This is a genomic window from Microvirga sp. KLBC 81 (genome assembly GCF_003075415.1).
Classification (GTDB): Bacteria; Pseudomonadota; Alphaproteobacteria; order Rhizobiales; family Beijerinckiaceae; genus Microvirga.
Genome location: NZ_QDAH01000014.1, coordinates 1 through 97,479, shown reverse-complemented (window position 1 = coordinate 97,479; position 97,479 = coordinate 1). Strand labels below are relative to the sequence as shown.

The 97,479-nt window shown below is 60.9% G+C and carries 91 protein-coding genes and 9 pseudogenes; 49 read left to right on the top strand and 51 right to left on the bottom strand.

Features of this window, described 5'->3' with window-relative positions:
- Positions 1 to 299 precede the first annotated feature (299 nt).
- From DC522_RS12155 to DC522_RS12140, 3 genes are all read right to left on the bottom strand, one after another.
- Positions 300 to 1,013, bottom strand: coding sequence for a DnaJ domain-containing protein (locus DC522_RS12155; protein WP_116528966.1), 714 nt, complete (start codon positions 1,011 to 1,013; stop codon positions 300 to 302).
- Complete coding sequence (locus DC522_RS12150) at positions 1,010 to 1,738, bottom strand: VWA domain-containing protein (RefSeq protein WP_116528965.1); 729 nt, start codon at positions 1,736 to 1,738, stop codon at positions 1,010 to 1,012. Before DC522_RS12150 ends, DC522_RS12155 begins: the two co-directional genes overlap by 4 nt.
- A 439-nt stretch (positions 1,739 to 2,177) precedes the next feature.
- Positions 2,178 to 3,659, bottom strand: a complete 1,482-nt coding sequence (locus DC522_RS12140; RefSeq protein ID WP_116528963.1) for a PAS domain-containing methyl-accepting chemotaxis protein — start codon at positions 3,657 to 3,659, stop codon at positions 2,178 to 2,180.
- A gap of 537 nt (positions 3,660 to 4,196) precedes the next feature.
- On the opposite strand from DC522_RS12140, the gene DC522_RS12135 reads away from it, so the two are divergent.
- Positions 4,197 to 5,498, top strand: a complete 1,302-nt coding sequence (locus tag DC522_RS12135) for a porin (protein WP_116528962.1) — start codon at positions 4,197 to 4,199, stop codon at positions 5,496 to 5,498.
- 252 nt (positions 5,499 to 5,750) lie between these two features.
- Here the strand turns inward: DC522_RS12135 and DC522_RS12130 are convergent, their stop codons facing one another.
- From DC522_RS12130 to DC522_RS12115, 5 genes are all read right to left on the bottom strand, one after another.
- Positions 5,751 to 7,586, bottom strand: a complete 1,836-nt coding sequence (locus DC522_RS12130) for an adenylate/guanylate cyclase domain-containing protein (RefSeq protein ID WP_133239264.1) — start codon at positions 7,584 to 7,586, stop codon at positions 5,751 to 5,753.
- Between the two features lie 413 nt (positions 7,587 to 7,999).
- Positions 8,000 to 9,262: a patatin-like phospholipase family protein gene (locus DC522_RS12125; protein ID WP_116528960.1), complete on the bottom strand. Its 1,263-nt coding sequence runs from the start codon at positions 9,260 to 9,262 to the stop codon at positions 8,000 to 8,002.
- A gap of 21 nt (positions 9,263 to 9,283) precedes the next feature.
- Complete coding sequence (locus DC522_RS34755; protein ID WP_165820134.1) at positions 9,284 to 9,427, bottom strand: hypothetical protein; 144 nt, start codon at positions 9,425 to 9,427, stop codon at positions 9,284 to 9,286.
- Between the two features lie 3 nt (positions 9,428 to 9,430).
- The gene (locus DC522_RS12120) at positions 9,431 to 9,694 is read right to left on the bottom strand and encodes a hypothetical protein (RefSeq protein WP_116528959.1); all 264 of its coding nucleotides are present in this window, start codon (positions 9,692 to 9,694) and stop codon (positions 9,431 to 9,433) included.
- 212 nt (positions 9,695 to 9,906) lie between these two features.
- Positions 9,907 to 10,266, bottom strand: coding sequence for a hypothetical protein (locus DC522_RS12115; RefSeq protein WP_205769622.1), 360 nt, complete (start codon positions 10,264 to 10,266; stop codon positions 9,907 to 9,909).
- 7 nt (positions 10,267 to 10,273) lie between these two features.
- On the opposite strand from DC522_RS12115, the pseudogene DC522_RS12110 reads away from it, so the two are divergent.
- Together DC522_RS12110 and DC522_RS12105 are read left to right on the top strand one after the other, a co-directional pair.
- Positions 10,274 to 10,519 (top strand): annotated as a pseudogene (locus DC522_RS12110) (transposase); the annotation flags it as partial.
- A gap of 329 nt (positions 10,520 to 10,848) precedes the next feature.
- A complete protein-coding gene (locus DC522_RS12105) occupies positions 10,849 to 11,637 on the top strand; it encodes a DUF4239 domain-containing protein (RefSeq protein WP_116528958.1) in 789 nt (262 codons plus the stop codon).
- A gap of 235 nt (positions 11,638 to 11,872) precedes the next feature.
- Here the strand turns inward: DC522_RS12105 and bfr are convergent, their stop codons facing one another.
- The 4 genes from bfr to DC522_RS12085 all read right to left on the bottom strand — a co-directional run bounded on the left by bfr (position 11,873) and on the right by DC522_RS12085 (position 14,228).
- Entirely contained in the window at positions 11,873 to 12,361 is a 489-nt protein-coding gene (gene bfr / locus DC522_RS12100; protein WP_116528957.1) for a bacterioferritin, read from the bottom strand.
- Between the two features lie 18 nt (positions 12,362 to 12,379).
- Complete coding sequence (locus tag DC522_RS12095; RefSeq protein WP_116528956.1) at positions 12,380 to 12,667, bottom strand: bacterioferritin-associated ferredoxin; 288 nt, start codon at positions 12,665 to 12,667, stop codon at positions 12,380 to 12,382.
- A gap of 192 nt (positions 12,668 to 12,859) precedes the next feature.
- A complete protein-coding gene (locus DC522_RS12090; RefSeq protein ID WP_205769620.1) occupies positions 12,860 to 13,870 on the bottom strand; it encodes a DUF6635 family protein in 1,011 nt (336 codons plus the stop codon).
- A gap of 100 nt (positions 13,871 to 13,970) precedes the next feature.
- Positions 13,971 to 14,228 (bottom strand): hypothetical protein, encoded by a 258-nt coding sequence (locus DC522_RS12085; RefSeq protein WP_116528955.1) that lies wholly within the window; start codon positions 14,226 to 14,228, stop codon positions 13,971 to 13,973.
- Positions 14,229 to 14,702: 474 nt separating this feature from the next.
- Here DC522_RS12085 and DC522_RS12080 point away from each other — a divergent pair, with 474 nt between their 5' ends.
- The 5 genes from DC522_RS12080 to DC522_RS12060 all read left to right on the top strand — a co-directional run bounded on the left by DC522_RS12080 (position 14,703) and on the right by DC522_RS12060 (position 21,073).
- The gene (locus DC522_RS12080; protein ID WP_165820133.1) at positions 14,703 to 15,929 is read left to right on the top strand and encodes a multidrug effflux MFS transporter; all 1,227 of its coding nucleotides are present in this window, start codon (positions 14,703 to 14,705) and stop codon (positions 15,927 to 15,929) included.
- A gap of 148 nt (positions 15,930 to 16,077) precedes the next feature.
- Positions 16,078 to 16,941 carry an aldo/keto reductase gene (locus tag DC522_RS12075; RefSeq protein WP_245444104.1) on the top strand — a complete coding sequence of 288 codons (864 nt, stop codon included), beginning with the start codon at positions 16,078 to 16,080 and terminating at the stop codon, positions 16,939 to 16,941.
- Positions 16,941 to 17,666: a DUF6064 family protein gene (locus tag DC522_RS12070; RefSeq protein WP_116528952.1), complete on the top strand. Its 726-nt coding sequence runs from the start codon at positions 16,941 to 16,943 to the stop codon at positions 17,664 to 17,666. The genes DC522_RS12075 and DC522_RS12070 overlap by 1 nt, the downstream gene beginning before the upstream one ends.
- 196 nt (positions 17,667 to 17,862) lie before the next feature.
- Positions 17,863 to 18,588 (top strand): protein-L-isoaspartate(D-aspartate) O-methyltransferase, encoded by a 726-nt coding sequence (locus DC522_RS12065; RefSeq protein ID WP_116528951.1) that lies wholly within the window; start codon positions 17,863 to 17,865, stop codon positions 18,586 to 18,588.
- Positions 18,589 to 18,592: 4 nt separating this feature from the next.
- Positions 18,593 to 21,073 carry a class I SAM-dependent methyltransferase gene (locus tag DC522_RS12060; RefSeq protein WP_205769618.1) on the top strand — a complete coding sequence of 827 codons (2,481 nt, stop codon included), beginning with the start codon at positions 18,593 to 18,595 and terminating at the stop codon, positions 21,071 to 21,073.
- Positions 21,074 to 21,085: 12 nt separating this feature from the next.
- On the opposite strand, the gene DC522_RS36850 is transcribed toward DC522_RS12060, so the two are convergent.
- The 10 genes and pseudogenes from DC522_RS36850 to DC522_RS12010 all read right to left on the bottom strand — a co-directional run bounded on the left by DC522_RS36850 (position 21,086) and on the right by DC522_RS12010 (position 30,835).
- The gene (locus tag DC522_RS36850) at positions 21,086 to 21,343 is read right to left on the bottom strand and encodes a GcrA family cell cycle regulator (RefSeq protein ID WP_116528950.1); all 258 of its coding nucleotides are present in this window, start codon (positions 21,341 to 21,343) and stop codon (positions 21,086 to 21,088) included.
- Positions 21,344 to 21,389: 46 nt separating this feature from the next.
- Entirely contained in the window at positions 21,390 to 21,920 is a 531-nt protein-coding gene (locus DC522_RS12050; protein WP_116528949.1) for a hypothetical protein, read from the bottom strand.
- An 854-nt stretch (positions 21,921 to 22,774) separates the two neighbouring features.
- Positions 22,775 to 23,874 (bottom strand): annotated as a pseudogene (locus DC522_RS12045) (IS110 family transposase).
- Positions 23,875 to 24,205: 331 nt separating this feature from the next.
- Positions 24,206 to 25,258, bottom strand: a complete 1,053-nt coding sequence (locus DC522_RS12040; protein WP_116528948.1) for an ABC transporter substrate-binding protein — start codon at positions 25,256 to 25,258, stop codon at positions 24,206 to 24,208.
- The gene (locus DC522_RS12035) at positions 25,255 to 26,430 is read right to left on the bottom strand and encodes an FAD-binding oxidoreductase (RefSeq protein ID WP_116528947.1); all 1,176 of its coding nucleotides are present in this window, start codon (positions 26,428 to 26,430) and stop codon (positions 25,255 to 25,257) included. The genes DC522_RS12040 and DC522_RS12035 overlap by 4 nt, the downstream gene beginning before the upstream one ends.
- A complete protein-coding gene (locus DC522_RS12030; RefSeq protein ID WP_116528946.1) occupies positions 26,427 to 27,803 on the bottom strand; it encodes an NAD(P)/FAD-dependent oxidoreductase in 1,377 nt (458 codons plus the stop codon). The genes DC522_RS12035 and DC522_RS12030 overlap by 4 nt, the downstream gene beginning before the upstream one ends.
- The gene (locus tag DC522_RS12025) at positions 27,800 to 28,090 is read right to left on the bottom strand and encodes a (2Fe-2S)-binding protein (protein WP_116528945.1); all 291 of its coding nucleotides are present in this window, start codon (positions 28,088 to 28,090) and stop codon (positions 27,800 to 27,802) included. Before DC522_RS12025 ends, DC522_RS12030 begins: the two co-directional genes overlap by 4 nt.
- A 10-nt stretch (positions 28,091 to 28,100) precedes the next feature.
- Entirely contained in the window at positions 28,101 to 28,895 is a 795-nt protein-coding gene (locus tag DC522_RS12020; RefSeq protein ID WP_116528975.1) for an ABC transporter permease, read from the bottom strand.
- 5 nt (positions 28,896 to 28,900) lie between these two features.
- Positions 28,901 to 29,761, bottom strand: a complete 861-nt coding sequence (locus tag DC522_RS12015; RefSeq protein WP_116528944.1) for an ABC transporter permease — start codon at positions 29,759 to 29,761, stop codon at positions 28,901 to 28,903.
- 9 nt (positions 29,762 to 29,770) lie between these two features.
- Positions 29,771 to 30,835, bottom strand: a complete 1,065-nt coding sequence (locus DC522_RS12010) for an ABC transporter ATP-binding protein (RefSeq protein ID WP_116528943.1) — start codon at positions 30,833 to 30,835, stop codon at positions 29,771 to 29,773.
- Between the two features lie 179 nt (positions 30,836 to 31,014).
- Between DC522_RS12010 and DC522_RS12005 the strand changes: the two genes are divergently transcribed.
- Positions 31,015 to 31,827: an IclR family transcriptional regulator gene (locus DC522_RS12005; RefSeq protein ID WP_116528942.1), complete on the top strand. Its 813-nt coding sequence runs from the start codon at positions 31,015 to 31,017 to the stop codon at positions 31,825 to 31,827.
- Positions 31,828 to 32,050: 223 nt separating this feature from the next.
- On the opposite strand, the gene DC522_RS12000 is transcribed toward DC522_RS12005, so the two are convergent.
- The 4 genes and pseudogenes from DC522_RS12000 to DC522_RS36845 all read right to left on the bottom strand — a co-directional run.
- The gene (locus tag DC522_RS12000; protein ID WP_116528941.1) at positions 32,051 to 32,983 is read right to left on the bottom strand and encodes an SDR family oxidoreductase; all 933 of its coding nucleotides are present in this window, start codon (positions 32,981 to 32,983) and stop codon (positions 32,051 to 32,053) included.
- Positions 32,984 to 33,072: 89 nt separating this feature from the next.
- Positions 33,073 to 34,315 (bottom strand): annotated as a pseudogene (serA, locus tag DC522_RS11995) (phosphoglycerate dehydrogenase).
- Between the two features lie 114 nt (positions 34,316 to 34,429).
- Positions 34,430 to 35,167 (bottom strand): FCD domain-containing protein, encoded by a 738-nt coding sequence (locus DC522_RS11990; RefSeq protein ID WP_371679406.1) that lies wholly within the window; start codon positions 35,165 to 35,167, stop codon positions 34,430 to 34,432.
- 6 nt (positions 35,168 to 35,173) lie between these two features.
- Positions 35,174 to 35,329: pseudogene (locus DC522_RS36845) on the bottom strand (GntR family transcriptional regulator); the annotation flags it as partial.
- Between the two features lie 20 nt (positions 35,330 to 35,349).
- Between DC522_RS36845 and DC522_RS11985 the strand changes: the two are divergent.
- From DC522_RS11985 to DC522_RS11915, 16 genes and pseudogenes are all read left to right on the top strand, one after another.
- A pseudogene (locus DC522_RS11985) lies at positions 35,350 to 35,601 on the top strand (hypothetical protein); the annotation flags it as partial.
- Between the two features lie 61 nt (positions 35,602 to 35,662).
- A pseudogene (locus tag DC522_RS37215) lies at positions 35,663 to 35,878 on the top strand (Ldh family oxidoreductase); the annotation flags it as partial.
- Positions 35,879 to 35,954: 76 nt separating this feature from the next.
- Positions 35,955 to 36,776, top strand: a complete 822-nt coding sequence (locus tag DC522_RS11980) for an Ldh family oxidoreductase (protein WP_245444101.1) — start codon at positions 35,955 to 35,957, stop codon at positions 36,774 to 36,776.
- A gap of 17 nt (positions 36,777 to 36,793) precedes the next feature.
- Positions 36,794 to 37,579 (top strand): hydroxypyruvate isomerase family protein, encoded by a 786-nt coding sequence (locus DC522_RS11975; RefSeq protein WP_116528939.1) that lies wholly within the window; start codon positions 36,794 to 36,796, stop codon positions 37,577 to 37,579.
- Between the two features lie 57 nt (positions 37,580 to 37,636).
- The gene (locus tag DC522_RS11970) at positions 37,637 to 37,936 is read left to right on the top strand and encodes an antibiotic biosynthesis monooxygenase (protein ID WP_116528938.1); all 300 of its coding nucleotides are present in this window, start codon (positions 37,637 to 37,639) and stop codon (positions 37,934 to 37,936) included.
- A gap of 71 nt (positions 37,937 to 38,007) precedes the next feature.
- Complete coding sequence (locus DC522_RS11965) at positions 38,008 to 39,288, top strand: DUF3422 family protein (protein WP_371679392.1); 1,281 nt, start codon at positions 38,008 to 38,010, stop codon at positions 39,286 to 39,288.
- Positions 39,289 to 39,326: 38 nt separating this feature from the next.
- A complete protein-coding gene (locus tag DC522_RS11960; RefSeq protein ID WP_165820132.1) occupies positions 39,327 to 40,400 on the top strand; it encodes an AbrB family transcriptional regulator in 1,074 nt (357 codons plus the stop codon).
- A 281-nt stretch (positions 40,401 to 40,681) separates the two neighbouring features.
- Positions 40,682 to 41,611 carry a GntR family transcriptional regulator gene (locus tag DC522_RS11955; protein ID WP_116528937.1) on the top strand — a complete coding sequence of 310 codons (930 nt, stop codon included), beginning with the start codon at positions 40,682 to 40,684 and terminating at the stop codon, positions 41,609 to 41,611.
- Between the two features lie 96 nt (positions 41,612 to 41,707).
- Positions 41,708 to 42,799, top strand: coding sequence for an isocitrate/isopropylmalate dehydrogenase family protein (locus DC522_RS11950; protein ID WP_116528936.1), 1,092 nt, complete (start codon positions 41,708 to 41,710; stop codon positions 42,797 to 42,799).
- A 134-nt stretch (positions 42,800 to 42,933) separates the two neighbouring features.
- A complete protein-coding gene (locus tag DC522_RS11945) occupies positions 42,934 to 44,043 on the top strand; it encodes an ABC transporter substrate-binding protein (protein WP_116528935.1) in 1,110 nt (369 codons plus the stop codon).
- A gap of 80 nt (positions 44,044 to 44,123) precedes the next feature.
- Positions 44,124 to 45,887, top strand: a complete 1,764-nt coding sequence (locus tag DC522_RS11940) for an iron ABC transporter permease (RefSeq protein WP_116528934.1) — start codon at positions 44,124 to 44,126, stop codon at positions 45,885 to 45,887.
- Positions 45,880 to 46,953: an ABC transporter ATP-binding protein gene (locus DC522_RS11935; RefSeq protein ID WP_116528933.1), complete on the top strand. Its 1,074-nt coding sequence runs from the start codon at positions 45,880 to 45,882 to the stop codon at positions 46,951 to 46,953. Before DC522_RS11940 ends, DC522_RS11935 begins: the two co-directional genes overlap by 8 nt.
- 64 nt (positions 46,954 to 47,017) lie before the next feature.
- A complete protein-coding gene (locus tag DC522_RS11930) occupies positions 47,018 to 47,683 on the top strand; it encodes an aspartate/glutamate racemase family protein (RefSeq protein ID WP_116528932.1) in 666 nt (221 codons plus the stop codon).
- 11 nt (positions 47,684 to 47,694) lie between these two features.
- Complete coding sequence (gene otnK / locus DC522_RS11925; RefSeq protein ID WP_116528931.1) at positions 47,695 to 48,969, top strand: 3-oxo-tetronate kinase; 1,275 nt, start codon at positions 47,695 to 47,697, stop codon at positions 48,967 to 48,969.
- Positions 48,962 to 49,597, top strand: a complete 636-nt coding sequence (gene otnC / locus DC522_RS11920; RefSeq protein WP_116528930.1) for a 3-oxo-tetronate 4-phosphate decarboxylase — start codon at positions 48,962 to 48,964, stop codon at positions 49,595 to 49,597. Before otnK ends, otnC begins: the two co-directional genes overlap by 8 nt.
- Before the next feature lie 190 nt (positions 49,598 to 49,787).
- Positions 49,788 to 50,476 (top strand): annotated as a pseudogene (locus DC522_RS11915) (IS6 family transposase); the annotation flags it as partial.
- Between the two features lie 122 nt (positions 50,477 to 50,598).
- Here the strand turns inward: DC522_RS11915 and DC522_RS11910 are convergent.
- From DC522_RS11910 to DC522_RS11885, 6 genes are all read right to left on the bottom strand, one after another.
- Positions 50,599 to 51,207 (bottom strand): peptidoglycan-binding protein, encoded by a 609-nt coding sequence (locus tag DC522_RS11910; protein ID WP_116528929.1) that lies wholly within the window; start codon positions 51,205 to 51,207, stop codon positions 50,599 to 50,601.
- A 64-nt stretch (positions 51,208 to 51,271) separates the two neighbouring features.
- The gene (locus DC522_RS37210; protein ID WP_116528928.1) at positions 51,272 to 51,547 is read right to left on the bottom strand and encodes an SH3 domain-containing protein; all 276 of its coding nucleotides are present in this window, start codon (positions 51,545 to 51,547) and stop codon (positions 51,272 to 51,274) included.
- A 12-nt stretch (positions 51,548 to 51,559) separates the two neighbouring features.
- Positions 51,560 to 51,862 (bottom strand): SH3 domain-containing protein, encoded by a 303-nt coding sequence (locus tag DC522_RS37205; RefSeq protein ID WP_116528927.1) that lies wholly within the window; start codon positions 51,860 to 51,862, stop codon positions 51,560 to 51,562.
- Positions 51,863 to 51,866: 4 nt separating this feature from the next.
- Entirely contained in the window at positions 51,867 to 52,364 is a 498-nt protein-coding gene (locus DC522_RS11895; RefSeq protein WP_116528926.1) for an invasion associated locus B family protein, read from the bottom strand.
- A 334-nt stretch (positions 52,365 to 52,698) separates the two neighbouring features.
- Positions 52,699 to 52,935 (bottom strand): hypothetical protein, encoded by a 237-nt coding sequence (locus DC522_RS11890; RefSeq protein ID WP_116528925.1) that lies wholly within the window; start codon positions 52,933 to 52,935, stop codon positions 52,699 to 52,701.
- Between the two features lie 358 nt (positions 52,936 to 53,293).
- Positions 53,294 to 53,578 (bottom strand): hypothetical protein, encoded by a 285-nt coding sequence (locus DC522_RS11885; protein WP_116528924.1) that lies wholly within the window; start codon positions 53,576 to 53,578, stop codon positions 53,294 to 53,296.
- 455 nt (positions 53,579 to 54,033) lie between these two features.
- Between DC522_RS11885 and DC522_RS11880 the strand changes: the two are divergent.
- A pseudogene (locus DC522_RS11880) lies at positions 54,034 to 54,303 on the top strand (IS6 family transposase); the annotation flags it as partial.
- Between the two features lie 8 nt (positions 54,304 to 54,311).
- On the opposite strand, the gene DC522_RS11875 reads toward DC522_RS11880, so the two are convergent.
- The 6 genes from DC522_RS11875 to DC522_RS11850 form a co-directional block, all read right to left on the bottom strand.
- Positions 54,312 to 55,133, bottom strand: a complete 822-nt coding sequence (locus tag DC522_RS11875; RefSeq protein ID WP_116528923.1) for an alpha/beta hydrolase — start codon at positions 55,131 to 55,133, stop codon at positions 54,312 to 54,314.
- Positions 55,134 to 55,149: 16 nt separating this feature from the next.
- Positions 55,150 to 55,848, bottom strand: a complete 699-nt coding sequence (locus tag DC522_RS11870; protein WP_116528922.1) for an ABC transporter ATP-binding protein — start codon at positions 55,846 to 55,848, stop codon at positions 55,150 to 55,152.
- Positions 55,848 to 56,603: an ABC transporter ATP-binding protein gene (locus DC522_RS11865; protein ID WP_116528921.1), complete on the bottom strand. Its 756-nt coding sequence runs from the start codon at positions 56,601 to 56,603 to the stop codon at positions 55,848 to 55,850. Before DC522_RS11865 ends, DC522_RS11870 begins: the two co-directional genes overlap by 1 nt.
- Entirely contained in the window at positions 56,596 to 57,627 is a 1,032-nt protein-coding gene (locus DC522_RS11860) for a branched-chain amino acid ABC transporter permease (RefSeq protein WP_116528920.1), read from the bottom strand. Before DC522_RS11860 ends, DC522_RS11865 begins: the two co-directional genes overlap by 8 nt.
- An 11-nt stretch (positions 57,628 to 57,638) precedes the next feature.
- Positions 57,639 to 58,559 carry a branched-chain amino acid ABC transporter permease gene (locus DC522_RS11855; protein WP_116528919.1) on the bottom strand — a complete coding sequence of 307 codons (921 nt, stop codon included), beginning with the start codon at positions 58,557 to 58,559 and terminating at the stop codon, positions 57,639 to 57,641.
- Positions 58,560 to 58,782: 223 nt separating this feature from the next.
- Positions 58,783 to 59,958: an ABC transporter substrate-binding protein gene (locus DC522_RS11850; protein ID WP_116528972.1), complete on the bottom strand. Its 1,176-nt coding sequence runs from the start codon at positions 59,956 to 59,958 to the stop codon at positions 58,783 to 58,785.
- Between the two features lie 387 nt (positions 59,959 to 60,345).
- On the opposite strand from DC522_RS11850, the gene DC522_RS11845 reads away from it, so the two are divergent.
- From DC522_RS11845 to DC522_RS11805, 9 genes are all read left to right on the top strand, one after another.
- Positions 60,346 to 61,998, top strand: coding sequence for a benzoate-CoA ligase family protein (locus DC522_RS11845; protein ID WP_116528918.1), 1,653 nt, complete (start codon positions 60,346 to 60,348; stop codon positions 61,996 to 61,998).
- Between the two features lie 86 nt (positions 61,999 to 62,084).
- Positions 62,085 to 64,439: a bifunctional salicylyl-CoA 5-hydroxylase/oxidoreductase gene (locus DC522_RS11840; protein ID WP_116528971.1), complete on the top strand. Its 2,355-nt coding sequence runs from the start codon at positions 62,085 to 62,087 to the stop codon at positions 64,437 to 64,439.
- Between the two features lie 7 nt (positions 64,440 to 64,446).
- A complete protein-coding gene (locus DC522_RS11835) occupies positions 64,447 to 65,208 on the top strand; it encodes an SDR family NAD(P)-dependent oxidoreductase (RefSeq protein ID WP_205769616.1) in 762 nt (253 codons plus the stop codon).
- 1 nt (position 65,209) lies between these two features.
- Positions 65,210 to 65,719 (top strand): MarR family winged helix-turn-helix transcriptional regulator, encoded by a 510-nt coding sequence (locus DC522_RS11830; protein WP_205769615.1) that lies wholly within the window; start codon positions 65,210 to 65,212, stop codon positions 65,717 to 65,719.
- Positions 65,716 to 66,552, top strand: coding sequence for an enoyl-CoA hydratase family protein (locus tag DC522_RS11825; protein WP_116528916.1), 837 nt, complete (start codon positions 65,716 to 65,718; stop codon positions 66,550 to 66,552). Before DC522_RS11830 ends, DC522_RS11825 begins: the two co-directional genes overlap by 4 nt.
- A gap of 1 nt (position 66,553) precedes the next feature.
- Positions 66,554 to 67,759, top strand: coding sequence for an acyl-CoA dehydrogenase family protein (locus tag DC522_RS11820; RefSeq protein WP_116528915.1), 1,206 nt, complete (start codon positions 66,554 to 66,556; stop codon positions 67,757 to 67,759).
- Positions 67,760 to 67,839: 80 nt separating this feature from the next.
- Positions 67,840 to 68,283, top strand: a complete 444-nt coding sequence (locus DC522_RS11815; protein ID WP_116528914.1) for a RidA family protein — start codon at positions 67,840 to 67,842, stop codon at positions 68,281 to 68,283.
- A 72-nt stretch (positions 68,284 to 68,355) separates the two neighbouring features.
- Positions 68,356 to 69,123 carry an enoyl-CoA hydratase-related protein gene (locus tag DC522_RS11810; protein ID WP_245444100.1) on the top strand — a complete coding sequence of 256 codons (768 nt, stop codon included), beginning with the start codon at positions 68,356 to 68,358 and terminating at the stop codon, positions 69,121 to 69,123.
- Entirely contained in the window at positions 69,123 to 70,673 is a 1,551-nt protein-coding gene (locus DC522_RS11805; protein WP_245444099.1) for a 3-hydroxyacyl-CoA dehydrogenase, read from the top strand. Before DC522_RS11810 ends, DC522_RS11805 begins: the two co-directional genes overlap by 1 nt.
- Positions 70,674 to 70,823: 150 nt before the next feature.
- Here the strand turns inward: DC522_RS11805 and DC522_RS11800 are convergent, their stop codons facing one another.
- Positions 70,824 to 71,978, bottom strand: a complete 1,155-nt coding sequence (locus DC522_RS11800; RefSeq protein ID WP_116528912.1) for an IS3 family transposase — start codon at positions 71,976 to 71,978, stop codon at positions 70,824 to 70,826.
- A 1,398-nt stretch (positions 71,979 to 73,376) separates the two neighbouring features.
- On the opposite strand from DC522_RS11800, the gene DC522_RS11795 reads away from it, so the two are divergent.
- Positions 73,377 to 73,778 (top strand): hypothetical protein, encoded by a 402-nt coding sequence (locus DC522_RS11795; protein ID WP_116528911.1) that lies wholly within the window; start codon positions 73,377 to 73,379, stop codon positions 73,776 to 73,778.
- An 833-nt stretch (positions 73,779 to 74,611) separates the two neighbouring features.
- On the opposite strand, the gene DC522_RS37200 is transcribed toward DC522_RS11795, so the two are convergent.
- Positions 74,612 to 75,091, bottom strand: coding sequence for a site-specific integrase (locus DC522_RS37200; RefSeq protein ID WP_116528968.1), 480 nt, complete (start codon positions 75,089 to 75,091; stop codon positions 74,612 to 74,614).
- A 75-nt stretch (positions 75,092 to 75,166) separates the two neighbouring features.
- Between DC522_RS37200 and DC522_RS11785 the strand changes: the two genes are divergently transcribed.
- From DC522_RS11785 to DC522_RS11775, 3 genes are all read left to right on the top strand, one after another.
- Entirely contained in the window at positions 75,167 to 76,102 is a 936-nt protein-coding gene (locus tag DC522_RS11785; RefSeq protein ID WP_165820129.1) for a diacylglycerol kinase family protein, read from the top strand.
- Positions 76,103 to 76,535: 433 nt separating this feature from the next.
- Positions 76,536 to 76,808: a hypothetical protein gene (locus DC522_RS11780; protein WP_116528909.1), complete on the top strand. Its 273-nt coding sequence runs from the start codon at positions 76,536 to 76,538 to the stop codon at positions 76,806 to 76,808.
- The gene (locus DC522_RS11775; protein ID WP_245444098.1) at positions 76,808 to 76,945 is read left to right on the top strand and encodes a hypothetical protein; all 138 of its coding nucleotides are present in this window, start codon (positions 76,808 to 76,810) and stop codon (positions 76,943 to 76,945) included. Before DC522_RS11780 ends, DC522_RS11775 begins: the two co-directional genes overlap by 1 nt.
- Before the next feature lie 560 nt (positions 76,946 to 77,505).
- Here the strand turns inward: DC522_RS11775 and DC522_RS11770 are convergent.
- Positions 77,506 to 77,757 carry a hypothetical protein gene (locus DC522_RS11770; RefSeq protein ID WP_116528908.1) on the bottom strand — a complete coding sequence of 84 codons (252 nt, stop codon included), beginning with the start codon at positions 77,755 to 77,757 and terminating at the stop codon, positions 77,506 to 77,508.
- 652 nt (positions 77,758 to 78,409) lie between these two features.
- Positions 78,410 to 78,625 carry a hypothetical protein gene (locus tag DC522_RS11760; RefSeq protein ID WP_116528906.1) on the bottom strand — a complete coding sequence of 72 codons (216 nt, stop codon included), beginning with the start codon at positions 78,623 to 78,625 and terminating at the stop codon, positions 78,410 to 78,412.
- Between the two features lie 159 nt (positions 78,626 to 78,784).
- Here DC522_RS11760 and DC522_RS11755 point away from each other — a divergent pair, with 159 nt between their 5' ends.
- The 4 genes from DC522_RS11755 to DC522_RS11740 all read left to right on the top strand — a co-directional run bounded on the left by DC522_RS11755 (position 78,785) and on the right by DC522_RS11740 (position 81,597).
- On the top strand, positions 78,785 to 79,036 hold the full coding sequence (locus DC522_RS11755; RefSeq protein WP_116528905.1) for a ParB N-terminal domain-containing protein: 252 nt from the start codon (positions 78,785 to 78,787) through the stop codon (positions 79,034 to 79,036).
- Between the two features lie 361 nt (positions 79,037 to 79,397).
- Complete coding sequence (locus DC522_RS11750) at positions 79,398 to 80,135, top strand: Crp/Fnr family transcriptional regulator (protein WP_116528904.1); 738 nt, start codon at positions 79,398 to 79,400, stop codon at positions 80,133 to 80,135.
- A 97-nt stretch (positions 80,136 to 80,232) separates the two neighbouring features.
- The gene (locus tag DC522_RS11745; RefSeq protein WP_116528903.1) at positions 80,233 to 80,496 is read left to right on the top strand and encodes a hypothetical protein; all 264 of its coding nucleotides are present in this window, start codon (positions 80,233 to 80,235) and stop codon (positions 80,494 to 80,496) included.
- Positions 80,497 to 81,162: 666 nt separating this feature from the next.
- Positions 81,163 to 81,597: a CBS domain-containing protein gene (locus tag DC522_RS11740; protein ID WP_116528902.1), complete on the top strand. Its 435-nt coding sequence runs from the start codon at positions 81,163 to 81,165 to the stop codon at positions 81,595 to 81,597.
- Between the two features lie 322 nt (positions 81,598 to 81,919).
- Here DC522_RS11740 and DC522_RS11735 read toward each other — a convergent pair whose 3' ends face one another.
- Complete coding sequence (locus tag DC522_RS11735; RefSeq protein ID WP_116528901.1) at positions 81,920 to 83,449, bottom strand: bifunctional aminoglycoside phosphotransferase/ATP-binding protein; 1,530 nt, start codon at positions 83,447 to 83,449, stop codon at positions 81,920 to 81,922.
- A 756-nt stretch (positions 83,450 to 84,205) separates the two neighbouring features.
- Between DC522_RS11735 and DC522_RS11725 the strand changes: the two genes are divergently transcribed.
- From DC522_RS11725 to DC522_RS11715, 3 genes and pseudogenes are all read left to right on the top strand, one after another.
- Positions 84,206 to 84,583, top strand: a complete 378-nt coding sequence (locus tag DC522_RS11725; protein WP_165820128.1) for an HPF/RaiA family ribosome-associated protein — start codon at positions 84,206 to 84,208, stop codon at positions 84,581 to 84,583.
- Positions 84,584 to 84,625: 42 nt separating this feature from the next.
- Positions 84,626 to 85,306 (top strand): ParA family protein, encoded by a 681-nt coding sequence (locus tag DC522_RS11720; protein ID WP_116528898.1) that lies wholly within the window; start codon positions 84,626 to 84,628, stop codon positions 85,304 to 85,306.
- A gap of 391 nt (positions 85,307 to 85,697) precedes the next feature.
- A pseudogene (locus tag DC522_RS11715) lies at positions 85,698 to 86,301 on the top strand (IS6 family transposase).
- Positions 86,302 to 86,623: 322 nt separating this feature from the next.
- Here the strand turns inward: DC522_RS11715 and DC522_RS11710 are convergent.
- From DC522_RS11710 to DC522_RS11690, 5 genes are all read right to left on the bottom strand, one after another.
- Positions 86,624 to 88,252 (bottom strand): MFS transporter, encoded by a 1,629-nt coding sequence (locus tag DC522_RS11710; RefSeq protein ID WP_116528897.1) that lies wholly within the window; start codon positions 88,250 to 88,252, stop codon positions 86,624 to 86,626.
- Positions 88,249 to 88,674 carry a DoxX family protein gene (locus DC522_RS11705; RefSeq protein ID WP_116528896.1) on the bottom strand — a complete coding sequence of 142 codons (426 nt, stop codon included), beginning with the start codon at positions 88,672 to 88,674 and terminating at the stop codon, positions 88,249 to 88,251. Before DC522_RS11705 ends, DC522_RS11710 begins: the two co-directional genes overlap by 4 nt.
- 11 nt (positions 88,675 to 88,685) lie before the next feature.
- Positions 88,686 to 90,659, bottom strand: coding sequence for an amidohydrolase (locus DC522_RS11700; RefSeq protein ID WP_116528895.1), 1,974 nt, complete (start codon positions 90,657 to 90,659; stop codon positions 88,686 to 88,688).
- Positions 90,656 to 90,934, bottom strand: a complete 279-nt coding sequence (locus DC522_RS11695) for a XapX domain-containing protein (protein WP_116528894.1) — start codon at positions 90,932 to 90,934, stop codon at positions 90,656 to 90,658. The genes DC522_RS11700 and DC522_RS11695 overlap by 4 nt, the downstream gene beginning before the upstream one ends.
- A gap of 77 nt (positions 90,935 to 91,011) precedes the next feature.
- Entirely contained in the window at positions 91,012 to 91,659 is a 648-nt protein-coding gene (locus tag DC522_RS11690; RefSeq protein WP_165820135.1) for a hydrolase, read from the bottom strand.
- Positions 91,660 to 91,857: 198 nt separating this feature from the next.
- On the opposite strand from DC522_RS11690, the gene DC522_RS11685 reads away from it, so the two are divergent.
- Positions 91,858 to 92,850: a VOC family protein gene (locus DC522_RS11685; protein WP_165820127.1), complete on the top strand. Its 993-nt coding sequence runs from the start codon at positions 91,858 to 91,860 to the stop codon at positions 92,848 to 92,850.
- Positions 92,851 to 93,104: 254 nt separating this feature from the next.
- Here DC522_RS11685 and DC522_RS11680 read toward each other — a convergent pair whose 3' ends face one another.
- From DC522_RS11680 to DC522_RS11670, 3 genes are all read right to left on the bottom strand, one after another.
- Positions 93,105 to 93,962 (bottom strand): helix-turn-helix transcriptional regulator, encoded by an 858-nt coding sequence (locus tag DC522_RS11680; protein ID WP_245444097.1) that lies wholly within the window; start codon positions 93,960 to 93,962, stop codon positions 93,105 to 93,107.
- A gap of 436 nt (positions 93,963 to 94,398) precedes the next feature.
- Complete coding sequence (locus tag DC522_RS11675; RefSeq protein WP_116528891.1) at positions 94,399 to 95,352, bottom strand: LysR family transcriptional regulator; 954 nt, start codon at positions 95,350 to 95,352, stop codon at positions 94,399 to 94,401.
- Between the two features lie 206 nt (positions 95,353 to 95,558).
- Entirely contained in the window at positions 95,559 to 95,996 is a 438-nt protein-coding gene (locus DC522_RS11670) for a DoxX family protein (RefSeq protein WP_116528890.1), read from the bottom strand.
- 189 nt (positions 95,997 to 96,185) lie between these two features.
- Here DC522_RS11670 and DC522_RS11665 point away from each other — a divergent pair, with 189 nt between their 5' ends.
- A complete protein-coding gene (locus DC522_RS11665) occupies positions 96,186 to 97,118 on the top strand; it encodes a ring-cleaving dioxygenase (RefSeq protein ID WP_116528889.1) in 933 nt (310 codons plus the stop codon).
- 95 nt (positions 97,119 to 97,213) lie between these two features.
- Positions 97,214 to 97,479: alpha/beta hydrolase (locus DC522_RS11660; protein WP_371679372.1), on the top strand; the 266-nt coding region annotated here is incomplete at its 3' end.

The window sequence follows — 97,479 nt, the reverse complement described above, 5'->3', positions numbered from 1 at the left end:
AAAGACCTGGATTGAGAGGAAGTCAACTCCGAGTGGACCGGAAAAACCGTCGCGCCGGAAGGAGGCTGACCGGGGGCAGCTTGATGTCGGGCCAGGCAAGCGACATCAGGAGCTGAAGACCCTTGCGATGCGCTGCGGAGGGTCAGCCCCTGGCACGAAGCAGATCGAACGTCTGCACTTGCGCGGTGAGCGGGCCTTTACACGGTCACGCCTAAAGACCGTCTTTGACCCATGTGGAAATTGGACCCATGTGGAAATGGGACCCATGTGGAATTTGAAAGCATCTCCTCCGTGACGGATCACCCGTCCTGCCGGCTCAACAGAATGTCCTTGGCTTGGTTCACGCGCGCCGCGAGATAGGTCGAACCGCCCTGATCCGGGTGAATCTTCTTCATCAGGCTCCGGTGTGCCTGTCGGATTTCATCCGGGGTGGCGCCCGGTTTGAGGTTCAGGATCTGGTAGGCCTCCTCGGGCGTCATGACGCCCGAGGAGGCCTGAGTGTCTGACCGTGTCTTCTCCTCATTCCGAGTGTCTTCACGCCAATGAGGAAACCGACGGTCGAGATAGGCCTCGAGAAGGCGAATGCCGTCAGGGTCGCTGGCATGACACTCCGCCAGGAGACTCAACAAGCTTGTCTCATCGAGAGACGCAAGCTGTCGCCCGGCCAAAGCCCCAGCAAGCACGGAGCCCTCCATCTCGCCGGTGTCGTGATCAAGCGTCATTTCGATCAGGCTCGAGCGGACACGCGAAGTACTGCCGGAGGCCCGCTGCGTACGCGAGCCGAAACTGGGGAGATTGAGGCGGCTCCACCCGAGGAGCCATGCTCCCAGGCTTCCGATCAGCAGAGCCAAGTCGATGCGCCCGCGCACGGCGAGCAGTCCGGCAACACCCAACGCCACAATGCCGCCGATGACCTTGAGGACCTTCGCAAGAGTGGCAGGGTTCGCATGCGCAAAGTTGCTCAGGAACCACCAGAGGAGAGCAACGGCCGCGATGCCATACAGCAGCGTCACGGCTTGCCTCCGGTGATGGCAGCGAGCAGCCTGCGTGCCTGAGTACTGCCGGCAGTCAACTGCGCGAGGCCCTCGACGCCGCTCGTCGCATAAGCGGCGGCGGCGCGCAGGAGTTCGGACAGGATGTGAGGGGCTCCTGCATCGAACCGGGCATAGGCGCCGCCGCTCAGGCGGGCGATCTCCTGAAAGGCGCGGGCCGCCTCCGGGTCATGTCCCTCGTGGAACATGAAGGCCTTGACGCCGAGGAGGCCAAGCTCGCCAGCCACGGCGCAGAGATCGTCGATCGGCTCCTCCATGGCATCGCCGACATAGACGAGCACTTTCAACGGCGCCTGGCGCGCCTCTGTCCGGACGTGACGGAGCACCCGCCCAATCTGGGTTTGGCCACCCCGGCAACTGATCTTCGTCATGAGGTCGGTGAGGGCCCGCGGATCGGCGACCCACCGGGAGGCGCGGCACTCACCGAAGCCTCGGAAGTAGACCAGTTGCACCGACAGGCCTCCGGCCTCACTGGCTGCGGCAAACATCTCGCCCTGGACACGACAGGCGAGATCCCAGGTGGGCTGTCGGCTCATGGTGGCGTCGAGAGCGAACACGAGCCGCGCCCGGGGCGCATTGCCGGCTAGCGGTCCAAGACGCTTTGCATCCGCCAGGAAGGTGTCGATTGTCGAAGCTGGACTGCCAGCAGTTGTGGGTGGTCGTGTGAGATCCTTCTTGTCGGTCATTGTACTCCCTCCCCAATGATGTGGGGCTCGAGGGAGCGGCTGTAAATCCAGGGAGCAAAGGCACAGCTTCATATGGCGTGGTTCGGAGACCTTCGCACATGCGGAGAACAGGTCGGTAGGCCAATCGATGCCGTGGGCGATGGAAGTGCTGCGAAACGGCTTGTCAGTTGAAGTCGTCGGAAGGTCGCCTCTTGGCACATCCCGGAAGCAGGCCGAATGTCCGCTTAAGACGCGAACACCGGACGTTCCTGAAGGGCAGGGGGATTACCTGGTTCGACCCAATGCGGCCTTTCATCAGGCCCCGCCTCAGACTTAGCCGACCCTGGCGCATCGTGCTTGAAAAGTGGACCCGGTTTTCCGCATGAACGATGCGCTGCTCACAGATCGCGAGCATCGGATCGATCTCAAAAGGGCAAGTCCACTTTTCACGTCCGAGGCTCTAGCGTGCGAGAACGATTGCGGCATTCTTTGTGGTGCTGACAGCCTGGGACACTTGGGCCACGGCCGTTGAGATAGCGCCAATGTTGCCCGAGATGCGACTGACAGCCTGAGCCGTACTCTGCATATTCGACGACATCTCCCGGGTCACTGCATTCTGCTGCTGCACAGCAGCGGCTGCACTGACCACATGGTCCCGCATGGTCTCAACAGATCCCTGAATCTTCGCCAAGGCTTCAACAACCCCGCTCGACACGCTCTGAACTGCGTCGATTTCGGTCGTGATCTGTTCCGTTGCCCGAGCCGCCTGTGCGGCCAGGTTCTTTACCTCCGTGGCGACAACGGCAAAGCCTCGACCGGCTTCACCAGCACGAGCTGCTTCAATCGTCGCGTTCAACGCCAGGAGATTGATCTGACCGGCGATGTTCTGAATGAGCCCTACGATGCCGCCCATGGCTGATGCAGCGGCAGAGAGCTTATCCGTAAACTCGCTGGCATTCGTTGCCTGCGTGAAGGCTGCATCCGTCGCGGCACGGGAATTGGCCATGCTCTGAGCGATCTCGCTCACGGACGCGGCCAACTCCTCCGCCGCAGAAGCCATCATCTGGACGTTGCTGGAGGTGCCGATGATCGCTTGATTTGCCTCGACCGCCTCTCGGTTGGACTGACCGAGGGCCGTATCGATCTCGCCGAAGTTCTTGTCGATGATCTGACGCAAATGCAGTAGTAGATTCACCTGCTGGGTCACATCGGTGGCGTACTTCACAACTTTGTACGGCCGCCCACTGGCATCGAGAATGGGATTGTAGCTCGCCTCAATCCAGACCTCCCGGCCATCCTTGCCAAGGCGCCTGTACTGGCCGGATTGGTATTGGCCAGCTTTCAGCTTGCGCCAAAATTCCAGATAGTCGGGGTTGCCGCGCATGGCCGGCTCGACAAACATGCTGTGGTGTCTGCCTCGGATCTCATCAAGCGGGTAACCTATGGCGGCAAGAAAATTGTCGTTGGCGTCCAGGACGTTGCCATCGAGGTCAAACGCGATGACCGATTGCGACTTGCCAATCGCCTCAACCTGACCCCTAAGATCCGCCTGATCCTCCATCTGCCTGGTGATGTCGGTAGCGAATTTGACTATCTTGAAGGGTTTGCCGTCGCGTCCGAAAAGCGGATTGTAGCTGGCCTCAATCCAGAGTTCCCGACCACCTTTGCCGAAGCGCTTATAGCGGGCAGCTTGGTACTCCCCCCGCTTCAGCCTGTTCCAGAACTCGGCATATTCCGGACTGGCCCGGTATGCGGGCTCGACAAAGAGGCTGTGATGCTTGCCCTGGATCTCATCAAGCGAGTAGCCGACCGCAGCAAGGAAGTTACTGTTCGCGTTGATGATGGTGCCATCAAGGTTGAATTCGATAATGGCCTGTGACCGATCGAGCGCCGCCAGCTTGGCTTGAGCATCCGCGTGAGCGCGCGTCAGGAACGTAAGCATAAGACCTCTGCGGGTTAGCCGAAGTGACGGAAAGACTGCTGGACCAGGATCGGCCGAAAGCAGATTCTCGCGCGGGTGAGACAACAATTGGTAAATACAAGCCTCTAAACTCCCAAATTCATGAGACGTCTCGCCTGTTGCCCAAGCCAAGACGTGCAGCTGCCGCAGGACCGCCGCATGGAACCGCCGGTCCGCCGACACCTTGTCGACCAGCCAGCAGACGCGCTGCATCAAGGCGATGGTGGCGGCCTCCTCGCGGACTGAAGGCACGTCTCGAATGAACCCACTAGAGCAGCGCATCATTGGGAGCGGAATACCGGATCCCCTTTTCGCTGACGCGGACCTCCGGTTCCGCACGATGCGCTAGCGTGGATAGGTTGGTGATGCTAGTTCCTTATCAAGCGGTGTCGAACACAACGGCACGATCCACAGATATGCCTTGCTGACTGGTTACATCTCAGGGGACAGGGGCAGGGCGAGCAGGGCCCCTGCCCACTCATTGCCTGGCCGGCATGTGCAAGAAACAAGGGGACCACAATGAGCGTATTCCGAGAGATCCGCACCGGATCAGCCGCCTGTGCCGCGATCATCGCCGGGTGCCTTGTCCCGGCAGGCTCCCAGGCGGTCGATCTGCCAGCCAAGAGCGCGGCTCCTGTCGAATCTGTGCGCATCTGCTCCGCCCACGGCACCGGTTTCTTCACCATCCCCGGAACTGACACCTGCTTGCGGATCGCCGGTCGGGCCCGGGGGGAAATCCGGTATCTTGAACCAGGCACCCGTGCCGACGACGCCATCGGCTTCCGGGCCCGCGCTCGCATCGCCCTCGACGCCCGCACCCGGACATCGTACGGCTTGCTGCGCGCCAAGACGCAGTACGAGATCACCCGCAACACGGGCAATTACGGGTCCGACACGACACGTCTTGACGAGGCTTACGTCCAGTTCGGCGGCCTGACTGCGGGCCGCCTGGAATCGTTCTTCGACTTCTACACCAACGACTACAACTTCGCGGATCTCATCGTCTCCGAAGTCATGAACAATGTTTTCGCCTATACGGCCAAGTTCGGCCCCGATCTGTCAGCGACGATTGCGCTGGAGGACTCTATCGAGCGGCGGCAGTTCGCCCCCCCAAATGGACCAGCCTTTCCCGGCCAGGAGTTCAACCCGGCTGGCGCGCGCGTTCCGGATCTCGTCGGGCAGCTGCTGTGGGAGCCGGACTGGGGCAAGGCCCAGCTATCGGCGGCGTTGCACCAGATCCGGAGCGCCAATCTTGTGCCCGAACCGGATCCGGCTCCGTTCGTCGACACTGAGTACGGCTTTGCCGTGCAGGCTGGCCTTCAGGTAGAACTGCCCATGATTGCCGAAGGGGACGAGCTTTGGCTCCAGGCCGCCTATGCGGAAGGCGCGCTGAGCTACCTCGGCATCGGTGACACGTCGATCAACGACATCACCCTCGCTCAGACTGACGCTTATGTAGATGCCACGGGCGAGGTGCGCCGGTCTCGGGGCTGGGCCGTGACGGCTGTGTTCATGCACTACTGGACGCCGCAGATCCGGCAGGTGATGTTCGGCTCCCATGGCGTGGTTGAATACCCGGCGCACAGTGTCATGACCACACCGGCAGGCGGCACCCTCGGGTTCCCGGACACCACCGAGTGGCGGATCGGCAGCAATCTCGGCTGGCTCCCGGTGAGCGGACTCTATCTTGGGGTTGAGACGCTCTACCGCCATGTTGACCCGCGCGGCCGGGTGTTCGTGGACAACGATCCCGCATCAAGCCGCCTCATCAACTCTGAGGACGCCCTTGAAGCCCGTCTGCGGGTCCAGCGGGATTTTTGAAAGTAAATCCCGTGATATGGTGGGATCATCACAGAAACTTCCCGGAATTCTACGCTAGAGCATCAGACCCAAAAGTGGACTTGCACTTTCGGGATTTGATCCGATGCTTCCATTCTAGAGCAACGCATCGCTGCTGGCGGAAAACCGGATCCCCTTTTCACTGGCGTGGCCCTTCGGGTCGCTGACGCGGTCCTCCGGTTCCGCACGATGCGCTAGAAGCTGCTTCGTGGGAACGGGCTATCCAGCCCCGCTTTACTCCATCGGCAGTCCTGCCTTTGCGAGCCCATCCCTCATGAAGTCCAGCGCTGGTCCGGGCAAATAGTCCCCCATGTCCAGGAAATCTCTGACGGAGCGGATCTGGGAGGTGCGATGCAAATCCTCAATGGCGGAGAGTGCTGCCGCTCGCTGGTCGAGATACGCGTATGTGATTGCCGAGAACAAGTGGCATGGCCAGTAATCAGGCGCCCGGCGTGAGCAGTCGCGAAGGTAGAGGAGGGCCTCCTCGAACCGTCGGCTCAGAAGGAGGGCGCGCCCGAGATACATGTCATAGTTCGGGGGATGCAGTGGATTTAACAGGAAAGCTCTCTGCATGAGAGCGATAGCCTCATCAGATCGCCCCATGATGGTCAGGATGTTCGCAAGCCCGGCATAGTACTCGGCCTCGCTGGGGTTCAGCTCAATTGCTCGTTTTAGCCACCGAACCGCCTCGTCATGTTCTCGCCTGCGCATGAGAAGATTGCCCATCACCATGTGAGCCATGGGCAGGGTCGGGTCGGCAGCAAGGGCCTTTTCCGCAAATGCCAGACCTCTTGTCAGCGCAGCCTCGCGGTTAGCCGGGTCCCAGCCCAAGGCCTCCTCACGATAGGCGGCGAAGGCCAACTCGGCCAATGCCGCGGCGAACGCAGGGTCGAGTTCAACGGCCTTCTCGAACAGAGTGCGGGCCTCAAGCGCTTGCTCCTTGCTGTTCGGTTGCCGCAAGCTTCGACCGCGCAGATAGTAGTCATAAGCCGTGAGATCAGGCGGCGGTTTCTGTGAACTGACCGCAACCGCGCCCCTTTGGATTGTGGTCCCCAAGCGGGATGCGATCTCGTCAGCAATCTCATCCTGAATTGCGAAGAGATCCTGAAGAGGGCGGTCGTACCTCTCAGCCCAAACCTGGGCGCGGTTCCGCGTGTCCGTCAAGTGAGCGGTGACGCGGAGCTGAGTTCCTGCCTTCTGCACGCTGCCTTCCAGGACATAGCGCGCGCCAAGCGTGCGTCTGACATCAGTGATGTCGATGGCCTTCCCCTTATAGGCGAATGTTGAGTTGCGGGAGATGACGAACAGATGAGGAAATCGGGACAAGGCGGTAAGAACGTTTTCAGTAAGACCATCGCTGAAGTAGTCTTGCGAAGGATCTCCGGACCGGTTGGCGAAAGGGAACACAGCAATGCTCGATTCACCTTGCAGAACGCGCACGGATGGCGGATCGCGGGTGTAATAGACCACCGCAAAGACCACCACGCTCAGAGCTAACGCCATGATCAATAGGGCGGCAGGCGCCAACCGCCGCGAGATCTTCGCCTCACGTGGTCTTGCACGCGCCTGCCGTTCTCCCGCGACCCGGAACGTCCGGACAGGACGAGGGATGTGCTTGAGCCTCTGTTCTCCCGCATCCTCGAAGGGGAAGTGATCCCGTGCATGGTCACGGACCGGGCGTGAGACCAGAATGCCGCCGGGATCGGCAAGCGCCTGCAACCGGGCGGCGATGTTCACACCGTCGCCGAAAACGTCCCCGTCCTTGATAATGACATCTCCGACGTGAATGCCAATGCGAAGGCGAAGAATGCTGTCGGTCTCTGCGCATCTCCGCTGGATCTCAGTTGCGAAACCGACTGCCTTGATGACGCTTCCGAACTCGGCGAGAAATCCGTCACCCATCGTTTTAACGATACGGCCCTGGTGCCGTTGGGCGGACGGGACGACAATCTCGCTCATCAGGCTCTGGAGCCGAGCGAAAGTGCCTTCCTCGTCCTCGCTCATCAGGCGCGAGTAGCCTGCCACATCGGCGCAAACAATGACCAGCAATCTACGGTCAGATTCGCCCACGGCTCCCTCCCGCGGGGCTTATGGTGCCGTTTGCAGCCGGAGAAGTCTATGGCAGATTACACCCTGAACGACTGGCGTGCTGATCCTCAAACTGCTTCGGGCTCAGATAGCCGAGAGCCGCGTGGAACTTCCGGCCGTAATAGATCTCCTCGACAAAATAGCGCCTTCGATCCGGCCAAGAGCTTCTAAATCCTCTGGCTTGACAGGTTCATGCACCAGAGCCGTCCGAAGTCGGTTCATTCGATAATTTTGAGCCGCCGTCCTCACGACCGTATCTTAGCGCATCGTGCGGAACCGAAGGGCCGCGTCAGCGAAACGTGGACCCGGTTTTCCGCTCCTAACGATGCGCTTCTCTATGAACGGAGCATCGGATCGAACCCCAAAAGTGGATTCCACTTTTCACGTCCGATGCTCTAGCCGGCCGTCATCATCGCCCCGGGGCGCGCCTCGTGCAGGATAAAGCCCTCCATAGGATCGAATTCGCCGGACCAGGGAGCCAGCTCCAGAACGCGGCTCGTGTCGGCGTATCCGGCCTCCCACCGATCGCGAATGCCGCTCGGGCTGAAGTCGATATCCTTCGTGTGATCCTCGCCATCAAGCGGCGGCGCCAGCAGCCGGACCACATGCATCCGGGTCAGGCAGCCATAAGCAGCCAGCTCTTTGACATCTTGGGTCTCCCGCTCGGCTTCAGGCAGTCTGCGAACGAGCTCGGCGATCACATGCCGGAGACGATGGATCTGCTTCTGCCGGGCGATATGACTGTTGGTGCGACTCGAGTACTGGATGTCCTTCTGGCGGCTCATTACCTGCCAGATCGTGTCCGGCTCGGGCCCCTGCGGATTCCAGATATGGGTCGCGAAGACGACCGAGTTCCGCCGCGGTTTGTCGTCGAACACCGCCTCGACGGGCGTGTTCGACAGGATGCCGCCATCCCAATAGAGGTCCCCATCGATGCGCACGGCCGGGAAGGCCGGGGGCAGGGCGCCGGACGCCATGACGTGCCGGACATCGAGATCCATGTCGCGGCTGTCGAAATAGCGCATCTCGCTGGTGCGCACGTTCGCGGCTCCGACGGTCAGGCGCGTTTCCCTCCTGTTGATCCGCTCGAACTCGACAAGCTCGGAGAGAGTCCGGGCCAAAGGCGAGGTATCGTAGTAGCCGGCAGCCTCCGACCCGAGGGGGACGTGCGGGCCGAGGAAAGCCGGCAGGTTCGGGCGGAAGAAGGCCGGAATGCCTTGTGTGATGGTCGTCAGGTTCGACGCCAAGGGTCCCATCAGAGGCCAAGCTCCCAGGAGTTCCGCCCAGGGGCTATGCTGCATGCGGCTCCAGAACTCCCGGAGTCGCTCCAGCCGGTTCTCCGGCGCATTGCCGGCGATCAGGCTGGCGTTGATCGCCCCGATCGAGGTGCCGATGACCCAATCCGGCTCGACCCCGGCCTTGTGCAGGGCTTGGTAGGCGCCGACCTGGTAGGCACCGAGCGCACCGCCGCCCTGCAGAACGAGAACGATCTGGCCAAGCTCCTTCGGGACCTGGCGCAAGCGGGTCGGTATTGCGTGGGGTAGCCGTTGTTCGATGATCGCCGAAGGTGGGGTTCCCGTCCGCTCGAGTTCGCGGATCACCGCCTCGTCGGAGCCCTTGCCCCTCTTGTAGGCCTTGGGTGTCCCATGGTTCAGCATGACGTCCTCCTCAATGGGCCATCAGAACAAAGGATCAACCGCCAGCAGCGTCGTGACGGTCGCCGCGATGTTGAGCAGGCCGACCGTCGCGGCAACGAGGTACGACATGCCGTGCCGGCGGGGCCGTTCGAGTTGGCGCAACAGATGCTGCTTCGCGCGTGTCATGATCTAGTTCCCTGCACGCTGGCGGGCCGCATCCGTCGCCGTGTATCCGGTTGCGGGCTGCCGCAATTGGTCCTGCGCCTGGAGCAGCGCCTCGAAGGCCTGCTTGTTGGCCCGACCTTCAGCAATGAGCCGCTCCCAGCGGCCATCCCGCATCATGGCCTCAATCTGGCGATTAACTTGGTCGCGATCTGAGCCACCTCCTCTTTTCGCCAAGGCTATGTCCGGAAGGACAAGAAGGGGCAGGATCAATAGAAGCTTTCCAAGCATGTTGTTCTCCATAAGGCGGCGCACAGCCGGTGCCTGAGGGATGTTGCGATCGGCGGGAGCCGATCGAGACTGAGACGATCTTGCCGCTGTCTTGGGCTCCCAAACAGGACCAAGACTGAGCGAAAAGATTGCACCATCGGCCAGTCCGACGCTTGCTGAGGCGTGGGCTTCACAGCCCTCCCCAACGCTGGCGCCGGGGAGGGCTTTCAGCGTCAGGGGACGATCACATAATCCGGGTTGGCGACGGCAAAGGCCGCCTTGCGATCAGCCGCCGGCGGGCAGATCCACGTCGTGTTGATCTCCCGCTTCTGAGCCTTGCCTTTCTCGCGCGTCAGCCGCACCTGGCGGTCCCAGCCCTCGGTGTAGAGAGCGCCCCACGGACCGACATCGAGGCAGATGACGTACTTCGGCTGGCGGTACGGGTGCAACGGCAGTCCCACCAGTTCCGCGGCTGCGTTATGCCCAGCAACACGTCCAAGACTTTGGGCATGCTGACACGACATGAGCGTGAAGTTGCCGAGGTCATCCGTTGCTGCACGGACGACATCGCCGGTGACAAAGATGTCGGCCACCTCTCCTGCACGGAGGAAGGCATCTTGGGTCGGGCTCACACCCTTGCAGCATTCGACCGGCGGCAAGCAGAAGCTGGGCGCGATCTCCAAGATGGGCGAGCGGACCTTGCGCCGCCTGCTGATCATTGGAGCCAGTGCCGTTGTGCGGTGGGTGGCTCGCAACGGGGCTCCCACGGGGTCGTGGCTGGCCCGCATCGTCCGGGCGCTGCTGGCGAGAGGTGAAGTGTATCGGGCTCCGGCTGTGGGTGCGTGAGCACTCGCGGCTGTGAGGCTGTTGCGTACTCCCATCCGGGCCCGCGTTATGGGAAGAGCCGCATCAGAGGCCGCACACATGTCAGCCCTGACCACGCGCTGCACCAATCCGAAGATTCTTCTTGCGTCACCAGGAGCGTCTATACATGCCCAATGACACGGCAACTGAGTACGTAGCAAGAACATGGCCCCTCCGAAAGTGCGATGCCTATCAGGCAGATCCACTGCTTCCAGTTGGCGATCCTGATACTGCTTGCCGCGTAGATGGAACCGAGTGTCTTCCTCGCACGTGAGTGACTGGCTATACTGCTTGCCGAGGCGGCGGAGATCATGGACTGGCTATACAAGCTGATCGCTCATAGCAGCGATGCGGTCATTCTCGTCGGGGGAGCGGTCAGCACCGCCGTTCTTGCCCTTGTTCTCGCCCGGATCTCGCGGCCGCTTCTCTTTTCACCTCACGACGAGGCGTTAGAGAGCCACAGCAAACTGGCCGATGTGGTCCATGGAAGTCTTCTGGCATTCTCCGTTTTCGTTCTCGCTCTAGTGCTGACGGAAGTCCGCTCCAGTCTCGGGAAGGCTGATGACGCGGAGCTTCGCGAAGCTTCGGTCATCGCGCGGCTTGTTCGAGACCTCCAGGCTTTGGGGACCGAGGATGCGTCAATCGCGAGTGAGCGCGTTAAGGACTATGTCAGATCGGCGGTCTCCGTAGAGTGGGAGACACTCGCCCAGCGTGAGCCCTCGCTTGCAGAGGAAACAGATCGTGCCATGGCGTCGCTCGTAGCGCAGGTCAACACGGTGGCAGCGAACAATCCCGCGGCCGCCAGCGCCTTACGTGCTTACGTGGAGAAGCTGGAAGATCTGCGCCAGAGCCGGCTCGAGATCGCTACAAAGAGTGTGCCTCCGGTGTTCTGGTGGGCGATGGCCGTCTTCATCGTCGGCGCAATGATCATGAACGGGCGCCATAAACTGGATGCCATCGGAATGACGCTGATCGCCTTCCACATGGGGGCAATCGGATTGGTTGTTGCTTTGATCCTGGTGATGGATTCACCGTTTCGAGGAGAAACGAGCGTCTCACCGGCTTCGATGGTGAGGGCTGCGAGGCTGTCTTCACCGTAGTGCAGTTGCCCAAGTCGAGCCCGCTTGGGTCTTGGGAGTACTTGAGCTAGCGCATCGTGCGGAACCGAAGGGCCACGCTCGTGACCCGAAGGGCCGCGTCAGCGAAAAGTGGACCCGGTTTTCCGCATAAACGATGGCTCCTCTCAAGAATGAGCATCGGACGCAGTGTCGTGCGATAGGGGACAGCCGGGACGAACGGCACTCGTGCGCAGGACGTCGGCTACAGGCTCGATCATCAATGCTCGGTCTTCTCGGGCTTGCCGACGTGCTTCTGCGAGTAGAGCTCAATGCCGATCTGCTCGATCAGGGTCTGCTGGGTTTCCAGGAAGTCGATATGGCCTTCCTCGTCGGCCATCAGCTCCTCGAACAGGTCCTTGGAGACCCGGTCGCCGATCGACACGCAGTATTCCGCCGCCTCGGCATAGAGGTTGCGCGCCTCGTACTCGATGGCGAGATCGGACTCGATGACCTCCTGGACGTTCTGGCCGATCCGCAGCGGGTTCAGGTCCTGGAGGTTGGGGAAGCCTTCGAGGAAGATGATGCGCTCAACGAAGCGATCCGCGTGCACCATCTCCTCGATGGACTCCTCGCGCCACTTCTTGGCCAAGTCGTTGTAGCCCCAGTTCTCCATCAGGCGGTAGTGCAGCCAGAACTGGTTGACGGCCGTCAACTCGTGCCGAAGCCCCTTGTTGAGGTACTCAATGACCCTGGTGTCGCCCTTCATGGCCGATCCTCCTGTCGATCAGCCCTTGAGAATAGAGCGGCGGCGCCACCTCTCAAGCTTCTTGGGCTCGTTGGAGTTGGCCTGTTGGGTCAGGGGACAGGAGGTCTCGCAATCCGCCGAGCAGGTATGCTTCCGGGCGAGGGTCTCATCCATGATGGAGCGGATGGTGGTGGCGCAGCGCCCGCATTGAGGCCCGCAGCCGAGGCAGCGGTAGACCTGAGCCAGAGTGCGGGGGCAGTCGGGGCCCGGGTTGAGGCAGGCACGCACCTCGCCATCCGAGAAGACATTGCAGGAGCAGACGATCACAGGAGATTCGCCCTTTTGGAATCGCTCTAAATATGTTTTCCGTCCAATGACTTAGCTCGACCTGCCTGTCTTGGCTATTCCGGGATTTACCGGAGGGGCTGTGGCGGCCTGACGCACGGGAGTGAAGTGATCGTCCGGCACCATGGCAGCAGACGATTACGGGGCCCTGCCGTAGCTTCGATCTGGACGTTCCTATGCTCTTGCGAGCCGATAGGCGCTGCCCAGAAGATCGAAGAGGTCGAGCAATCGCGCCACATAGGGATCGCGGGCGGTGAAACCCGACTCCTCGTGCTCGGCCTGCCATTGGCGTTCCAGGGCATCGATCAGGCGGAGCAGCCGACGATGGTGCAGCCCGAGACGGCGCTGGATCGGATCGGCCAGGATGCCCGCGAAGGCGGCCGCGATGGAGCTGACCGCCAGGAGCCCGACGGTGATCCCGCCGATCAGCGCCGGAGATGCGGCCGCGGGGAAAACGCCGTACCACACGCTGCCCAGGCCAGCACCCAGAGGAAAGGATGCGATTGCCGCCTGCTGTGCCAGCGCGGCCGCGAGGGCCGGCCCGAGCGTCATCACACCGGGGGTAGCCTGCTTTACGGCGATGGCTCCGGCTCCGACCGTCATCAGCGCTGTCGTGATCTCTGCCGCCGCGGCACGTGTCCCGGCATAGGTCGTCATGGCCTCCTCGAGCCGCTGCCGGAAGACAGGATCGCCGCCGCGCCGCCCGATCGCGCGCAGGGTCTCGTTCAGCGTCTCCTGAAGCTCGGGGGCGGACAGGATGGTCTCGGACAGGGCATCCTTGCGAGACTCCCGCTCCCCCTGCCGGAACGGCAGTTCCAGGAGTTCGGTCATGATGAGCCACTCGATCTCCCGGCCGACGGCCGTGTCGAACAACAGGTTGCGGGAGCCGAGATACGTTGCGGCCCGCTTGGCGCCGACAGCTTGGGCGCCGGCCGCCGCAAGCTTCGCGGCCAACTGCGGCACCGCAAGGGTGATGTTGGCGGGCGCCTTCAGCATGTCCCATCCAACTGCCTTGCGATGGATCGCCGCCGATCCGGCAAGCGAGAAGTGGCGGTCCACGAAGGCATCGACGCGCGACCGGCGGCTATCGAAGTAGCGGTGCGCGGCATCGGCAACGATGCGTCCGGCATCTTCGGCCGTCAGCCGACTGTTCCCCTCGGGCTGCATGGTGAGTTCGTCCGCCATTGAGCACGCTGACTTCAGCGAAGATTGAACGCGTGTCTATCTCAACGTTGTCGCGAGGAGCAGGGTTCTCGGCAACCCAAGCGGATTCAACCGAGCACTATCAGTGTTCGATGACCTTATACTCGGCGTCGATCACGTCGTTCCGCGCGCGCTGCCGTGCCCGACGCACGCGACGGCGAAGGTAGAAATACGACGCGATGCCGCCAGCCAGCATCAGCGGGAGAACGACGAAGAAGCCAACGAGGACAAGTGCCAGCAGAACGGCCCCTGCGGCAGTCAGGACTGCCAGTCTGATCAGGGTAGCCAGGAGCCGGCCTGAGTAAGCGGGTGCGGTGGTCCGGAAGACGGTGAAGTCCATGGTGGATCCTCCGTTGCGGTCGCGTTCGTGGCGCAAGAGAAGCAGTCCGACATCGCGAGCGGCGACCCGCTCGCCAGAGGAGCCCGGACCCTGAGGCTATGCTGATGTGGGGCTTGGGCCAGCGGGACGCAAGATCAGCGGCGAGGATCAGTGACGGTCCCAAGGAGCGAGATGGCCCTCCGACATAATGGGTCACAGGCCGAGACGCGCGGCTTCCCGCGCCGCATTCGAACTCCTCCATGCCTTGTAGTAGCACCATCGTGCGATCCCAGATGGTGTCGTGCCGTGAACCATCATGTGTGCTTTCACGCAAGCAAATTTGAAAGCAATCGGGATCGATCACAAATGAGCCCATTATGTAGAATGGGTGCTCAGGTTCCTTCTTCGTTCCAGCTTAGCGTACTATCAGGAACAGATCTTGCGCTGGCCTCTTCTAGGGCGTTCACCGCCGCCGCCTCGGACAATTTGGAAATCATGACCTATACTAACGTCGCAGCAACACAGCCTGCCGCCAAGCCTTCCTTCATCGCCTTGCTTATCGCGGTCTCGGCCGTGAGCCCGCTTGGCATCAATATGTACCTGCCCTCCATGCCAAGCATGGCACGGGCATTCGGTGTCGACTTCGCCACTATTCAGCTGACTCTCTCGCTCTACCTCGCCGCCATGGCCGTCGGGCAGTTGATCATTGGCTCACTCTCCGACCGCTTCGGTCGACGGCCCGTGCTCCTGATCGGGCTCCTCGTCTTCGTGCTCGGCTCGCTTGTCTGCCTCACAGCCCAGAATGTCAGCCTCCTGATCTTTGGTCGTGTCGTGCAGGCCATAGGGGGCTGTGCCGGGATCACCCTGAGCCGCGCCATCGTCCGGGACCTTTACGGACGCAATCAGGTCGCGAGCATGATCGGCTATGTCACCATGGGCATGGCGGTCGCGCCCATGATTGCACCCACCATCGGCGGCGTGCTCGAAACGCTCTATGGATGGCGCGCCTCCTTCGTGTTCCTGATGGTGTTTGGCGGCCTGATCCTGCTCGTCGCCTACTGGCAACTGCACGAGACCAACCACAATCGCGATGCTGGAGGCTCTATCCAGCATCTCGTGCACAGCTACCTAAGCCTATTTCGCTCGCGCCTTTTCTGGGGGTACACGCTGGCAGCCAGCTTCGTCTCGGCGGTGTTCTTCGCCTTTGTCGCAGGCGCGCCTTACGTGACGATCGAGTTGATGGGCCGCAGCCCGGCAGAGTACGGCTTCTATTTCGCGATCGTGCCGAGCGGCTACATTCTGGGCAACTTTGCCTCTGGCCGGTTCGCCGGAAGGGTCGGGCCGAACCGGATGATCTTGGCCGGTACGTTCGTGACACTGGCCAGCGTCGCCGCCATGGCGACGACATTTGCTATGGGCTTCTTGCACCCGGCGGCTTTGTTCGGGCCCATGTTCTTCATTGGTCTGGGGAATGGACTGGTTTTACCGAGCGGCATTGCAGGCGCAGTGAGCGTGAAGCCGGAGGTTGCGGGCGCTGCGGCTGGCCTGTCGGGCAGCCTCCAGATTGGGTTTGGCGCGCTTGTCGCTCCGGTTGTTGGTGCTACGCTTGGCTCCACCATCTGGCCGCTGATCACTATCATGGCGATCTGTTCGTTGTTCGCACTTGCCTCTTTCGGGCTGGTTGCAGATCGGCGCAGATCAAGCCCAGCTACCAGGCTGTGAGAGGGTTTGGCTGAACAGCCTGAGGCTCACGAGGGAGACTGGTGCGGCAACCAGAGGCGACAGTTTGGGAGAACTTTCGATGCAGCAACCGCAACGCCTGAACCGCCGCAATCTCCTCTGCTTCTTGGCCGCGACAAGCGCCGCCGCGATGATGTGGCCCCTGACCGGAGCCGCACAGCCAGGTCCGGTTCTCACCAGACCCATTCCCTCGACCGGAGAGGCGCTGCCCCTTATCGGGCTCGGCACCTGGATCACGTTCAATGTCGGCCACGACATCGAAGCACGGGACAGCTGTGCCGCGGTCATGCGGGCGTTCTTCGAGGCCGGTGGACGCCTGATCGACTCCTCGCCCATGTATGGCTCGTCGCAGGAGGTGGTCGGCTATGGCTTGCAGAAACTCGGCCATCCGCTCCGCCTGTTCTCCGCCGACAAGGTCTGGATCTCGTCCGCGTCCGCTGGCCCAAGCCAGATCGAGGAATCGCGTCGGCATTGGAGAGTTCCTCGCTTTGACCTGCTGCAGGTGCACAATCTTCTCTCCTGGGAGGCGCATCTCAGGACCCTGCTCGCCATGAAGGCGGCCGGTCAGGTCCGCTATGTCGGGATCACGACCTCGGAAGGACGCCGGCACCGCGAGTTCGAGCGTGTGATGCGTCAGCATCCGCTCGACTTCATTCAGGTCACCTACAACATCCTTGATCGTGAGGTCGAAGACCGAATCCTCCCTTTGGCCGCGGAGCGTGGCATTGGGGTGATCGTCAACCGCCCGTTCCGGCAGGGTGCCCTGATCGACCGTTTGGAACGCTACCCGCTCCCGGCTTGGGCGCCCGAGATCGATGCACGGAGCTGGGCGCAGTTCATCCTGAAGTTCATCCTGTCTCACCCGGCTGTGACCTGCGCCATCCCGGCGACGACTCGGGTGGATCATGTGCGCGAGAACATGGCGGTCGCCGCCGGACAGTTGCCGGATGCAGCGATGCGGGCCCGCATGATCGCCTATGTCGGGGGTCTCTGATGGTGGACTGGCTGTCTTACACGCCATCGGATTTCTTGCTGTTCTCGGCCCGTACCTATTACCGTCTGTTCGAGCTCTACAACCGTGCGATCTGGCCGGCGCAGATCCTGGCGCTGCTGCTCGGGCTCGTCATCCTGTGGCGGCTGCATCGCGCCGGTGCTCGGCAGGGTTCCGTGGTGACGGTGATCCTTGCTGCCGGCTGGCTCTGGACCGCCTGGGGCTATCTTCTGGGGCACTACGACACAATCAACTGGGCGGCGCGATACTTCGCCAGCGGCTTTGTCATCGAGGCGCTGCTGCTGATCTGGACGGGCTCCCTTCGAAGCCGGCTCTCGTTTCAGCCGGACAGAGACTGGATCGGCCGGACCGGAATGGGGCTGTTTCTGTTTGCGCTGGTGGGACAGCCTTTGATTGCTCCGCTTGTTGGTCGGGACTGGAAGCAGGCCGAGATCTTTGGTGTCACGCCCGATCCCACCGTGCTTGCCACGCTCGGCATCCTCCTCACCGTGGACAAGCGGCTCCCGTGGGGGCTCATGATCATTCCGCTGATCTGGTGCGCGCTCAGTGGAGCAACCCTTTGGACGATGGGCTCGCCGGATGCCTGGCTCATGCCTGTGGCGGCCCTTGGCACTCTCGGCTTGGCAATCTATCGGATGTTGTCTGCGCGAGGGCAGGGCAGGTTAAGGGAGTCTGAGGGACGGGCCAGACAGCGCTCAACTCGATGAAGGCAGTGTTAAGGAGACGGTTTTGTCTCAACCTCAAACGGGCGTGGCCTGATGCTGTATAATCGACCGCTTAGTGTAGTCGCGATGGCCTCAGAATGACGCCGAGAACACTGTCCTTCGAGTTTGCGCCAGAACCCTGGAACCTCGGTGTTGGGGAGCGGTTGGTCTTCAGGGGCAGCCTACAGAAGTCCAGATCATGGCTCGCACGCTGGTCCTGCTCGCCACAGCTCTGCCGCTGTTGACCGCCGCAGCTGCGGAGCCGGATTATGGGGCAGCGCGGCAAAAAATGGTGGAGACAATCGAGAGCCTCGCCACACGTATCGCCGCCGCCGGTACTGGCAGCCTTGCACCGTCCGTCCTGGCTGCCTTGCGGCAGGTGCCGCGGCACGAGTTCGTGCCGACAGAGGTCCGAGCTGCCGCCTATGATAACCGGCCCCTGCCGATCGGCTACGGCCAGACAATCTCACAGCCCTACATCGTCGCCCTCATGACCGACCTTGTGAGGCCCGACAAGGATGATGTTGTTCTCGAGGTTGGGACCGGCTCAGGCTATCAGGCCGCCGTCCTGTCGCCGCTGGTCAGCCGCGTCTACTCGATCGAGATCGTGGAGGCGCTGGCCAAGCGGGCAACGGAGCGACTGGCTGCGCTGGGCTACGGCAATGTAACGGTGCGTCATGGCGACGGCTATCACGGTTGGCCCGAACACAGCCCCTTCGACGCGATCATCGTGACCGCAGCCTCAAGCCATATTCCCCCGCCCCTCATCAGGCAGCTTAAGCCGGGGGGCCGCATGGTCATTCCGGTCGGGCCACCCTTCATGGCTCAGAACCTGATGCTGGTCGAGAAAGACACCCGGGAGCAAGTGCATACTCGCACACTCCTACCCGTCCAGTTCGTCCCGCTGACTGGCGGTAATCGCTAGGGCCATGGCACTCTTGTCCGCCATCGGCATTCTCGCAGGCGCCGCCCTCGCCTACGAGATCCTGCTGGCGCGCCTGTTCTCAATCCTGCTCTGGCACCATTTCGCCTATATGATCATCAGCGTGGCGCTGCTCGGGATCGGCGCCAGCGGCACGGCCCTTGCCTTCGCAAGAGGACCGCGCATCTCATCATCCTTTGGGTTCGGCTTCACCGCCTGCGCCGTGCTGTTCGCGATCTCCACTGTCGGTGGCTTTGCGCTCGCACAGCGGGTGCCGTTCAATCCGCTCGAGGTGATCTGGGATGTTCACCAGCAGCTTCATCTGGCGCAGATTTATCTGCTGCTGGCCCTGCCCTTTTTTGCCTCCGGTGCCGCGATCGGGTTAGCGTTCATGCACGGCAGCGAACAGATTGCAGCCATCTACCGCGCGGACCTGCTCGGCGCCGGGGCCGGTGCACTGTTGATCGTTGCCCTGCTGTATGTGCTCCCGCCGCAGGATTGCCTACGGGTCATTGGCGGGCTGGGCTTCGTTGCGGCGGCACTGACCGCTTTGGACAGTGGCGCTCGCCGTTCGGCTGCCGCATTGGCTGCCCTTGCGGTGATCTCGACGGCCGCCTGGCCGTCGTCGTGGCTGCAGCTACAGCCCTCACCGTACAAGGGCTTGAGCGTCGCCCTGACCGCACCCGGTGCCCGTGTCCTGGCGCAGCGGTCCAGTCCACTGGGGCTGCTGACGGTGGTCGAAAGCCCGGTTGTTTCGTTCCGTTATGCTCCCGGGCTCAGCCTCAGCGCCACGTCGGAGCCGCCCATGCAGTTGGGTGCCTTCACGGATGCCGAAGCGCTGACCGTCATCACCCGCTTTACGGGCGACAAGAGTGCGCTCGATTATCTCGATCAGCAGACCACGGCACTGCCGTACCACCTCCTCAAGACGCCACGCACGCTCATCCTCGGGGCGGGAGGAGGCGCCGACGTACTAAGCGCGCTGTACCATGACGCAGCACGCATCGATGCCCTTGAGCTCAACCCGGACCTGATCGACTTGGTGCGGGGGTCGTTCTCGGCTTTCGCCGGAGAGCTCTATCGGCGCGAGGGTGTCACCGTGCACATCGCAGAGGCCCGCAGCTTTGTCGAGGCGAGTGAGCAGCGCTGGGATCTGATCCAGCTGGCGCTCCTCGACTCCTTCACGGCGGCAGCGGCAGGTGTCCAGGCTCTTGGGGAAAGTCCACTCTACACGGTGGAAGCGCTTCAGACTTATTATGGGCATCTCGCCCCTGGCGGGCTGCTGGCCATCACGCGCTGGCTGCTCGCGCCGCCTCGCGATGCCATCAAGCTGCTCGCCACCGCCGCTGTGGCTCTCGAGCAAAAGGGCGTGTCGTCTCCTGGCGATCAGCTGGCCATGATTCACAGCTGGAACACGGCAACATTATTGATGAAGAACGGGCGCTTTGACGCCGCCGAGATTGCGGCAATCCGGGCGTTCACCGAAGCCCGTTCCTTCGACTTGGCCTGGTACCCGGGCATGCCCGAGGCGGAGGCGAACCGGTTCAACCAAGTGGCCGAGCCTTACCTGTACCGCGCCGCCGTAGCGCTGCTTGGCCCGGCGCGGGAGCGTTTCCTGAACGACTACAAGTTCTATATCACCCCAGCAACCGATGACCGGCCCTACTTTTTCCGCTCATTCAAATGGGCGCTGCTGCCCGAACTCTTGGCTCAACGTGCTCAAGGCGGGCTGAGCCAGATGGATGCGGGCTATCTCGTCGTGCTCGCCACGCTCCTGCAATCGGTGATCGCGAGCCTGATTCTCATTCTCTTGCCGCTGGCGGTATTGCGCGCCAAGCATCGGCATCGCGAGCCTGGAGCCATGGCACGGTGGCAGATTGTGCTCTACTTTTCGGCTCTTGGCTTTGGTTTCATCTTCATCGAGATCAGCTTCATCCAGCGCTTTACGTTATTCCTTGGCCATCCCCTTGCGGCGATTGCCGTGGTCTTGGCGGCCTTCCTGGTCTTCGCTGGTCTTGGCAGTGGGATCGCGGCACCGCTCGCTTCGCGTCGACGGGCCGTCCTCGTGGTTGCTGTGGCAGGCATCATCGCATTCGCTGGGATCTATCTGATCGGATTGCCTGTCCTGCTGCCGTCCCTTGTCAGCTTGCCCGCTCCGCTCAAAACGGCAATCACTCTTGTCCTGATCGCGCCACTGGGCTTCGCGATGGGTCTCCCATTTCCACTTGCCTTGAAGCGGGTATCCGCAGAGGCCCCTGACTTGGTGCCATGGGCTTGGGGTATCAATGGCTGCGCCTCAGTGGTTGGGGCTGTCCTCGCGAGTATTCTTGCAATGCACATCGGCTTTACTCTCGTTGTTTGCATCGCGCTTGGGCTCTATGCCATTGCAGGCGTGACATTCACCACCGGACATCATCAGAGCGACCACGAGGAGGAGCAGAAGGAATGTTGGGGCAACGACGCGCCCCATGGGAACAAGGCATCGTGAAGGCCCACATCGTCAGCGTGCGCGGTTCTTCAGCTTGGGCTTGCGCTGAAGTTTCTGATTGCTCCCTCCCGGACGTGATGCCCGAGTACGCTTGAGAGCTGCTCTCTTACTGCCTTGCTTGCCCGTTAGCCCGAGACGGTGAGCCTTTCCGATCACGGCATTGCGCGTGACGCCCCCACCAAGCTTCTCCGCAATCATGCGGGCCGTCTCTCCGGCCAGCCAAAGGCGTGTCAGCAACTCCATTCGTTGCTCGTCCCAGTGCGCCGTCATGCCGACTCCTGAACCTTCCCACCTCCAGCAATCGTCCGTAGAGCGGTCAGCCAGCAGACGCCGTCTCTTTAGTTCCGAACCAGTTCTTGATCTTAGCAAAGAGAGGTGTGTCGGGGACTGACGTGGGAGTGCTCGCCCTGGCCTGGACGGCTTCCATCCTGGTCCTCACCTCGACTGGTGCGAACGATTCCGCCTGTCGCCCAATGGCCAGCGCTCCTTCGAGAACCTGAAGACCTTTGTCGAACGGAAAGCGAGGGTAATCGCCAGGCATGTTCAGATTGATGTAGGTTGCCCGTTCGCGTTCGACCTCCGGTGTATCGGCACAGGCCAAGCGGGTCACAAACGGCAGCAGCAGCTGCCGCTGCGCATCACTGGCTTCATCGTTCAGCAGCATCGCCAACCGGCAAATCGGGCGCGAGAAGCAATCCGGCATCTCCTCGACCGCTCGGATCGGCTTGTACTCGAAGCCAGCAGCAACCAGAGCCGCCTCGTTGATGCAAGTCCCGCCATCCTTGCCAGGGAACGGGTGTGATCCTGCCTTGAGCTTCCAATTCAGGAGGTGATTGAAGCCTTCCATGGTGGCCATCCTCGTGGCGCCCCCACACCAAGAATGTTGATCGTTCTGAACTATCCCTGTCAATCAACAACTACAGCCATGCTTCAACTCTGATGGCCGAAGTCCAGCAAGTTCTGGAGAAGGCAAGCAGGAGTGAAGAAAGCCCCGCCGTGCAGCGGATCAAGCATCTCGCGCAGGTCACCGCCGGGGTATTTGCCATGCGCTTGAGGTGAGCAGCTTTCCGGTTGTAGGGAAGGGTAGGGGAGTTTTACATTCCATTCCCAATCCATTGCTCTCACCCCCACGAATCTCATGTTTTACACTTAAGTGACTGAGTTTCTTTGATGCGCCTCTGGCTTCTCATCAGAGGGTCCTGGGTTCGAGTCCCAGCGCGCTCACCACCTCAAACCCTTAACCGGCAAGGGTTTTAAGGTTTTTCTTCGTCTGCAGTCCCGAGCCTTATCTTCTTTCGGGTAACGCTACGGGTAACAGCAGACTAACTTTGAGCACCCCACAGCCTCGACTCACTCAGTGCTGGGCAGCCGAACGTCTGCAACTTCGCGATGAGCAGACTTTTACACGGCCGCGCTTAGCGGCAGCTTTTGACCCGATGTATGGACCGGCCGAGCGTCGCAAGAGGTGTTCGAAATAGAGAGGTTGGTCTTGCGCTCATGGATCCGGCCCACATGTGGAGCAGCGCTCCTGGCCATCATGGATATCCACGCGCATCCGGTCTCATCGGCGGCTCGGCCGTGACTGGCCAAACGGGTCACCGGAGTTTGGATGCGACGGTGCGAGCGTTCTCCATCTCGTCTTCCTCTCGCAGACCTCGGCGAGTTCCAAGCAGCGACTGATGCGGGCAGAGGCCTTCAGCCTCACTCCACCGCAGCCGCGGCTCGTGGTTCATAAGTGCGGTTCTGGCTCAGCACGCTCCGGGCAATCCGGGCCAGCTTGTTGGCCAGAGCCGCCGCGAGCACGTTGTGGTGCAGGCGTGTCGAAGCAGCCGTGAGCCAGTTCCCGAAACTGTGCTGGCGCCACTTGGCCGGCCCGAGCAGCAGCATGCGAGCAGCCAGAACCAGGAGCGAGCGGAGATAGCTGCTGCCGCGCCTGGACAGGCGGCCCAGGATCGTGCGGTCACCTGTTGAGGCCCGTTTCGGCACCAGCCCGAGCCAGGCGCCGAAGGCGCGTCCCCGGCGCAAGGCGGCGCCGTTGCCGATGCCGGCCACCATGGCACTGGCGATGATCGGTCCCATCCCGGCACGCTCATCAGGCGCTGGCAGGCCTCGTCCGCCGCCGCCAGAGCTTGGATCTCTTCCGTGACCGCATCGATGCGCTCGTCGAGATGATGCCGGTCCTGCATCAATCCCTCAATCATTTGCGTCATGCGGGGCGTGAGCACGTCCATCCGCTGGGCGAGAATGTCCGGCAGGGCCTGCCGCAGGGATCGCAGGCCCTGGCGCACCGCGCTCCAGCAGGAAGGCGCGGATCTGGTTGATCACCCCCGTGCGCTGGCTCACCAGGCGTGAGCGGACACGGTGGAGCGCTTGCCGGTCGAGTTGCTCGACCGTCTTAGTTGGCACGAAGCGCATGGTCGGCCGCTGCCCCGCCTCGGCAAGGGCTTCGGCAAGGGCTTCGGCATCGCGGCAGTCGTTCCTGTGGCTCTTGCGGAAGGGCTTCACGAACTGCGCCGGGATCAGTCGCACGTCATGCCCGAGCGCCAGCAACTGGCGGCTGAGATGATGGGCACCGACGCAGGCTTCCATGCCGATCAGGCCGACCGGCATGTTGGCCAGGCGCGCCTCGACCGGGGTGCCTCGACCTGGCCGCGGGACAGCGTCTGGCGCAGCACAATGGCGCCGCGCCCATCCAGGCCAATCAGGTGGAAGGTGATCTTGCCGATGTCGATGCCGAGGGTGGCAACAGACTGAAGCGGCGCTGTGGCATGGCTCAGACCCTCGTGCTGGGCACCCCTCATGAAGGGGGCGCCGGTAAGCACGGCCGGTCCATCCCATTAGAGCATCGTGCGGAAAAGTGGATCCGGTTTTCCGCACGATGCTCTCATTCAAGGAGAAAGCATCGGACCCAAAAGTGCAAATCCACTTGTGGGTCCGATGCTGTAGCGGTCATTCCGAACAAGCGCAGAGGCTCCTGGCTCGGCCTAGAGATGACTCCGAGTGGATGGCTTGGATCGGAGGTTAACGAGGACGCTGCCTATTGAGCTTGCTGCAGGTCTCTGCTGCGGTTCAGTCAGTCCGGGAGTCGAACAAGGTGGATGCATCGAGCATCCACCTTGTTTCATGATCTTATCAGCGCTCGATAGTCTTGTTCCAGCGGCTGTTCCATTCAGGCCGCTTCTCATTGATCGTATCCCAGTCGAGGGTGACGGCAGTCTTCATGTACTCGTGGAACTTCTTGAACTTGACTTCTGCCTCCGGCGTGGGGGCCTTGGCGTTCACGTTCGAGGGAACGATGTTGCCGTACTGGAGCGCCTTGCTCTGAGCTTCTGGCGAGAGGAGATAGGCAGCAAGCTTCTGTGCCAGTTCCGGCTCGCTGTTGTTGGCAATGACGCACTGGGTCACCATCAACACGACGGAGCCTTCCTTGGGCTGGGCATATTCCACCGGGATGTTCTTCTCCTGATGGGCCGCCACGGCGGTGGGCGTCAGCGGGAAGATCGCAGCTTCGCCCGTCTGCACCATCTCGGAGATCTTGGCCGAACTCGGGATGTATTCGAGCACGTTCGGGCCAATGGTGTCCTTGAACTTGGAGAAGCCTGGCTCGACGTTCTTCTCGTTGCCGCCCTGGATTCGGTTGAACATCAGGAAGGCATGCAGGCCGAAGGACGAGGCAGCAGCCGATTGGAACACGACCTTCCCCTTGTACTTCGGGTCAGCGAGATCCATCCAGGAGGTCGGCGGGGCCCAGCCCTTCTCCTCGAACATCTTCTTGTTGTAGGCGAGGCCTGTCATGCCGAGGTCGATGCCGATAGCCATGTCGTCCTTCAGCCGGGTTCCCGGAGCGAGATCTGCCAGGGCCGGCGTATCCTTGATCTTCTCGCAGAGGCCAGCACCGATGGCGCGGATCATGACGCCGTCGTCGAGGAACATCACGTGCATCTGGGGATTGGCTTTGGCTGCGGTGGCCTTGGCCAGAATGTCGGATGATGTGCCGGGCACAACGACAACTTTCACGTCGTTCGCTTTCTCGAAATCCGGAAAGACATGTTGGGTGAAGGTTCTTTCGAAGTTGCCGCCGTTCATGCCGACATAGAGCGTCTTCGTCTGCGCTTGGGCTGCGCCGGCGGCGGTGATGGCGAGCACGGCGAAGGCCGTGGCCTGCAAAAGCTTGGTCTTGGTCATTGCGCTGTTTCCCTCTTTATTGGCTCAGCTACGCTACCCGCCCGGGAGCTTTGGACCGTGCGGGTAAATCTATCGATGGCGAAAGCTTGGATCGGCGTGCGGCTTTCACCGTCACGGACGAGCTCGGCCAGGACTTCGCCAACCCCCGGCGCGATCTGAAATCCGGCTCCCGAGAAGCCGAATGCGTGAACAAGGTTCGGAGTTGTCCGGCTGAAGCTGATCACCGGGTTTCGGTCCGCCATCTCGCCTTCCGTGCCACTCCAGAAACGGATGGCGTAGGCAGACCGCAGGGCTGGGAACAGCGCTGCAGCGCGGTTCATGATGGTGACGGCGCCTGGGCCCGTGGGACGGGAGAAGTCGGAATCCGCAAGCGGCTCACCCCGCATGCCGCCGACGATGCAGTTGCCGCGCTCCACCTGACGCGCATAGATGCCGCCGCCCTCGGCACCAATATTCACGTCCATGAACACGTTCAGGGGCTCTGTGACGATCATACTCGGGTAAATGCGATTGAGTGGTACGGGCTCGCCGAAAGCTTCCGCGAAGGGACCTGCCCAAGCTCCGGCGCTGTTGATGACGAATCGCGCCTTGATCTGCGTGCCTGAACCTGCCGTCAGATAAAAGCCGCCCGGCGCCTTCTCGACATGGGATACAGGGGTATGTTCGAGAACATCCACACCGGCCAGCCGGGCTGCATGGGCGAAGGCTGCGGAGACGAGGCGTGGATTGGCATGTCCGTCACCCGGGCATAGCGATGCTCCTGCGACATTTCCCGCGATCCAGGGAAAACGCTCCCGAAGCTGGTTGCTGCCGATCAGCTCGAGATCGAGCCCCAGCTCCGCGACGCGCGCGGCATAGGCTTCGAGGGAGGCCATCTCGACCTCGGTCCTGGCCAGCTTGAGATGGCCCGAGCGCACGAATTCGCCGTCGATGCCAATGATCTCCCTCAGGCGCGGCCAGATGGCATGGGCCCGTTGGGAAAGGGCGATCTGCTCCGGAGGGCGACCCTGACGACGCACACCGCCGTAGTTCACGCCACTCGCCTGCGCGCCGCAGAAGCCCTTGTCGAGAAGGACTACGGAAAACCCCATGCGCCGCAGGGCGAGCGCTGCGGAACTTCCGACAAGCCCGCCACCGATGATGGCGACATCCCTGAGAAGTGTCTGGCTCATGCGGCTTCTCCATCCGCCGCAATCTCAAGGGGAAGGGGCTTGATCGGCGGCTGCGCGCGCAATCGTCCGACGGAGTCCAGCGACTGACCGCATGCGGTTGCCAGAACTTCCGCCGCAGCGCTTCCGCACATCCGTCCCTGGCACCGGCCCATGCCGACACGTGTCAGTGCCTTGAGACGGTTGAGTTCGAAAACTCCTTGATCGCGCACAGCAGCGCGCACATGGCCGACGGAAATCTCCTCGCATCGGCAGAGGGTCACGTCGTCGGCGATGCTGCTCGCCCACGGATCGGGAAAAGGGAAGGCCGCTTCGAGAACGTCACGGAAGCGATGGATGGCGGCAAGCCTACGCTCCAGCACGCTGATCCGCGCGCGGTCGACCGAAAAGCCTGCATCTTCGAGAAGAGTGAGACCGACCCGCTCTCCAGCGAGTTCGGCTGCATCCGCGCCGGCAATGCCGGCACCGTCGCCCGCGATATAGATGCCCGGCACGCTGGTGCGTCCAGCCATGTCGCGTTCAGGTCGCCACGCCCGATCCCGCGCATCGAAGATGAAGCGGCATCCCGCAAGATCCGCAAGCTGCGTTTCGGAGCGCAGCGCGAAGCCGTAACCGACTGCATCGCAGGCAAGGCGATGCTCCCTGCCGCGCTCGCGCCAGACGATCCCCTCGACCCTGGCCCTGCCCTCGATCTGGACCGGTTGAACACCGAACTGAACGGGGACGCCTCTCGCCATCAGTTCGGCCGCATAGCGGAAACCGCGCAGCACGACGGCAGGCTGAGCCAGCAGGCCGCGAAGGAGATGAAGCTTTGCTGAGAATGGTGCTGTATCCAGCACGGCGGCAACCTTGGCGCCGGCTTTCACGTATTGCCAGGCGACGAGATAGAGCAGAGGGCCCGAGCCGAGAAAGACGACCTGTTCGCCGATGGCGCAGCCTTGCGACTTCAAAGCAATCTGCGAGCCACCGAGGGTGAAGACTCCAGGCGTGGTCCAACCATGGAAGGGAAGCACGCGGTCAGTCGCGCCTGTAGCAAGGATCAAGTGGCTGAAGCTGATGCGGCGGGTCCGATTGCCGGTTGCAACATCGGCTGCCTTGTCGCGGACGTTCCACACCAGGGTCTCCGGGAGATAATCGATCCGATCCCTGATCTGCGCGAAGGTTTCATGCAGGGCAGTCGCCTTCGCAGCCTCTGATCCATAGAGATCCTGCGGAGAACGCTCGTCGGGCACGAGCCTCTGGCGATAGATTTGCCCGCCACCAGACGGCGCCTCATCGACGACAATAGGTCTGATGCCCGCGCCCACGAGCGTCTGCGCGGCACGAATGCCGGCAGGACCGGCGCCGACGATCAGCGGTCGAAGTGCGTCGCTCACGATTGGGGCTCCGTGATGGTTCGAAGGTTCATCCCCGCTTCGAGTACCGTGTTGCAGGCGCGGATGCGCTTGCCTTCGGCCGTCAGGATCCAGCAATCCTGACAGGCTCCCATCTGGCAGAAGCCGGCACGCGGCTCGTGCGAGAAATCGCTGAGGCGCAAGCAATCGACTTGCGTAAGAACAGCAGTCAGAACCGTGTCGCCTGCGCGGCCGGAGCAGGCCTCGCCATTCAGGGTGAAAGCGACGGTCGGCAGTTCCTGTCGGGCAAGGCGTTTGAGAAGAGCCATATGCGTTTCCTCAGCGCTGTCCGACCAGGATGCGGTCGAGCCCGAAGGCACGGTCCAGCACCAGCATGGCGACTGCGGTGATGGCAATCATGAGGGTCGAGACCGCTGCCATCATCGGATCGATGGATTCCGTCGCGTACATGTACATGCGCACCGGCAACGTCACGGTCGCAGGTGAGGTGACGAAGATCGACATGGTCAGTTCGTCGAAGCTGTTGATGAAAGCCAGCAGCCACCCACCCGTGATGCCGGGAAGGATCATGGGGGCGGTGATGCGGCGGAATGCGGTCCATTCTCCCGCGCCGAGCGTTTGCGCGGCTTGCTCGGCGCTGCGGTCCAGACCCGACAACGCCGCCAGCACGAGGCGCAGCACATAGGGTGTCACGACGATGATGTGCGTTGCGACAAGCCACGCGAAGCTCCCCGTGACACCGAGGAGAGCAAAGAGACGGAGAAAGGCGACGCCGAGCACCAGATGGGGAATGATCAGTGGCGACAGGAACAGGGCGTTCAGGAAATCCCGGCCTGGGAAAGCATAGCGGCTGATGGCGAGCCCCGCAGGCACTGCGAGGGCGACGGCCAGTGTGGCGGAGAGCATCGCCAGCCAGATGCTGTTCCAGAAGGACGTCACGAAATCCGGATGCGCGAAGACGGCCTTGAACCAGCGTAGTGACAAGCCTGTCGTCGGCAGGCTCAGTGTGTTCTCGGGCGTGAACGCGACGAGGCAGATGATGACGAGCGGTGCCAGAACGAAGACCAGGACGAGGGTGTGAAAGATGAGGGCGATGGGGCCGTTCTTTTGCATGGTGGTCACCCCAGTGTCCGGCGTGCGCGCGTCTCAACCATGCGGTTGTAAGCCAGCATGATGCAGAGGTTTGCGACAAGCACGATGATTGCGATGCTTGCTCCGAGCGGCCAGTTCAGCTCGTGCAGATACTCGTCATAGACCAGCGTCGCCGCCATCTTGAGACGGCGGCCGCCGAGGAGCGCCGGAACGGCGAAGGCACTCGCCGATAGTCCGAAGACGATGAGGCTGCCGGAGAGCATGCCGAGCGTCACCTGGGGCATGACCACCCGGCGAAGGGCCGTGAAGCGCGAGGCGCCAAGTGTCCAGGCGGCAGCCTCGACCATAGGATCGAGCTTCTGCAGTGCCGTCCACACCGGAATGACCATGAACGGCAGCATGACGTGGACGAGAGCGATGACGATGGCCGTCTCGGTATAGAGGATCTTGGCCGCCGGAAATCCGAACAGCTCGAGAGATTGGTTCACGAGCCCCTGCGAACCGAGCAGCATGCTCCACCCGAAGGTGCGGACGACGACGGAGACGAGCAGCGGACCAATGATGACGAGAAGGAAGATGGAGCGCCACGGATCGCGCATGCGCGACAGGATGTAGGCCTCCGGAACGCCTATGGCCGCGCAAATGAGCGTGGTCAGCGCAGCGATCCGCAAGGTTCTCCAGAAGATGCTGAGGTAGTACTCGTCGGTGACGACGGCGACATAGTGCGACAGAGTGAAGGTGTTCTGAATGCCGCTCGAATGATCATAGGCGTGAAACGACAGAATGACCGTCAGCGCCAGCGGTAGAAGTACCAGTCCGACGAAGAAAAGAGCTCCGGGGCCGGCAAGGAGCCATGGAACGGGGACGTGGGAAGAGCGTGCGGTCATTTCTGCTCCTCAAGCCGCTGCGGCGGTATCCGCGATGACCCGGAGATTGGCGGCCGACCAGTCGAGACCGACTGGCGATCCCTCCTCGGGAGGTTCCCCACCCTGATTGGGCGCGGAGACCGTCATGACCCCGATAGGTGTGTCGACGGTAAAGAGCCATTGGCTGCCCAGGAAGAAGCGGCTGGCGACACGCCCATCGAGGCGGCCGGTTCCCGCTTCGCGCAGCAGGATCTTCTCGGGGCGGATCGAGAGCGTGACGGGTGCCGCGACCGGGATATCCGCCGCTGCGGCCTCAAGCAGGACGCCTCCGATATCCACGGCGCTTGATGTACCGTTGCGGCGCCAGGTGCCGGCGAGAAGGTTGGTCTTGCCGACGAAGGACGAAATGAACGCGTTCGAGGGCTGCTCGTAGAGCCGGTAGGGGACATCTACCTGCGTCATGCGTCCGCCTTCCATCACGACCACGCGGTCGCTGATAGAGAGCGCTTCGGCCTGATCGTGCGTGACCATGATGGTCGTCGTGTCGACCTTGCGCTGGATCCGGCGTAACTCGAACTGCATCTCTTCCCGCAGCTTGGCATCGAGGTTGGACAGGGGCTCGTCCAGCAGGAGAACGGGTGGCGCGATCACAAGGGCGCGGGCGATGGCGACACGCTGTCTTTGTCCACCCGAGAGCTGGCGGGGATAGCGGTCGGCGAAGGAAGAGAGTTGGACGAGCGAGAGCGCTTCGCGCACGCGCTCGGTGCGCTCCGCTTGCGGCACGCGCCGCATTTCGAGGCCGAAGGCGACGTTCTGCGCAACGGTCATGTGAGGAAAGAGGGCGTAGCTCTGGAAGACGACGCCAAGGCCGCGGCGATTGGGCTTCTCATGGGTAATGTCGCGACCGTCGAGGGAAATCCAGCCCTGTGTCGGATCGACGAGCCCGGCAATCATCTGCAACGTCGTTGTCTTCCCGCAGCCTGAGGGGCCAAGAAGCGAGACAAATTCGCCCTTGTCGATTTTCAGGCTGACATCGCGAACGGCCGTGAACGTTCCGAATTCCTTGGAAACCCCTTCGAGCGTCAGGAATGCCATCTTGTCCTCCGATCATTGCGAAGCATCAGGCCGCAGCCCGAGTGAGCATGAGGCTCGGATCGACATCACTGCCAATGCCCTGAGCCAAGTCAACGCGCTAATTTCGTATAATGAAATTCTTTTGACTTTTCTTCCGTATAATGGAAGAAAGCTTGATCCATTAGGTAAAAGAATTTTCGATGTCGGAAGATACTATATCCGGGACACGGCGCGCTCTTGCTCTTCTCAAGGTCCTTGGAGCCGGAAACCCTCAAGGCATGCGCTTGACCGACATCGCCGGGGTAAGCGGGATGAACCAACCGAGCGCCCATAGGGCCTTGAAGGTCCTGATGGCTGAAGGCTTCGTCGAGCAGGTCGAAGCAAGCCGAAAGTACCGACTGGCCCTCGACTTCTTCGTCCTGGCCGCGCGAGCCGCGCATGCAGGTGGGTTGCGCAGCACGGCCCGACCGGCGCTTCTGCGTCTGTCCTCAACCTTGAGCGATAGCGTCTTTCTTCTGGTTCGGAACGGTTTCGACGCTGTCTGCCTGGACCGGGTGGAGGGTCCATTCCCGATCAGAACCTTCACGGGCGATATCGGCGGCAAGGTGCCTCTCGGTATCGGGCAGGGCAGTCTCGCCATCCTTTCGTTTCTGCCGGAGGAGGAGCGCGAAACGGTCATCCGCTTCAACATCCCGCGTCTGCTCGACCGGGGGAGCTTCGACGAGGTTGGGTTGCGGATGCAGATCCAGAATGTCCGCAAGACAGGCTTTGCCAGCCTCAACACAGGCCTCATCCCCGGAATGGCCGGAGTGGGCGTTCCGATCCTCGATCCGGAGGGGCGTGCAGTGGCCGCCCTGAGCATCGGGACTTTGTCGGAGCGGCTGGAGGGGGGCCGTCTGCCGCTTGTGGTCGAGTTGCTGCGGAAGGAAGCGGATGGGATTGCTCGGCAACTCAACCCCTTCGATCCAACCCTCCGCTATCCCACCCGAAGCCTTGGGACGGAAGCAACATAGTCTGCCTTCAAGCGGCTTCGGTTATAATGACCAAAGGACCGCTTTTGGCACCAAGCAGAAATCAGCTGAACTTCAGGAGCGCGGCAATGAGCGGACGTTCACGAGGCGCCGCTCCAAAAAACGGGATAGCCGCAAAAATGCTTCACCGGGACCCAAGGCGCTCTACAGCCTCGGACGTGAAAAGTGGATTTGCACTTTTGGGACCCATCCGATGCTTTCTCCTTCAATGAGAGCATCGTTGAGAGCGGACCTTCGGTTCCGCACGATGCTCTAGAGCTTCCATGCAGGTTTGTGACGTATCTCCAACGAGAGCCCTCAATCCTTCGCGGTACGTAGGGTAAAGTAGCGTCACTCCGAGATCAGTCTTGATACGGACGTTCCGGACTCGATTGTTGCCCTGATAGAACGACCGAGCCGGTGAGGGCAACGGGCCTTCCGCGAACGGAGTCGCTGGGAGGGGCTCTCGCCCAAGCAGGCTAGCCGCGAAGGCGATGACCTCTTCAGGCCGAGTCGGCTCGTCATCGGCCACATTATAGATCGCACTCCGGCTCGGGCGCTCCATCGAGGACATCAGCACCTGGGCGACGTCGCTCGCGTGAATGCGGTTCAAAACCTGGCCCGACTTCACGCTCCGTTTGGCACGGCCTTCAGCGAGTTGCCGAAGAGGGTTGCGTCCGGGGCCATAAACATTTGCGAGGCGAAAAATCTGGACGGAAAATTGCGCTTGCTGCCCCAGCCGGAGCCATCGCTGCTCGGCTTCTAAGCGGTGCCTGGATCGAGGCGTATCAAGGTCGGGCGTTGTACTCTCGTCTACCCACGAGCCTTGAGCATCACCGTAAACGTCAACAGTGGAAAGATATCCGACCCAACGCAGGCGGCGGGCTGACCGGATCGCATCTGTGAAGAAATCGAGTACAGGATCCGCACCAAGGTTAGGTGGGATGGAGACGAGGAGGGCATCGGCTGACGCAAGCTCGTCGAGAATGCGGAGATCGTATCCAGTATCCTTGAAGCGATATGCGATGACTTCTGGTCCCTCCAGAAGCCGTGATTGATCCGGTGAGTGCGACGTTCCACAAATCCGCGTGATCCGCTCTCCATAGCGGGCGATGAAATTACGCGCTGTATAACCCAATCCGAAGACGAACAGGTTCACGTGACCGAATTCCCTTGAAGAGTTTCAGCAAAAAAAGCAGAGTCCGGAGAAACCAGCATGCCGTCGAGACAAGACAGCATTGTACGATTCTAGTACAGGAGCCGCGCCCGGATTGTCCCCTCTAAAGAGCGGATCTCCTCAAGAGCTCTCCGGCTCTGCATGGGGTCTCCTTCCGCCTCGATAACCACATAACCGACTTCGCTGTCGGTCTGCAAGTGCTGCGCCGTGATGTTGAGACCTCGTTGCGAGAACACTTGGTTGAGGCGCCCCAGCATACCAGGCACATTCTGATGGATGTGAATGTGTCTTGTGCCCGCTGGTCGGCGGGGCAGTTGAACCTGCGGAAAGTTTACAGCGCCGATCGTTGAGCCGACATCTGAGAAATCGATGAGCTTCTTGGCAACTTCCTCCCCAATCCTCTCTTGAGCCTCTTGGGTGGAGGCACCGATGTGTGGGGTGGGGTGAGGATGCGTTGTCGAGCCCTTGAAGAGGCGAGTGGAAAGCATCCTTGCTGGAGGCGGGCTCGACAGGGAATACGTCGATCGCGGCTCCCCGCAGATGGCCGCTCTTCAGCGACACCGCGAGTGCTTCGAGATCAGCCACGGTGCCGCGGCTGTTATTGATGAGAAAAGCGCCTTTCTTCATAGAAGCGATCTCGGCAGCACCAATCATGCCATGGGTAGCGGGTGTCTCGGGCACGTGCAGGCTCACCACATCACTCTGGCTCAGCAGGTCCTGAAGATTGGCAGTCGGTTCCGTGTTGCCGTGCCGCAGTTTGTCGGTGTGATCGTAGAAGATAACCCTCATGCCCATAGCTTCGGCCAGATATGAGAGCTGAGAGCCAATGTTGCCGTAACCTACGATGCCGAGCGTCTTGCCGCGAACCTCATGACTATCTGTCGCCGACTTGTCCCAGCCACCGGCATGGGCTGAGGTCGATTTCGGGAACACACGCCGGAACAGCATGATGATCTCACCCAGCGTGAGTTCGGCCACGCTGCGGGTGTTGGAGAAGGGCGCATTGAGAACGGGGACGCCGGCCAATCGGGCCGCGTCGAGATCTACTTGGTTTGTGCCTACGCTGAAGCAACCGACCGCAATGAGACGGTCCGCGGCTGCAAAGGTCTCTTGGGTCAGCTGCGTCCGCGAGCGGATGCCGAGCAGATGCACACCCTGAATGGCGGCTCGCAACTCATCTTCGTCGAGAGCCGTCTTGAGATAGGTCAGGTTTGTGTAACCCGCCGCGCGCAGCAGATCGACGGCGCTGTCATTGACGCCCTCAAGCAGGAGAACACGGATCCTATCCTTTGGAAGCGAGAGCAAATCAGTCATGAAAGTCTCTGCGGTCTATGCTTGGAGAAACGAACGGTGGCAACGACCCTGTCGTGGTGAGCGCGCGCGGAGTTGTGCTGCCAATTCCATGGGGCGTGTGATCGCCGCATCCCACTATTCTGCCGCGGCTCGCTTGCCGCGAAGATCTGCGGTCGCCTGTTCTTGCCGCTTGTCCCGGGCGGCAGTCTTCAGCGTGCTAAGCTCCGTCAGGTGCTGTCTCATGAATTCGGATGCTTCAACCCTTTTATCTGCGAGCAACAGATCCAGCAGATGGACATGCTCTCGGCAGCGGCCAACGGCGCTATCGCGGTCGAGCATTTGCCGGTAGTCGATCAGTCGTCGTACTCGGTCGATCCGCCTCAGGGCGTCAATAAAGAAGCTGTTCTGGCAGCATTCGATGATGGCTTCGTGCATGCCGCTGTTCAGCTCGAAGAGCTTTGCATCCGATACTTCCCAGATACCCCCGTCGACGAGCCACTGCTGCTGCTCTCTGCAACGCTCCAGGGCAGGGCGGTTCAATGTGAAGCGAGGCTCTAGGATCGCTGCTGGCTCAATCAGGAGGCGAAAACGGTAGCTGTCCTCGTAGGCCTGGAGAGACGTCAACACCGGCAGAAAGGCCCAGCCGTGTCCGGGAAGACGCTCGATCCAGCCCTCGTTGGTGATGCGCCGCAGGATCCGCGCAAGACGGGCGCGGGTGAGATCATATCGGCGCAGCATTTCATTCTCGGTAATCCTCTCCGGAAGCCTGCCGTTGAGCCTGTCGTCGGCGATCTGGAGGTAGATCTGTTCGTCGTCATCGAATGACGGTGCCTCAAGAGCTGCAGGCAGCGCACCGTCGGGCTTGGCGATCACGAATCCTCCGCGCTCACTGGGCTGTACGATGCCAGCCTCCTCAAGGAGGCGCAGTGCGCCCCTGACCGGGGACCGCGACACGCGAAACAGCTCCGCAAGCTTCCGCTCGGTGAGGCGCTCTCCCGCTCCAAGCCCTTCCGACCGGATGTGCTCAACGATTTGGCTGGCGAGCTGAGTGCATTGGCATCGTCGGCTTTGGGATGCGCGTGCTCGATGTGCCGGTTGCGCCTAGCGTCGTCGGTCTCATCCTCGGTCCCTTGGCGGAGCAGCAGTTCCGTCGCGCGCTGACGATCAGCCAAGGTGACCTCAGCGTCTTCTTGACCCATCCGATTGCACTGTCCCTGCTCGTGATCGCCGCGCTGCTGGTGTTGATCCCGGTGATCCTGCGGAGTCGTCGCGCGAGCGGCCCGGAAGGCACAGTGACCTCAGCGTGATGCTCTCAGTGGCAGGTTAAGACGCGGCTTCGGCGCTACGCACCGGAGCGCGCAATACGGGATGAAAGTTGAAAGGAAGCGAAAAATGAGCAACAGCCCAGTTTCAGCAGACCGTCTCCTCGATTTCGCGACAGCCGTTTATGTATCCGCGGGCATGTCAGAGGCGGATGCTAAGCTGGCTACCGACACCCTCGTCCAGGCCGACCTCTGGGGACATCAGTCCCACGGGGTCATGCGCCCGTCGTGGTATATGGCCCGCCTCAAAGCGGGTGTCGTGAAACCTGTCGCCGAGCCTGAGTTCGTCACGGACGCCGGTGCCGTGGTGATGGACGGGACGGGACGGGATGGGCCAGGTGCTGACGGCACTCGCTATGCGCGATGCCATGCGCCGGGCAAAGGCCCATGGGGTCGGCGTTGTGGCGCTCCGCAACTCCAACCATTTCGGCACGGCCATGTATTTCACGCTGATGGCGGCCGCCGAGGGCTGCGTGGCGTTTCTCTCCACCAACTCCAGCCCCGCCATGGCGCCATGGGGCGGACGGGAGAAGACCGTCGGAACCAATCCCTGGTCGTGGGCTGCGCCGGCCGGCCGGCACGCACCCATGGTTCTGGACATCGCCAACACCGCCGTGGCGCGGGGCAAGATCTATCTGGCCCGGCAGAAGGGCCTCTCCATTCCGACAGGCTGGGCCATCAATGCGGACGGGGAGCCGACCACCGATCCGGTCGAGGCCCTGCGCGGCATCACGCTCCCGATGGCCGAGCACAAGGGGTATGCCATCTCGGTCATGATGGACATGCTCTCCGGCATTTTGAGCGGAAGCCAGTTCGGCAAAGGGGTGACCGGTCCCTACCAGGCGGAGCATCCCGGCGGCGTCGGGCATCTCATGATCGTCATGAACATCGAAGCCTTCCAGCCCCAGCAGGAGTTCAACGGCCGGATGGAAGAGCTCATTGCGGAGTTGAAGTCCGTGCCCTTGGCCAAGGGTTTCGACGAGGTCGTCTATCCGGGCGAACTGGAAGCCCGGAACGATGCCAAGAACCGTCGCGAGGGACTTCGTCTTCCTGACGACACGGTCGCTGATCTCGTCGATCTCGCACGGAAGACCGGAACCGAGTCCGTGCTGCCGTTCGACAGAACGATCATTGAGGCCCACCAATCCGTTGCAGGCTAAAGGATAGGGCTCCTTCGATGGTCCGATACAGTGCACACCTGGGCTATCTGTTTGCAGAGATTCCCCTGGAGAAGCGTTTCGCAGCAGCGCGCAAGGCGGGCTTTACCGAGGTGGAACACCCGAACCCGTATGTTATCCCGGCGGAGGAAGTGAATAGACTTTGTTGTGAGAATGACCAGAGGTTCGTTCAACTCGCTCTGCCAGCTGGCAATCCGAGTCGGGGAGAGAAGGGGATCGCCTGCCTTCCGGGGCGGGAGTTAGATTTTCAGTTGAGTGTCGACATGGGCATCACCTATGCAAAGCGGATCGGCAGCCGCTTCGTCCATGTGATGTCCGGTGTCCTGCCTAAAGGCGTGACGCGAGATGAGGTCTGGCCAACCTATGTCAGAAATGTCTGCTTCGCCTGCGAGATGGCCCATGCAGCCGATATACCGGTTCTGATTGAGCCCATCGGATTGGCAACGCTTGCCGGTTACATGATGGACAATCCCTTTCTTGCGTTGCAGGCAATCAAGGAGGTCGGAGCGTCAAATCTTTTCATGCTGTTTGACGCGTTCCATGCGGCGAATGCCGAGATTGATCCCGTCGCCTTCGTCAGGGACCACCATGGCTGCATCGCCCACGTTCACATTGCGGATCATCCCGGTCGGCACGAGCCGGGCTCTGGAGAAATCAACTTTGTGGCTTTGTTTGAGGCACTCGCCGCAGCAAACTACAAGGGATCGATTGGGCTCGAATATGTACCGGCTGCAAGCACAGAGGCGGGCCTCTCTTGGAGGGACCATTTCCCCGTGGCTGTTTGAACTCGGGGCTCGGCAAACGCTCGTATCAGCAATTCAATTCTCAAAGGAGGCTTCAACGTGATCAGGGAAGTGGCAGCAATCGTCGTTAAGGCGGGGATGGAGTCCGAATTCGAGGCAGGCGTGGCCAAAGCGGCTCCCGTGTTCCAGAAGGCCAGGGGATGCAGGAGCTTGAAGCTGCATCGATCCATCGAAAACCCGAGCAATTACCGGTTGATCGTCGGCTGGGAAACGGTGGAGGATCACATGGTTCACTTCCGAAACTCGGAGGGATTTGCCGAATGGCGAAAGCTGGTCTCGCACTGCTTCGAGGCACCGCCCGTGGTTGAGCATACCTCCGAAGTGCTCACCGGATTCTGAGCGAACGCCATCTCAAGGCCTTATTATGGTGATGCAGCCTTCCGGTTGCATCATGTCTGAAGGAGGGCTGCGTGATCCAGGCTTCGGAGATCCATCCGCTACGGGCGCGCGTACTTGCGGAGGTTCATGCTCGCCCGTTCTCTCCTGTTAAGACCCCGACACGGCTTCTGCATCTCGCCTACGTGAACAGCACGGAGGAAGCAGCCGTCCATCGTGACGCACTCATCGACCTTTGCGCGAGCTGCAGTCTGCCGGCACCTGCCACCGACTCGAAGCACATTCGCATTGACGCGCCGGAAGGCGCCCTGGTGTGGGAGAGTCACTCGGAGTTTACCACCTGCACCCAGGAGTTGGCGAATTCCGACCATGCTGCGGCGCCATTTTATCCACCCACCGACTCCTTGCTGCGTAAGGTGAGGAAACTTCCACCGCCAGGCAGGCTTCTCGTTGCCGTTGATCTGCATCTCGTTCCAGACGGCGGCATCCAGACCGGATTGCAGGATGTCTTCAGCCAGACGCAGATCGCAGCCTCGGAAGCAGAGGAGGGTAGGGCTCTTGTCGCAACGGATTTCAAGCCTGATTCCTATGGCTGGGTGCGGATTCTGATCATCAATCGCAGCCTGACGCCGGATCAGGCTGGAGCATTGGTGCAGAGGGTGCTCGAAATAGAGACGTATCGGACGTTCGCACTCCTCGGGCTGCCGGAGGCTCAGGCGCTGGCTCCAATGATCCGGCGGATCGAAGTGGAGCTGCCGGACCTGTTGCAGCAGATGCAGGTGAGCGATGATTTCGAGGCCAACCACCGCTTGCTCGATCGCATCACGGCCCTCGCGGCGGAACTGGAGGCTGGTGCCGCCGCCAGCCTCTATCGCTTTGGGGCAACGCGTGCTTACGACGAACTCGTTCGCCTGCGTCTGAACGCCATTGGCGAGCGGCCGGTGGCAGGCATGCAAAGCTGGTCCGGATTCCTCTCGCGCCGCCTGAACCCGGCTATGCGAACCTGCGCCTCGACGGAGGAGCGTCAGGCCAACCTGTCGCGCAAGCTTGCAAGGGCGGCACAGCTCCTGCGGGCGCGTGTCGATGTGGCACTTGAGCAGCAGAACCGCAGTCTGTTGGAAGCCATGAATGAACGTGCCCGAACCCAGCTCCGGCTGCAGCAGACGGTCGAAGGACTCTCGGTAGCTGCGATCACCTACTACGTCGCGAGCCTCGCTCATCTTCTTTTCGAAGGAGCCCATGCGGCTGGCCTCCGCGTCGATCCGAATGTGGCGACCGCGTTCATGGTGCCGTTCGCGCTGGTCGGCGTGACTTGGCTGGTTCGACGGATCCGCCGGGGTCACAGCATCGATTGAAGCCGGAATATCAAAGAGGTGAGTTGCTTGAGATCCCAATGGCATTGAAGGGTTGGCTGCGAGCCTTCACGCCTGCGTCGTTTCCATATGTCCGGTTCTTCGCTGCCCTGCTGGTCGGCACTCTGGGAGGGTGGATCTTCGCACGCTCAAATCTACCCTTGCCGTGGATGCTCGGCTCCATGACAGCCTGTACGCTGGCGTCTCTCGTGCGTGCGCCGATTGCGGCTCCAGGCGCCATGCGACCGCCGATGACGATGATCATCGGCGTAATGCTGGGAGCTGGCTTTACACCGCGGATCCTCGAGAGCGTGGGAAACTGGATCCCGACGGTGCTCGGCCTGGTAGGCTTCATTCTGGTCAGCGGCGCTGCCTGCATCGTCTATTTCCGCCGGGTCGCAGGATTCGACGTGACAACGGCATACTTCGCCGGGATGCTTGGCGGCCTTGTGGAGATGGTGATTGCCGGTGAGGATAAGGGCGGCGATGCCCGCACCATCGCACTCGTCCATTCGGCCCGTGTTCTCCTTGTTGTACTCACGCTGCCTTTTCTCGTGCGGCTGATCAGCGGGGCTCCCTTGGGAGCAAGACCGCAATTTGGAGTGTCGGTTTTCGAAACGCCCTGGCTTGATGAGATCTGGCTCCTTGGGACCGCGCTGACCGGAGGCCTGCTCGGGCATATCCTGCGTCTTCCGGCCCGGCTGCTTCTAGGTCCTATGCTGGTCAGCGCCGCGGTGCACACGCTCGGTTGGACCCGCTTCGCGCCAGCCGTCGAGGTCGTCAATCTCGCGCAACTCGTTCTGGGCACAACGATCGGGTGTCGATTTGCCGGTACAGCCTCGCGGGAGATTATCCGCATCCTCGTGCTGTCGCTTGGCTCCACTGCGATCCTGCTTGCCATCACGGCTATGTTCGCGACAGGGGTGAGCCACGTCTCGTCCTACGGCCAGGTCCCGCTGCTTCTGGCCTACTCGCCCGGCGGTTTGGCGGAGATGAGCCTCGTGGCGCTCTCTCTGGGCATCGAGGTCGCGTTTGTCGCTGCCCACCATATCGTCAGGGTGTTCATCGTAATGCTAGGAGCTGTCCCTGTGTTTGGTCTGCTGCGGCGTCTCTAAAGATTGACCCGCTGTTACATAGGCAAGATACCTCGAGACTTGGATCGGCTCTTTTCGTTTCGATCAGGCTAATGATGCAATAAAGTGGCTTTTAGGTACGGAAAAGCCAATAAGTGCAGATTAGGCTTTAGAAGGGCTTGGACCCTGCCGTGTGAGCCTTCCTCCAAACGTCTCGGTCGCGACCCAAGTTGCGGCCGCTTTTTCAGGTTGCGGCATCTTAAGTTCGCTTTTTGCTTCCGTTACAATGCCGAAAACCTATCAAACCGAGAAAGGGTCGAGCAATGCGATCGAACGTTCTTGCCGCCCGAATTGCGAACGAGATCGCTAACCTTATCCGAATTGGCCAGATCGAACCGGGTTCCCATCTCAGCACCCAGAAACTGGCTGATCAGTTCGACGTGTCGCGCTCACCTGTACGGGAAGCCCTGCAAATTCTTGCCGAGCAAGGGCTTGTGGAACTGCATTCCAACCGAGGCTTTTTCGTATGCGCTGCCTCGGGGCAGCCTGCGGCACAGTCGGGCGACACTCCGCTTATGGAAGCGTCGCCGGAGTATCAGAGGCTTGCAGATGATTGGTTGCGCGACAGGATTCCGTCCGAGGTTACAGAGCAACTCCTGCGAGAGCGATACAATCTGACAAAGACCCAGGTTACCGACATTCTCATGCGAGCCTCGCGTGAGGGATGGGCTGAGCCAAAGCAGGGCTATGGCTGGCGTTTCCTCCCGGTCGCAAAGACAGCTGAGGCATTCGAGCAAATCTACCGCTTTCGTATGCTGATCGAGCCAGCCGCCATGCTGGAGCCGACTTTTCGGCTGGACAAAAAGGTTTTAGCCGAACAGCGCCGCATCCAGGAAGGCATGCTTGCTTCCGACATCGCACGTCTTCCGGCCGAGTGGTTGCTGAATGCCGGTGCGGTTTTTCACGAGGAACTGATTAAACTCTCGGGCAATCCGTTTTTCCACCAAGCCCTCGTGCGTGTAAACCGAATGCGGCGGCTTCTAGAATATCGCTCTCAAGTGGACCGTAACCGGCTGCAAAGGCAATGCAGCGATCATCTTGAGATCATTAGTCTTCTTGAACGCGGTGAGGTCATCGAAGCTTCGTACCGGATGCGTCAGCATCTCGGTGGCGCCCTGGTGGCGAAATCGCCGATGCGCTGGGACGGGGATCGGGTCGTTCAAGATACGACAAAAGAATACCTCGAGCTGTGAAAAACGGATTGCTTTTTTATCCGTAAAAAGCCAACTTTGGTCATCCAATAATTTGGGTGCGGCAGCACGGCTACCCGCCCACACAGGGAGACCAAGATGCGCATTATGGTGCTGCCATGCGATGGCATTGGACCGGAGATCACAGAAGCAACGATGAAGGTGCTCGAGGCGGCCAACAGCGCCTACGGCCTTGGCCTGTCCTTCGACTACGAAGATGTCGGGTTCACGAGCCTTGAGAAGTACGGGACCACGCTCCGCCCGGAGACACTCGAAAAAGCCAAGACCTATGACGGCATCATCTTAGGACCCCAGTCCCATATGGATTATCCGCCTTGCGATCAGGGCGGTGTCAACGTCTCTGCTGGATTCCGAGTCGGCCTCGACCTCTACGTCAACGTCCGGCCCGCGCGCTCGCGCCCGTTTCTAGATCGTGGCAGCAAGAACATGGATCTCGTCATCATGCGCGAGGCGACGGAAGGGTTCTATCCCGACCGCAACATGCACAAGGGCATCGGCGAGTTCATGCCGACGGAGGATGTGGCTCTGTCCGTCCGCAAGATCACTCGGAAGGCCTGCGAGCGCATTGCCCGCGCAGCGTTCATCCTTGCCACGAAGCGGAACAAGAAGGTGACGGCCGTTCATAAGGCCAACAATTTCATCATCACCGATGGCCTGTTCATGGAGTGCGTGCGAAAGGTCCATGAGGAGTTTCCCGAAGTTGCTCTCAACGACGTCATCATCGACGCGATGGCCGCCCATCTTGTCCGTGATCCTTCCCGCTATGACGTGATCGTTGCGACCAATTTCTACTCGGACATCCTGTCCGACCTCGCGAGCGAACTGTCCGGCAGCCTCGGTCTGGCCGGTTCCATCAACGCCAATTCGGAGACGGGACTGGTCTGTGCCCAGGCACAGCACGGCTCGGCACCTGACATCCAGGGGCAGGACGTCGCCAACCCGACCTCGCTGATTTTGTCGGCCGCAATGATGCTCGCGTGGCTTGGTGAGCAGCGGAAGATCCCCGCGCTGGAGGCTGCCGCGGCTGAAATCGAGCGTGCCGTTGACGACGTGCTGGCAAATCCCGCCACCCGCACCCGTGATCTCGGCGGCAAGATCGGCTGCCGCGATTTCGGTGCGCGGGTCGCCGCCGCTATCGGCAATCCAGGCGCGGCGAAGAAAACCGCCTGACGACTTCTGGCGATCGGCCGAACCAAACTCAGTCGGTCGCACCTATGGCCAAGGCCATCCCGCCAGCATCGGCGCAAGAAACGAGACGGCGCATTGAAGCGCCCCAACCATAGATCACCACAGGGAGTGGAAACATGAAGCTAGCCTCTAAGGCCATGCAACGTCTGTCCTGGGCAACGGCCATTCTTGCAGTAACGGCTATCCCAGCGCTCGCACAGGATGTGCCCGCCGCATATCCCGCTGATTACGCCAACGTCATCGCGGCGGCAAAAAAGGAAGGCACCGTCACAATCTATACCTCTACCGATCAAGCCCAGGCTCAACCTTTCCTCGATGCCTTCGCCAAGAAGTTCCCCGGCATCAAGGTCGAGTACAACGATCTCGGCACGAACGGCGCTTACAACCGCGTGATCTCTGAAGCGGCAGCCGGACAGGTCGGGGCCGATGTGGTTTGGAGCTCGGCCATGGACTACCAGGTGTCGCTGGTGAAAGGCGGTCATACGGAAGCCTATAAGTCGCCAGAGGCTTCCAATGTTCCGGATTGGGGCAAATACAAGGACACGCTCTACGCAACCAGCGTCGAGCCGATCGGTATCATCTACAACACGAAGGCGTTACCGGAAAACCGCGTTCCGAAGACCCGCGCCGAGCTGATCAAGTTCCTGCAGGACAACAAGAGTGAACTCAAAGGTAAGGTCGCGACCTTCGACCCTGAAAAGAGCGGCTCCGGCTTCCTCCATCACACCAACGATGCACGCCAGACCAAGGATTTCTGGGATCTCGCCAAGGCTTTCGGTGCTGTGAGTGGACGCACCTATTCGAGCTCTGGCTCGATGAAGGAGACGGTCGTCTCCGGTGAGAACGTGATCGCCTTCAACATCATCGGCTCCTACGGTCTGCAGTGGGTCAAGGAAAGCCCGAACCTGGGTGTAGCCTTTGGTAAGGACTACACGCCTGCTTTCTCGCGTGTGGCGCTCATCACGAAGAAGGCTCCTCATCCGAATGCCGCAAAGGTGCTTGTCGACTTCATGCTGTCCAAGGAAGGTCAGACCGCTCTTGCTGCAGGCGGAATCCCGTCGGTTCGCACTGATGTGGAGCAAGGCTTTAATTTGAAGAGCCTGACAGAGCGTGTTGGGGGCAACCTGAAGCCGATCGCCCTCGACGACCACCTCCTGGAATATCTCAATCCGCAGAAGCGCGTGCAGTTTTTCCGCGAGTGGAAGGCGTCTCTGAGCGGCTCATAAGACGTTCAGCTTCGTCACAGGCGGCTCTCCCATTGGGAGCCGCCCATGTTCCTCTCTTTTTGTGTGATCGGAGGTAACTGATGGCTGTTGATCTCAACACTGCAGGCCCCGCCGTGAACGGTATCTGGCCGAATACCACAGCTGACGTGCAGCCACGCACAGTCCCCAGAAACGATGCCCGCATCTACCGGATCGTTGTTATCGGATTGTTGGCGTTGGCGATCCTGACGCCCGTTGGTCTTATTGTTTATCAGAGTTTTCTCAACGGAGCGTTCTTCAACGCCTCCTCAAGCCTCAGCCTGGAGTCCTACCAGTACATTCTGACCGACCCATCCTTCTATGACGCTTTATGGACAACGACGCTCCTGGCGTTTGGGATGGTCATTGTTGCGGTCCCGCTTGGAGGCGGCTTGGCTTTCCTGCTGACGCGGACGGATATCAAGGGAAAGCGCCTTCTGGAAATCCTGGTCCTCGTTCCGATGTTCATCTCGTCGGTCGTGCTGGCCTTCGGCTATACGGTTTCGGTCGGACCGTCAGGCTTCATCTCGCTGTTGCTGCGCGACACCCTCGGCTTCGTCCCGTGGAATCTTTATTCCATCACCGGCATCATCATCATCGCCGGCCTGAGCCACGTGCCGAACGTCTATCTCTACATCTCGGCGGCAATGCGCAATCTTCCGTCCGATCTGGAGGAGGCTGCACGCACCACAGGTGCAGGCATCTGGAGGGTTTCGCTCGATGTCACCCTGCCGATGGTTCTGCCCGCCATCATCTTCTCGGCTGCTTTGAACCTGCTGCTAGGCTTCGAAATGTTCGGTATTCCGCTCGTGCTCGGAGACCCGAATGGCATCATGGTGCTGACGACCTACACCTACAAGCTGACAACCCTCTTCGGTGTTCCGACCTGTCAGCTCATGGCCGCCGTCGCCATGGTGCTGATCCTGATCACTTTGCCATTGGTGTACTTCCAGCGCCGTCTTCTGCGCAACAGCCGCCGCTATGCGGCTTTGGGCGGGAAGGGCGCACGGGTAACTCCTCTGAAGCTCGGACGCAAGGGCCAGATCATTGCCCTGAGCCTGATCGGCCTATGGCTGTTCGTGTCCGTCGTGTTGCCGATTGCGGGTATCGTGCTGCGTGCCTTCGTCAACGCATGGGGTGAGGGAGTCGACCTCTTCGACCAACTCACGCTCGCAAACTTCCATCGTCTCACAGAAGTCCCGAGCCTCGTTCGCGGCATCATCAATACGATTCTGCTCTCTGCTATCGGTGGTGCTCTTGCCGTCGGCATCTATCTGCTGATCGGACTGGCCGGGCACCGCAACAGGGGCATGTCGAACACCGTGCTCGACTATCTCGTTCTCCTGCCGCGTGCGCTGCCGGGTCTCGTCATCGGCCTCGCATTCTTCTGGGTCTTCCTGTTCATCCCATTCCTGACACCGCTGCGGCCAACTCTGGTGAGCCTCTTCGTCGCCTATGTGATCGTGGGTCTTTCCTATGGCTTGCGTCTCCTGCAGGGAACGCTGCTCCAGGTGAGCCCAGAGCTTGAGGAGGCGGCCCGAACCACGGGCGCCAGCGTCGGACGGACCTGGCGCGATGTCGTGATCCCGATCGTGCGTCCGGGTCTCCCTGGTGCGTGGGCCCTGATCATGATCATCTTTCTCAGAGAATACGCAACGGGCGTGTACCTCATGAGCGCCGGGACCGAGGTCATCGGGTCGCTCATGGTGTCTCTCCTTCAGACGGGTGCGATGGACATGATCGCCGCCCTCGCCTTCATCAGCATCATTCTCACCGCCGTCGGCCTCACATTGGCCCTGCGCCTTGGAGTACGCATCCATGACTGAGCTGACCGTCACCAACGTCGAGAAGTGGCTGGGTAACGTCCACATTCTGAAGGGCGCGTCCTTTACGGCCGAACGCGGCTCGATCGTCGCCCTGCTGGGGGCATCCGGTAGCGGAAAGACCACCCTGTTGCGCTGCATCGCCGGCCTGGAGCAGCCGGAAATCGGCTATATCAGGATCGGCGATAAAACTGCCCTGGACAGCCAGAAGGGCATCGCCTTGCCGCCCGAGCAGCGCAACATTGGTCTCGTGTTCCAGTCCTATGCGCTCTGGCCGCACCGCACCGTAAAGGAGAATGTCGGCTATGGTCTGAAACTCCGCGGCGTCGACAGCACCGAGATGGGACGACGTATCCAGATGATCCTGGACCGCATGGGCCTTGGTCATCTTGCAGATCGCTATCCATCTCAGCTGTCGGGCGGTCAGCAGCAGCGTGTGGCGATTTGCCGGGCGCTCGTCTATGAGCCGCGCGTGCTTCTGCTTGACGAACCTCTCTCAAACCTGGACGCAAAGCTGCGGGAAGAAGCCCGCTACTGGATCAGGAAGCTGATCCTCGACCTGGAGATCTGCGCGATTCTGGTGACTCACGACCAGACGGAGGCTTTAGCTGCTGCGGATAACATTCTCCTGCTCAAAGATGGTCGGATCGTTCAGGAGGGCTCGCCGCGCGACATCTACTCGAACCCGAAGAGCTTCTACGCGGCCGACTTCCTGGGGGCCAACAATATCGCTCGTGGCAAGCTCGGTGCGCTGAACGGGGGCCAAGCGACCGTCACGGGCGCCGGATGGGCGCTCGATGGTGTTGTGAAGGACAGCAACGGCCTCGTACCCCAAGGAGATGCTCAGGTTGTGATCCGTGTTGAGCAGATTTCGGTATCGGATACTCCTGGTCCTAATCGACTGCAGATGCAGCTCGACGATAGCCTGTTTTTGGGTGACCGCTGGGAGTATCGCATCCGTAAAGGCGATTTCGCAGTGAAGGCACATGGTACGAAAGCTCTGCCGCCCGGAGAAGTCTGGTGCGAGTTCCCGCGCGAGAGCGTCTGGGTCTTCCCAGCTGTATCCTAAGCATCAATCAGCGGCCATGATCGTGACCGATCATGGCCGTTTCCAACCTTTATGAGTTGCAGGCATGTCCCGTCCCAGGATTGCTCTTATTCACGCGACCCCTGTCGCCATTGAACCTATCAAAGAGGCTCTTGCGGCCACTTGGCCCGAGGCTGAGCCTATCAATATCCTTGAAGACAGCCTGTCGCCGGATCTCGCCGCCGCAGGCGAACTGACGGAATGCTTGACCGAGCGCATCGTCGACTTGGCTTTTTACGCCCAGAAGATTGGCTCAGACGGTATTCTCTACACTTGCTCCTCGTTCGGACCTGCTATCGAAAAGGCTGCGGGTCTCATGGACGTTCCCGTGCTCAAGCCCAACGAGGCAATGTTCGAGGCTGCCATCCGCCGCGGCGGTAGAACCGCCATGATTGCGACCTTCAAGCCTGCTCAAGCCAGCATGGAGGCCGAATTCAAAGAGGAAGCGCAGCGACTTTCGCCAGAAGCAACCATCGAGACCTTTGTGGTTGAGCCTGCCATGACTGCGCTGCGGGCAGGGGATGCCGAAACGCATAACAGGCTCGTGGCTGAGAAGGCTCGCGAATTGTCTGAGTATGACGCCATCGTTCTCGCCCATTTCTCGACTGCGCGCGCCGCGACTGCAGTCAGATCCGCAACGAACATCCCGGTTCTCACCAGTCCGGATGCAGCTGTCGCGAAGTTGAAGCGCCTTGTTGCGTCTGGACATTGAAAGTCAACCTTATGCTTCTTGGCGTAATTGCAGATGACTTCACCGGCGCGAGCGACATCGCGAACACCATTGCAAAGGGTTTGCCGGGGCAGGGCGGGTTACGGACGGCGCAGTTCCTCGGTGTCCCCACTGCCCCTGCGCCAGAGAATATCGAGTGTGGTGTGGTGGCCCTTAAGAGCCGTTCAATCCCGGCTCGAGAGGCCGTCGAGCAGTCTCTGGCGGCGTTGCAATGGCTGCTGCAGCAGGAATGCCGTCAGATCATCTTCAAATACTGCTCCACATTCGACTCGATGGCGGAAGGCAACATTGGTCCTGTCGGTGAAGCGTTGGCCGCGCGCCTGGGCGTCAAGGGTGTCGTCGCCTGTCCGGCCTTCCCGACGGTGGGCCGGACCGTCTACCAGGGCCATTTGTTCGTCTTTGACCGGCTTCTGAACGAGTCGGGACTGCAGAACCATCCGCTCAACCCGATGACCGATCCCGACATCAGGCGCTGGCTCGCCCGCCAGTCCGCGGCACCTGTTGGGCACGTGCCATGGACAATTGTGCGCCAGGGAACGGCCGCCATCGGTGAAGCTCTCAATCGCGCGGCCAACCAAGGCGAGATGCTGGTCATCGCGGATGCCATCACCGACGATGATCTTGTGACGATCGGCGCGGCCTGCCGGCACGCTCCTCTCATCACGGGTGGTTCCGGTATAGCCATTGGCTTGCCTGCCAACTTTATTGCGGAGGGACTGGCCTCGGGACAGAGACCTGAATCTCCCGTCGTCGCCGGGCCCGAAGCCATTCTGGCGGGAAGCTGCTCGGGTGCGACTCGAAGCCAGATCCAAAAGCATGCAGAGAGCCATCCCGTTCTTGCCATCAGCGTCGACGATGTGATGACGGGCAAGACGACACCTTCAGACTTGGTTGCATTCCTGCGGGAGCATGAGGGCAGGGCGCCTCTCGCATATTCGTCCGGTGATCCGGAACAAGTTGCGAAGACTCAGGCGAAGTACGGCAGGGAGCAGGTTGCAGCGGTACTGGATTCCCTGTTCGCCAGTACCGCACAGGCCCTAATCGCAAGCGGGGTCCGTCGTCTGGTTGTCGCTGGCGGCGAAACGTCAGGAGCGATTATCTCGGCATTGAATCTTGGAGCCCTGAGCATCGGGCCGGAGATTGACCCCGGCGTGCCGGTGTTGGTGTCTAGCGGCGATCAACCCGTCGCTCTGGCACTCAAGTCCGGCAATTTCGGAGCCCCGGACTTTTTCAAGGCATTGCGTAAATTGGAAGGAACCGATGTCTGAGTCCAAGCTCCGCGAACAGCTTGTACGCTTCTCGAAATCGCTCTTCGACAGAGGCTTTTCGGTCGGTTCTGCTGGTAACATCAGTGTCGCCCTTGAGGATGGTTGGCTGATCACACCCACGTACTCCTGTCTCGGCTTTCTCGATCCGGAGCGGATCTCCAAGGTCGACAGGGACTGGCGTCATGTCTCCGGAGATGCGCCATCGAAAGAGGTGTTCCTGCACCGGGCCTTCTATGAGAGCCGGTCGGGAATCGGCGCAGTTGTTCATCTCCATTCGACCTATGCGACGGCACTATCCTGCCTGTCGGATGTGAACGAAGATAATTGTATCCCGCCTCTCACTCCATATGTTGTCATGCGGGTGGGGCAGGTGAAATTGGTGCCATACGTTCGACCGGGCGATCCGGCCTCAGGGGATTTGATCCGAGAGCTTGCAGGGCGCTACGCCGCCGTGCTTCTTGCCAACCATGGTCCCATCGTGACGGGGAGCGACTTGGCGTCTGCAGTCTATGCTTCCGAGGAACTCGAGGAAACGGCCAAGCTGCTTGTCACCCTGCGTTCGCTCCCGTGCCGCATGCTGACGCCGGACCAAGTCGAAGAGCTTCGCCGAGTCTTCGGCGGGTACTGAATTAAGAGCATTGGTGAGCATGGATCAAGAGACGCACGCATTACTGGCTCCAACGGGGAGCCTACGAGTCGCAATTGCTGCCGGCAGTGCGATTTCTGCTGTCTGGACAACTCGGGATGCAGCGGCCGAGGCACCGATGCGTTAACCTTGGCAGTTGAGAAGGAAGGCTGCAATCTGAGGAGCCGCTCCGTTGTCTCTGTTCGAGCGCCGACGCTTTCCGGTTGAGATCATCCTGCTGTGTGTTCGCTGGTACTGCAAGTACGCCATCAGCTGCCGTGATCTGGCCGAGATGATGCAGGAGCGTGGCGTCGCCGTCAATCCATCTACGATTTTTCGCTGGGGCCAGCGCTATGCTCCGGAGATGGAGAAGAGGGTGCGCCAATACCAGGGACATCGGTCTGGTTCATGGCGCGTGGACGAAACTTATGTTCGGGTGGGCGGAAAATGGAAGGACCTGTTCCGCGCAGTCGACAAGTACGGTCATCTCATTGATTTTATGCTGTCTGATCGCCGGAACACTCGAGCGGCTTATCGCTTCCTACGCAAAGCCACGAGGATGATGAGCGACTATCCGCCGTCCTCGATCACGACTGCCAAACTGGCTTCTTATCCGAAGGCAATCCGGCGCCTGCAGAGGGAAGGCCACTTGCCGCAACACATCGAACACCGGAAATCGAAGTATTTGAATAACATCATCGAGGCAGATCATGGCGCGCTCAAGCGTGTGATCCAGCCGACGCGTGGCTTCCAGAGGATGAAAACAGCGGACGCAACCCTGAGGGTGTCGAGGTTATGCGCATGATCCGTCGCAGTCACTGCATCCTCCGGGCTACGGGAGCGACAGGCGAAGCCCATCTGGTCAACCAGCTGTTCGGTCTCGCTGCCCGAGCGGCCCATGCAGTTGGGCTCAATGTGCCCGATCCGAGTTACTGCAAGACAGCCCGACGCAAAATGGCGCTGAAAAATGCCTATACTTCGAGTTTGCGACAGAACCGAGCGACTTACTCCAGTGTCGCAGTCTTGTCCGGAGCGGTGAGCTGACTCAGCGTCGACGGATCCAGCTCGCTGATCACTCTCAGCCCATGATCGTGCTGATAATCCTCGATGGCCTGACGTGTGCTCGGCCCGACAATTCCGTCTACCACAAGAGGACCGTAGCCGAGTTTCATCAGGGCACTCTGCGCCGCGACAATGCTAGCATGATCAGGCTCCACTCCATGGGCGGTTGGTGAGGCTGCTCCACCTCCCGCAGACTGAGTCTGACTTGAACGATCCCGCACTGCTTCCCGCTCCGCCTGAACGCGGGCAAGTTCTGCCTGGGCTTGGTCTCGCGCCTGCTTCAGGCTTTTCTGCTCTTGGCGCAGAGCAGCAATCTCTGATCGGAGCTTCTCGATATTGGCGACGGCAGCTTTCATCTGAGCGCGCTCGTCAAGCAACTCCATTTGCCTCTGATGCAAGCTGGAGGCCTGACCACGCAGATGCTCCTCGAACTCGGCGGCCGATTGCCTCGAGGCGAACAGCAGCCCCCAACCGGAAACGGCGGCGAGAGCCAGTGTGATGGGAAGCGCAAGGTGGTTTAGTGATCTTGCGTGCGGATGTCTGGGCATCATCTGTACCTCTCAGGATATTCAGAGGATCAAGGCTGCCCCTGATCCTCTTGTTTGGCGAAGATGGTCAGAAGAAGTCGCGCCACTTCTCAAGTGAGGTCCTCACGTGGGTTTTATCGGCGGTCGTCGTCTGACGCTCCTCAGATTCTCGAACGAGCGGGCCCAATGGTTTCGTCCGGATAGCCCCCCAGAGCTTCACCTGCCGGACATAGCCGCTGAGATCATGCTCCGGGACTCCCACTGCGCACCAGGTGCGATCGCACCGGCCAAGGCGAACAGGAACTCGCGGTTCGAGCCTTGCGACAACAGCGGCTCTCTCGTTTGGGCGTGCCCGCAAGTTGATAGTGGACTTGCTTCAGGGACTGATGAGGGCCGTCCTCCGTGTGGAAAGCAGGGCACCATGGATCGAACCGTCGGAAACATCGCTGCCCCTGACCCGGCGCCAGTTCCCGAATCGGGCGATGATCTCAACCGGGAGTCCCTGCCGTTGGTAAATCCACCGGATGGGATATTGTGTACCGGGTCCGGCACGCACGTTCGTAACTGGCCTCTTCAGCGATGCAAAGCGCGGGAGGGATGAGGAGGCGAGAGCCTGCTGAACAAAGATCGTGAGGAGCGCCACGATCGTGGGAGCAGGACGAAGAATACGAACCTTCATCGGCTCACCGGCAGGTCCGGCGTGCCTTGCGTATGGCCGCGCTAAAGCCCTTGAGTGAGAAGGTATAGATTGTCTTGTTCCCCCTTCGCGAGACAGCCTCAACGGTCAGCGTCCGGCCTTTTGAAAGCGCCTGTGCGAACTCCTTCTCGCGCTCCGTTTTTCGCAGCCAGGCATAGTGGCCCCGCGGAATCATTGTGAAGCGCTTGCTACCGACAGCGACTTGGATCGCATACGGCGCAAAGTCATAGCCTGTCTGAAGGCTCGCCTCGGTCCGGGTTTTTCCGCTGTTGAGACGGCGGACGGAGAGGCCGACCCTGCCATGATCGAGAGCCTCGGGCTTCTTCGACAGGGCATCCGAGTAGACGTAGCATGCCTTTGAGTTGTTCTCGTTGAAGGTCCAGGCGGTCCATTTGCCATAAGAGCCTAGGAGCCGTGGTGTCTGCGCTGCAGCGCAGGTGCTGGAGAGAGCAGCGAATGCAACGGCAATGCCTGTCAATTTCATCTACGGAATACTCGCTAGTGAGGTGGAATGCCCTGCAAGCTTTCAGCTGGATGTTGCTCAAAGGTTAAAAAACATCGGAGGCTTCCGATCGAGCCGATGTGCGCGTTGGTTTTCCGAGAGGACACAACGGATGCGTGCGGGTTCAAAAAAATGTGAGCGGGAGTGAGCTTGTCCAGATTGTCGGCGAGCTAGCTGGTTTCAGAGAAAGTGACGCAGGTGCGGGCACCTGACTCGTTAGGTTCCATGGAGATGATACGACTGGTCACGTATCTGGGCCTGCGCTTCCAAGCGAATATCCGACGAGAGGTTAGTTGTCTCCTTGGGGCAAGTCGGGTCACCTGCCAGAGGAAAACACGATAAGAGCGACAACTCGACCTCTCTCATGTGTGATCATGAAGTCGCAGCCTCTCCAATTCAAGACATTGCCGAAGACCTGAGGCGAGCAGACAATGCGTTGGATCACAGCGTAAACAGCACTCTTGGCAGCCTCGTCATCAGAAAACTCGTTACCCTCACAATCATGGACGAAACCATGCTCGTCCCTGAGATGAAAATAGTAGCGTTCCACCATGAGCCTGCTCCTGACCCCCAGAGGCAACAAGCGTGGGAAGCTCGAAGGTCCCATCACGGGCGACTGTCCAACCGTGCTTGAATACGACACTCGGTACATTGGCGAGCAGGCCGGCTTCGGAAATCACCGGGATTGCACGATCCTCAATTCTCGCCGGAAATAGAAACAGCGATGATACAGCCGCCGCATCCATTGATGCTCATCCTAATACTGGAGAGCTGAAAGGTCTCAGCCACGGAAATGGCTGCGCCATTTATAGGCTACGGAGGGGCATTCCGTTTCCGCTTGCAGACAGGATTCTTAGATCCCGCCAAGACTCTGAGGGCAGCTCATGGTGGTTCACCGCCATGTCGGGGGTTCAGGTAGCAATGAGACTATCGGTGGAGTCGTTGGAGAATACCTCGGATTGGAAACTCTCTTCCCGCAGGGCACCGGCTCTCCACTGCGCCTCAAGTTTTCGGACCTGAGCGAGCGCAACTTGCACCTCGCGCAAATCAGAGTTGGGCGCTGCATCAAACTCATAGCGGCATCGTCTGCAGACGAGACCAGCCCCGAACTGAAGCTTGCGAAGCCGCACCTTGAACGTCTGTCGACAATGCGGACAAGAGATGTCGATCCGCCTGCTCCAGAAATCGTCTGGCACTCAGTCCTCCCGCTGTCCTCAAGCTCATATCGGGCACTTCGCCGGAGCTTGGCCGTTATAAGCGGCAAGCCTATCCTGCCCTGCTGCCACGTCAAGCTACTCGCACACCTGGAACGTCTCGCTCGCGAAGGGTTCGGCAAACCACGATGTGACGGGCTCCATGATCTCACCGTCTGATCGGACATCTAGGCTGACCGAGTGAACGCTACTGCAAAGTCTGTCCACTAACGTACAAAACATAATTCTCCGCCGACGGTGTCCTCGTGTCCTTACCAGCGCATCCGGCGCTCGTCAGGAGGCACAAGCTGTCGATAATGGTCTGAAAACTCAGCATGACAGCTCAATCCTTCTTCAGGCGGAACGCATCGGAAAAGTAGCCAGTTTATCGGGAATCGTCGCAAACTCTCCGGTAACTCAGTTCGGTCTACGCCTCCGGTCAGTTCCGAAGACGCACGATGTTCAAAGGCCGTCATTTCGATCGCTCGGTGATCCTGCTTTGCGTGAGGTGGTATCTGGCCTACGGCCTCAGCCTTCGTGATCTCGAGGAGATGATGGCTGAACGAGGCATCTCCGTCGATCACGCTACTATCCATCTCTGGACCATTCATTACGCACCGCTGCTGGAGCAGTTCAACCGGCGCAAGCGCCCAGTCAGCAGAAAATGGCATGTCGATGAGACATGTATCAAAGTCCGCGGGCGCTGGATGTACTTGTATCGCGCCATCGGCTGCAACTATGCCTCCGCTGCCAAGTCGGCTAGAAGATCGACGAGTGGATCGGCGGGGCTCGCGAGTCCCGCGATCACGTCAAAGTGATGAGCTTCCGGCACCTCGTGGTAACGCGTTGCGATCCCGGCTTTGCCCCATCGCTCGACAATCATTCGGGACTGGCGCAGGAACTCGCTGCTCTCGGCCCCGCCGACAACGGCGGTGAGGCGGCCACTGGCAGGAGGCGGCCAGTCGAGAGGGCTTAGGCTTCGCGCCTCCTCGATCGTCAAGCCAAGCGCCTTGTTGATTGAGGTCGGGACGAGGGGGACAAGATCGAATAGACCGGAGATCGGCATCGCAGCCCTGATCGGTCGTGGCAAAGTGGCAGGTCGCGCCATGAGGCATGCCGCCAGATGGCCGCCCGCCGAATGACCCACGGCGACCAGTGGGCGGCCGGTGTGCAGCATGACAAAGCTCGCCGCCGCCTCGATCACGGTGATGATGTCGGCGAGCAACAATGCGGGAGCCAGGTCATAGCTCGGCACAGCAACCGTGAACCCACGCTCATTGGCACCACGCGCCAGATGGCTGAAGGACGACTTCTCGAAGGCCTGCCAGTAGCCGCCATGGATGAACAGGACGATCGGGCCGCCAGCATCGGCGTTTTGGGGATGAAACAGATCGAGCCGGTGGCGCTCGCCCGGTCCGTAGGCGAGGTCGAGCTCGCAGCGGGCGGTTGCGCGATAGGCTGCGGCATCCCGCTGCCAGCCGGCGAAGTGAACGGCATGGTCCGGCACGCGGGCCCGGTTGTTGTATTCGGCTTCGAGATCGAGTTCGCCGCTTGCCATGGATCCGTTGCTCCGCTCAAATGTGGAGATATCGGTCTTTGAGGCTCTTGTCCGCCACCAGTTCGGCGCTCGTGCCGGTCCATACCGAGCGGCCCTTCTCGATGATCACGTGCCGGTCGGCTAAAGCTGCAAGCGCATCCACGTTCTTGTCGATCACCAGGATCGACTGGTGCTCACTTCGAAGGCTCTTGAGGCAGGCCCAGATCTCCACGCGGATCAGAGGCGCCAGTCCCTCCGTCGCTTCGTCGAGGATGAGAAGCTTCGGATTGGTCATGAGCGCACGGCCGATGGCCAACATCTGCTGCTCGCCGCCGGAGAGCTGTGTGCCGAGATTGCCGCGGCGCTCCTTCAGGCGTGGGAAGAGATCGTAGACTCCATCTAGGGTCCAGCGCCGCGAGCCGGTGCGGGACGATGCCGTGGCGACAAGGTTCTCTTCCACCGTCAGGGTCGGAAAGACCTGTCGCCCCTCAGGCACGAGGCCGATGCCGGTCTGGGCGATCCGGTAGGGCGGCAATCCGCTCACGCGGACTCCCTCGAAACGCACCTCGCCGCCGTGAGGGCGAAGCAGACCCATAATGGAGCGCACGGTGGTGGTTTTGCCCATGCCGTTGCGACCGAGCAGCGTCACCACTTCACCTGCTCCAATATCAAGGGAAATGTCGAAGAGCACTTGGGCAGCCCCGTAGGAAGCCTGGAGATGTCGCACGGAGAGCATCAGACGACCTCCTCCTCACCGAGATAGGCGGCGCGCACCTCCGCATGGGCTCTGACTCGCTCCGGCGTGCCGGTGGCGATCAGACGGCCATACACGAGGACGCTCACGCGATCCGCCAGAGAGAAGACCGCATCCATGTCATGCTCGATGAGAACGATCGTGGTGTAGCTCTTCAATCGCCGCAGGGTCTCTACCACGCGCTGGGATTCCTCATGCCCGGTGCCGGCGAGTGGCTCGTCGAGAAGAAGGAGCTTCGGTTCCGTTGCTAGGGCGATCGCGAGTTCGAGCTGGCGCTTCTCGCCATGGGACAGAAGACCCGCAATGATCTGCGCCCGGGCTCCGAGGCCGACCAGGTTCAGGCAATTCATGGCAGGCTCGTTTAGTGCTTTCTCCCGCGCCGCATGGCCAAAGAACCGGAAGCTCGAGCCGGAGCGTGCCTGGACGGCGAGAGCCACGTTCTCGAGTGTCGAAAAGCCCGGCAGGATGGACGTGATCTGGAATGAGCGGGCGAGCCCTCGCCTCACGCGCTGATACATGGGCAGACGCGTGACATCCTCGCCGTCGAAGATGATCTCACCGGAATCGGAAGGCAAGAGACCGGAAATCTGGTGGATGAGGGTCGTCTTGCCTGCGCCGTTGGGGCCGATAACGGCGTGGAGTTCGCCCGGGTGGACGGACAGGCTCACGTCATCCGTGACAGCGAGAGCACCATAAGCCTTCCGCAGATTGCGGAGTTCAAGCACGGATTTAGTCATGATGGCCTCGCTTGAGGAGTCCCATGATCCCGCCTCGGGCAAACAGCACGATCAGGATGAGCAGAGGGCCGAAGACCATCTTCCAGTTCTCGGCCAGCCGTGAGCGGACGTCATCGTTCAGGAAGAAGCTCACTACATGGAGAATCTCCGGCAGGAACTCCTCAAGGAGCAGGAAGGTGGCTGCGCCGATGACCGCGCCATGCAGGGAACCTAGTCCGCCGAGCACGACCATGAAGATCAGTTCGCCCGATCTCTGCCATGTCATGAAGGCGGGGCTGACGAATTCGGCCTGGTTGGCGAGCAGGAATCCAGCAAGCCCGGCCATCATGCCGCTGAGCACATAGGCGACGAGCTGATAACGGAAGGGTTGGAAGCCGATGGCCTCCATCCGGATCGTGTTTTCTCGTGTGCCGCGCAGGACGCGCCCGAACCGGGAGGCGACGACGGCTCTGGAAAGCCCATAGGTTCCCAGCAGGCAGAGCAGAGTTACCCAATAGAAAGCGACGTCATTCTTCAGGACGCCCCATCCTGCGACAAGGCTGCGCGCGGACAGGGTCATACCATCGTCGCCGCCATAGGCAGCGAGCGAGGTTGCGAGGAAGAACAGCATCTGCCCGAAGGCGAGGGTGATCATGATGAAATAAACACCCTTGGTCCTGAGCGAGATTGCGCCTGTCAGGAACGCAAAGGCAGCGGAGGCTGCAAGGGCGACGGGGATCTGGATGAGCGCATCCTCAATGCCATGGCTCGCCAGGATGCCGACAGCGTAGCCTCCGATGCCGAGAAATGCCGCATGGCCGAAGCTCACGAGAGCGCCGTAGCCGAGAATGAGATCGAGCGATATGGCTGCGATGCCGAAGATCATCACGCGGGTCAGCAGGGAAAGAACATAGCCTTCCGCGCCCGAATAGGCAGCAAGAATAGGCGTCGCCGCGAAAGCAGCGAAGAGGATGATGGGAATGAGCTCAAGCCGCATAGAAGGGGAGGGCACGGGGGTGGACTGCATCTCGGTCAGTTCGGTCATGGATGCGCGCCTCACCGTTTCGCGGGAAAGAGGCCCGAGGGACGGAAGAACAGCACCGCTGCCATGAAGATATAGATCAGCATTGGAGCGATGGCGCGTCCTGCCTGGCTCGCGGCTGCGGGGTCAAGAAAGAGCCGGAGGAGGTTGGGTGCGAAGGAGCGCCCGACCGTATCGACGAGTCCAATGAGGAGGGCCGCCAGGAACGCTCCGCGGATGGAGCCGATACCGCCGATCACGATCACCACAAAAGCGAGGATCAGGACGTTGTCGCCCATGCCCGGCTCCACAGAGAGGATCGGCGCAACCATCGCCCCAGCAAAACCTGCGAGCATGGCGCCGAAGCCGAACACGATCATGAACAGCCTCTGGATATTGACGCCGAGCGCCGACACCATCGGCGCATTCGTCGCGCCTGCGCGGACCAGCATTCCGATCCGGGTGTGGTTGACGAGGCCATAGAGCAGCGCTGCCACCGTAAGGCCAGCGGCGATGATCGCGAGGCGGTAGACCGGGTAGAGCAGGCCGCTCGCGATCTCCACGGAGCCCGAGAGGATCTCAGGAACGGGCACGCTAAGGGGAGCCGCGCCCCAGATGAATTTCACGCCCTGGTTCAGGAACAGGATCACGCCGAAGGTGGCGAGAACCTGATCGAGATGATCCCTGTCGTAGAGGTGCCGGAAGATCAGAACTTCGAGGAGGAGGCCGAAGGCCAGAGTGGTCGCAAGCCCCAGCAGAAGCGCCCAGCCGAAGCTTCCGGTCCAGGCACTGAATGCGGCGACCAGATATGCGCCGATCATGTATTGAACGCCGTGAGCCAGGTTGATGAAGTCCATCACTCCGAACACCAGGGTCAGCCCAGCGGCAATCAGAAACAGGATGAGCCCGAACTGAAGGCCGTTCAGGGCTTGGATGAGGAGAAGAGTCGTCGTCATCGGCGCTTCAATGGCGGCAAACACTCATCGGAAATGTTCGGATGATGTTTGCGGTACAAAGGATTGCCCTGTCCCAAGGCAAGCTCGAGACAGAGCCTCTCATGGTCATGCGATTCTAGAGCATCGGACCCAAAAGTGGACTGCACTTTTGGGATCAATCCGATGCTCTCTGGTCAATTGGCGCATCGTGCGGAAAACCGGGTCCACTTTTCCGCACGATGCGCTAGTTCGTCGCCGCGCATTCCTTGGCATAGGCATCAGTGTAGTCGTCGAACACCTTTTCCACGATCTCAGTCTGGAACTTGCCATCCGCGCGCTTGGCCACCTTCACCAGATAGAAATCCTGGATCGGAAATCCGTTCGCGCCGAACTTGAAGTCGCCGCGCAGCGATTTGAAATCGGCCTTCTTGATGGCTGCCTGCACGGCGTCCTTGTTGTCCATCTTGCCGCCGGTCGCTTTCAAGGCGCTGTCGATCAGAAGGGCCGCGTCATAGGCATGCATGGAATAGGAGCCCGGCACGGAATTATAGGCTGCCTCATAGGCCGCGACGAACTTCTTGTTCAGCGGCGTGTCAAGGTTGGGCGCCCAGTTCGAGCCACCCAGCATGCCGATCGCTGCATCCTGCTGCGCAGGCAGGGTTGATTCATCGACCGTGAAAGCGGACAGGAAGGGAATGCGGTCAGCAAGACCTGCGGCGCGGTACTGCTTGACCAGGTTCACGCCCATGCCGCCTGGCATGAAGGTGAAGATTGCGTCTGGTTGTAGCGAGGCGATCTTGGCGAGTTCCGACTGGAAGTCGAGAGTGTTGAGCGGAACGTAGGATTCCTCAACGATCTCGCCCTTGTAGTGCCGCTTGAACCCGGCGAGGGAATCCTTGCCCGCTTGGTAGTTCGGAGCGAGGAGGTAGACCTTCTTGTAGCCTCGGTCCTGCGCGACCTTGCCGAGAACCTCATGGTTCTGGTCATTCTGATAGGATGTTGCGAAGAAGTAGGGATTGCAGCTCTTGCCGGCGAGGATCGAGGGGCCCGCATTGGTGCTGATGTAGAAGGTCTGTGTATCCACGATCGGCTTGTGGACGGCAACCGCCACGTTCGAGAAGATCGGACCGACGACGAAATCGACCTTGTCGCGCTCGAGCAGGCCCTTGACCTTCGTCACCGCCACGTCGGGCTTCAATTCGTCATCCACGACGATCACCTCGACATCGCGCCCGCCGAGCTTTCCGCCGAGATCCTTCATGGCGAGTTGGAAGCCGTCGCGCGCCTGCTGACCCAGCACGGCCGAGGGACCGGAGAGGGTCAGGAGCAGGCCCACCTTCAGTTTCTCCTGCGCCAGAGCTGGCGCGGCCGCAAGACCAAACGCCAAGCTCATGCCGAGGGTTTTGGTAATCAGATTCATCATGCACTCCCGTGTGGCTGTTCCCCGCGCACGGTTTGCCGTGCTGCGCGATTGTGACGGCGGGGCGCGAGATGCGCCTCGCCGGCGGTCGGCGGTACTGTGCAGCAATTTTGGCCTGCCGAACACTCCTTTCCGCCGGAGCCAAGTGCCTGAATCCCCAGGTTTGGGATTGCCAAGAATTATTTTAGACTTTAAATAATTTCCAGCTTTCTTCAAGCGGATTGTTCCGCAGAGGAAGGTTGCGAATGACAGGCGCGTGATAGAGCGTGAGCGGCCAGAGACGGCGAGGTTCGCTACCCGATGCGACCTCCCCGAAGCGTCTCAGATCCCGCCAACTTTGCTCCGCACGATGCGTCCTCGCGCAAAAACAGAGCAGAGGAACGGACGATGGCTGACACGGCACATGTGGACACCTTCGCGAGAGACAACCTCCCTCCTCAGGATCAATGGCCTGCCTTCCTGTTCGACCGACCGGAACTACAATATTCGGAGCGGATCAACTGCGCGGCGGAGTTCCTCGACCGATGGGTGGACGAGGGCAGGGGAGATGAACTCTGCCTCATCAGCCCTGCCGAGACGCTCACCTATAGCGAGTTGCAGGGGCGGGTGAATCGGATCTGCAACGTGCTCGTCCATAAGCTCGGCTTCGTGCCGGGAAATCGTGTCCTGCTGCGTTCGGCCAACAATCCGATGATGGTGGCGGCTTATCTTGCTGTCCTGAAGGCAGGAGGAGTCGTGGTCGCGACGATGCCCCTCCTGCGTGCCAAGGAAATCGCCTATCCCATCGCCAAGGCCAAGATAGCCATCGCCTTGTGCGATCATCGTCTCTCCGAGGAGATGGAGGGCGCAACAGCACTGTCACCAGAACTGCGCCATGTCGTCTACTGGGGCTCCGACGGGCCGGAAAACCTTGAGGCGCTCATGTCCGATGCCTCGCCGGACTTCCGGGCCGCCGATACGGCGGCGGATGATGTGTGCCTCATTGGGTTCACCTCAGGCACGACGGGCGAACCCAAGGGCACGATGCATTTCCATCGTGACATGCTCGCAATCTGCGATGCTTATGCGAAGAACGTTCTGCGGGCGGAGTCGAGCGATCGCTTCATCGGATCTCCACCGCTGGCCTTCACTTTCGGACTCGGCGGCATCGTGCTCTTCCCCATGCGGATCGGCGCTTCGACCGTGCTTCTGGAGAAAGCCGGACCGGACGATCTTCTCTCTGCGATTGCTCGGTACAAGGCAACCATCTGTTTCACGGCACCGACCGCCTACCGCGCCATGCTGTCGAAGCTTGCGGACCATGACATTTCTTCGCTTCGCAAATGTGTCTCCGCCGGTGAGCCACTGCCCAAGGCCACCTTCGAGGCCTGGGAGGAGGCCACCGGCATCAAGCTGATGGACGGGATCGGCGCGACGGAGATGCTGCACATCTTCATCGCCGCGGCGGAAGACGAGATCCGCCCCGGTGCTACTGGCAAGCCGGTTCCAGGCTATGAGGCGAAGATCATCGACGAGGACGGTCGGACGCTTCCACCCGGGAGCATCGGACGCCTGGCTGTGCGCGGACCGACCGGCTGCCGCTATCTCGCGGATGAGCGGCAGCGCAAATACGTGCAGAACGGCTGGAACATCACTGGCGACACGTACCTCATGGATGAAGACGGGTACTTCTGGTATCAGGCCCGCTCCGACGACATGATCATCTCGTCCGGCTACAACATCGCAGGACCGGAAGTGGAAGCCGTATTGCTGACCCACCCGGCCGTCGCGGAATGCGGCGTGGTCGGAGCTCCCGACGACGGGCGGGGAACAATCGTGAAAGCGTATGTCGTCCTGCGCGCCGATTATGCTCCGGGCCCTGATCTCACCAAGAGGCTCCAGGAGCACGTGAAGGCCGAGATCGCACCTTACAAATACCCCCGCGTCATCGAATATCTCGATGCCTTGCCGCGGACGCAGACCGGGAAGCTCCAGCGTTTCGAACTGCGCCGCATGGCCCAGGAACACAAAGGTCAGAAAAGTGAGGTCGCGAGTGCCTGAGGCTCATTGCGTTGAGCAGGCGTCACAATGGTTGATCGGAAATTGCTTTGATCTTGAAGCAAAATGACTGGGTGGGTTCGGCTTTCATGAAAACGGCGATCATCGGCGGCGGCCCTGCGGGCCTCTACTTCTCCATCCTGCTGAAGAAGCTCCAGCCGGAGGCGGATATCACGGTCTATGAGCGCAACCGTGCCGACGAGACATTCGGCTTCGGTGTCGTGTTTTCCGATGCGACGCTGGACAATTTCGAGAAATACGATCTTCCGAGCTACCAGAGGATCACGCGGGAATTCGCCTATTGGGACGATATCGCGATCCATTTCAAGGGAACCGAGCACCGGATCGGCGGCAACGGATTCTGCGGCTGCTCACGCCGGACATTGCTCCTCATCCTGCAGGATCGCGCGGCGGAACTCGGAGTAAGGCTTCGCTACGCGGTCGACGTGGACGACGAGAGCCTGTTCGACGACGCGGATCTCGTCGTTGTGGCGGACGGCATCAATAGTCGCTTCCGGGACCGTTATGCGGGACACTTCCAGCCGGAGATTGATCTGCGGCCCAACAAGTTTGCCTGGATGGGATCAACCAGGCCGCTCGACGCATTCACCTTTATCTTCCAAGAGACAGAATGGGGGCCATTCATCGCTCATGCCTATCAATACGAAGCGAATCGTTCCACCTGGGTTTTCGAGACCGATCCGGAGACTTTCGAACGGGCAGGTCTGAAGGATATGAGCGAAGCCGAGTCGGCGGCGCTCATGGGAAAGATCTTCGGCTGGTTCCTCGGTGGGCATCGCATTCTCACCAACCGCTCGATCTGGCGTAATTTCCCGATGATCCGGAACCAGCGCTGGGTCATGGGCAACAAGGTGCTGCTGGGCGATGCCAAGGCCTCGGCGCATTTTTCTATCGGGTCAGGCACGAAACTCGCCATGGAGGATGCCATCGCCCTCTACGAGGCGTTCCGGCGCGATGCCACCGTCGAAGGAGCATTGTCCCTTTACGAGACCGGACGGCGCGAGGAGGTGGAGAAGACCCAGCATGCCGCCGACGTCTCCCTCGTCTGGTTCGAGCACGTCGCGCGCTTCTGGGATTTCGACCCCGTGCAATTCGCCTTCGGCGTGATGACCCGCGCCAAGGCCATCACTTACGACAACCTGCGTCTGCGCGCTCCGGATTTCGTGGCGGCCGTCGACCGCACGTTCGCGAGCCAGGTGCGTGGGAAGGGATTCGACGTCTCCATCGATAACCCGAGCGTGCCGATGTTCCAGCCTTTCCGTCTGCGGGAGATGGTGGTTCCCAACAGGGTCGTCGTGTCTCCGATGGATATGTATTCGGCAAAGGACGGCGTTCCCGGAGACTGGCACTTCGTCCATTACGGATCCCGCGCCGTCGGCGGCGCGGGGCTGATCTTCACCGAGATGACCTGCGTCTCGCCGGAGGCCCGCATCACGCGTGGCTGCACAGGACTCTGGAACGATGAACAGGAGGCAGCCTGGAAGCGGATCGTCGAATTCGTTCACGCCAATTCCGCGGCGAAGTTCTGCCTGCAGCTGGGACATTCCGGTCGCAAGGGCGCGACGAAGCTCATGTGGGAGGGAATGGACCGGCCGCTTGAGGAAGGCGGCTGGGATATCTGCTCGGCCTCCCCGATTCCCTACTTCCCTGACAGCAAGGTTCCGCGCGAGACAACCCTCGCCGATATGGACATCATCAGGAGCCAGTTCGTCGAAGCTGCCGAGCGCGGCGAGTGTGCCGGGTTCGACATGCTCGAACTGCACTGCGCTCACGGCTACCTCTTGGCGAGCTTCATCTCGCCGCTCACCAACCGCCGCACAGACGAGTATGGCGGCTCGCTGGAAAACCGGCTGCGTTTCCCGCTTGAGGTGTTTGACGCCATGCGGGAGGTCTGGCCCGCGCACAAGCCGATGTCGGTGCGGATCTCCGCGACTGACTGGGCCGAGGGTGGTGTCACCGGCGAGGACGCCGTTGAGGTCGCGCGCGCTTTCGCCCGGCACGGCGTCGACCTCGTCGACGTCTCGACAGGTCAGACGGTGCGGGACGCCAGGCCTATCTACGGGCGCATGTTTCAGACGCCGTTTTCCGACCAGGTCCGCAACGAGGCACAGGTCGCCACCATGTGCGTCGGCAACATCACGACGGCGGATCAGGTCAACACGATCCTTGCCGCAGGCCGTGCGGATCTCGTCGCTCTGGGACGACCTCACCTGATCGATCCATTCTTCACCATGAAGGCCGCGGCCTGGTATGGCGTGAAGGAGATCCATTGTCCGCCACAATATCTCATGGGGAAGGACCAGATCTTCCGCAACTCCGTTCGCGACCGGCAGGACTTGGAGGATCTCAAGATGAAGGCCAAGCCCAAGACCCGGGCCGAGCTGAAGATGGAGGCCGGCGGGAAGTCCCTCGCCGCGGAATGATATGGATATGAACCTTCTTCAAGGCCGGCACGCAATTGTCACCGGCGGCGGGCGCGGCATCGGCCGAGCCATTGCCAAGACGCTTGCAGGGGCAGGGGCTAAGGTCACCATCCTCGGCCGGAATCAGGCAGCCCTGGATCGCGTTGTATCAGAGGGCGATGCCCATGCCGCCGCCGTGGCCGACGTCACCGATCCGGATGCCGTCCAAGCTGCCGTTCAGGCTGCCATCTCGTGGCATGGACCCGTGGATCTCATGATCGCCAATGCCGGGTCTGCGGCCTCGGCTCCGTTCCTGAAGTCCACTCCGGACGTGTTCCGGCAGATGCTGGACGTCAATCTGCTCGGCGTGACCAACGTCACGCACGCCGTGCTCGGCTCCATGGCCGAGCGGGGGTTCGGGCGCGTTATCGCAGTGGCCTCGACGGCGGGTCTGAAGGGTTATCCTTACGTGAGTGCCTATTGTGCGGCGAAACACGCGGTTATCGGCTTCGTGCGAGCGCTCGCGCTGGAGACGGCGAAGACGGGCATTACCGTCAACGCGGTCTGTCCCGGCTTCACCGATACGGATCTTGTGGCGGAGAGTCTCGAACGCATCATGGCGAAGACGGGCAGAACGCGCGAACAGGCCCTGAGCGAACTCGTGAAGCACAATCCTCAGCAAAGACTGATCAGCCCGTCGGAAGTCGCCGATGCGGTCTTGTGGCTATGCGGCGAGGGGGCCCGCTCCGTGACAGGCCAAGCCATCGCGGTGGCAGGTGGAGAGATTTGATATGAGCAACCAGACAATCCCGCTTGATGCCGAGACGAAGGCCATCGAGATGCCCGAAGATCACCGTGACGAACTTCGGCTCTGGCTCCGGCTGCTGACATGCTCCACGCTGATCGAAGGCGAGGTTCGTCGTCGTCTGCGCGATCGGTTCGACGTGACCCTTCCCCGTTTCGATCTCATGGCGCAGCTCGACAAAACACCGGAGGGGATGACGCTCTCGGACCTCTCGAAGCGGATGATGGTGTCGAACGGCAATCTCACCAGCCTGGTCGACCGGCTCGTCGCCTCCGGGCACATCGAACGCCGCGTCTCCGAGATCGATCGGAGGGCTCAGATCGTCAACCTGACGCCAGCCGGCCGGTCCGAGTTCCGCGCGATGGCTGCCGAGCACGAGGCGTGGATCGCCGAGATCTTCGGCGGGCTCACGCAGAGGGAGCGGAAGGAATTGATGCGCCTGCTCGCCAAAACAAAACTCTCCGCCAGAAACGCCATCACGGGAGTGGCTCAGTGATGAAGTTCGCCAATCCAGTCAAATTGCCCCTCGCCGAGTATACGCCTCGTCACTTCCTTCTCTCGGTGGAAGGTCCAGTCGCGACGGTCACATTCAACCGTCCGGAAAAGAAGAATCCACTGACATTCGAGAGTTACCGCGAGCTGACGGACTTCTTCCATGCCTGTACGAGGGACGACAGCGTCAAGGCCATCGTTGTGACAGGTGCAGGCGGCAACTTTTCCTCCGGCGGCGATGTGTTCGAGATCATCGGGCCGTTGGTTGAGATGGATACGAAAGGCCTGACGGCCTTCACGCGCATGACCGGCGAGTTGGTGAAAGCCATGCGGGCCGCTCCCCAGCCCATCATCGCGGCCGTCGAGGGGATCTGCGCGGGCGCCGGGGCCATCGTCGCCATGGCCTCCGATCTCCGGCTCGCGGTGCCGAGTGCCAAGGTGGCTTTCCTGTTCAACAAGGTGGGACTGGCTGGCTGCGATATGGGCGCCTGTGCGATCCTGCCACGCATCATCGGTCAGGGTCGAGCCTCGGAGCTTCTTTACACGGGCCGCTTCATGAAGGCTGAGGAGGGCGAGCGCTGGGGATTCTTCAGCCGCCTTGTCGACGAGGCCGAACTCCTTCGCGAGGCAAAGGCCTTGGCGCGAGAGATCGGCTCGGGACCAACCTACGCCAATACGATGACTAAGCGCATGCTTGCCATGGAATGGGCAATGTCTGTGGAGGAAGCGATTGAGGCGGAAGCCGTCGCTCAGGCTCTATGCATGACGACGGAGGACTTCGCCCGCGCCTACAGGGCCTTTGCGGCGCAAGAAAAGCCGGTCTTCCAGGGAGACTGACATGATCGACGCCACGTTTCTGAAATGGCCTTTCTTCAATGATCGTCACCTCCAGTATGCGGAGTCGCTGAAGACCTGGGTCGAGACTGAATCACATGGCCTTGTCGATCATGGCGATGTGGATGGATCGTGCCGCCGCATCGTGCGCAAGCTGGGCGACGATGGATGGTTGAGAGCTGTCATACCGGAAGCTCATGGCGGCCTCTATTCGACCCTCGATGTCCGGACGCTCTGCCTGTCGCGCGAAACGCTGGCCTACCAGGATGGGCTTGTGGATTTTGCCTTCGCGATGCAGGGCCTCGGCTCCGGCCCGATCAGCCTTTTCGGTTCCGAGGACGTGAAGCGCCAGTACCTGCCGAAGGTGGCCCGCGGTGAGGCCATCGCGGCCTTCGCGCTGTCCGAGCCGGAGGCCGGATCGGACGTCGCGGCCATGAGCACCACCGCAGTTCCGGATGGCCTTGGTCACGTGCGAATTGATGGCCTCAAGACGTGGATCTCCAACGGCGGTATCGCGGATTACTATATCGTCTTCGCACGGTCCGGAGAGGCTCCTGGCGCGAAGGGATTGTCCGCCTATGTGGTCGATGCCGATACTCCCGGTCTCATCATCGAGAATCGTATCGATGTTATCGCGCCGCATCCGCTCGCAACCCTGCGTTTCGAGGGTTGTAGAGTTCCGTTGACGAAGCGGATCGGTAATCCAGGAGAAGGTTTCAAGGTCGCCATGGCGACCCTGGACGTCTTTCGCTCGACCGTCGGCGCCGCATCGCTCGGATTTGCCCGCAGGGCCTTGGATGAGGCGTTGCGTCACGCCTCGTCCCGGCATCTCTTCGGAGCTCCCTTGGCAGAACTCCAGATGACGCAAGCCGCCTTGGCCGACATGGCGACAAACGTCGACACCGCGGCACTCCTTATCTACCGCGCCGCGTGGGCGAAGGATCAGGGTGCGCCTCGGGTGACGCGAGAGGCTGCGATGGCCAAGATGCACGCCACCGAGGCCGCTCAAGATGTCATTGACAAGGCGGTTCAGATCTTCGGCGGCCTCGGAGTTACCAAGGGCGTGAAGGTCGAGGAACTCTACCGTGAAATTCGTGCGCTGCGCATCTACGAGGGTGCAACGGAAGTGCAGAAGGTCGTGATTGCGCGCGAACTTCTGAAAATGCTCGATGGATCTCGTTCCGAGAGCCCGCTGAGCAAACGGACCTGAAGCGGGAAAACCCGTCGGCAGCAGCAAGCGGGTTGCTACAGGGCGTGAGGCCTTGGAACACACTACTAGGAGAACTGCCAATGACGGTCTCTGGAGGCTCTCAAGCCACGCCGATCCTCGATGAGGGCGTCGCGGCTCTGCAGCCGAAGAATTGGCCGACTCCCAAGGGCTATTCGAACGGCATGATGGCGGAGGGACGGATTCTCGTGACAGGCGGGATCGTGGGCTGGAACGAGGCGGGCGAGTTTCCCGAAGGCTTCGTCGCGCAGGCGCGCCAAGTGCTGGAGAACATCTGCACCATCCTGGCGGAAGGCGGGGCCAAGCCCCGGCATGTCGTCCGGCTAACCTGGTATGTCGTCGACATCGATGATTACCTGGCCAACCTGCGTGAACTGGGTCGTGCCTACCGGAGTGTCTTCGGAACGCATTACCCGGCAATGGCTCTGGTTCAGGTCGTGCGGCTGGTGGAAAGGAACGCACTCGTCGAGATCGAGGCGACGGCTGTCGTTCCTTCGGGAAAATGAGCACCGCTGCTCTGGCCTGTCAGCCATGGCCAAAGAGCTGAAACGTTAAATAGGATGTGTCGGGAGGGAAGCATGGAGGTTTTGCTGGAGAGTGGGGGTGAATGCGTCGCTCTCGTGCGCATCAATCGGCCAGAGGCTCGGAACGCGTTGAACAGCGCCGTGCGCGAACAACTGGCTCGAACCTTTGTGGAACTTGCCAGCAATGACGACATCCGCTGTGTCGTTGTGACCGGAATGGAGAAGGTTTTCGCCGCAGGCGCCGACATCAAGGCCATGGCGGACGCTCAGCCGATCGACATGATCCTTCGCGCAAGCGAGCGGAACTGGGGCCCCATCAAGGATTTCCCCAAACCACTCATCGCTGCGGTGAATGGATTTGCGTTGGGAGGCGGGTGCGAGCTTGCCATGCATGCCGACATGATCATCGCCGGCGCGAGCGCCAAATTCGCGCAGCCTGAGATCAGGGTCGGGATTATTCCAGGAGCGGGCGGAACTCAGCGTCTCCTCAGAGCCGTCGGCAAGTTCAAGGCGATGAAGATCCTGCTCACGGGGGAGATGGTTTCAGCTCAGGAAGCGGAGGCCATGGGGCTAGTCACCGAGGTCGTGCCTGACGACGAGGTCCTCGACCGCGCGCTGGCACTCGCCCGCTCGATCGCCCTTCTGCCGCCGCTCGCGGTCCGCAAGATCAAAGAGTTGGTCCTGCAAGGGGGCGATCTTCCCCTGGAAGCGGCCCTCGTCATGGAACGGCATGCCTTCCAGCTTATGTTCGCGACCGCAGACCAGAAGGAAGGCATGCAGGCCTTCATCGAGAAACGATCACCGAATTTCACGGGTCTTTGATGATGACGCTCAAGGCCACTCGGCCGGATCTTACTCTTGGAATTGTCGGGGCCGGCATCATGGGCCGCGGCATCGCTCAAGTGGCGGCCGAGGCAGGGATCACAGTCCTCCTGGCTGATGCTCGGCCGGAGGCCGTCGCCGAGGCTGTCGATTTTTGCGCCGGCATGATCCGCCGCAAAGCTGCCAAGGGAAGCCTCACCCCTGAGAACGCCGAAGCTGCCGTTGGTCGCCTGCGGGCGACGAATGCCGGACCTGACAGAGGCTACGATGCCTTCGCTTCCTGCCATATCGTTATCGAAGCCGTCGCCGAGCGCCTGGATGTCAAGCAGATGGTGATCGCCGCGCTCGAGAGAGTGGTCCGTGACGACTGCATTCTTGCGACGAACACATCCTCGCTTTCGGTCACCGGGATCGCCGCCAAGGCTCGCCAGCCGGAGCGTGTGGCAGGCTTTCACTTTTTTAACCCGGTTCCGCTGATGAAGCTGGTCGAGGTCATCGGCGGCATCATGACAGATGAATGTGTCCTCGATGCACTCACGGCCGTCGCTCATCGCCTGGGCCACCGGCCGGTTCGTGCCTCCGACACGCCTGGCTTTCTCGTCAATCATGCTGGCCGGGCCTTTGCGACGGAAGCTCTTCGTATCGTATCGGAGGACATCGCGGATTTTGCCGATGTGGACCGGGTCATGGTGGATGCGGCAGGATTTCGCCTCGGTCCCTTTGAGCTTCTGGATCTAACCGGTCTCGATGTCTCCCATGCAGTGATTGAATCGATCTATCACCAATACTACGAGGAGCCTCGCTATCGGCCCGTCCCGATCGTCGCTCAGCGCCATGCTGCAGGGCTTTTCGGCCGTAAGACAGGGCGAGGCTTCTATGCCTATGTCAACGGACGCGCACAGAAGCCATCGGAAGCGGCAGTTCCGGAATTGGATCTGACGGGCGTCAGGGTCTGGATCAGCAACCGTCATCAGGATGCAGCCGATGTCTTGCGCAGTGTCATTGAGGCGGCTGGAGCACACATTGAGACCGGCGAGCGGCCGTCCGATGATGCCATCATCATGCTCACGCCGTTCGGGGAGGATACAACGACTGCCACTTTGGCTGAGGATCTCGACCCGACCCGGTCTGTGGCGGTCGACTGCCTGTTCGGCTTGGATCGCAGACGGACGCTCATGGGAACGCCCATTACCCGCCAGGATATAAGAGACGCCGCTCACGCGCTGCTCGCAGCCGGCAATCAACCCGTGACGGTCATTCACGACAGTCCCGGCTTCATCGCCCAGCGCATTATTGCGTGCATTGTGAATATCGGAGCAGACATCGCGCAGCAGCGCATTGCGACACCTGAGGACATTAACAGCGCCGTCGAGATCGGCTTGGGTTATCCGCGGGGTTCGCTGCGTTTCGGAGATGATCTCGGACCCCGGCGAATTCTCAGCATCCTCGATGCATGCCATGCCTTCTATGGCGATCCACGCTATCGCGCGAGCCCGTGGCTCAAACGCCGCGCTCTTCTAGGCGCGCCTCTGACTCTACGAGATGTATAAGCCTCAGCCCCATATGGTGCGGATTTCCGGGCTGATGAGCACGCTAGTGGCGCTCTGTTGCAAGGATCGGACTGTGCACACATTGACCGCGTGTACTCCGAATTCAAGCGAAGTGGATTTGCTTCGGTTTAGTGGGGAGCGGGTTGAGAGCTATCTGGCCAGCCTTTCGAACTGAACCGGACTGACATAATCGAGCGTCCAATGACGCCGGACGGGGTTGTAGAAACCATCAATGTAATGGCCGATCGCCTCCTCGGCCTCGGCCCTTGTCTGGAAGACGGTGCGCCAGACCAGCTCGGATTTCAAGCTCTTGAAGAATGTCTCGACCACCGCATTGCCGAAACAGTTCCCTTTCCCGGGCATTGAGGTCCGGATGCCATGTTTCCTCAGCTCCGTCTGGTGGGCTGTTGAGCAATATTGGCTGCCGCGATCACTATGGTGGATCAGCCCCTTGTCCGGCCGCCAAACCGCCAGGGCCTTGCGCAGCGCCTCCAGAGCCAACTCCTTGTGCAACCGGTCGCTCACCGCCCAGCCGACCACCCGCCGAGCGAAGAGATCGAGGATGACGGCCAGATACAGCCAGCCCTCGCTCGTCCACACGTACGAGATATTTGCAGCCCACTTTTGGTTCGGGCCCTCAGCCGAGAAGTCCTGCTCGATCGCGTTGGGAGCAAGCCGGAAAGAATGGTGGCAGTCGGGGGTGCGCTTGAAGCGGCGCCTCTGCCGGGCCTTGAGACCGTTCTCGCGCATCAGCCGGGCGGTGCGGCGCCGACCAACCTCCAGCCCCTCGTCCTGCAGCTCGCGGGTCGTACGCGGGCTGCCGTAGGTGCCGTTCGAACGGGCAAAAGCCGAGCGGATATGGGCCAGCAGCACCAGATCCTCCCGCTGCCGGCAGCTGGCCGGACGAGAACTCCATGCGAAATAGCCGCTTGGGCTTACGTTCAGAATCTGGCACAGACGCTGGACGGGGAAGTCCTCTTTCGCCGCATTGATGAACTGGAACTTCTTCGACTTCCCTCCGTGGCGAAAAGCCGTGGCCCTCTTCAGGATCTCCCGCTCCTGGTCCCGCACCTGGCGCAGGATCTCGTTCTCGCGCCGCAGCCGCTTCAGTTCGGCCGCCATGTCCTCCTGACGGTCCTCGGGCGGGTCGTCGATTTCGCGCTCGCGGCGGCGATCAATCCAGTGGCGCAGGGTCGACAGACCGACGCCGAGATCCGCGGCAATCTCACGTCGGCTGCGGCCGCTCGTTAGAGCAAGCCGCACAGCCTCATCCTGAAACTCTTTCGTAAAGCGTGTGCGGGGCATGGAGATCCTCCTGCGTCACGACAGAGCTCGCCATTTTCCCGAACCAAGCCCAGGATCTTCCTATGCCACCTAAAAGGAGGTAGTGGATGTGAAAAGGGCAGCCATAGAGAACCGCCCCCTTGAGAAGTCATGGGAACTGGAGATTTCACTACCCCTTCAGTCTATTGAACTGGGAACGCTAGTGGGCTGTTAGCTCAATGCCTAGTGTGCAGACTTGCCCCCAGCCCAGCCCTCTAGGCACCTTACTTGGCCCCAAGAGAGAGCCTCAGGTCCGAACCCTGGGGCTCTTTGCTTTGGGGAGGTTAGTGCCATAGACAGGCGTTCTTGGTCGGATAGGGCGGACCTTCCAAGCCGAGATCGCCGCCAGTACTGCGAGGGCGACAGTGGAAAGAGCCATCCAGGAATGAAAAAGGGCCGCGCCTGAACTCTGATCTGGTCCAGGTCTGCGGCCCTTGGCCCGCCGCCCCCACGGGAAGCCCACCGGTATCTGATTTGCTATTCGTGTGAATAGGAACCAAACGGAGTACCCCTTTAGAGCTGTGTTGGTTCGTTAACTTCTTGTTTACTGTGGCTCATCAGCCATGATTGGCCCCTGCGGCTGATCACTCAGAGGCGCCTTCGGGCGCTTTTCTTTCTGGTTGCGTTGTTCCCACCAGACCGGAGAGGAACTGATCCACAGCCATCAACAGTCGAACTCGTTTGTTCGCTATTTGTTCTCATTTCGTGGTAAGCTGAGAAGTTGATTGGGGAGAACAAGAATGAGGTTGCCTCGCCTGTCCCTGCGTATTTGGAAGCTGCTCGACGCTCATGCCGAAGGTCCTTTGGCAGTTGGAGCCTTGGTTCTCATCGTGCTGGCTTTGATAGTAGCAAAGTACCTTGCCAGTCTTTAAGCCTGAGAGGGAACCCGCGTAAGGCCTAGCCGTTGGCCTCACGGACTTCATTAATTTCCTCTGGTTGAACTCATGAGCCTGACGGTGGTCCTCCCATCAGGCTCTTTTCCTTTGATCAACCAACTGTCGCGCTAGCCAATGTCTCAGTTGCCTTTTCTGGCCTCAGGTGAGTGTAGCGGCTCAACATTCGTGGATCGCGGTGGCCGCTGATCAGAGCCAATCTAGGTCAAGCAGCCTAGAGTCTCGGACGTGAAAAGTGGACTTGCACTTTTGGGTCCGATGCTCCCTTCCTCAGTGCGTGCATCGTTGAAAGCGGAACCGGAGGTCCGCGTCAGCGACCCGAAGGGCCACGTCAGTGAAAACCGGGTCTACTTTTTAAGCACGATGCGCCAGCGCCGAGGATGAATAGAAGCTGCATGGATTGTTCGGGTTCGCTTCAAGGGATGTGAGGCAATCTCCTGAGCAATGGGTGCCTCAGTACGAGTTCAGCCCTGACAGGAGAGTTCGGATGAGCTTTGGAGTGAAAAGGGTTGTGCTTGGTGTTGTTGCCGCTCTGACGGTTGGCGGTGCGACTCAGGCATCCGAGCTGAGTTTCACCGTCCCCACAAACGGCTATGATCTGCATCAGAACATTGCTGATTACGGCAACGGGTCGTTTGAGCGTAACGACTACAGCCACCGCGAACATTGGTCCGAGCATCGTGATCCAGGCCGCTATTACGGACGTCCTGTTCCCGAGTGGAAGGAGAGGCGGCCCCACTGGGGCGCGTACTACGGTGTTCCTGTCGCGGAGCGGCCTGTGTTTGCAGGGCCAAGATGGGGCTATCACGAGGATTGCAGGATCATCATCAAAGAGCGGGTGAACCGCTGGGGCGAGACGGTTCAGGTGCGTAGAGAGGTTTGTCGCTGAACCTGATCTTTGCCAGTGCAGAAGCAGGAAGAAGAACTCAGGATGAGCATCGTCCTCAGCTCAAGCATTCCTGGTCCTTCCCATCTGTTGAACTTGAGCCTGACGATGATCCCATCAGGCTCTTTTCTTTTGATCAACCAACAATTGCCTTAGCCAACTTCTCAGCCTCTCGTGAGTGTAGCAGCTCAGCCCCCTCGGATCACTGTGCCCACTATCAGTTCTGAACGTTCTCAAAGATGCTGACTACAGCATCGTGCGGACCTCCGGTTCCGCTCTCAACGATGCTCTCATTGACGGAGAAAGCATCGGATGGGTCCCAAAAGTGCAAATCCACTTTTCACGTCCGATGCTGTAGAAGCCTGAGAGGCATCGCTTCAATCTATTGTGAAACGTAAAGCAAAGTAATGCGTTGGCCCGTAGCTGCCATTTACGTGGAGACGGGATGATGAGGAAGACAACTTGGCTATTAGCGGCAACATTGATTGGCTCAAGTATGGTTGCTTCGCCACCTTCGTCTGCTCAGGTCCAGTTTGGTATTGGTCCAGATGGTCCAAGCGTTCGGGTTGGTCCTGACGAAGATCGATATGAACGGCGTTATATTGAGCGTCGCCGCATTTACGACGATGATCGGCTATCTACCGGAAGTGTAAGTCGCTGTCGGACTGTGATCATTCGTGAAGAGGATGAGGATGGAGACATTGTTACTCGCCGCGTGAGGCGTTGCCGCCGATAGCTTGTTTCATCATGCCCTGTTGAAAGGGTCTGAGAGGCGACATTCTAATCTCTCAGACTCTTCTTCCCGCTTCTCTCAGGTTGCTACCCTAGCCAACTTCTCAGCCACCTTTTGAGGCCAGTATCTCAACCGCCTTTGGTGTGAGCGGGATCGTCCGAGGATGACCATTCTTGGTCCTGAGCATGCAGATGGTCGGAGCAGTCATATCTACGTCCTTCCATCGGATCGACGGAAGTTCGCCCCGGCGCATCCCTGTTTCGATGGCGAGAGCGATCAGAGGGCGAAGATACCAAGCTGAGTTTGACCTGAGTGCCTCTAACAATCGTGCGTCATCCCCATCCTCAAGCCGCCGTTCTCTCGGCTTAGGGTCGCTTGGGAGCTTGATCTGATGGACAGGGTTGGAGTGGATAGTCCCATTCCACTCAGCCCTTGCCACCTCAAAAACGTGATGAAGCACTACCAGTTCACGACGTACCGATGCTGGCTTGACAACCTTCAAGCGGTTGTCCCCGCGCCCTGCGGCATTAGTCGTGCGAGGGGAGGGGGAATGCGAGACCGTGCTGTCACCTCGGCTCGGCATACGCGACCGCCTTCAGGAGAAACCGTTTCGCCATGCGGCGCATTAGCATGGCTGGGCTTGCCGGATTCACCACTCATGTCATCTCGGACGAGAGTTGCCGTATTCCTGAACGTCTCTGCCGGGATGCTGGAGGGCCAATGCAGTGACACCCTTCGCGCAGCGCTGACCGCCGCCTTCGAGCAGCATCGGGTTTCAGCGACCCTGGAATTCCTAACAGGACCGGAGCTGCATAAGGCGTCACAGCACGCTGCGCATCGCATCAAGGATCAAGAGCTGGACGCTATCGTGGTGGGCGGCGGGGACGGCAGCATTCGCACCGTCGCCGATGTACTCTCCGGAACGAACATTCCGCTCGGCATCCTACCGTTCGGAACCCTAAACCATTTCGCCCGGGATCTTGGCATTCCCACCACGATCGACGAAGCGGTGGCGCTGATCGCTGCCGGACAAACCCGTCTACTCGACGTGGGAGAGGTCAATGGAGAGACCTTCATCAACAATTCCTCCATCGGACTTTATCCGTATCTGGTTCGGGAGCGGGAGCGAAGGCGGCGCCGAGAAGGGTTGTCGAAGTTGAGCGCCTTGATCATGTCCGGGTTTCGCGTGCTGCGCCATCTTCCGCTGAGGCGGCTCTCGATTGCCGCAGAAGGTTTGGTTCAACCGTGCCGGAGCCCAATCGTGTTTATTGGCAACAACGAATACGCTCTCACGGCGTCGGTCTTCGGCAGGCGGGGGAGGCTGGACAGTGGAGAGCTCTGCATCTACATCACCCGGGCCCAGAGCCGGCTGGCTCTGTTATGGCTTGCTGCTCGGGCGGTCGTGGGGCGTTTGGAGTTGAAGCGGGACCTGCGGATCATGAGAGTCTCGAGAGCCGAGATCCGCTCGCGGGCCAGCAGGCTTCTCGTCGCGCTCGACGGAGAGGTTGTCGTCCTGCGCTCGCCACTGTGCTACCGAAGCCGGCCCGGTGCCCTGCGTGTTTTCGGGGCCCCGACGCAAGAGGATAACGAGTAGCGGAGCCTCTAACTTTTCATCAGAGGGTCCTGGGTTCGAGTCCCAGCGCGCTCACTACCTCAAACCCTGAACTGGCAAGGATTCCATATTCATCTTCTGGCAGCGGCCTCGGGTCCAAATTGCTCTCGGGTAACACTGAGGGTGACAGCGGAGTAGCTTGGCCTGTTCGAGACCCTTCTCGTCTCCCTTCGCAAAAGGCGCCCCGAATGGCACGAATCCCAAGAGAGGCTTGGGCGATTCGCTCCGACAATTAGGGCAGAGTCGGCGTCCTATTATGCCTTTGGGCCAGCGAACAGATGGCGGGGCTGTTGCAACCGATCGGATTTGCACCTTGCGAACCAATCCGCTTTGAACAGACTGTTGCAAGGCATTCGGCAGAGCCGAGGCGGGTGAGAGAAGGGCAGAACGTAATCCTGAAGCCGGAGAACAGCCTATGAAGCATTCTGATTTCCAGATCGGCTGCGAGTTCACGACCCCGGCTGGTCGCTGGCGCTGCACGGATACCGGAACCCGGACCGTCGTGGCGATCAGGATCGACCTGGTTGAAACCACGACCCTTGTCGATGGACATCACGTCAGACGGTATCTCACGCAGGAGGAGGCGGAGCTCGAAGGATGGTTTAACGGCCCACCCTACGCGGTCGCCGAGGTGGTCTTCGATGAGGACGATATGGAGGAGTGTGATCCCGTCGGATCAGGGGATTGATGCCTGACGAACTGCGCTCCCCGATCAAGCACCAGCTGGTGCTGCACAGAATCGGCCCGGGGCAGGGTATCCGGCGCTTCTACAGCCTCATGATCGAGCGGGATCTGTTCGGGACCGTGCGCCTGGTGCGCAACTGAGGCCGGATTGGCACTGCAGGCTATCGCCAAGGCGAAGCGGCGGCGGGGCTATCAGGATCTGTGAGAGATTGCCGATGGTTTGCGTCCCGCACGGCCAGTTGATGCCACTGGCGGTTGGGTTTGCGTCTTGGAGCTTGGGACCGCCTTGCCCGCAGTTGGTCCTGAAGGACTCGAACCTCCTCTTGCAGCCGTTCGAGGCGGTCCAGGAGTTCGGCATCGCTCCATCGCGGCGATGAGCGACGAGCCGTCTGCAATAGACGTGGACCGATGACATGGCGGATCATCTCGAGGACTGCGGGACCGACGCCCGGAATTGTGAGCCAGTCGCGGTCTGAAATCTCGGCCACCTCACGCAGGCTGGGACAGCGGCCATTAAACTCGCTCAGGATCACGGATCCTACCCGCGATGGAACGGCCCTCAGAGGAAAAGGCTCATCCGGGTGCATGGATTACCCCCGCAACTTAAGCTGACTTAGCATTGCGGCGCGGACATCTGGGCTGATCCAAGGCAGGTTGTCGGCGGATGTTCGGTTTTCGCCAATGTCACCTTCTGAGGTAACTTAGTTTTTCCAGAAAGAGCCGACTGAGTGCAGAGGCGGGTCTAAGGGGATGGACAAGAGGATGTTGCCGGACGGGTCAACGATATCGAGCCGCCAGCCCTGCCATGATGCCCCAAGCTGGATCGCCTCCTCTCGAATGTCCTCGATGGCTTGAAGCGCGTGGTCCTTCGCCGTCGTCAGATCGGTAACTTCGATGCCGACATCATCTGGAATGGTCTCGTGACTGTTCACAAGATGAAAGTAGCAGCGCATCGATGACCTCTGGATCGAAGGCAGAGCCGAACTGCTCAACCAAGATCTTGGGCTACTTAGGCTCATGTACCGGTTCAGCCATAGAACCATTTGACATGGAGGTATGGGGGAATAAAAGCCGCGCTGTTGCGTTATTCTTCCTCATCAGGGTGGAACTGAGAGGCTGTTCGATTATGGAACAGGGCGCAGAGCGCCATCGCCAAGCAGTAGAAGTCTTAAGGATGGGAAAGAGCCCTATCTCAGTCGGACTGCGGAACACTCCTCTCTTCGCGGTGATGGGGGCCATCGTGGGCATTTTCATAGCCACGATCCGGCATCTTTTTCACGACCACCAGAATATGGACTCCGAAGAGCTGCGCTGGCACTTCATCCCCCAAATGCTCGTCGCCATGTTGGTAGGCGCTACATTACTTGGCGGGGTGTCCGCCATCCGAAGTTGGCGGAAACGGCGGCGGGGCTATCGAGATCTGTGAGGGCTACGCTGCGGCAGGAAGACAACTGCGTTCCTTGCAGAAGGCAGCCATGTCACAAAGAACCCGGCACGGGGCCGGGTTCCTGTTTCGGAGACGGTCGTCATGAGCATCAAGACGTCCATGGACCAACGCCGAAGCTCGTGTCGCCGTTCCCCAACCGGCGAGCGTGAGGCGCTGGCCTACACGCGACTGCTGCGGCCGCGCACAAAGTACCAGATGGCGACAATGGCAAGGACCACCAGCAGGATCACCCACCAGTAATCCATGATGCCACCGGTGGCTGCGGCATCGCCAGCCGGAGGAGCGCCAGGCGGAGGAGAGGGGGGCGGGGTCTGCGCCCATGCAGAGGAAACCGCCAAGAGGATGAAGCCGGTAAGTGCCGTGAGTTTGTTCATAGGTGTGTCTCCGGTTGAGGAGGTCCCGCACCGCCGCGCGGGTCAATGGCCAAGCTGGGCCTGTCGGTGAACGCCTCTCGGGAGGGCATGTTCCTATGCAAGCCACCTCACGGCGCATAAGCTTTGCTCCGGTATGAGCCTCAGGTCGGAGCAGTCGGGATGGTGTTGAAGAAGCAGATCCTCGCGATCCAAGACGTCTATGTGCCCGTGAAGCGGCGTCAAACGCTTGATCCGCAGAAGGTTGAGGCCCTTGCAGAGAGCATGATGGAGAAGGGTCAGGAAGTACCTATTCTGGTGCGACCTGATGGCAGCCGCTTTGTTCTGGTGGAGGGCCTCCATCGCCTGGAAGCCTGCAAGGCGCTCGGGGAGACAACTGTACCCGCCTATCTGGTTCAGGCACGCAGGCATTGATCTGCGTCTGATGCGCAACTGGGGCCGCATCGGCACCAGCGGCAGGAGAACGTGGAGGAGTTCGTCAGCGCACTTGAGGTCGGTCAGGCGCTGGAGGCCATTGCTCGGGCCAAGCTGCGGCGGGGCTTATCGGGATCTGTGAAGCCGCTCTGCCCGAGCTTCCGTTCTTGCCAAAAAAGAAAGCGCCCTCTCTTTCCTGGGACGCTTCAAGGTCCGGCCCATAGGGGCAAAAAGAACAGGATCGATGTAGCCTTTGTACGGAAGCCAACCTGCCTTGTCCGTCGGATGCCCAACAGACTGAGACAATTCGCACCGCTCCGCGTTGTCTGGCCGAACTGACCCGGTCACAACGCCTAAGACTATGAACGCAGATCACCGCACGAACTGGCTCCTGGCAAGTCTGGAGGCGGAGGACTTGGCAGCCCTTGCGCCTCACCTGGAGCTCGTCGAGTTGTCGCGCGGGCAGGTGCTGTACGAGCCCGGCGATCCCATCCGCCATGCCTACTTCCCCCACCATGCCATCGTCTCGCTCGTGAACGTGCTCGAGGATGGTGGCTCTGTCGAGGTGGCGGTGTTCGGGCGCGAGGGGGTATTGGGTCTGCTGAGCGCCCTTGTGACGCGCGAGGCCTTCGGCCGCTATCTCGTGCAGATCCCCGGCACCGCCTCGCGTATCTCGTACGAGCCCTTTGACAAGATCAGAAACGCCCGGCCCCGGCTGCGGCGGCTGATCATGCACTATGGCGAGGCTTTCCTGGCCCAGATGTTTCAGATCCTGACCTGCAATGCGGTTCATCCGGTCGAGGCTCGCTGCTGCCGCTGGATCCTGAGGCTCCATGACCGGGCGGATCAGGACACCCTGCCGCTCACCCATGAGTTCCTGGCCGAGATGCTGGGGGTGCAGCGTTCCACGGTCAGCGTGGTGACGCGCACACTCCAGACAGCGGGGCTGATCCGGCAGAACCGCGGGGGCATCACGGTCACGGACCGGGCGGGGCTCGAGGAGGCCGCCTGCGAGTGCTACGGCAAGATCCGGCAGCTCTATGACCGCCTGCTGCCCGGCGCCCGCCAGCCGGTTTCGTCAGATAATCTCTCTGGCTGACTGTGAACTTCCGAGAAGTGCTTTTATGGAACAGAGGCCGACACGCTGAACACGGTGCTGGCTGCGGTGTTGACCCCGCACACCAATGGAGGTCGCGATGCCCCGCTTTTATTTCGACGTGCGGGATGGGGCGAAGTTCATGCCCGATGATGCGGGCGTCGAGCTCGACAGCCTGGAGGCCGCTCAACGCGTGGCCGCCGAGGCAGCGGCCGAGGCAGCGGCCAAAATCGGGCAGGATTGCTTACTCCAGGATGACGCCCAGGACGTCAGGGTCGAGGTGCGGAACGAGCATCGCCAGCGGGTCCTGACTGTGACGGTGTCGCTGGAGATCCATCGGGTCGAGCCGCCCCCGTGCGCGTGAGGCGTTTGGTTCCATACCGCCGAGCCCCAATCGCGGCGGGCCTATGACCTGTCCTCGGGGATGAAAAGCCTCGGCCCACGTGCGCAGGCCGAGATGGACCAACCGCCGGTCCCGGCCCGGCCTTTGCCTGACTATGTCCTGGGCATTTAACTGCTCCGGGCGTGTTCCTGACAGTCGTCGGCTGGCCGCTCTCAGGTTTCAAGATGAGGTGCCGATCCTCCTACGGGCTCGCCTTGTCGGAGCGTGATCCGCCGGACTCGACCAAGCAGACCGGAACGAAACTGGCCCAGGGTTCGGTGAGCCGCAGGTGCCTCTCAACCAGAACCAGCAGTTGCTCGCACGCCATCAGAAAGACCGGCTCAGGGTTCGCTCGTCCATGCCTCGGGCGTTGAGCAGGGTGATCGTCCTGAGAGGACCCAAGACCGCGACCAAGAGCGGTTCTGATCATCGCATCGCTCCGCCTTCGCCACAGCGTCAGCATACACCTGCGCCGACCCGCCATCCAGTCGCCTGGCTGGAAGAGCGAGAGTCTGGCTTACTTGACCCGCTGCAAGGGCGGGCGCACCATCATGTCTCCATCGAACGGCGTTTGAGGCTTTGCGAGGTGCTTGTGCAATTTAGCTGCCGGGACCTTCCGGCTCAGCAGCTCATGGCTGAGGGTGCACCATGACTATCGTGCGGCACATTCTGGATAAAAAGGGCCAGCTCGTATGGACGATCGGGCCTGATGACACAGTCTTTGCGGCGATCGAAGAGATGGCACGCAAGAACGTGGGCGCCTTGGTCGTTGTCGATAACGGTGATCCCGTCGGAATCTTCACAGAACGCCACTACGCCAGGGACGTGTTCTTGAAAGGCCGATCATCGCCGACGACTGCGGTCAAGGACGTGATGCGAACCGGCTTTGCTTATGTCACGCCTGATCGGACGGTTGAGGAATGCATGGCGATCATGACAGCCGAGCGGGTGAGACACCTTCCAGTCATGGATGATGGTAACCTGGTTGGGCTGGTCTCAATTGGAGATCTGGTCAAGAGCATTATTGAAGATCGGGAGTTTGTTATCGATCAACTCACAAACTACATCACAGGAACCAGGTGACCCGACAGGTTGAACCGTTCCGCTTCAAGCCTTCAGAACGGGGCAGGGGAAAGGTTCTTGATAGCTCCATCTCTGGATCAGCATAAGTGCTTTGCCGAGCGCTGGCATCCTCGCTGAATCCTGCGTAATCGCACGGAGCGAGGCCGATCTGTACCCACGCTACAGCGAGATGGGAGGCGATTGATCGTGTCGGCCACGCGATCCTCGTTGCAAAGGGTGGGTGCGTGACCGACCCGCACGACAAGCCGCCGCAGTATGGCAACAGGGCGACCACGGCCTGTCGCTGATTGCGGTTTTCAGATCGGCACAGCTGGCATCCCGCTCAGGACGTGAGCCGAAGGAGCGCTAAGATCGCTGCTCGGATTCGAGATGGTTCGGCCGTCGCATCAATCCGCTGCCAGGTCATTTCGCCGGGGGCTCGCCGGATCTGCGCCGCGAGTACTTGAGCCGTTGCATCCGACGGATCGTTTCGACGTGCCTCGACCCGGCGCAGAAGGGTTGCTTCCGGTGCATCGAGCCAGAAGCCGCGGAACGGAACGCCCGAGGTCTTGGCTATGGCTTCGATCGCCTGACGCTCGGCAGCCCGGTCGAAAACAGCATCCGCAACGACGGCAGAGCCCGCGACGAGGGCTTCCGCCGCTTCCTGCCGGAGAGCGGCATAGACCTTTTGGGAGACCTCTGGCCGGTAGGCCGCCTTCGGCAAGCGCACCTCCACGGGTAATCCGTACATGCGCTTGCGAATGCGATCTGTGTTGAGGATGCGAGCCCCGGGAGCCGCACCGATGCTTGGCGCGATGAGAGAGGCCATCGTCGATTTGCCGGTTCCGCTGAGGCCGCCGAGGGCAACGAGCATCGGGTCGGTGCTCTTCAGGAGATCAACCGCGAGATCGAAATAAGCTCGGGCCTCCGTGCGAAGAAGCTCCTGTGACCCGGACGGTGCATCGTTGGCCTGAGCCGCCGTAACATGCGCACGGACGGCGGCTCGGATTGCCATAAAGAAGGGAACCAGCGCCAGCCCATCCGCTTCGTCGCATTCGTCAAGATAGCGGTTGTAAACGAGGTTCGCGAGCTCCCGTTGATTTCGATGCCACAGATCCATCAGCAGGAAAGCAAGATCGTAAAGAACATCAATGGTCGCGAGCGCTTCGTTGAACTCGAGACAATCGAACAGGGTCGGCACGCCATCGATCAGGCAGATGTTGCGCAGGATCAGGTCGCCGTGGCAGCGCCGGACCTTTCCGGCTTTCCGGCGCTGCTCAAGGCATTCTGAGTGCCGACCGAGCGCCTGCAGGAACAGATCCGCGACATCGCCTGCAGCCTCCGGGCTTACCAGCAATGTTTCTCGGAGCCCTCGGTCGTTGATGTCGAGAACGGCGGCGATCCCGGCGGAGCCACCGTGAGTGAAGCTGACCGCTGCGCCGCGGTGCAGCTTCGCGACCTGACGGGTCAACTCGGTCATGAGCTCGGACGAAAGGACGCCATTCCGAGCCATGGTGTCGAAGAGAGAGTCCTGTCCGAATCGTCGCATCTCGACAACCGCATCGACCAGTGGGCCTGTCCCTCCGAGAACCAGGCTGCCGTCGTTCTCGCGCGTTATGGTACGCACGCCGAGGTACAGATTGGGCGCGGTGCGCCGGTTCAGTTCGATCTCGGCTTGGCAATAGGCAAGCCGTTTCTCCGGCGTCGAAAAGTCGAGGTAAGGGTAATGCACGGCGCGTTTCATTTTGAACGCGCGTTCACCGGCTAGAAGGATTAGGGAGGCATGCGTCGAGATGAGCTCGACCTCAGCGCCTTGCGAGGTGAGAAGATCCTTGAGGAAGGCGATCGCGTCGCTTTGGTTGCCGACCAACATGAAACCATTTTCCACGAGGTTTCCATTAGGAATTTCTGCCGGAATACAGAGCTTGCTCAGGATGCCAGCAAAGAAAGATTCTGGGGCGCAATGCCAAAGCAAGCAACGACGGTGCCGCTCTTAGCGATAGTCCTTCTCATGCTAGAGCATCGTGCGGAACCGAAGGTCCGCGTCAGCGACCCGAAGGGCCACGCCAGTGAAAAGTGGATCCGGTTTTCCGCTCTCAACGATGCTCTCATTGTAGGAGAAAGCATCGGAACGGTCCCAACAGTGCAAATCCACTTGGGTCCGAGGCTGTAGTCAGATGGAGTTCGATACGCGCGAGCACGCCATGGCAGCGATCCATCGAGCCCGCAGTGGGGCCTCATTCTGACCACTGCCCTCATTGGTGGGCTCCTCGGTCTCTGTCGGCAAATGCAGGCACACGCTGAAACCGTCGACAGCCGACGCATTACTCTCTGACTGTTGCTCAACGTGAGAGAGCTTTGCGCCAACGCTCATGCTGCAGGCAGGAGCGACCAATAATCGTCCGCAGGGCTGTTCTGGTAATGGTTCATTTACCATTCGGGCGCAGCCTTACCTCGTGCCTCTTGGCACGGTCGTTCTCCCTGAGACGGTCGCGTCAGCGACCGACCTTAGAGCGCCAGCCGAATGGGCGCTCTTCTTTTGAAACGGCCGAAGGCCTGTTGTGCGTCGTCTACCCCAATCAGCGAATGTGTGGCCCCGACCTCTATGTCACTAACACAGGAGAATGGAATGGACCTGCAGAGCGCAAGCAAGCTGATTGCTGTCCAAAGCCCAGATCTCGACCTGGGGCACGCATTTCGCGAGCTTGCCGAGACAAGCATTCTTCGCACGACAATCAAACACTTCGGACGGCTCAGCACAGCCTCGGTACACGTGAACCGTGAAGGACCATTGTTCCGCTGCACCGTCGATATTCAGTTAGCCACGCTCAAGATGGTGAGCGCCGAGTTTCAGCACGAGGATTACCATCTGGCCTTCAAGAGCGCTTTGGAAGCGGCCGAAAACCAGCTCCGAGGAGCCAAGCGTGCGTTGCGTGAGAGTAAGGTGAGCCGGATTGATAGGGATCCTGTTCCTCAGGATGCTTTAAGCTCATCACCGGTGATGTGACCAGATGCGTACAGCACATTAGGATTTGGGCGGAGATGCTTGATGCACATCGTCTCGTTCGTCACCCAGAAGGGTGGAACCGGTAAGAGCAGCCTAGCTGTCTCACTGGCAGTGGCTGCGGCGGAAAGCGGCTTGAAAGTCGTCGTTCTCGACATCGACCCCCAAGGGACAACCGGAGAATGGTACAAGCGGCGGACCGCTGAAGCGCCGGAGGTTCATTCGCTTGCCTGGACCTATCTGCCCTCTCGCCTCTACACTTTTGACCGGCAGGGCTACGACCTTGCCATCGTTGACACGCCCGGGGCGGACAGCCATGCCGCGTCAGAAGCGATGAGACAGGCGCATTTCTGTTTGCTGCCGGTCCGCCCCAGTGTCGCTGATATTGAGGCCAGCAAACCGACCGTTCGGTACCTGAACGAGCGCGACAAGCCTTTCGCATTCGTCCTCAATCAATGTCCAACGGGCGGACGAACGAGTCGGACCTCCAATGCACGTATGGCTCTCCAGTTGCTTGGGAGCTTATGTGACCCGACACTGGCGCATCGGTCCGACCACGTCGACGCTCTTGCGTCGGGTCTGGGCGTGACTGAGTTCAACCCCTTTGGAAAAGCTGCCGATGAGGTGCGTGCGGTTTTGCAATGGCTCGCAGCGAGGCTGAGAAGGTCGGATGCCATTGAGACAGCTGACGAAGGCGGAGCGATCCCTCGAAAAGCAGTCTCGTGAACGATGCCTGCGATGACGCTGCTGAGGAGATGCTCGATGCGCAACTCGTCCTGGCAGCCGCACGGCTGATGAAGCGGCTTTAGCCAAGAGATTTTGATTTAGGGCGTGTACTCATAAATTGCGTTTTTTACTCGGCAATCGCTGGCTGATGTCAGCTTTGTGCTTGAATCTCTGGGTGGCCAGGCGTGAAGCACGCGCGCTGTTGAGGCTACCGTTCGAGTGTCTATCAATACTGAATGGTCGCCGAACCTGTACAGGTGTAGAACCATTTGACCGTGTTGATGGTGTTTGAGCTTTCATAGTCGATCTCGCACTTTTTGTGGCTTCGTCGCAAACTGTTTGTTTCAGAGTTTCAGCTACTGAGATGGCGGTCTCAGTAGCGGAGCGTGGCGTGTTCAAGGGCAGGCATTTTGATCAATCTGTGATCCTGCTCTGCGTGCGCTCGTATCTGGCCTACGGTCTGAGCCTGCGCAATCTCAAGGAGATGATGGCCGAGCGCGGCATCTCAGTCGATCATGCGACCATTCACAGGTGGGTTATCCGCTACTCGCCTGAGCTGCTCGAGCGCTTCAATCTTCGCAAACGAAGCGTCAGTCGGGAATGGCACGTGGATGAGACTTACATCAAAGTCCGAGGCCAATGGAAATATCTCTATCGAGCTATCGACAGCAATGGTGACGCCGTCGAGCTCTGGTTCAGCAAGCGGCGGAACCGATCCTGTCCTGCGATACCGCTGACCGGCTTCGCGATCGATCAGGGCGCAAGCTGAAGCCATCTGCATCCGACAAAGCGCCTATCTGAATAACCGTATTGAGAAGGATCATCGCGCTATCAAGCGGCGGGTTCGCCCCATGCTCGGCTTCCAGTCCATTGCAAGCGCTCAAGTGATCCTTAGTGGCATTGAGCTGATCCACATGATGCGGAAAGGGCAGGCGAACTACGCCTGCCGTTCGCAGCTGTCACTCGCCGAGCAGTTTGACCTGCTCGCCGCATGAGCACCGAACAATGCACCGGCCACTGTCAGGTCCTCCCTTCGAATTTGCGACGGATCCCTTCCTTCTGCTTGCGTGAGTGTTGCCGCCGCGCCCGACCTGCTTGGCAGTGCGAGGGAGGCCGTGAGTGCCGCAACTCCTACAGCCTCGGACGTGAAAAGTGGATTTGCACTTTTGGGACCCATCCGATGCTTTCTCCTACAATGAGAGCATCGTTGAGAGCGGCAAACCGGAGGTCCGCACGATGCTCTAGAAGTGTGTCGCAGCGGGTGAGGGGTATGATGCTTTCCGGCAGTTCCGACGTCGCAATGTCCCTTGTTAAGTCTCAATGGACATCCCGACTGGGTTTGCTGACCGCCAGGAAGTGCTGGACCAGGGGCGGCTCCACTCCCTGATGGAAGCGACGCGCCTCCGCCTGAATGTCGGCGTCCGCCTTTGAGACCCGCTTGTGCTGGCGCAGGTGCTCGGCCCAGGATTCGACGAAGAACCATTCGACGAGATGCTCGGGATCCGCCGCATCCTCGGAGATGCCCCAGGCATAGGCGCCGTCACGCCGGCGTTCCTCGGAGAGACGCTCGAGAGTTGTAAGGAAGGCGACGCGATCCGCCTGACGGATGCGGTAGGTCACCATGACCATCACCGGTCCGCGGTCGTGCGCAATGGGCTCGGCCATCGCCGGCTCGGGCCAGTGCAGCGACGGCGTCAGGTCGCCCTCTCCGCTGGGCAGGGGGGCTCTGTGAGCCAACGCTGCGATGACAGCAAGACTGACGCCGGCGAAGAGCAGGGTCGTGTCCGTGCCGATCGCCTGCGCCAGGAAGCCCCACCCCAGACTGCCGGCCGCCATGGCGCCGTTGAACGCGGTGAGATAGATCGCCAAGCCCCGGCCGCGGATCCAGTTCGGCAGGATCGCCTGCATGGTGCTGTTGAGGGTGGTCAGCATCGCGATCCACGCGATTCCGAGCACGAAGGTCGCGATGAGCGCCACGACCTCCGAGTTGGTCAGCGCGAGCAGGGCGGTTGAGCCTGCCGTCACGAGCGATGCCACCAGCACGAGACGGTCCTGCCCGAGGCGGGTGCGGGCTCGTGGCAGCAGGACGGCGCCGACGATGGCACCCGCCCCGACGCTGCCGAGCAGCAGGCCGTAGAAGCTCGGTCCTCCGCCGATCTCCTGCCGCGCCACGATGGGGAGCAACGCCCAGACGGCACTGGCGAAGGCGAAGAACAGAACGGCCCGCCACAGGATCCGGTGGAGGTCACGGCTGGCGCGGGCGTAACGCAGGCCTGCCCGCAGGGCTCCCCCGAACTGCTCCCGCAGGCCGTCATCTGCATCGGCTTCACGCCGCCACCAGAGCAGGGCTCCTCCGACAAGGAGATATGTCAGGACGTCGATCCCGTAGACCGTTGCGGCCCCGAGCGCGGCAAGCAGGAAGCCTCCAAGGGCCGGACCGATGGACCGAGCGATGTTGATGCCGAGTGAATTGAGCGCCACGGCACCCTTGATGTCGGATCGGGGAACGAGCTCCGGCGTGATCGCCTGCCAGGCTGGCGTCGCAAGCGCCGCGCCCACCCCGCCGAGGAACGTGAGGACGATAAGGCTCTCGACCGAAGCCATGCTCATCCAGGCCAGCACGGCAAGCAACGAGCTTACGACCGCGAGCGCGATCTGGATCGCGATGAGAAACCGGCGCCGGTCCAAGATATCGGACAGGACGCCCGCCGGGATCGCGAGAAGAAAGATCGGCAGGGTGCCTGCCGCCTGGATCATGGCCACCGCGGCGGGCGATGCGGAGATTTCCGTGACGAGCCAGGCGGAGGCGACATCGCGCATGAAGGTGCCGATGTTGCCGAGCACCGTCGCGGTCCAGATCACCGCGAAGAGGCGGTGGTGGAGGGGGGCGAAGGTGCCGGGCGTGGGAGGCGGCACCGGGTGTTCGGTGATCGTGCTTTGCGTCATGACCGTCCACTCCACCCGTTGATAAACAGAGCGGCGAAAGCGAGTCCGCCCACAATGGCAACATGCTCGAAGAACGTTGCAATCTGGCGACCGCGTTCTGGGCCATCGAACGCCCAGAACGGATAGGCGAGGAGGGTGGCCAGGGCCGTAAAGACTGCCAGGATGCCGGCTCCGAGCCAGCAGTAGCGGCGGGTCAGGAGGAGGGCCGATCCGCCGAGCTGGGTGCACACAAGGACGCTTGCGATCAGTGTGGCAGGCTGGAGGCCCAGACCCGCGACCTCGTTCACGGCGCCATTGAAGTCGAGGAGCTTCACGATCCCGCTGATCAGGAAGGGCGATGCAAGTGCGAGGCGCGCCAGATAGTCGAACCCAGGCAGGGCCAGTATCTGTGCTATCGGGCGAGGAGCGGCGATGTCAGACATGGCACTCTCCCTCAGAAGGCCCAGCACGAGCAACCGAGAACACCCCAGAACGAGCGCGCGTCCGAGGCCGGCAGGTTGGCGCCCCAGGCATTGGCATGGGCATGACCATGCACGCCGCAGGTGTTGGCGCAGCCGCACGCCGCTGCGAAGGCATACTTGCGCTCCTCGCCGGTGTCAGCCCGTTGCTGATAGCCTCCATAGACTCGCACTGGCGACCAGTCGGGCATCGGCGGAGGCAAGGGCGGTGCGAGATCCTTGAACTCGGCATCACCGTGCACTGCCTTGCCGCCAAGCAGGGTGAGGACCGAGGTGATATCCTGGATGGAGTCCTCAGGTACTGAGAAGTAGTCGTCGGACAGAACCGCCAGGTCGGCCAACTGGCCTTCCTTGATCTGGCCCTTCTTGCCCGGCTCGTTCGAGAACCAGGTGTTAGCCTCGGTCCACAGCCGCAGGGCGCTTTCCCGATCGAGGCGGTTCGCGGCCGGATAGAGGGTGAGGCCTCCGAGGGTCTTGCCAGTCACAAGCCAGGACAGCGAGACCCACGGGTTGTAGGACGCGACTCGTGTGGCATCCGTGCCCGCGCCGACTGGCACGCCCGCTTCCAGCATGCGGCGGATCGGCGGCGTGTGTTCAGCGGCCTTGGCACCATAGCGCTGGACGAAGTCCTCGCCCTGGAACGCCATGCGGTGCTGGACCGCGATGCCGCCGCCGAGAGCGGCAATGCGGTCGATGTTGCGGTCATCGATCGTCTCGGCATGGTCGAAGAACCAGTGCAGGCCGTCGAAGGGAATGTCCCGGTTGACCTTCTCGAATACGTCGAGAGCTCGGGTGATGGTCTCGTTATAGGTGGCGTGCAGCCGCCAGGGCCAACGGTTCTCGACCAGCAGGCGGATGACAGGTTCGAGGTCTCCTTCCATGGAGGGGGGCATGTCGGGCCGCTCGACCTTGAAGTCCTCGAAGTCGGCGGCGGAGTAGACCAGCATCTCGCCGGCGCCGTTGTGGCGATAAAGATCGTCGCCTTGGCCTGGTTTGACCTGCTTCGCCCAGGTGTCGAAGTCCTTGAGCTCCTCCTTCGGCTTCTGAGTAAAGAGGTTGTAGGCGAGGCGCACGGTCAGGAGCCCCTCGTGGTGCAACTCCTCGATAATGGCATAGTCGTCCGGGTAGTTCTGATAGCCTCCACCGGCATCGATGACGCCGGTCACGCCGAGCCGGTTCACCTCGCGCATGAAGTGACGCGAAGAGTTCTTCTGGTACTCGGGCGGGAGCTTCGGACCCTTCGCCAGTGTTGCATAGAGAATCGTCGCATTGGGCTTGGCGATGAGAAGACCGGTCGGATTGCCATTTGCGTCGCGCTGGATCTCGCCACCGGGCGGGTTCGGCGTGTCCTTGGTGTAGCCGACCGCGCGCAGGGCTGCCCCATTCAGCAGCGCACGATCATACAGATGCAAGATGAAGACGGGGGTATCCGGCGCGATGGTGTTGATCTCGTCCAGCGTCGGCAGTCGCTTCTCGGCGAACTGGTGCTCGGTGAAGCCGCCGACCACGCGCACCCATTGCGGGGCAGGCGTGCGGTCGACCTGCTCCTTCAGCATGCGCATGGCTTGAGCGAGAGAGCGGACGCCGTCCCAACGCAATTCCATGTTGTAGTTGAGCCCGCCGCGGATGATGTGCATGTGGCTGTCGATCAGCCCCGGGATGACGCGCCGTCCCTTGAGGTCGATGATCCTGGTGCGTTCATCGGCATAGGCCGTCACCTCGCGCTCGTCGCCCACGGCCAGAAACGTCCCATCCTTGATGGCTACGGCGCTGGCGCTCGGATTCGCACGGTTCAGCGTGGTGAATAGACCAGAATGCAGGATGAAGTCGGCTTTCATGGACGTGTCTCCCATCGGGGGTCGGGTTGCGTCTGAAGCATCGGCGGGCGCTTGTGATCCGTGAAGGACAAAGCCTGCTGCGGCGCCGAGAAAGGTGCGGCGCGTGGTCATGATGCCTTATCCTGGGCATCGGCCGTCTGCTCGGAGGGCCTTGCCCCTTGTGGCATGTGGCCGAAGACGTGCGGACGCACCTGATGCGACCAGGACTGCGTCGGCGGCTCCTTCTGCCAGAAGCTCTTGATGAGGGGCGGGATCTGCTCGCCGACCAGGATGCCGAGTAGACCCACCAGGGCGACCACTGGCGGCGCCGGCGAGCGCACGTTGATCAAGCTGTAGATGATGCCGACCAGCAGGCCGGCCCCGAGCGACAGAAGGTAGACTTTCAACGATGCCTCCCTGGCGGGTGCATGAGGAGGGGCGCCGCATCGATGGCCGACACGGCGCCGCGTCCATCATGGACCGATCAGCCCTCGTGGGCCCCGAACATGGTCTTGGCGTAGATGATGCCAAGTCCGTAGGCACCGCCGTATTTCTTGGCGATGCCTGTGGTCATGTCGTAGGTCTCTGTGCGGGCCCAATCGCGCTGAAGTTCCAGCAGGTATTGCAACGAGGTCATCGGCCTGACGCCGGCCTGGATCATGCGTTCCACCGCACGCTCATGCGCTTCGGTCGAAACATCGCCGCACGCATCCGTGACGACATAAACCTCGAAGCCCTGATCGAGCGCTGAGAGCGTCGGGCCGACGATGCAGACGGAGGTCCAAAGGCCAGCGAAGACCAAGCGATTCTTTCCGATCCGGTTCACCTCCTCGATGACGGCGGCATCCTCCCAGGTGTTCATGGAGGTGCGGTCGAGGAGTCTCTGGCCCGGGAAGGCCTCCGTGATCTCGCTGAACATCGGGCCGGAAAAGCTCTTCTCCGCAACCGTCGTCAGGATCGTCGGCACCTTGAAGCCAGCCGCTGCCTGGGAAATCAAAGCGGCATTGGTGCGCAGGTTGACGGCATCGATCGACTTGGTCGCAAACGACATCTGGGACTGGAAGTCGATCAGGATGAGTGCGTGATCCGTGGGGTTGATGAGCTTTGAACCGGGAGTGGGAGACGCTTTGATCGGCATGGTCTGGTCCTCTTGTGGTGGAACTGCCGCAGAACAATGGCGCCATTGAGCCTCAAAATCTTGGACAACTTGAGACTCGGTTGGACGATTTGGTCGTGTCGCGGCGGAGAGCGCCGACAAACGCCAAAGAGTGCAAGACAAACGGCTTTCGTTGCGATTAGGGTATCAGCAACGATACACTGGAGGGACGCCATGGCCGGACGCGGCCTTCATCACGTCACGCTGATCTCGAGCGACGCCGAGCGGAGCTGGCGCTTCTACGCATGCCTGCTCGGGATGAGGCTCGTGAAGCGGACTGTCTCTCACGAGGACCCCGGCACGTTCCATCTCTGCTTCGGCAATGAGGCCGGCCGGCCCGGCACGCTGTTCACCCTGTTTCCGTGGCAGCGCGTGCCGCGCGGGAAGCGTGGGGCATGCGAAGCATGGCAGACGTCGTTTCGCATTCCGTCAGGCTCGCTGGACTGGTGGACGCGGCGCCTCGGTGCGGCCAATGTTCGCCACCAGGCCGGCCGGACCGCATTCGGTGAGAGTTGCCTGACCTTCGAGGACCCGGATGGCGCGGTGCTCGCCCTCGTGGAAGCGGGCCCGCCGACGCGGCCGACAACCTGGCGCCATCCGGAAGTCCCCGCGTCCTGCGCGCTTCAGGGACTGCACGATCTCGTGTTGAAGGTCCGCAGGGCCGATCCACTGAACGAGTTGTTCCGGGACGTCTTGGGTTTCGCCGAGACAGGTCGTAGTGGCAGATTCGTTCGGCTTGCGGCCCATGACGGCGCAGGCGGCACCATCACGCTTGACGAGAGCGGCCGCCTCGCCCGCGGCCAGCTCGGGGCCGGAAGCGTGCATCATGCCGCTTTCCGCGCCCGTGACGCGGCCGACCAGGACGCTCTCGTCCAAGCGCTCCACGATCGGTATGGGATCGTCGCGACAGCGCCAAAGGATCGGATCTACTATCGATCCGTCAATTTCCGCTCGACCTGCGGAATTCTCCTGGAAATCGCGACCGACGGGCCTGGCTTTGAGGTGGATGAAAGCTTCGAGACGCTGGGCATGAGCTTGAGGCTGCCGCCTACTCTTGAGGCGCGGCGGGGCGAGCTTCAACAGCTCCTGCCTCCACTTCCGTCCCCGACATGCAAGCACCGTGTGCCTGATGGGCGAAGACCCAATGGCCGCCCGCAACTGTCCTGAGACCTCCGCAAGCCACCTCGAGTATCGGACCCAAGAGTGGACCCAGTTTTGGGATCGACTCGATGCTCATGTTCTGTGATGAGCGCATCGTTCGGGGCGGACCTCCGGTTCCGCTCTCAACGATGCTCTCATTGTAGGAGAAAGCATCGGATGGGTCCCAAAAGTGCAAATCCACTGTTCACGTCCGAGGCTGTAGACCTGAGGTCGCCTCATGGGCAGCCTTGCAGCATGGCCACGAAGGTCGTTGTCTGCGCTTACCGGAGCATCGACCTGCGCCACGCGCCGGGGCTCGCGCCAACCGAACGCGTAAAAACGCGCGTGAAATAGCTCTGGTCCCCGAACCCGCAAATGAGCGCGATGTCGGCCAGAGGCAGGGATGAGGACAGGAGGAGGCCTTTGGCTTCCTCCAAGCGAATATGCGTCAGATATTGATGCGGGCTCATCCCCGTCGTGCGGCGGAAGGCCTTGGCGAAGTAACTCGGTGTGAGATTGCATTCGCGCGCAACATCGGCAATCGCGAGGCGAGCGGCGAGGCGGGAATGCAGGATCTCCTTCGCGCGGCGTTCCTGCCATGCTGCGAGACTGCCATTGGGTGGGATCGGTGGAATGTGCATGCCCCCATAACCTTCCGCGAAGTAGGTCAACAGGCTCAGCGCCATCTGATCGACGAAGAGTTGGTTGGTCTGCGCCATCTCCGGTGGCGCCGACAGAAGGAACGCACACATCGATCCCAGAATCGGGTCAGAGGCATCAGGCAAGGAGCGCAGGGTCGAAATTGGCGAGGCGCCACGCTCGTAGGCGAGGTCGTCCAGCACTTCCTTGCGCATGTAGAACTGCAAGGCGTCAACTGGACCCCGAGCCCGGCTGCGGGGATCCTCCGATAGGTCGATCGCGTTCACCGTTCCTGCCGCGAAGCCTCGAACATAGCGCATGCGGCCATTGGACCAGAACTCGTGTTCTTCGACATCCTTCAACCGATAGGTGACGTTGAAGGCAGCCTCGGGTTCGATTGAGGAAGTCCGGTCCCTCTCCTGGCGCATACAGGTTAGTCGAGTCACGGCGAGCGACAGGCGATCCTCCCTCGAGACGTGAAGAATGGTCTGACTCGCCATCTTGAGATGGCGTCCAAGCCGTTGGCCAAACAGCCCAGAGTATGTGTTTTCCTGAACGGTTGCCATATCAACGAGCCACAATAATGATTACATCGACGGGCGGTCTCTTATCTCATGTGTTCCGCCAGCCTATCGACCCACGCTGCACCCTTCATTTGGCCGTCCGGCAAGAATGGCCGCACGCATCGTCAAGGTGTTGAAGATGGACATATCAATCGGGTTCAGGCCTGATTCCTAGGCAGCACCCATGATACTGGTCACCTCATCCCAGACCTGACGGGTATGATTATGCCCTTGTAGCACTTGGTAGCACTTGCGGCCGGGCATCCCATACCTGTGCATGATTGCGCTCCCAGGCGAAGGCGCATCCTCAAGAGAAGGCCGACGGCCGGTAGCCTCGCCCTCGCTACGCGGCTGATCGTTTTGGATACGATCGTCATGGCGGCTGGCTGGCCTCTTCACTCGTGAACCGGTTCTGTTGAACCTGTCCCTCAATGAGCTTGCGTTCCTTGGCGACCTCCGCCGCCAGAAAGTCGAGGAACACCCGGACACGGGGCGAGTGGCGCAGATCGGGATGGGTAAGGAGCCAGAGATCCGCCGCGAACTCACGAATGGGCGGGCCAAGGCGGACGAGACCGGGCCGGGCATCGCCGATAAAGCAGGGAAGGTGTCCGATGCCGAGGCCCTGCTCGACCGCCTCGGCCAGGCCGAGAACCGTGTTGACCTTGTATCCGATCCGCTCCGGTGACACGTGCTCGTGCACGAACTTCACCGCCTTGAGCGTCGCCAGGTTGTCGCCAAGGGACACCCAGTCATGCTCGTAGAGGCTCTCCGGATCGACGGCACCCGGGTCCGTGAAGTCGCCGGCGCGGCCATAGAGCGCCCAGGCGATGGTGGCGACCCGCCGGCCGACCAGATTCTCCGGAGGGTTGTCCGTGGCGCGGATCGCCACGTCGGCATCGCGCTTCGAGAGGTTCAACTCCTGGTTGGCCAGAACCACGTCGAGGCGCACGTCGTGGCATTGCTTGCGGAACTTGACGAACAGGGGCGTGAGCAGGTGCACCAAGAGCGAGTCGTTGGTGGTCACCCGCAGCTCGCCTGCGGGCGCCAGCTCCCGTCCGGCCATCTTGCGGGTGAAGGCGGTGATGTCCTCGTCGACCCGCTGGGCCAGGGCGACCATCTCCTCGCCGATCGCGGTGAGGGTATAGCCGCTGCGGTGGCGCTCGAAGAGCTTGGCCCCGAGCGCCTCCTCGATCTGGCCGAGGCGGCGGAACACGGTGGAGTGGTTGATGCCGAGGCGCGCGGCCGCCGCCGGCAGGCTGCGCACGTCGGCGATGGCCTTGATCAGGCGGAAGTCATCCCAAGACAAGTTCTTGTACGGTTCAACCATGACAAGTTACCGTGCCGGTTGGGGCGGCCGCGCGGGAGGCGCGGACCGCCGGGTTAAGGCTTCGGTCCGGTTAGCGCATCGTGCGGACCCGAAGGGCCGCGTCAGCGAAAAGTGGACCCGGTTTTACGCTTCAACGATGCGCTCTCTAGAGAAGGGAGCGTCGGATTGTTCCCAAAGGTGCAAGTCCACTTTTCACGTCCGATGCTCTAGCCGATCCGGGGACGCAGCGAGGCGGCAGGGCCAGCCGGGAAGCCGACCGGCTTCAGGGCAAAGGCGCCGTCACCGATCAGGACGTGGACCACAGCCGCGAGGGCGAGGAATGCGGGATATTCCCAGCCGCCGTTCGGTGCATTGAACACCCAGCCGTTCGGAGCATGGACGAGAAGTGCGCCGAGCAGGACGGGGAGCAGCACGATTGAGACCACCCGGGCATAGAAGCCGGAAAGGATGGCAAGGCCGCCGATCAGCTCGGCCAGGATGATGGGCCAGGCGAGGAAGCCCGGGAAGCCGACCTGGCCAAGGAAGCCGGCGAAGCCCGGCACCGTGAACACGGCGATCTTCAGGTAGGCGTGGGCGATGAACATGATGCCGAGGCCGGCCCGCAGGGCGAAGGCACCATAGGGGGCAAAGCGATTGTCTATCATGGATCTGTCTCCTGGACCGGAAATGGCCCGTTGGCGACGAACGTGATCCTTTCACTAATGCAATGCAATCGACCGGAAAGCAATCATGATATTGCGTTCACGCAATCAAAACGGTGTGGCATCGGTTCGGAACCCGCTTATCTCTGGAGCAACACCGGGGCGCTGGGTGCCCCATGAAAGGACACGACAATGCGCCAGAACGGTATCCACCACATCACGGCTATCGCGGGCCCCGCCCAACGAAACCTCGATTTCTATACCCGCGTCCTTGGGCTGCGCTTGGTGAAGAAGACCGTCAACTTCGACGATCCCGGCACCTATCACTTCTACTACGGCGACGAGGCCGGCCAGCCCGGCACGATCCTGACCTTCTTCCCGTGGGAGCATGCCGCTCCGGGCCGGCTCGGCGTCGGCGAGACCCAGGAGACCGTGTTCCGGGTGCCCGAGGGCGCCATCGGCTACTGGACCCACCGCCTGATCGAGAAGGGCGTGCCGCACGAGGCTCCCGAGAAGCGCTTCGGCGAGACTGTGGTCGCGTTCAAGGATCCCGACGGCATGCGCCTCGCGCTGGTGGCCGTGCCGGGCATCGAGAACGAGCCCGCCTGGAACACCGGCGAGATCCCGACCGAGCATGCGATCCGCGGTTTCCACAGCGCCAGCCTGCTGGTGCCCGAGGCAGCTCCGACCGGCGCGATCCTGATGGACGTGTTCGGCTTCAGGGAGATCGCCCGCGAGGGTTCGCTGGTCCGTTACAAGGCTGGCGACACGACGCTCGGCGGTATCGTCGACCTGCGTGAGGCGGGTGGCTTCCTGCGTGGCCGTCCGGGCGCTGGCACGGTTCATCACATTGCCTTTCGGGCGACTGACGATGCCGTGCAGACAGAGATGGTCAAGAAGCTTGCCGAGAACCACGGCATCCGCACGACAGAGCAGAAGGACCGCGACTACTTCCGGGCGGTCTACTTCCGTGAACCGGGAGGCCTGCTGTTCGAGATTGCCACGGACGATCCGGGCTTTGCGGTCGACGAGCCAGCCGAATCCCTCGGTCAGGCCCTGAAGCTGCCGCGCTTCCTGGAGCCGAACCGCGAGAAGATCGACGCGGTCCTGCCGAAGGTCGTCTGACCCGACACCCCTAGCCTCATCGCCCGGCAGCACCGGGCGGTGGAGTACCACTCCCTTTCCCAGTCGCGGGCTAAAAGGCTCGAACCGAGGATCCCATGACCACCACGACCGAACTCTCGTTCATCCACCGTTTCAAGCCGGCTACGGAGCCCGGCCGGCCGCCGCTCCTGCTGCTGCACGGCACCGGCGGCAACGAGGACGACCTGCTGGAGCTCGGGCAAATGCTCTCCCCGGGCTCCGCCCAGCTCTCCCCGCGCGGGAAGGTGCTGGAGGGCGGCATGCCCCGCTTCTTCCGTCGCCTGCGTGAGGGCGTGTTCGACGAGGAGGACGTGCGCCGCCGGGCTCACGAGCTGGCTGACTT

Excerpts from the sequence above, each read along its gene's own strand:
- DC522_RS12085 (WP_116528955.1), bottom strand. The coding sequence starts at position 14,228 with ATGGACTTCACCGTCTTCCGGACCACCGCACCCGCTTACTCAGGCCGG.
- DC522_RS11940 (WP_116528934.1), top strand. The coding sequence starts at position 44,124 with ATGGCTGTTGATCTCAACACTGCAGGCCCCGCCGTGAACGGTATCTGG.
- DC522_RS36850 (WP_116528950.1), bottom strand. The coding sequence starts at position 21,343 with ATGACGGCGCACTGGGACGAGCAACGAATGGAGTTGCTGACACGCCTT.
- DC522_RS11955 (WP_116528937.1), top strand. The coding sequence starts at position 40,682 with ATGCGATCGAACGTTCTTGCCGCCCGAATTGCGAACGAGATCGCTAAC.
- DC522_RS12140 (WP_116528963.1), bottom strand. The coding sequence starts at position 3,659 with ATGCTTACGTTCCTGACGCGCGCTCACGCGGATGCTCAAGCCAAGCTG.
- DC522_RS11865 (WP_116528921.1), bottom strand. The coding sequence starts at position 56,603 with ATGACTAAATCCGTGCTTGAACTCCGCAATCTGCGGAAGGCTTATGGT.
- DC522_RS11890 (WP_116528925.1), bottom strand. The coding sequence starts at position 52,935 with ATGGTGGAACGCTACTATTTTCATCTCAGGGACGAGCATGGTTTCGTC.
- DC522_RS11945 (WP_116528935.1), top strand. The coding sequence starts at position 42,934 with ATGAAGCTAGCCTCTAAGGCCATGCAACGTCTGTCCTGGGCAACGGCC.
- DC522_RS11670 (WP_116528890.1), bottom strand. The coding sequence starts at position 95,996 with ATGATAGACAATCGCTTTGCCCCCTATGGTGCCTTCGCCCTGCGGGCC.
- DC522_RS11675 (WP_116528891.1), bottom strand. The coding sequence starts at position 95,352 with ATGGTTGAACCGTACAAGAACTTGTCTTGGGATGACTTCCGCCTGATC.
- DC522_RS11855 (WP_116528919.1), bottom strand. The coding sequence starts at position 58,559 with ATGACGACGACTCTTCTCCTCATCCAAGCCCTGAACGGCCTTCAGTTC.
- DC522_RS12070 (WP_116528952.1), top strand. The coding sequence starts at position 16,941 with ATGGTGGACTGGCTGTCTTACACGCCATCGGATTTCTTGCTGTTCTCG.
- DC522_RS11735 (WP_116528901.1), bottom strand. The coding sequence starts at position 83,449 with ATGTTGGTCGGCAACCAAAGCGACGCGATCGCCTTCCTCAAGGATCTT.
- DC522_RS11665 (WP_116528889.1), top strand. The coding sequence starts at position 96,186 with ATGCGCCAGAACGGTATCCACCACATCACGGCTATCGCGGGCCCCGCC.
- DC522_RS12090 (WP_205769620.1), bottom strand. The coding sequence starts at position 13,870 with ATGGCGGACGAACTCACCATGCAGCCCGAGGGGAACAGTCGGCTGACG.
- DC522_RS11895 (WP_116528926.1), bottom strand. The coding sequence starts at position 52,364 with ATGAAATTGACAGGCATTGCCGTTGCATTCGCTGCTCTCTCCAGCACC.
- DC522_RS12015 (WP_116528944.1), bottom strand. The coding sequence starts at position 29,761 with ATGACCGCACGCTCTTCCCACGTCCCCGTTCCATGGCTCCTTGCCGGC.
- DC522_RS11845 (WP_116528918.1), top strand. The coding sequence starts at position 60,346 with ATGGCTGACACGGCACATGTGGACACCTTCGCGAGAGACAACCTCCCT.
- DC522_RS12080 (WP_165820133.1), top strand. The coding sequence starts at position 14,703 with ATGACCTATACTAACGTCGCAGCAACACAGCCTGCCGCCAAGCCTTCC.
- DC522_RS11835 (WP_205769616.1), top strand. The coding sequence starts at position 64,447 with ATGAACCTTCTTCAAGGCCGGCACGCAATTGTCACCGGCGGCGGGCGC.
- DC522_RS11830 (WP_205769615.1), top strand. The coding sequence starts at position 65,210 with ATGAGCAACCAGACAATCCCGCTTGATGCCGAGACGAAGGCCATCGAG.
- otnC (WP_116528930.1), top strand. The coding sequence starts at position 48,962 with ATGTCTGAGTCCAAGCTCCGCGAACAGCTTGTACGCTTCTCGAAATCG.
- DC522_RS37205 (WP_116528927.1), bottom strand. The coding sequence starts at position 51,862 with ATGAAGGTTCGTATTCTTCGTCCTGCTCCCACGATCGTGGCGCTCCTC.
- DC522_RS11755 (WP_116528905.1), top strand. The coding sequence starts at position 78,785 with ATGGTGTTGAAGAAGCAGATCCTCGCGATCCAAGACGTCTATGTGCCC.
- DC522_RS11725 (WP_165820128.1), top strand. The coding sequence starts at position 84,206 with ATGGACCTGCAGAGCGCAAGCAAGCTGATTGCTGTCCAAAGCCCAGAT.
- DC522_RS11760 (WP_116528906.1), bottom strand. The coding sequence starts at position 78,625 with ATGAACAAACTCACGGCACTTACCGGCTTCATCCTCTTGGCGGTTTCC.
- DC522_RS11910 (WP_116528929.1), bottom strand. The coding sequence starts at position 51,207 with ATGATGCCCAGACATCCGCACGCAAGATCACTAAACCACCTTGCGCTT.
- DC522_RS12040 (WP_116528948.1), bottom strand. The coding sequence starts at position 25,258 with ATGACCAAGACCAAGCTTTTGCAGGCCACGGCCTTCGCCGTGCTCGCC.
- otnK (WP_116528931.1), top strand. The coding sequence starts at position 47,695 with ATGCTTCTTGGCGTAATTGCAGATGACTTCACCGGCGCGAGCGACATC.
- DC522_RS11875 (WP_116528923.1), bottom strand. The coding sequence starts at position 55,133 with ATGGCAAGCGGCGAACTCGATCTCGAAGCCGAATACAACAACCGGGCC.
- DC522_RS12065 (WP_116528951.1), top strand. The coding sequence starts at position 17,863 with ATGGCTCGCACGCTGGTCCTGCTCGCCACAGCTCTGCCGCTGTTGACC.
- DC522_RS11785 (WP_165820129.1), top strand. The coding sequence starts at position 75,167 with ATGTCATCTCGGACGAGAGTTGCCGTATTCCTGAACGTCTCTGCCGGG.
- DC522_RS12005 (WP_116528942.1), top strand. The coding sequence starts at position 31,015 with ATGTCGGAAGATACTATATCCGGGACACGGCGCGCTCTTGCTCTTCTC.
- DC522_RS12135 (WP_116528962.1), top strand. The coding sequence starts at position 4,197 with ATGAGCGTATTCCGAGAGATCCGCACCGGATCAGCCGCCTGTGCCGCG.
- DC522_RS11805 (WP_245444099.1), top strand. The coding sequence starts at position 69,123 with ATGATGACGCTCAAGGCCACTCGGCCGGATCTTACTCTTGGAATTGTC.
- bfr (WP_116528957.1), bottom strand. The coding sequence starts at position 12,361 with ATGAAGGGCGACACCAGGGTCATTGAGTACCTCAACAAGGGGCTTCGG.
- DC522_RS11820 (WP_116528915.1), top strand. The coding sequence starts at position 66,554 with ATGATCGACGCCACGTTTCTGAAATGGCCTTTCTTCAATGATCGTCAC.
- DC522_RS11840 (WP_116528971.1), top strand. The coding sequence starts at position 62,085 with ATGAAAACGGCGATCATCGGCGGCGGCCCTGCGGGCCTCTACTTCTCC.
- DC522_RS12120 (WP_116528959.1), bottom strand. The coding sequence starts at position 9,694 with ATGCTTGGAAAGCTTCTATTGATCCTGCCCCTTCTTGTCCTTCCGGAC.
- DC522_RS11850 (WP_116528972.1), bottom strand. The coding sequence starts at position 59,958 with ATGAATCTGATTACCAAAACCCTCGGCATGAGCTTGGCGTTTGGTCTT.
- DC522_RS11800 (WP_116528912.1), bottom strand. The coding sequence starts at position 71,978 with ATGCCCCGCACACGCTTTACGAAAGAGTTTCAGGATGAGGCTGTGCGG.
- DC522_RS11870 (WP_116528922.1), bottom strand. The coding sequence starts at position 55,848 with ATGCTCTCCGTGCGACATCTCCAGGCTTCCTACGGGGCTGCCCAAGTG.
- DC522_RS11770 (WP_116528908.1), bottom strand. The coding sequence starts at position 77,757 with ATGCGCTGCTACTTTCATCTTGTGAACAGTCACGAGACCATTCCAGAT.
- DC522_RS11930 (WP_116528932.1), top strand. The coding sequence starts at position 47,018 with ATGTCCCGTCCCAGGATTGCTCTTATTCACGCGACCCCTGTCGCCATT.
- DC522_RS11700 (WP_116528895.1), bottom strand. The coding sequence starts at position 90,659 with ATGACCACGCGCCGCACCTTTCTCGGCGCCGCAGCAGGCTTTGTCCTT.
- DC522_RS11795 (WP_116528911.1), top strand. The coding sequence starts at position 73,377 with ATGAGCTTTGGAGTGAAAAGGGTTGTGCTTGGTGTTGTTGCCGCTCTG.
- DC522_RS11815 (WP_116528914.1), top strand. The coding sequence starts at position 67,840 with ATGACGGTCTCTGGAGGCTCTCAAGCCACGCCGATCCTCGATGAGGGC.
- DC522_RS11705 (WP_116528896.1), bottom strand. The coding sequence starts at position 88,674 with ATGTCTGACATCGCCGCTCCTCGCCCGATAGCACAGATACTGGCCCTG.
- DC522_RS12050 (WP_116528949.1), bottom strand. The coding sequence starts at position 21,920 with ATGGAAGGCTTCAATCACCTCCTGAATTGGAAGCTCAAGGCAGGATCA.
- DC522_RS12020 (WP_116528975.1), bottom strand. The coding sequence starts at position 28,895 with ATGCAAAAGAACGGCCCCATCGCCCTCATCTTTCACACCCTCGTCCTG.
- DC522_RS11745 (WP_116528903.1), top strand. The coding sequence starts at position 80,233 with ATGCCCCGCTTTTATTTCGACGTGCGGGATGGGGCGAAGTTCATGCCC.
- DC522_RS12035 (WP_116528947.1), bottom strand. The coding sequence starts at position 26,430 with ATGAGCCAGACACTTCTCAGGGATGTCGCCATCATCGGTGGCGGGCTT.
- DC522_RS11740 (WP_116528902.1), top strand. The coding sequence starts at position 81,163 with ATGACTATCGTGCGGCACATTCTGGATAAAAAGGGCCAGCTCGTATGG.
- DC522_RS11780 (WP_116528909.1), top strand. The coding sequence starts at position 76,536 with ATGAAGCATTCTGATTTCCAGATCGGCTGCGAGTTCACGACCCCGGCT.
- DC522_RS11975 (WP_116528939.1), top strand. The coding sequence starts at position 36,794 with ATGGTCCGATACAGTGCACACCTGGGCTATCTGTTTGCAGAGATTCCC.
- DC522_RS12105 (WP_116528958.1), top strand. The coding sequence starts at position 10,849 with ATGGACTGGCTATACAAGCTGATCGCTCATAGCAGCGATGCGGTCATT.
- DC522_RS11960 (WP_165820132.1), top strand. The coding sequence starts at position 39,327 with ATGGCATTGAAGGGTTGGCTGCGAGCCTTCACGCCTGCGTCGTTTCCA.
- DC522_RS34755 (WP_165820134.1), bottom strand. The coding sequence starts at position 9,427 with ATGACACGCGCGAAGCAGCATCTGTTGCGCCAACTCGAACGGCCCCGC.
- DC522_RS12125 (WP_116528960.1), bottom strand. The coding sequence starts at position 9,262 with ATGCTGAACCATGGGACACCCAAGGCCTACAAGAGGGGCAAGGGCTCC.
- DC522_RS11710 (WP_116528897.1), bottom strand. The coding sequence starts at position 88,252 with ATGACGCAAAGCACGATCACCGAACACCCGGTGCCGCCTCCCACGCCC.
- DC522_RS11680 (WP_245444097.1), bottom strand. The coding sequence starts at position 93,962 with ATGGCGAGTCAGACCATTCTTCACGTCTCGAGGGAGGATCGCCTGTCG.
- DC522_RS11950 (WP_116528936.1), top strand. The coding sequence starts at position 41,708 with ATGCGCATTATGGTGCTGCCATGCGATGGCATTGGACCGGAGATCACA.
- DC522_RS11860 (WP_116528920.1), bottom strand. The coding sequence starts at position 57,627 with ATGACCGAACTGACCGAGATGCAGTCCACCCCCGTGCCCTCCCCTTCT.
- DC522_RS11750 (WP_116528904.1), top strand. The coding sequence starts at position 79,398 with ATGAACGCAGATCACCGCACGAACTGGCTCCTGGCAAGTCTGGAGGCG.
- DC522_RS11685 (WP_165820127.1), top strand. The coding sequence starts at position 91,858 with ATGGCCGGACGCGGCCTTCATCACGTCACGCTGATCTCGAGCGACGCC.
- DC522_RS12150 (WP_116528965.1), bottom strand. The coding sequence starts at position 1,738 with ATGACCGACAAGAAGGATCTCACACGACCACCCACAACTGCTGGCAGT.
- DC522_RS12010 (WP_116528943.1), bottom strand. The coding sequence starts at position 30,835 with ATGGCATTCCTGACGCTCGAAGGGGTTTCCAAGGAATTCGGAACGTTC.
- DC522_RS12025 (WP_116528945.1), bottom strand. The coding sequence starts at position 28,090 with ATGGCTCTTCTCAAACGCCTTGCCCGACAGGAACTGCCGACCGTCGCT.
- DC522_RS37200 (WP_116528968.1), bottom strand. The coding sequence starts at position 75,091 with ATGCCGAGCCGAGGTGACAGCACGGTCTCGCATTCCCCCTCCCCTCGC.
- DC522_RS11935 (WP_116528933.1), top strand. The coding sequence starts at position 45,880 with ATGACTGAGCTGACCGTCACCAACGTCGAGAAGTGGCTGGGTAACGTC.
- DC522_RS11810 (WP_245444100.1), top strand. The coding sequence starts at position 68,356 with ATGGAGGTTTTGCTGGAGAGTGGGGGTGAATGCGTCGCTCTCGTGCGC.
- DC522_RS11720 (WP_116528898.1), top strand. The coding sequence starts at position 84,626 with ATGCACATCGTCTCGTTCGTCACCCAGAAGGGTGGAACCGGTAAGAGC.
- DC522_RS11775 (WP_245444098.1), top strand. The coding sequence starts at position 76,808 with ATGCCTGACGAACTGCGCTCCCCGATCAAGCACCAGCTGGTGCTGCAC.
- DC522_RS12060 (WP_205769618.1), top strand. The coding sequence starts at position 18,593 with ATGGCACTCTTGTCCGCCATCGGCATTCTCGCAGGCGCCGCCCTCGCC.
- DC522_RS12075 (WP_245444104.1), top strand. The coding sequence starts at position 16,078 with ATGATGTGGCCCCTGACCGGAGCCGCACAGCCAGGTCCGGTTCTCACC.